Origin of the sequence: Amycolatopsis sp. NPDC006125 (genome assembly GCF_040614195.1) — a bacterium.
GTDB classification, from domain to species: Bacteria; Actinomycetota; Actinomycetes; order Mycobacteriales; family Pseudonocardiaceae; genus Amycolatopsis_E; species Amycolatopsis_E tucumanensis.
Genome location: NZ_JBEXTZ010000015.1, coordinates 1 through 107,941, shown reverse-complemented (window position 1 = coordinate 107,941; position 107,941 = coordinate 1). Strand labels below are relative to the sequence as shown.

General features: G+C 71.9%; 103 protein-coding genes and 3 pseudogenes. 33 read left to right on the top strand and 73 right to left on the bottom strand.

What is annotated here, in order from left to right:
* Nucleotides 1–30 precede the first annotated feature (30 nt).
* From ABZ193_RS10640 to ABZ193_RS10520, 25 genes are all read right to left on the bottom strand, one after another.
* On the bottom strand, nt 31–1,065 hold the full coding sequence (locus ABZ193_RS10640) for a FliA/WhiG family RNA polymerase sigma factor (RefSeq protein ID WP_354709658.1): 1,035 nt from the start codon (nt 1,063–1,065) through the stop codon (nt 31–33).
* A gap of 154 nt (nt 1,066–1,219) precedes the next feature.
* Nucleotides 1,220–2,212 carry a tyrosine recombinase XerC gene (locus ABZ193_RS10635; protein ID WP_354709657.1) on the bottom strand — a complete coding sequence of 331 codons (993 nt, stop codon included), beginning with the start codon at nt 2,210–2,212 and terminating at the stop codon, nt 1,220–1,222.
* 70 nt (nt 2,213–2,282) lie between these two features.
* Complete coding sequence (dprA, locus tag ABZ193_RS10630; protein ID WP_237336321.1) at nt 2,283–3,446, bottom strand: DNA-processing protein DprA; 1,164 nt, start codon at nt 3,444–3,446, stop codon at nt 2,283–2,285.
* Nucleotides 3,447–3,858: 412 nt separating this feature from the next.
* Nucleotides 3,859–5,370 carry a YifB family Mg chelatase-like AAA ATPase gene (locus ABZ193_RS10625; protein ID WP_020418159.1) on the bottom strand — a complete coding sequence of 504 codons (1,512 nt, stop codon included), beginning with the start codon at nt 5,368–5,370 and terminating at the stop codon, nt 3,859–3,861.
* Nucleotides 5,370–5,744 carry a YraN family protein gene (locus ABZ193_RS10620; RefSeq protein WP_237336322.1) on the bottom strand — a complete coding sequence of 125 codons (375 nt, stop codon included), beginning with the start codon at nt 5,742–5,744 and terminating at the stop codon, nt 5,370–5,372. Before ABZ193_RS10620 ends, ABZ193_RS10625 begins: the two co-directional genes overlap by 1 nt.
* Nucleotides 5,745–6,729: 985 nt before the next feature.
* Entirely contained in the window at nt 6,730–7,053 is a 324-nt protein-coding gene (locus ABZ193_RS10615; RefSeq protein ID WP_017987585.1) for a DUF2469 domain-containing protein, read from the bottom strand.
* Nucleotides 7,050–7,829: a ribonuclease HII gene (locus ABZ193_RS10610; RefSeq protein ID WP_027931788.1), complete on the bottom strand. Its 780-nt coding sequence runs from the start codon at nt 7,827–7,829 to the stop codon at nt 7,050–7,052. The genes ABZ193_RS10615 and ABZ193_RS10610 overlap by 4 nt, the downstream gene beginning before the upstream one ends.
* Before the next feature lie 53 nt (nt 7,830–7,882).
* Nucleotides 7,883–8,815, bottom strand: coding sequence for a signal peptidase I (gene lepB, locus ABZ193_RS10605; protein WP_020418156.1), 933 nt, complete (start codon nt 8,813–8,815; stop codon nt 7,883–7,885).
* Nucleotides 8,816–8,846: 31 nt separating this feature from the next.
* A complete protein-coding gene (rplS, locus tag ABZ193_RS10600) occupies nt 8,847–9,206 on the bottom strand; it encodes a 50S ribosomal protein L19 (RefSeq protein ID WP_017987582.1) in 360 nt (119 codons plus the stop codon).
* A 147-nt stretch (nt 9,207–9,353) separates the two neighbouring features.
* A complete protein-coding gene (trmD, locus tag ABZ193_RS10595; protein WP_354709655.1) occupies nt 9,354–10,109 on the bottom strand; it encodes a tRNA (guanosine(37)-N1)-methyltransferase TrmD in 756 nt (251 codons plus the stop codon).
* A gap of 21 nt (nt 10,110–10,130) precedes the next feature.
* Nucleotides 10,131–10,649 carry a ribosome maturation factor RimM gene (rimM, locus tag ABZ193_RS10590; RefSeq protein WP_017987580.1) on the bottom strand — a complete coding sequence of 173 codons (519 nt, stop codon included), beginning with the start codon at nt 10,647–10,649 and terminating at the stop codon, nt 10,131–10,133.
* Nucleotides 10,650–10,656: 7 nt separating this feature from the next.
* Nucleotides 10,657–10,896 (bottom strand): RNA-binding protein, encoded by a 240-nt coding sequence (locus ABZ193_RS10585; RefSeq protein WP_017987579.1) that lies wholly within the window; start codon nt 10,894–10,896, stop codon nt 10,657–10,659.
* On the bottom strand, nt 10,893–11,318 hold the full coding sequence (rpsP, locus tag ABZ193_RS10580) for a 30S ribosomal protein S16 (protein ID WP_020418154.1): 426 nt from the start codon (nt 11,316–11,318) through the stop codon (nt 10,893–10,895). Before rpsP ends, ABZ193_RS10585 begins: the two co-directional genes overlap by 4 nt.
* Before the next feature lie 175 nt (nt 11,319–11,493).
* Entirely contained in the window at nt 11,494–12,267 is a 774-nt protein-coding gene (locus ABZ193_RS10575) for a type II CAAX endopeptidase family protein (protein ID WP_020418153.1), read from the bottom strand.
* Nucleotides 12,268–12,329: 62 nt separating this feature from the next.
* On the bottom strand, nt 12,330–13,082 hold the full coding sequence (locus tag ABZ193_RS10570) for a type II CAAX endopeptidase family protein (protein WP_162146040.1): 753 nt from the start codon (nt 13,080–13,082) through the stop codon (nt 12,330–12,332).
* Between the two features lie 117 nt (nt 13,083–13,199).
* Nucleotides 13,200–13,865, bottom strand: coding sequence for a hypothetical protein (locus tag ABZ193_RS10565; RefSeq protein ID WP_354709653.1), 666 nt, complete (start codon nt 13,863–13,865; stop codon nt 13,200–13,202).
* A 667-nt stretch (nt 13,866–14,532) separates the two neighbouring features.
* A complete protein-coding gene (locus tag ABZ193_RS10560; protein ID WP_354709652.1) occupies nt 14,533–15,597 on the bottom strand; it encodes an amidohydrolase family protein in 1,065 nt (354 codons plus the stop codon).
* On the bottom strand, nt 15,598–17,124 hold the full coding sequence (ffh, locus tag ABZ193_RS10555) for a signal recognition particle protein (RefSeq protein WP_017987574.1): 1,527 nt from the start codon (nt 17,122–17,124) through the stop codon (nt 15,598–15,600). It lies immediately after the preceding gene.
* A gap of 78 nt (nt 17,125–17,202) precedes the next feature.
* On the bottom strand, nt 17,203–18,066 hold the full coding sequence (locus ABZ193_RS10550) for a hypothetical protein (protein WP_354709651.1): 864 nt from the start codon (nt 18,064–18,066) through the stop codon (nt 17,203–17,205).
* Nucleotides 18,063–18,362 (bottom strand): YciI family protein, encoded by a 300-nt coding sequence (locus ABZ193_RS10545; RefSeq protein ID WP_020418148.1) that lies wholly within the window; start codon nt 18,360–18,362, stop codon nt 18,063–18,065. Before ABZ193_RS10545 ends, ABZ193_RS10550 begins: the two co-directional genes overlap by 4 nt.
* 289 nt (nt 18,363–18,651) lie before the next feature.
* A complete protein-coding gene (locus ABZ193_RS10540) occupies nt 18,652–19,533 on the bottom strand; it encodes a Ku protein (RefSeq protein WP_354709650.1) in 882 nt (293 codons plus the stop codon).
* A 38-nt stretch (nt 19,534–19,571) separates the two neighbouring features.
* A complete protein-coding gene (locus ABZ193_RS10535) occupies nt 19,572–19,931 on the bottom strand; it encodes a hypothetical protein (RefSeq protein ID WP_020418146.1) in 360 nt (119 codons plus the stop codon).
* A 46-nt stretch (nt 19,932–19,977) separates the two neighbouring features.
* The gene (locus ABZ193_RS10530; RefSeq protein ID WP_020418145.1) at nt 19,978–22,290 is read right to left on the bottom strand and encodes a [protein-PII] uridylyltransferase; all 2,313 of its coding nucleotides are present in this window, start codon (nt 22,288–22,290) and stop codon (nt 19,978–19,980) included.
* A gap of 11 nt (nt 22,291–22,301) precedes the next feature.
* On the bottom strand, nt 22,302–22,640 hold the full coding sequence (locus ABZ193_RS10525) for a P-II family nitrogen regulator (RefSeq protein ID WP_017987570.1): 339 nt from the start codon (nt 22,638–22,640) through the stop codon (nt 22,302–22,304).
* Complete coding sequence (locus tag ABZ193_RS10520; protein ID WP_051123526.1) at nt 22,637–24,025, bottom strand: ammonium transporter; 1,389 nt, start codon at nt 24,023–24,025, stop codon at nt 22,637–22,639. Before ABZ193_RS10520 ends, ABZ193_RS10525 begins: the two co-directional genes overlap by 4 nt.
* Nucleotides 24,026–24,244: 219 nt before the next feature.
* On the opposite strand from ABZ193_RS10520, the gene ABZ193_RS10515 reads away from it, so the two are divergent.
* Both ABZ193_RS10515 and ABZ193_RS10510 read left to right on the top strand, forming a co-directional pair.
* Entirely contained in the window at nt 24,245–25,090 is an 846-nt protein-coding gene (locus ABZ193_RS10515) for a putative RNA methyltransferase (protein ID WP_237336329.1), read from the top strand.
* Entirely contained in the window at nt 25,087–25,722 is a 636-nt protein-coding gene (locus ABZ193_RS10510; RefSeq protein ID WP_237336330.1) for a (2Fe-2S)-binding protein, read from the top strand. Before ABZ193_RS10515 ends, ABZ193_RS10510 begins: the two co-directional genes overlap by 4 nt.
* A 356-nt stretch (nt 25,723–26,078) precedes the next feature.
* On the opposite strand, the gene ABZ193_RS10505 is transcribed toward ABZ193_RS10510, so the two are convergent.
* On the bottom strand, nt 26,079–26,891 hold the full coding sequence (locus tag ABZ193_RS10505; protein WP_354709649.1) for an alpha/beta hydrolase: 813 nt from the start codon (nt 26,889–26,891) through the stop codon (nt 26,079–26,081).
* Nucleotides 26,892–26,974: 83 nt separating this feature from the next.
* Here ABZ193_RS10505 and ABZ193_RS10500 point away from each other — a divergent pair, with 83 nt between their 5' ends.
* The 4 genes from ABZ193_RS10500 (at nt 26,975) to ABZ193_RS10485 (ending at nt 30,469) form a co-directional block, all read left to right on the top strand.
* The gene (locus ABZ193_RS10500) at nt 26,975–28,267 is read left to right on the top strand and encodes an O-acetylhomoserine aminocarboxypropyltransferase/cysteine synthase family protein (RefSeq protein WP_354709648.1); all 1,293 of its coding nucleotides are present in this window, start codon (nt 26,975–26,977) and stop codon (nt 28,265–28,267) included.
* Nucleotides 28,264–28,794: a CoA-binding protein gene (locus ABZ193_RS10495; protein WP_354709646.1), complete on the top strand. Its 531-nt coding sequence runs from the start codon at nt 28,264–28,266 to the stop codon at nt 28,792–28,794. The genes ABZ193_RS10500 and ABZ193_RS10495 overlap by 4 nt, the downstream gene beginning before the upstream one ends.
* A 123-nt stretch (nt 28,795–28,917) precedes the next feature.
* Nucleotides 28,918–29,682: an MBL fold metallo-hydrolase gene (locus ABZ193_RS10490; RefSeq protein WP_027935878.1), complete on the top strand. Its 765-nt coding sequence runs from the start codon at nt 28,918–28,920 to the stop codon at nt 29,680–29,682.
* Nucleotides 29,683–29,695: 13 nt separating this feature from the next.
* Entirely contained in the window at nt 29,696–30,469 is a 774-nt protein-coding gene (locus ABZ193_RS10485) for an SDR family oxidoreductase (protein ID WP_020418137.1), read from the top strand.
* 25 nt (nt 30,470–30,494) lie between these two features.
* On the opposite strand, the pseudogene ABZ193_RS10480 reads toward ABZ193_RS10485, so the two are convergent.
* The 5 genes and pseudogenes from ABZ193_RS10480 to allB all read right to left on the bottom strand — a co-directional run.
* Nucleotides 30,495–30,653 (bottom strand): annotated as a pseudogene (locus tag ABZ193_RS10480) (allantoicase); the annotation flags it as partial.
* Nucleotides 30,654–30,660: 7 nt separating this feature from the next.
* Nucleotides 30,661–30,816, bottom strand: a pseudogene (locus tag ABZ193_RS10475) (allantoicase); the annotation flags it as partial.
* A 7-nt stretch (nt 30,817–30,823) separates the two neighbouring features.
* A pseudogene (locus tag ABZ193_RS10470) lies at nt 30,824–30,979 on the bottom strand (allantoicase); the annotation flags it as partial.
* Nucleotides 30,980–30,986: 7 nt separating this feature from the next.
* Nucleotides 30,987–31,991, bottom strand: a complete 1,005-nt coding sequence (gene alc, locus ABZ193_RS10465; RefSeq protein WP_354709645.1) for an allantoicase — start codon at nt 31,989–31,991, stop codon at nt 30,987–30,989.
* The gene (allB, locus tag ABZ193_RS10460) at nt 31,985–33,310 is read right to left on the bottom strand and encodes an allantoinase AllB (protein WP_354709644.1); all 1,326 of its coding nucleotides are present in this window, start codon (nt 33,308–33,310) and stop codon (nt 31,985–31,987) included. The genes alc and allB overlap by 7 nt, the downstream gene beginning before the upstream one ends.
* A gap of 56 nt (nt 33,311–33,366) precedes the next feature.
* Here allB and ABZ193_RS10455 point away from each other — a divergent pair, with 56 nt between their 5' ends.
* The 5 genes from ABZ193_RS10455 to ABZ193_RS10435 all read left to right on the top strand — a co-directional run bounded on the left by ABZ193_RS10455 (nt 33,367) and on the right by ABZ193_RS10435 (nt 36,934).
* Nucleotides 33,367–33,837 carry a helix-turn-helix domain-containing protein gene (locus ABZ193_RS10455; protein ID WP_354709642.1) on the top strand — a complete coding sequence of 157 codons (471 nt, stop codon included), beginning with the start codon at nt 33,367–33,369 and terminating at the stop codon, nt 33,835–33,837.
* Nucleotides 33,838–33,920: 83 nt separating this feature from the next.
* Nucleotides 33,921–34,382, top strand: a complete 462-nt coding sequence (locus ABZ193_RS10450; protein WP_020418132.1) for a 2-oxo-4-hydroxy-4-carboxy-5-ureidoimidazoline decarboxylase — start codon at nt 33,921–33,923, stop codon at nt 34,380–34,382.
* Nucleotides 34,379–34,696: a hydroxyisourate hydrolase gene (gene uraH, locus ABZ193_RS10445; RefSeq protein ID WP_020418131.1), complete on the top strand. Its 318-nt coding sequence runs from the start codon at nt 34,379–34,381 to the stop codon at nt 34,694–34,696. The genes ABZ193_RS10450 and uraH overlap by 4 nt, the downstream gene beginning before the upstream one ends.
* A gap of 2 nt (nt 34,697–34,698) precedes the next feature.
* Nucleotides 34,699–35,574 (top strand): factor-independent urate hydroxylase, encoded by an 876-nt coding sequence (gene pucL, locus ABZ193_RS10440; RefSeq protein WP_354709641.1) that lies wholly within the window; start codon nt 34,699–34,701, stop codon nt 35,572–35,574.
* Nucleotides 35,575–35,599: 25 nt separating this feature from the next.
* The gene (locus ABZ193_RS10435) at nt 35,600–36,934 is read left to right on the top strand and encodes a nucleobase:cation symporter-2 family protein (RefSeq protein ID WP_354709640.1); all 1,335 of its coding nucleotides are present in this window, start codon (nt 35,600–35,602) and stop codon (nt 36,932–36,934) included.
* Here ABZ193_RS10435 and ABZ193_RS10430 read toward each other — a convergent pair.
* Nucleotides 36,888–37,730, bottom strand: coding sequence for an alpha/beta hydrolase (locus ABZ193_RS10430; protein WP_354709638.1), 843 nt, complete (start codon nt 37,728–37,730; stop codon nt 36,888–36,890). The genes ABZ193_RS10435 and ABZ193_RS10430 overlap by 47 nt on opposite strands.
* 58 nt (nt 37,731–37,788) lie before the next feature.
* On the opposite strand from ABZ193_RS10430, the gene ABZ193_RS10425 reads away from it, so the two are divergent.
* Both ABZ193_RS10425 and ABZ193_RS10420 read left to right on the top strand, forming a co-directional pair.
* Nucleotides 37,789–38,373, top strand: coding sequence for a TetR/AcrR family transcriptional regulator (locus ABZ193_RS10425; protein ID WP_354709637.1), 585 nt, complete (start codon nt 37,789–37,791; stop codon nt 38,371–38,373).
* Nucleotides 38,374–38,383: 10 nt separating this feature from the next.
* Nucleotides 38,384–38,803: a nitroreductase family deazaflavin-dependent oxidoreductase gene (locus ABZ193_RS10420; RefSeq protein ID WP_027931826.1), complete on the top strand. Its 420-nt coding sequence runs from the start codon at nt 38,384–38,386 to the stop codon at nt 38,801–38,803.
* A gap of 84 nt (nt 38,804–38,887) precedes the next feature.
* On the opposite strand, the gene pucD is transcribed toward ABZ193_RS10420, so the two are convergent.
* Genes pucD through ABZ193_RS10400 form a run of 4 tightly spaced genes read right to left on the bottom strand, consistent with a single transcriptional unit; the run spans nt 38,888 to nt 43,795 of the window.
* Entirely contained in the window at nt 38,888–41,152 is a 2,265-nt protein-coding gene (pucD, locus tag ABZ193_RS10415) for a xanthine dehydrogenase subunit D (protein ID WP_354709636.1), read from the bottom strand.
* Nucleotides 41,149–42,483 carry an 8-oxoguanine deaminase gene (locus tag ABZ193_RS10410; RefSeq protein WP_354709634.1) on the bottom strand — a complete coding sequence of 445 codons (1,335 nt, stop codon included), beginning with the start codon at nt 42,481–42,483 and terminating at the stop codon, nt 41,149–41,151. Before ABZ193_RS10410 ends, pucD begins: the two co-directional genes overlap by 4 nt.
* Complete coding sequence (locus ABZ193_RS10405) at nt 42,480–42,935, bottom strand: (2Fe-2S)-binding protein (RefSeq protein ID WP_017987550.1); 456 nt, start codon at nt 42,933–42,935, stop codon at nt 42,480–42,482. The genes ABZ193_RS10410 and ABZ193_RS10405 overlap by 4 nt, the downstream gene beginning before the upstream one ends.
* Nucleotides 42,926–43,795, bottom strand: a complete 870-nt coding sequence (locus ABZ193_RS10400; protein ID WP_354709633.1) for an FAD binding domain-containing protein — start codon at nt 43,793–43,795, stop codon at nt 42,926–42,928. Before ABZ193_RS10400 ends, ABZ193_RS10405 begins: the two co-directional genes overlap by 10 nt.
* Nucleotides 43,796–43,895: 100 nt before the next feature.
* Between ABZ193_RS10400 and ABZ193_RS10395 the strand changes: the two genes are divergently transcribed.
* Entirely contained in the window at nt 43,896–45,347 is a 1,452-nt protein-coding gene (locus ABZ193_RS10395; protein ID WP_354709632.1) for a PucR family transcriptional regulator ligand-binding domain-containing protein, read from the top strand.
* Nucleotides 45,348–45,373: 26 nt separating this feature from the next.
* Nucleotides 45,374–46,192: an alpha/beta hydrolase gene (locus ABZ193_RS10390; RefSeq protein ID WP_354709631.1), complete on the top strand. Its 819-nt coding sequence runs from the start codon at nt 45,374–45,376 to the stop codon at nt 46,190–46,192.
* Here ABZ193_RS10390 and ABZ193_RS10385 read toward each other — a convergent pair.
* Entirely contained in the window at nt 46,171–47,376 is a 1,206-nt protein-coding gene (locus ABZ193_RS10385) for an aldolase (RefSeq protein ID WP_354709630.1), read from the bottom strand. The two genes, ABZ193_RS10390 and ABZ193_RS10385, sit on opposite strands and share 22 nt — an antisense overlap.
* A 2-nt stretch (nt 47,377–47,378) precedes the next feature.
* Entirely contained in the window at nt 47,379–48,953 is a 1,575-nt protein-coding gene (gene aceB, locus ABZ193_RS10380) for a malate synthase A (RefSeq protein WP_354709629.1), read from the bottom strand.
* Nucleotides 48,954–49,043: 90 nt separating this feature from the next.
* On the opposite strand from aceB, the gene ABZ193_RS10375 reads away from it, so the two are divergent.
* Nucleotides 49,044–49,811, top strand: a complete 768-nt coding sequence (locus ABZ193_RS10375; protein ID WP_237336350.1) for an IclR family transcriptional regulator — start codon at nt 49,044–49,046, stop codon at nt 49,809–49,811.
* Between the two features lie 307 nt (nt 49,812–50,118).
* Here the strand turns inward: ABZ193_RS10375 and ftsY are convergent, their stop codons facing one another.
* Nucleotides 50,119–51,498 (bottom strand): signal recognition particle-docking protein FtsY, encoded by a 1,380-nt coding sequence (gene ftsY / locus ABZ193_RS10370; protein WP_354709627.1) that lies wholly within the window; start codon nt 51,496–51,498, stop codon nt 50,119–50,121.
* Nucleotides 51,499–51,604: 106 nt separating this feature from the next.
* Here ftsY and ABZ193_RS10365 point away from each other — a divergent pair, with 106 nt between their 5' ends.
* From ABZ193_RS10365 to ABZ193_RS10355, 3 genes are read left to right on the top strand one after another with little or no spacing between them, the layout of a single operon-like run.
* Entirely contained in the window at nt 51,605–52,783 is a 1,179-nt protein-coding gene (locus ABZ193_RS10365; protein ID WP_354709626.1) for an anhydro-N-acetylmuramic acid kinase, read from the top strand.
* On the top strand, nt 52,770–54,299 hold the full coding sequence (locus ABZ193_RS10360) for a sodium:solute symporter (RefSeq protein ID WP_020418114.1): 1,530 nt from the start codon (nt 52,770–52,772) through the stop codon (nt 54,297–54,299). Before ABZ193_RS10365 ends, ABZ193_RS10360 begins: the two co-directional genes overlap by 14 nt.
* Complete coding sequence (locus tag ABZ193_RS10355) at nt 54,300–54,899, top strand: maleylpyruvate isomerase N-terminal domain-containing protein (protein ID WP_354709625.1); 600 nt, start codon at nt 54,300–54,302, stop codon at nt 54,897–54,899. It abuts the gene before it with no gap.
* Here the strand turns inward: ABZ193_RS10355 and ABZ193_RS10350 are convergent.
* The 4 genes from ABZ193_RS10350 to ABZ193_RS10335 all read right to left on the bottom strand — a co-directional run bounded on the left by ABZ193_RS10350 (nt 54,892) and on the right by ABZ193_RS10335 (nt 62,566).
* Nucleotides 54,892–55,476 (bottom strand): hypothetical protein, encoded by a 585-nt coding sequence (locus tag ABZ193_RS10350; protein WP_354709624.1) that lies wholly within the window; start codon nt 55,474–55,476, stop codon nt 54,892–54,894. The two genes, ABZ193_RS10355 and ABZ193_RS10350, sit on opposite strands and share 8 nt — an antisense overlap.
* 80 nt (nt 55,477–55,556) lie before the next feature.
* Entirely contained in the window at nt 55,557–58,055 is a 2,499-nt protein-coding gene (locus tag ABZ193_RS10345) for a glycoside hydrolase family 172 protein (RefSeq protein WP_354709623.1), read from the bottom strand.
* 475 nt (nt 58,056–58,530) lie between these two features.
* Nucleotides 58,531–62,112, bottom strand: coding sequence for a chromosome segregation protein SMC (smc, locus tag ABZ193_RS10340; protein WP_354709622.1), 3,582 nt, complete (start codon nt 62,110–62,112; stop codon nt 58,531–58,533).
* Nucleotides 62,113–62,233: 121 nt separating this feature from the next.
* Nucleotides 62,234–62,566 carry an acylphosphatase gene (locus ABZ193_RS10335; RefSeq protein ID WP_123683513.1) on the bottom strand — a complete coding sequence of 111 codons (333 nt, stop codon included), beginning with the start codon at nt 62,564–62,566 and terminating at the stop codon, nt 62,234–62,236.
* Nucleotides 62,567–62,689: 123 nt separating this feature from the next.
* Between ABZ193_RS10335 and ABZ193_RS10330 the strand changes: the two genes are divergently transcribed.
* Nucleotides 62,690–63,322: a hypothetical protein gene (locus tag ABZ193_RS10330; RefSeq protein WP_157358542.1), complete on the top strand. Its 633-nt coding sequence runs from the start codon at nt 62,690–62,692 to the stop codon at nt 63,320–63,322.
* On the opposite strand, the gene ABZ193_RS10325 is transcribed toward ABZ193_RS10330, so the two are convergent.
* The 7 genes from ABZ193_RS10325 to kdpF form a co-directional block, all read right to left on the bottom strand.
* A complete protein-coding gene (locus tag ABZ193_RS10325) occupies nt 63,281–63,940 on the bottom strand; it encodes a hypothetical protein (protein WP_020418107.1) in 660 nt (219 codons plus the stop codon). The genes ABZ193_RS10330 and ABZ193_RS10325 overlap by 42 nt on opposite strands.
* 152 nt (nt 63,941–64,092) lie before the next feature.
* Nucleotides 64,093–64,785, bottom strand: coding sequence for a response regulator (locus ABZ193_RS10320; protein ID WP_020418106.1), 693 nt, complete (start codon nt 64,783–64,785; stop codon nt 64,093–64,095).
* Nucleotides 64,782–67,328, bottom strand: coding sequence for a DUF4118 domain-containing protein (locus ABZ193_RS10315; protein ID WP_020418105.1), 2,547 nt, complete (start codon nt 67,326–67,328; stop codon nt 64,782–64,784). The genes ABZ193_RS10320 and ABZ193_RS10315 overlap by 4 nt, the downstream gene beginning before the upstream one ends.
* 4 nt (nt 67,329–67,332) lie before the next feature.
* On the bottom strand, nt 67,333–67,920 hold the full coding sequence (locus tag ABZ193_RS10310; RefSeq protein WP_237336361.1) for a potassium-transporting ATPase subunit C: 588 nt from the start codon (nt 67,918–67,920) through the stop codon (nt 67,333–67,335).
* A gap of 2 nt (nt 67,921–67,922) precedes the next feature.
* Nucleotides 67,923–69,965: a potassium-transporting ATPase subunit KdpB gene (gene kdpB, locus ABZ193_RS10305; protein ID WP_354709620.1), complete on the bottom strand. Its 2,043-nt coding sequence runs from the start codon at nt 69,963–69,965 to the stop codon at nt 67,923–67,925.
* A complete protein-coding gene (gene kdpA / locus ABZ193_RS10300) occupies nt 69,962–71,623 on the bottom strand; it encodes a potassium-transporting ATPase subunit KdpA (protein ID WP_354709619.1) in 1,662 nt (553 codons plus the stop codon). Before kdpA ends, kdpB begins: the two co-directional genes overlap by 4 nt.
* Nucleotides 71,623–71,724 (bottom strand): K(+)-transporting ATPase subunit F, encoded by a 102-nt coding sequence (gene kdpF / locus ABZ193_RS10295; protein WP_017987524.1) that lies wholly within the window; start codon nt 71,722–71,724, stop codon nt 71,623–71,625. Before kdpF ends, kdpA begins: the two co-directional genes overlap by 1 nt.
* Before the next feature lie 346 nt (nt 71,725–72,070).
* On the opposite strand from kdpF, the gene asnB reads away from it, so the two are divergent.
* Together asnB and ABZ193_RS10285 are read left to right on the top strand one after the other, a co-directional pair.
* Complete coding sequence (asnB, locus tag ABZ193_RS10290) at nt 72,071–73,906, top strand: asparagine synthase (glutamine-hydrolyzing) (RefSeq protein WP_354709618.1); 1,836 nt, start codon at nt 72,071–72,073, stop codon at nt 73,904–73,906.
* Between the two features lie 77 nt (nt 73,907–73,983).
* A complete protein-coding gene (locus ABZ193_RS10285; protein WP_020418100.1) occupies nt 73,984–74,505 on the top strand; it encodes a general stress protein in 522 nt (173 codons plus the stop codon).
* A 45-nt stretch (nt 74,506–74,550) separates the two neighbouring features.
* Here ABZ193_RS10285 and ABZ193_RS10280 read toward each other — a convergent pair whose 3' ends face one another.
* From ABZ193_RS10280 to rsmD, 11 genes are all read right to left on the bottom strand, one after another.
* On the bottom strand, nt 74,551–74,994 hold the full coding sequence (locus ABZ193_RS10280; protein ID WP_157358541.1) for a hypothetical protein: 444 nt from the start codon (nt 74,992–74,994) through the stop codon (nt 74,551–74,553).
* A 477-nt stretch (nt 74,995–75,471) separates the two neighbouring features.
* Nucleotides 75,472–76,458, bottom strand: a complete 987-nt coding sequence (locus tag ABZ193_RS10275; protein WP_354709617.1) for an alpha/beta hydrolase — start codon at nt 76,456–76,458, stop codon at nt 75,472–75,474.
* 23 nt (nt 76,459–76,481) lie between these two features.
* A complete protein-coding gene (gene idi, locus ABZ193_RS10270; RefSeq protein WP_020418096.1) occupies nt 76,482–77,027 on the bottom strand; it encodes an isopentenyl-diphosphate Delta-isomerase in 546 nt (181 codons plus the stop codon).
* Nucleotides 77,028–77,045: 18 nt separating this feature from the next.
* Entirely contained in the window at nt 77,046–77,909 is an 864-nt protein-coding gene (mutM, locus tag ABZ193_RS10265) for a bifunctional DNA-formamidopyrimidine glycosylase/DNA-(apurinic or apyrimidinic site) lyase (RefSeq protein ID WP_027935873.1), read from the bottom strand.
* A gap of 172 nt (nt 77,910–78,081) precedes the next feature.
* A complete protein-coding gene (rnc, locus tag ABZ193_RS10260; RefSeq protein WP_084506093.1) occupies nt 78,082–78,822 on the bottom strand; it encodes a ribonuclease III in 741 nt (246 codons plus the stop codon).
* A 14-nt stretch (nt 78,823–78,836) separates the two neighbouring features.
* Nucleotides 78,837–79,019: a 50S ribosomal protein L32 gene (rpmF, locus tag ABZ193_RS10255; protein WP_017987516.1), complete on the bottom strand. Its 183-nt coding sequence runs from the start codon at nt 79,017–79,019 to the stop codon at nt 78,837–78,839.
* 76 nt (nt 79,020–79,095) lie between these two features.
* Nucleotides 79,096–79,683 carry a YceD family protein gene (locus ABZ193_RS10250; RefSeq protein WP_354709616.1) on the bottom strand — a complete coding sequence of 196 codons (588 nt, stop codon included), beginning with the start codon at nt 79,681–79,683 and terminating at the stop codon, nt 79,096–79,098.
* A gap of 50 nt (nt 79,684–79,733) precedes the next feature.
* Nucleotides 79,734–80,456 (bottom strand): DivIVA domain-containing protein, encoded by a 723-nt coding sequence (locus tag ABZ193_RS10245; RefSeq protein WP_020418092.1) that lies wholly within the window; start codon nt 80,454–80,456, stop codon nt 79,734–79,736.
* A 106-nt stretch (nt 80,457–80,562) separates the two neighbouring features.
* A complete protein-coding gene (locus ABZ193_RS10240; protein ID WP_354709615.1) occupies nt 80,563–80,985 on the bottom strand; it encodes a ribonuclease in 423 nt (140 codons plus the stop codon).
* Between the two features lie 83 nt (nt 80,986–81,068).
* Nucleotides 81,069–81,551 carry a pantetheine-phosphate adenylyltransferase gene (gene coaD, locus ABZ193_RS10235; RefSeq protein WP_020418090.1) on the bottom strand — a complete coding sequence of 161 codons (483 nt, stop codon included), beginning with the start codon at nt 81,549–81,551 and terminating at the stop codon, nt 81,069–81,071.
* 20 nt (nt 81,552–81,571) lie between these two features.
* Nucleotides 81,572–82,144, bottom strand: a complete 573-nt coding sequence (rsmD, locus tag ABZ193_RS10230) for a 16S rRNA (guanine(966)-N(2))-methyltransferase RsmD (protein ID WP_237336372.1) — start codon at nt 82,142–82,144, stop codon at nt 81,572–81,574.
* A 118-nt stretch (nt 82,145–82,262) separates the two neighbouring features.
* Between rsmD and ABZ193_RS10225 the strand changes: the two genes are divergently transcribed.
* Nucleotides 82,263–84,392: an ATP-binding domain-containing protein gene (locus ABZ193_RS10225; RefSeq protein ID WP_354709614.1), complete on the top strand. Its 2,130-nt coding sequence runs from the start codon at nt 82,263–82,265 to the stop codon at nt 84,390–84,392.
* Between the two features lie 113 nt (nt 84,393–84,505).
* A complete protein-coding gene (locus ABZ193_RS10220) occupies nt 84,506–85,441 on the top strand; it encodes a glutamate ABC transporter substrate-binding protein (protein ID WP_027935872.1) in 936 nt (311 codons plus the stop codon).
* Nucleotides 85,442–85,444: 3 nt separating this feature from the next.
* Here ABZ193_RS10220 and ABZ193_RS10215 read toward each other — a convergent pair whose 3' ends face one another.
* Nucleotides 85,445–85,669 (bottom strand): hypothetical protein, encoded by a 225-nt coding sequence (locus ABZ193_RS10215; RefSeq protein WP_354709613.1) that lies wholly within the window; start codon nt 85,667–85,669, stop codon nt 85,445–85,447.
* Between the two features lie 323 nt (nt 85,670–85,992).
* Between ABZ193_RS10215 and ABZ193_RS10210 the strand changes: the two genes are divergently transcribed.
* Nucleotides 85,993–86,982: an LLM class flavin-dependent oxidoreductase gene (locus ABZ193_RS10210; RefSeq protein WP_237336375.1), complete on the top strand. Its 990-nt coding sequence runs from the start codon at nt 85,993–85,995 to the stop codon at nt 86,980–86,982.
* Here ABZ193_RS10210 and ABZ193_RS10205 read toward each other — a convergent pair.
* Genes ABZ193_RS10205 through ABZ193_RS10195 form a run of 3 tightly spaced genes read right to left on the bottom strand, consistent with a single transcriptional unit; the run spans nt 86,979 to nt 92,523 of the window.
* Nucleotides 86,979–88,271, bottom strand: a complete 1,293-nt coding sequence (locus ABZ193_RS10205) for a cyclopropane-fatty-acyl-phospholipid synthase family protein (protein ID WP_354709612.1) — start codon at nt 88,269–88,271, stop codon at nt 86,979–86,981. The genes ABZ193_RS10210 and ABZ193_RS10205 overlap by 4 nt on opposite strands.
* Nucleotides 88,272–88,301: 30 nt before the next feature.
* Nucleotides 88,302–89,105 (bottom strand): arginase family protein, encoded by an 804-nt coding sequence (locus ABZ193_RS10200; RefSeq protein ID WP_354709611.1) that lies wholly within the window; start codon nt 89,103–89,105, stop codon nt 88,302–88,304.
* 43 nt (nt 89,106–89,148) lie between these two features.
* Nucleotides 89,149–92,523 (bottom strand): pyruvate carboxylase, encoded by a 3,375-nt coding sequence (locus tag ABZ193_RS10195; protein WP_020418082.1) that lies wholly within the window; start codon nt 92,521–92,523, stop codon nt 89,149–89,151.
* Between the two features lie 204 nt (nt 92,524–92,727).
* Between ABZ193_RS10195 and ABZ193_RS10190 the strand changes: the two genes are divergently transcribed.
* Nucleotides 92,728–93,816 carry an XRE family transcriptional regulator gene (locus ABZ193_RS10190; RefSeq protein ID WP_354709610.1) on the top strand — a complete coding sequence of 363 codons (1,089 nt, stop codon included), beginning with the start codon at nt 92,728–92,730 and terminating at the stop codon, nt 93,814–93,816.
* Between the two features lie 3 nt (nt 93,817–93,819).
* The gene (locus tag ABZ193_RS10185) at nt 93,820–94,284 is read left to right on the top strand and encodes a hypothetical protein (protein ID WP_237336380.1); all 465 of its coding nucleotides are present in this window, start codon (nt 93,820–93,822) and stop codon (nt 94,282–94,284) included.
* Between the two features lie 60 nt (nt 94,285–94,344).
* Here ABZ193_RS10185 and ABZ193_RS10180 read toward each other — a convergent pair whose 3' ends face one another.
* Genes ABZ193_RS10180 through ABZ193_RS10170 form a run of 3 tightly spaced genes read right to left on the bottom strand, consistent with a single transcriptional unit; the run spans nt 94,345 to nt 99,083 of the window.
* Nucleotides 94,345–95,280, bottom strand: coding sequence for a S8 family peptidase (locus ABZ193_RS10180; protein ID WP_354709608.1), 936 nt, complete (start codon nt 95,278–95,280; stop codon nt 94,345–94,347).
* 58 nt (nt 95,281–95,338) lie between these two features.
* Nucleotides 95,339–97,492: an ATP-dependent DNA helicase RecG gene (gene recG / locus ABZ193_RS10175; RefSeq protein ID WP_020418080.1), complete on the bottom strand. Its 2,154-nt coding sequence runs from the start codon at nt 97,490–97,492 to the stop codon at nt 95,339–95,341.
* Between the two features lie 4 nt (nt 97,493–97,496).
* Entirely contained in the window at nt 97,497–99,083 is a 1,587-nt protein-coding gene (locus ABZ193_RS10170; RefSeq protein ID WP_354709607.1) for a DAK2 domain-containing protein, read from the bottom strand.
* 135 nt (nt 99,084–99,218) lie between these two features.
* Between ABZ193_RS10170 and rpmB the strand changes: the two genes are divergently transcribed.
* Both rpmB and ABZ193_RS10160 read left to right on the top strand, forming a co-directional pair.
* Complete coding sequence (rpmB, locus tag ABZ193_RS10165) at nt 99,219–99,410, top strand: 50S ribosomal protein L28 (RefSeq protein WP_017987500.1); 192 nt, start codon at nt 99,219–99,221, stop codon at nt 99,408–99,410.
* 141 nt (nt 99,411–99,551) lie between these two features.
* A complete protein-coding gene (locus tag ABZ193_RS10160; protein WP_027931876.1) occupies nt 99,552–100,229 on the top strand; it encodes a uracil-DNA glycosylase in 678 nt (225 codons plus the stop codon).
* 239 nt (nt 100,230–100,468) lie between these two features.
* On the opposite strand, the gene ABZ193_RS10155 is transcribed toward ABZ193_RS10160, so the two are convergent.
* From ABZ193_RS10155 to ABZ193_RS10145, 3 genes are read right to left on the bottom strand one after another with little or no spacing between them, the layout of a single operon-like run.
* Nucleotides 100,469–100,990, bottom strand: a complete 522-nt coding sequence (locus tag ABZ193_RS10155) for a gamma carbonic anhydrase family protein (RefSeq protein WP_354709606.1) — start codon at nt 100,988–100,990, stop codon at nt 100,469–100,471.
* On the bottom strand, nt 100,968–101,447 hold the full coding sequence (locus ABZ193_RS10150) for a GNAT family N-acetyltransferase (protein WP_237336384.1): 480 nt from the start codon (nt 101,445–101,447) through the stop codon (nt 100,968–100,970). Before ABZ193_RS10150 ends, ABZ193_RS10155 begins: the two co-directional genes overlap by 23 nt.
* Before the next feature lie 20 nt (nt 101,448–101,467).
* Nucleotides 101,468–102,436, bottom strand: coding sequence for a thiamine-phosphate kinase (locus ABZ193_RS10145; protein WP_027935868.1), 969 nt, complete (start codon nt 102,434–102,436; stop codon nt 101,468–101,470).
* Nucleotides 102,437–102,545: 109 nt separating this feature from the next.
* Here ABZ193_RS10145 and ABZ193_RS10140 point away from each other — a divergent pair, with 109 nt between their 5' ends.
* Together ABZ193_RS10140 and ABZ193_RS10135 are read left to right on the top strand one after the other, a co-directional pair.
* Nucleotides 102,546–102,779, top strand: a complete 234-nt coding sequence (locus tag ABZ193_RS10140) for an Lrp/AsnC ligand binding domain-containing protein (protein WP_017987495.1) — start codon at nt 102,546–102,548, stop codon at nt 102,777–102,779.
* 3 nt (nt 102,780–102,782) lie between these two features.
* A complete protein-coding gene (locus ABZ193_RS10135) occupies nt 102,783–103,316 on the top strand; it encodes a DUF3515 domain-containing protein (RefSeq protein WP_354709605.1) in 534 nt (177 codons plus the stop codon).
* Nucleotides 103,317–103,505: 189 nt separating this feature from the next.
* Here the strand turns inward: ABZ193_RS10135 and ABZ193_RS10130 are convergent, their stop codons facing one another.
* Nucleotides 103,506–104,591, bottom strand: coding sequence for a D-alanine--D-alanine ligase family protein (locus ABZ193_RS10130; RefSeq protein ID WP_354709604.1), 1,086 nt, complete (start codon nt 104,589–104,591; stop codon nt 103,506–103,508).
* Between the two features lie 36 nt (nt 104,592–104,627).
* Nucleotides 104,628–105,998, bottom strand: coding sequence for a PLP-dependent aminotransferase family protein (locus tag ABZ193_RS10125; protein WP_354709602.1), 1,371 nt, complete (start codon nt 105,996–105,998; stop codon nt 104,628–104,630).
* A gap of 71 nt (nt 105,999–106,069) precedes the next feature.
* Between ABZ193_RS10125 and ABZ193_RS10120 the strand changes: the two genes are divergently transcribed.
* Together ABZ193_RS10120 and ABZ193_RS10115 are read left to right on the top strand one after the other, a co-directional pair.
* Nucleotides 106,070–106,717, top strand: coding sequence for a pyridoxamine 5'-phosphate oxidase family protein (locus ABZ193_RS10120; protein WP_020418072.1), 648 nt, complete (start codon nt 106,070–106,072; stop codon nt 106,715–106,717).
* Between the two features lie 9 nt (nt 106,718–106,726).
* A complete protein-coding gene (locus ABZ193_RS10115) occupies nt 106,727–107,899 on the top strand; it encodes an AAA family ATPase (protein WP_354709601.1) in 1,173 nt (390 codons plus the stop codon).
* Nucleotides 107,900–107,941 lie beyond the last annotated feature (42 nt).

The window sequence follows — 107,941 nt, the reverse complement described above, 5'->3', positions numbered from 1 at the left end:
CTCGGCGATCCGTCTGAAGCCGTGGACCGGCTAGACCCCGGCCTGCTCCGTGAGCCGAGCCCGCAGCCGGAGGACCGCGCGGGTGTGCAGCTGGCTGACCCGCGACTCGGTGACGCCGAGGACGCGACCGATCTCGGCGAGCGTCAGCCGTTCGAAGTAGTAGAGGCTGACCACGATCCGGTCGCGTTCGGTGAGCTGCGCGATGGCCTCGGCGAGCTGGCGGCGGTTGTCCCGGTCGACGAGGACGGCGACGGGGTCGATGGCGTCGTCGTCGGGGAGCGTGTCGACCAGCGAACCGCTCTCCCGGCCTGCCGCCATGAGGTCCTCGAGCGCGACGACGCTGGTCAGCTGGAGCTGGCTGTAGAGGTCACGCAGCTCGTCGAGGGTGATGCCCAGCTCGGCCGCGACCTCGGTGTCGGTCGGGGTGCGGCGCAGCCGGCCGCCGAGACGTTCGAGCGCGCGCTCCACTTCGCGGGCGCGGCTGCGCACGACGCGAGGCACCCAGTCCTGCGAGCGCAGGTCGTCGAGGATCGCGCCGCGAATCCGCTGCATCGCGTAGGTCTCGAACCGCAGGCCGCGCTCGGGTTCGAACTTCTCGATGGCGTCGATCAAGCCGAAGATGCCGGACTGGATGAGGTCGCTGACGTCGACGTGCGTGGGCAGCCCGGTGCCGACCCGCCCGGCGACGTACTTGACCAGCGGCGCGTAGTGCAGGACCAGGCGCTCGCGCAGCCGCTGCTCCGGGCGTTCACGGAACTCGCGCCACACCGCCTGGATCGCGGAGTCACCGTCTCCCGCGCTCCGGGCGGCCGACCCACCGACTGGAGCGGTGCTGGTGCCCGCCGTGCCACCGGCCTGCGCCTCACTGTCCGCGACCGCGCCAGTGGTCGCAGACGCTTCCGCGCCGCCGGGTGTCCCTGCACCGGCTTGGGAATCGCCGCTCGGGTTGGCCCCGGCCTGCGCCTCAGCATCAGTCGCGAGCGCGTCACTCCGAGGACCGAGGTCCGGAATGGGCGCGCCGGCGGGGTCGCTCCGAAGCCCACTGTCCGGTTCGGACTCGGGCAGCGTCGGGTGTCCGGCCTGCTCGGGAGCAGGGCGGGCAGGGGTAGCTCGCAAATCGGCCGTCACACGGAAACCGTTCTCGGTAGCGGGCTCAGGTCGTTCTCCGGGCTCGTACGGGACGGGCGGTGTCAACGATCCTGCCTGCCGTCCTCCGAGGTCATCGGGATCGGGGGTGGGCTTGGTCATGGATCGCCTTCAACCGCTCGACGGTCACGTGGGTGTAGAGCTGTGTCGTGGCAAGCGTAGCGTGACCGAGTAGCTCCTGAACGCTGCGAAGGTCGGCACCGCCCTCCAGCAGGTGCGTTGCCGCGGTGTGCCGCAGTCCGTGCGGACCCATGTCGGCCGCCGAGGGCACCGCGTCGAGGGCCTCGTGCACCACCCGCCGGACCGTTCTCGGGTCCAGCCGGCCGCCCCGGACGCCGAGGAACAGCGCGGACACGTGCGGCTTCGCCACCGCACCCGCCACCGCCGGACGGCCGTGGTCGAGCCAGCCGCGCAACGCGCGGTCGGCCGGCGCGCCGAACGGGACCATGCGCTCCTTGCCGCCCTTGCCGAGGACACGGACGAGCCTGCGGCCGAAGTCCACGTCGTCGACGTCGAGCCCGCACAGCTCGGACACCCGCACACCCGTCGCGTAGAGCAGCTCGAGGACAGCGAGATCACGCAAGGTGACCGGTTCCTGCTGCGCCGCGCCGCTGCCCGCGGCCGTCAGGACGTCCTCGGCCTCGTCCGGCCGCAGCACCGGCGGCAGGGTCCGGTGCACGCGTGGCGCGACCAGCTTCGCACCCGGGTCGTGGTCGAGCGCGCCCTGGCGACGGGCCCAGGCGGTGAAGGTCCGTGCCGAGGCCGCTCTCCGCGCGAGGGTGGTCCGGCCGGCTCCCCCGTTGCGCTGGTCGGCGAGCCAGGCCCGCAGCGTCCCGATGTCCAGGCCCTTGAGCGCGGCGACGTCCGGCTGCGGCTCCTCACCGTGCAGGAACCCCAGCAGGGACACCACATCCCCGACATACGCGCGCACCGTGTGCGGGGACAGCCCTCGTTCGAGCCCGAGGTGGCGTTCGTAGGCGTCGACCAGCTCGGCGGCGGCGCGCGGCAGGGCGTCCCGGAGGGCGTGCAGGTCCGTTTTGCGGCCCCGAGATTCCCGTGCGGACATGGTTGTTCACGCTGCGCGAAGGGACGCGTGCGGTCAAGCATCGCCACACCGGCGGCAGATGACGATCGCATCACCTCCTCGACCTGCGACGCCAGCCGCTCTCGCAGCGCACGGCGAACTCGTCGAGTTCGAGGGCGGGCAGCAGCGCCCGGACCCGGGCGACCGGCACCCCGGATTCGGTGGCGACCTGCTCGGCGGATTTGCCCTCGCGCCGGTCGAGCGCCTCGTGGACGCGCAGGGCGTCCGGCCCGAGACCGTCCGTCGGCCGTTTCGAGCGGACCTTCTCGGGCCGGGGAGTGCCCAGCCGCCCGACGGTTTCGATCACGTCGTCGACCGAGGCCACGAGGGTGGCGCCGGACTCGCGGATCAGTTCGTGACAGCCGATCGACAACGCGGAGGTGATCGGCCCGGGCACGGCCATCACGACCTTGCCGAGCGCGCCGGCCGTGGTCGCGGTGTTGCGGGCGCCACTGCGGCGGCCCGCCTCCACGACGATGGTGCCCTCGCTGAGCGCGGCGATGAGGCGGTTGCGGACGAGGAAGCGGTGGCGGGCCGGCGGTGTGCCCGGCGGGTACTCGCTGACGACGAGACCGCCGTGCTCGGCGATCTTGTCGAGCAGGACGACGTGCCCAGCGGGGTACCCGGCGTCGAGACCGCAGCCGAGCAACGCGACCGTGGTGCCGCCGACAAAGAGGGCGCCGCGGTGTGCCGCGCCGTCGACCCCGTACGCGGCGCCGGAGAAGACTGACACGCCCTGGCCGGCTAACGCGGAGGCGAAGTCGCCCGCAACGTGCTCGCCGTAGCCGGTGGCTGCTCGCGCGCCGACGATCGCCACGGCCTGCTCGGTGGCCTCGTCGAAGCGGACTTGGCCGCGCACCCACAACGCGAGCGGCGGGGCGACGCCCTGCACACCACGGCTGGCGGCGAGTTGGAGGGACAGGAGCGGCCAGCCCGGCCACTCGTCGTCCTCCGGGATCAGCAGCCGCATGCCGAGGCGAGCGCCTTCGTCGAGGTCGCGCTGGGCGTGGTCGTGCGTGCGGCGGGCCTCGGTTTCGTCGCGGACGCGGTTGGGACAGTCGCCGGCGCGGATCGCCTCAGCCGCCGCGACGGGTCCGTGCTGAGCGACGAAGTCGACGACGGCGGGTGCCGGCGGCTCGGCGACACGGACCAGGTAGGAGCGGGCAAGGCGCTCTGCGTCGAGCTTGGCGCTGACGGGCTCGGGGGTGGTCGTCATGCGGCCCTCCCCGCGTGGCGTCTCGGTGCGGGAGCAGGGACGAGGCGCGCCACGGCCGGTGCCGGAGCGGTGTAGAGGAATGTCAGAGGTTCTTGCAGCCCTCCGTGGAGGCCGGATGGCGACATGCTCCTGACCAGTGCCGAGGTGGCGCGGCGCGAACGTTGAAGGCTCATGCGGCCCGTCACGGATGCCGGTGTCAGAACCGGGGTTGTGAGATGAGCCGTGGCAAGCGGTGAGGTCCGAGGGCTAATGCGGCCCTCCCCGAATGCCCGGTACCGAAGCACGGGCGACGACGCGCGCCATGGCCGGTGCCTGAGCGGTGCGGAGGAGTGGCGGAGGCTCGTGCAGCCCTCCGTGTGTGAACTGCCTGCGCCTTGGCCAGGGCCGAGGTTGCGCAGCGAACGTCGAGGGCTCATGCCGCCCTCCGGTCTCGGAACTCCAGCGCGGCGGCGACGTGGTCGGCTTGGGGTTCGTCGGCGTCGGCGAGGTCGGCCAGCGTCCAGGCGATCCGGAGGCACCTGTCGACGCCCCGGGCGGTCACCGTGCCGCGTTCCAGGCTTCGGTTCAGCAGGGCTGTCGTCGTGGGTGGGAGGGCGAACTCGCGGTGCAGGGCGGGGCCGGGGACCTCGGCGTTGGTCTTCCAGCCGTGCTCGCTCCAGCGGGCGGCGGCGCGGTCGCGGGCGGCCAGGACACGTTTGCGGACCACCTCCGTCGGCTCGGGCTCGCTGCTCTCGTGGCGGCCCATCGCCGTCATCGGGCGGAGCCGGACGCGCAGATCGACGCGGTCGAGCAGCGGGCCGGACAACCTGCTGAGGTAGCGGCGGCGCTCGGTCGGTGAGCACGTGCAGTCGGTTTCGCGGGGTGGCGCGCACGGGCACGGGTTAGTGGCCATCACGAGCTGGAAGCGCGCCGGGTAGCGGACCGAACCGCGGGCGCGGGCGATGCTGACCTCGCCCTCCTCCAGGACCGTGCGCAGGGAGTCCAGCCGCTGCGATCCGAATTCCGCCGCTTCGTCCAGGAAGAGGACCCCGCGGTGGGCGCGGCTGATCAGGCCCGGTGTGGCGATGCCCGCGCCGCCACCGATGAGCGCGGCCTCGGACACCGAGTAGTGCGGCGCGACGAACGGCGGGACTTTGATCAGCGGGGACTCGGGTGTCAGTTTGCCGTTGATCGAATGCACGGCAGTGACTTCGAGCGACTCCTCCGGCGAGAGCATGGGCAGGAGACCGGGCAGTCGCTTGGCGAGCATGGTCTTCCCCACGCCCGGCGGACCGGTGAGGAGGAGGTGGTGCGCGCCTGCGGCCGCCACTTCGAGCGCCCAGCGCGCCTCGGGTTGGCCGACGACGTCCGCCAGATCCAGCCCCTTGGGCGGCTCGCTCTCGGTGGGTGGCTCTGGCCGGGCCAGGGCGTTTTCGCCCTCGAGCCAGGCAAGGACGTCCCGCAGCCTCGCCGCGCCGTAGACCTCGAGGCCGTCGACCAGTGCAGCTTCGAACAGCGTCCCGGACGGGACGATCGCGCGCTTGATCCCTTCCTTGCGCGCCGCGAGCAGGCCGGGCAGGACTCCGCGGACTTCGCGCACCCGGCCGTCGAGCGCCAGCTCGCCCAGCAGGACCGTGCCGAGCAGCCGAGTGGCCGGGACCTTGCCCGCGGACGCGAGGATGGCCACCGCGATCGCGAGGTCGTAGCCAGAACCGAGCTTGGGCAGGTTCGCCGGGAACAGGCCGAGGGTGAGCTTGTCCTCCGGCCAGTGCTGGCCCGAGTTGCGGATGGCCGAGCGGACCCTGTCTTTCGCTTCGCGCAGGCCGGCGTCGGGCAGGCCGATCATCTTGATCCCGGGCAGGCCACCGCCCAGGTCGGCCTCGACCTCGACCAGGCGGCCGTCGAGGCCGACGAGTGCCACCGACCAGGCGCGTCCGAGCGGCATCAGAACGCTCCCGGGATGTGGCGGACGCGGGGCTCGCCGTCGCCATCCGCGTAGACCGCGACGACGTCGAAGCGGACCCGGCACCAGCCGACGCGGTGGATGCTCAACCACTGCCCGGCGAGGCGCCGGATGCGGGCGACCTTGTCCTCGGTGACCGCCTCCGCGGGATCGCCGAAGCTCTCCCGGGTGCGGGTCTTGACCTCGCAGATGACCAGGGTGCGGCCGTTGGTGGCGATGAGGTCGAGCTCGCCCTGGCGGCAGCGCCAGTTCCTGGCCAGCACGACGAAGCCGAGCTTCTGCAGGTGGCGCGCGGCGATGTCCTCGCCCCGGCGGCCGAGTGTCAGGTGGCGGGCGGGTCTGGCCGCGGTGGTCATGGCTGGTCCCCCAAGGTCGGTGGTCGTTCACTGCCTTCGACGGTGCCATGACCTGCGGTTTCGCCGACAGAGCGAGTTGCCGGGCCTGTGGACAAGTGAGGTGTTGTGGACAAACCGCGGTGGGGTGCGGCTCGGTGGGGCGGAAATGTCGGTCCCGGGTGGTAGGGGCGGCGGGCGGGAGATGAGAGCTGGGGTTGGAGGCGCGCGGGCGGCCGGGAGCCCAGGTGAAGGCGGGAAAGGCCCGGGCAGCGGTCGGGATCCGGGTCGAGATGGGAAACGGGCCGCGCCGCGCCCGGAGTGAGGGCAGGAGCAGAGTCGAGACGTGGGTGGCGCCGGGGGAACGGCTGGTGGGGGGCGCCGGGAGGCCGACGGCCGGTGAGGTCACGCCGGGAGGCGGACCCGTAGGTCGCGCCGGGAGGCAGACCCCGGTGGGTGGCGCCGGGGGACGGCTGCTGGGGCGCGCCAGGTGGCGGACGGCCGTGTGGCGCGCCAGGTGGCGGACGGCCGTGTGGCGCGCCGGGAGGCCGACGGCCGGTGAGGTCACGCCGGGAGGCAGACCCCCGGTGGGTGGCGCCAGGGGCAGACGGCCGCTGGGGGGGCGCCCGGGGCGGACGGCTGTTCGGTCGCCCCAGGGGGCAGACGGCCGCTGGGCGACGCCGGGAGGCAGACGGCCGGTGGCTCGCGCCAGGAGGCAGACGCCAGGTAGACGACGACAGGGGCAGACAGCCGCTGGGTGATGCCGGGAGGCGGGCGGCCGGTGGGTGGCGCCGGGAACGGACGGCTGGGGGTCGCACCAGGAGGCAGACGGCCGGTGGGTGGCGCCGGGGACGGACGGCTGGGGGTCGCGCCAGGAGGCGGACGGCCGCTGGGGGGCGCCAGGGGGCAGGCCCGGGTAGGTGGCGCAAGGGGCAGACGGCCGGTGCGGTGCGGCGGTCAAAGAAGAGGGACGTCCCGCTGGGGGACGTCCCTCGTCGAGCTTGGGGTGTCAGCTGGAGAACGGGCCCTCTTCGGGGAGCCTCAGCTCTGGCTTTTCCAGCTCCTCCACGTTCACGTCCTTGAAGGTGATCACGCGGACGTTCTTGACGAACCGGGCAGGGCGGTACATGTCCCACACCCACGCGTCGGACATGCGGACCTCGAAGTAGACGTCTCCCCCGCTGTCCCTGACCTGCACGTCCACCGCGTTGGCCAGGTAGAACCGCCGCTCGGTCTCCACCACGTACGAGAACTGGCTGACGATGTCGCGGTACTCGCGGTACAGCGACAGCTCCATCTCGGTCTCGTACTTCTCGAGATCCTCTGCGCTCATGAAATCCGCGCCCCTCCTCGCGAGTTCGACCGGTCTCCGGCGGCGGAACTCCCATTCTGAACCACGGTGCCCTCCAGAGCACGTACCGGAGCATCGGACTGCCCCAATGCAGCAGCGGTGAGCATGACCTTCCGCGGTGGTCGCAGACCGTGGGCGGCGGCCGCCGCTGCCACATTGGTGTACGACCACCGGTGTACCTCACACGGCCCGTGTTCGACGAGCGCCGCGCCGTGGTCCGCGGTCGTGTACCCCTTGTGCACATCGAATCCGTACATCGGGTACTCCAGGTGCGTCTCGGCCATGATCCGGTCCCGCGTCACCTTGGCCAGCACCGACGCGGCCGCCACGCACGCGACCGCTCGGTCCCCCTTGATCACCGGCACGCTCGGCGCCGGCAGACCCGGCACCTTGAAACCGTCCGTCAGCACGTACCCGGGGCACTCCCGCAACCCCGCCACCGCCCGGCGCATGCCCTCGATGTTCGTGACATGAATGCCGAGCTGATCCACCTCTTCGGGCGAAATGACGACGATCGAGTAGTCCAGGGCGCGCACCAGGAGCCGCTCGTAGACCCGCTCCCTGGCCAGCGCGGTGAGCAGCTTCGAGTCGTTCAGCTCCGCCAGCCGGGCCGCGTCCCCCGGCCGTAGCACGCACGACGCGACCACCAGCGGACCCGCGCAGGCCCCGCGGCCCGCCTCGTCGACCCCGGCCACCGGGCCGAGACCACGCCGGTCGAGCGCCGACTGCAGACCCCACGCCGTCTCACCCCGGACGATCGCCCTGGGCGGGCGAAAGGAGGCCAGAACCGCCGAAGACCTACCCAACCTGGTTACCGCTTTCGCTCGACCGCCTCGCGCACCTTCGAGCCCAGTCGCCGTCCGCCCCACACCGCGGGCCACGCGGCGACGACCCCGAACCCGAGCGGAACGCCTTCCTGCCACGCCGGAGCGCTCATGCCGAGCGCGGCCGGCTGCGCGGCGGCCTGCGGGTTGTGGTCGCTGACCCCGCCCCACCGGCTGGGTGGCAACACGATGATGCGTGCCTTGCCGATGATGTTGTCCACCGGGACGGCACCGCGGACCCCGCCGCCGCCCTGGCAGCGCGAGTCGCACGAGTCGTTGCGGTTGTCGCCCATCACCCAGACGTAGCCGTCCGGCACCGTCACCGGATCGAACGGCTCCTGCCGCTGGTTGTCCGGATTCTGCCAGTGGATGTAGGGCTCGTCGAGGGCCTTGCCGTCGACGACGACCCGGTTCTGGGCGTCACAGCACTCGACGGTCTGGCCACCGGTCGCGATGATCCGCTTGACGAAGTCGCGCTCGTCCGGCGGCGCCAGCCCGAACACCGAGCCGATGTTCTGGAAGAACCGCACGACCGCGTTACCCGACCGCTCGGTCGCGACCTCGTTCTCCACCCACGGCTCCGGGCCCTTGAACACCACGACATCACCCGGTTCGGGGTCGGTGAAGTCGTAGGTGATCTTGTCGACGAGGACCTTGTCGCCGTAGCACCCGGTGCACCCGTGGAGCGTGGTCTCCATCGACCCCGAAGGAATCGTGTAGACCCGCGCCAGGAATTGCTGGAACACGAATGCCAGCGCCAGCGCGACGACGATCAGAATCGGGAGTTCGACCCAGAACGAGCGCTGTTTCTTGGGTTTACGGCGGCGCCGTTTCCCATTTGCGCCGGCATCGGCACTCTCGTCCGGTTCCGGGCGTTCGGGCTCGTCCTCAGCGGCGCTGGAGGGCACAGGTTCGACCACTTCGCCAGGCTATCGGAGAACGTCCGATCCCTCAGGACGCGGTCGGAGCCTCGCGGCGCTCCTTGATCTTGGCGGCCTTGCCGCGCAGCTCGCGCAGGTAGTACAGCTTGGCGCGACGCACGTCACCGCGCTTGTGCACCTCGATCTTCGCGATGTTCGGGCTGTGCACCGGGAAAGTGCGCTCCACACCGACACCGAACGAAACCTTGCGCACGGTGAAGGTCTCGCGAATACCGCCACCCTGGCGGCGGATCACGACGCCCTGGAAAACCTGAACACGCTCACGGTTTCCCTCGATGACGCGAACGTGCACCTTCAGCGTGTCACCCGGGCGGAAGTTCGGGATGTCGGAACGCAGCGACTGAGCGTCCAGGGCGTCCAGGGTGTTCATCGGGAGTCCGTCCTCGTCCTTCGTCTGTCTGGCAGTCATCCGAGCACGCGCACGCTCACTTACGGCAGGCGACCCGGGGGCTTGTGGCAGGCACGCACCACTGGCACGGCCAACCTGTCAAGTATTGCAGACGCGTCCCCGGCCGGATCACCCGGCCTGCCGCTGCTCGGACCGGACACGGTCGAGCACGGCGAGATCGCGCTGGTCCAGCGTACCTTCCGGCAACCGGTCGAGGAGATCGGGGCGGCGCAGGAGGGTCCGTTCGAGGGCCTGGTCGCGCCGCCAGCGGTCGATCAGCGCGTGGTTGCCCGACCGCAGCACCTCGGGCACGGACAGGTCGCGCCACACCTCGGGGCGCGTGTAGCTGGGGCCTTCGAGCAGGCCGTCGGAGAAGGAGTCCTGCTCGGCCGACACGGGGTTGCCCAGCACGCCGGGCAGCAGCCGCACCGTGGCCTCGACCATGACGAGCACCGCGGCTTCGCCACCGACCAGCACGTAGTCGCCGATGGACACCTCGTCGACCGGCATCCGGCGTTCGGCGTCGTCGATCACGCGCTGGTCGATGCCCTCGTAGCGGCCGCAGGCGAACACGAGGTGCTTCTCGCGGGCGTACGAGTGCGCCATCTCCTGGGTGAAGGGGCGGCCCGCCGGGGTCGGCACGACCAGCCGGGTCTCCGGACCGCACACCGCGTCCAGCGCGTCGCCCCAGACCTGGGGCTTCATGACCATGCCCGGACCACCGCCGTAGGGCGCGTCGTCGACCGCGCGGTGCACGTCGTGGGTCCAGTCCCGCAGATCGTGCACCCCGACCTCGATCAGCCCGCGCTCGATGGCGCGGCCCAGCAGCGCGGCCCGCAGCGGGTCCAGGTATTCGGGGAAGATGGTGACGACGTCGATCCGCACGGCGCGAGCGTAACCAGCCCGTCAGCCGGCGTCGTCGAGCAGGCCCTCGGGCGGATCGACCACGACGCGGCCGCCCTTGACGTCCACCACGGGGACGATGGCCTGCACGAACGGCACGAGGACGGTGCGCCCGTCGCGGTCGAGCGCGAGCAGCTCGCCGTGCGGGGCGTGCACGACCTCGGTGACGGTGCCGATCACCTCGCCGTCGCTCAGCTCGGCGCGCAGACCCTCGAGTTCGTGGTCGTAGAACTCGTCCGGGTCGTCCGATGGCGGGAGGTCGGCGGTGTCGGCGAGCAGCAGGGCGCCGCGCAGGGCCTCGGCGGCCTCGCGCGTCACCACCTGCTCGAACGTGACCAGCAGCCGCCCGCTGTGTGGGCGGGCGGCTGCGACGGTCAGCGGGCGCGTGGTGCCGTCGCGGAAACGCGCGGTCACCGTCGCGCCGTCGCGGAAGCGTTCCTCGGGCGAGTCGGTCCGGATGTCCACGGCGAGTTCACCGCGCACACCGTGGGCCTTGGCGACCCGCCCGACGACGACGTCCACGGATGGGTCAGCGGTCGGTGTCGACGACGTCCACGCGGACGCCGCGGCCACCGATGCCGCCCATGACGGTGCGCAGCGCGGTCGCTGTCCGGCCGCCACGGCCGATGACCTTGCCGAGGTCGTCCGGGTGGACGTGGACCTCGAGCGTGCGACCGCGGCGGGTGGTGATCAGGTCGACCCGGACGTCGTCCGGGTTGTCCACGATCCCCCGCACCAGGTGTTCGAGGGAGTCGGCGAGGAAGCTCACGCCTCGTCCTTCGCCGCCTCGTCGTCGGCCTTCTTGGCCGACTTCTTCTTCGGGGTGGTGGCCTCGTTGGCGGGCTCGTCACCGGCAGCCGCGAGGGCCGCGTTGAACAGCTCCTCCTTGGTCGGCTTCGGCGCGGCGGTCTTCAGCGTGCCCTCGGCGCCCGGCAGGCCCTTGAACTTCTGCCAGTCACCGGTGATCTCCAGGATGCGCTGCACCGGCTCGGTCGGCTGCGCGCCGACACCCAGCCAGTACTGGGCGCGCTCGGAGTCGACCTCGATGAAGCTCGGCTCGGACTTCGGGTGGTACTTGCCGATCGACTCGATCGCCTTGCCGTCCCGGCGGGTGCGGGCGTCGGCGACGATGATGCGGTAGTACGGCGCACGGATCTTGCCGAGGCGCTGGAGCTTGATCTTGACGGCCACGGTGTGTGGGTACTCCTTGGTTCTCTGCGTGCTCGCGGGTGTCGGGTCACGATCCGTGTGGGGACACCGGACGAGTACCCGAAGCTTTCGGTCGCCACGGCACGGTGAGAGGGCCCGGCCGCAGCAGGCAAGCGACTATTCTGCCAGACCCGTTCGCGTGGCTCGCAGGCGGCGTCTAGATCGCCATGACGCCCAGCGCCGTGAGCAGCATCGCCACGGCGGGCAGGAAGTTGTTCATCTGGTGCGCCACGATGCTGCCGAGCAGGCGGCCGGTGAACAACCGGGCCAGGCCGATCGGGATGGCGATCACCAGCAGCAGCGTGGTGCGCAGCGGCTCCAGGTGGCTGGCCGCGAACACCGCGGTGGACAGCAGGAACGCCGCCAGCCGCGCCCACTTCTCCTGGCCCCAGTGCAGCCGCTCGACCGCGCCCCACAGCAGGCCGCGGTAGATGACCTCCTCGCAGATCGGCCCGAGCAGCCACAGGTAGGCGAACATCACGATCGCCGCGCTCACCGACATCGGCTGTTCCTCGACCAGGGCGCTGATCGCCGAGCCGGCGTTCGCCTCGCCCACCGCCTGGGTCCAGATGAACGCGCTCACGGTGGTCAGGACCAGCCCGAACGAGCCGAGTTTGAGGCCGAGCTTCACGTCGTCCCAGCGCCAGGACAACCGCAGGTCGGCCAGCGGCCCGTTGCCGCGCACCTTGGTGATCAGGATGGCGACCAGCGCGGCGAGGACGGTCGGGGCCATCGTGCCGATCAGCACGTCCCGCGCGGGCAGCGGCTGACCGGGCGGCGCCGGGCCGAGCAGGACGCTGACGAACGCGGCGGAGGCCAGCAGGACGGCCTCGACGACCAGGAAGGCGCCGAACCCCCAGCGGTGCGACGGCGCCGGCTCCGCGGTGGCCGGCAGATCAGGCGGATCGAGCTCGCCCGGATGTGCCGTCACGGCTCGCCTCCCTCTGATCCTCGCCCAGCACCTACCGAGCCTAGTCGCCATGGTCGTTCCGCTCAGGACCCGGTGAACAGCAGCAACGCCGGGGCCAGGTTGTTCGCCGCGTGCGCGACGAAACTCGCCCCCACCCGTCCGGTCCGCCAGCGGGCCGCGCCGATCACCAGCCCCTGCGCGAGCAGCGCCAGCGTGCGGGTCGGCTCGCCGTGCAGGTAGGCGAAGACGACCGCGGTGAGCACGAGGATCACCCACTGCGGGACGCGGTGGTGCTCGAGCGCTCCCCACAGCGAGCCGCGCATCAGCAGCTCCTCGGCCATGGGCGTGGCGACCACGACGACGAGCGCGGCCAGCGCGAGCCAGACGAACTCGTCCCGGCCGCCGTCCTCGGCGAGGTCGGTGAGCGGGCTGTCGGAGACGCGGTCGGTGCCGTAGATGCCCAGCAGCACCAGGTTCACCAGGTAGCCGGCGAGCAGGGCGAGCGCACCGCAGGCCAGGCCCACCTTGACGTCGCGCAGCGTCGGGAGCCAGCCGAAGTCGCGCCGCGGCCCGCTCCCCCAACGGCGCGACGCGACCAGCGGGGCGAGGCCGAGCAGGACGCTGGGCACGAACGCGAGCAACAGCACCGGACCGACGTCGAGCAGTTCCAGCGGGTCGACGCTGGCTTGCCCGGAACGCAACGCAGTCATCACGACGGTGACGAGGTGGTAGCCGCCGAGGCCGGCGAAGAACGCGACGAAACCCCAGTGGGCGCCGAAGACCAACCGGTTCCGCACGTCCTCGCCGATGCCCTGGCCCACCCTCGACGCGCTCATGGAGTTCAGGCTATGTGGCTGGGCGCGATCAATCGACCCCGGGGCGTGAGCGGTGTCACCGGATCCGCAGGCCGACGGCGACCGGGTACCGGTGTGGCGAGCGCGGTCGGTGCGGCGCTAGCGGGGGTTGCCGGAGGCGTCGGCGACGAGCTCTCCGCGACGTTCGGCGCCCGACCGCCCGACGTGCACCCTGATTTCGACCGGTTCCCCGCGGCGCGGGCGGGTCACCTCGACGCGCAGCACGTCCGTGGCGTCGGGGTAGCGCTGGCGCGCCTGGTCGATCAGGCCCGGGACCGCGCCGAAGTCGACCTCGTCCAGGGCGAACGCGTAGTCGGGATCCGGCCCTGCCGCGTCGCCCGGGGCCGGTGAGAGGTCGCCGTCGCGGTAGATCACCGCGCGGTCGCCGCGCTGGCCGCGGATGACGTCGTGCTCGATGTGGATCGCGTCGTAGGTGGTGGCGACGCTGCGCAGCTCCTCGACGCCGGTCTCCAGGCCCTCGGCGGTCAGCAGGTCCGGGCCACCGAACAGTTCCGCGCGCAGCGGGAGCAGGCCGGCGACGACCAGCACGACCGTCGCGACGGTGACCCGCTTCCAGTCGGCGGCTGCGCGGCCGTTCATCCGGGCGACGACCAGCGCGAAGACGGCGGCGAGCGTGGCCGCCGCACCCACCCCGAAGGCCGCCAGGTAGACGCCCTCCCCCAGGACGAGCCCGCCGACGACGCCGACGACGAGCAGGGCCAGCGGGACCGCGTAGAGCAGTCCCAGCGACTTGATGATCTTCACTCGGACATCTTGTTCAAGGATCGATCGGGACGGTAGCGGCATTTCGGCCGTCAGTGGCGGAGAGGGAAGGGGGGCGGGGGCTCGCGTTGGGTGCTGGGGAGCGGATCGGCGGGGCGCGACGGCGCCTGCTGGCCGGTGCTTGGGGCCCAGTGGGGCAGCTGATGAGCTGATCGGCAGGGCGGCGGGTGCTGGGGCGGCGCGGGCGGCAGGTGCAGCAGGACGGCAGGCGGTATGGCAGCGGGGCGGCTGGGCAGGCGAGGGCGGCGGGGGGCCAGGGGCGAACCGTGCAGAGGGCGGGCAGCCCTGCGGGCCAGGCAGCAACCCGGGGCAGAGCGGGCAGCCCTGCGGGCCAGCCGGGTAGAGCGGGCAGCCCAGCGGGCCAGGCAGCAACCCGCACAGCCCAGCGAGCCAGACGGGCAGAGCGGGCAGCCCTGCAGGCCAGGCAGCAACCCGCACAGCCCAGCGGGCCAGACGGGCAGGGCTACCAGCGCCGTAGGGCGGGCAGCAGGGCGCCCAGCGGCTGGGCGACCGGAGCGGCTCGGGCAGCGCGGAGCGGGCGGCAGCACAACAGGACGCCAGCGCAGCGGCGCGCCTCGGCGGCGCAGGGCGGCAGAGGGAAAGCGGCGCCGCCAAACCACGCCCCCGCGGAGGCGGTGTCGGTGAACCCTCAGCGGATGATCGCGCCGCGGAGGACTATGTGCCTGGGTGTGCGCAGGGCGGAGAGGTCCTCGCGCGGGTCGGTGTCGTAGACCAGGAAGTCGGCTGGGGCGCCCTCGGTGATGATGGGGTGTCCGAGCCACTTCCGGGCCGCCCAGGAGCCTGCGGCGAGCGCCTGCTCCGCGGTCATCCCCGCGCGGTGGAGGGCTTCCAGTTCGTCCACGAGCCGTCCGTGGGCGATCATGCCTCCCGCGTCGCTGCCCGCGTAGACCGCCACACCGGCGTCGAGTGCGTTTCCGACCAGCTCGCCGACCCTCGCGTGCAGCGCCCTCATGTGGGCGGCGTACACCGGGTACTTGCCGGCCGCGTCCGCGATGCCCGGGAAGTTCTCGATGTTGATCAGCGTCGGCACCAGCGCCGTGCCCCGGCGGGCCATTTCGGCCAGCAACGACGGGTCCAGGCCGGTGCCGTGCTCCAGGCAGTCGATGCCCGCGTTGATCAACCCCGGCAACGCGTCCTCGCCGAAGACGTGCGCCGTCACGCGAGCTCCGGCCTCGTGGGCGACCTTGATCGCCTCGGCCAGCACGTCGTCCGGCCACAGCGGCGCGAGATCGCCCACCGAACGGTCGATCCAGTCCCCCACCAGCTTGACCCAGCCGTCACCGTCCGCGGCCTGCTCGGCGACCGCCGCGGGCAGCTCGTCCGGGTGCGACAGGTCGATGCCCAGCCCGGGGATGTAGCGCTTGGGCAGCGCGAGGTGCCGCCCGGACCGGATGATCCGCGGCAGGTCGGCGCGCTCCTGCAGGGGGCGGGTGTCGATCGGCTGGCCGCAGTCGCGGATCAGCAGCGTCCCCGCGTCCCGGTCGGCCAGCGCGTTGACCACCGCGCCGTCCAGATCCGTCGGCCCGCCCGGCCCGATCGCCGGGTGGCAGTGGGCGTCCACCAGCCCCGGCACCAGGAAACCGTCCGCCACCAGGGTCCGCGCGCCCTCGACCGGGGAGAACGTGACCCTGCCGTCGCTGATCCAGACGTCGCGCTGCTCACCGTCGGGCAGCACCACCCCGCGCAGGTGCATCTACTTGTTCTTCGGCAGCTTGAACTTGGACGGGTCGAAACCGGGCACGTCGTTCATGCCGCCGCCCAGCTGGGACAGGTCGGGCATGCCGCCGCCGGCGCCGCCGGGCGGGAGCATCGGCATGCCGCCGGGGAACCCGCCGCGCACCTTGGGCTGCGTGGGGCCCTTGCCCTTCTTCCCCTTCTTGCCCTTCTTGCGCTTGGTCGCGCTGCCACCGCCGAAGCCGAAGCGGCCGGCCATCTGCTGCATCATCTTGCGGGCCTCGAAGAACCGGTTCACCAGGTCGTTGACCTCGCGAACAGTCACACCCGAACCCTGCGCGATGCGCTGACGGCGAGAACCGTTGATCATCTTCGGATCGGCCCGCTCGGCCGGGGTCATGCCGCGGATGATCGCCTGCAGGCGGTCCAGGTGCTTGTCGTCGACCTGCGCGAGCTGGTCCTTCATCTGCCCCGCGCCGGGCAGCATGCCGAGCAGGTTGCCGATCGGGCCCATCTTGCGGACCGCGAGCATCTGCTCCAGGAAGTCCTCCAGCGTGAGCTGGCCGGTGCCCAGCTTCGCCGCGGCCTTCTCGGCCTGCTCCTGGTCGAAGGCCTGCTCGGCCTGCTCGATCAGGGTGAGCAGGTCGCCCATGCCGAGGATCCGGCTGGCCATCCGGTCCGGGTGGAAGGTGTCGAAGTCCTCGAGCTTCTCACCGTTGGAGGCGAACAGGATCGGCTGGCCGGTGACCTGCCGGACGGACAGCGCCGCACCACCGCGGGCGTCACCGTCGAGCTTGGTCAGCACCACACCGGTGAAGCCGACGCCGTCGCGGAACGCCTCGGCCGTGGTGACCGCGTCCTGACCGATCATCGCGTCGACGACGAACAGGATCTCGTCCGGCTGGACCGCGTCGCGGATGTCCGCGGCCTGCTTCATCAGCTCCTCGTCGACACCGAGCCGTCCGGCGGTGTCGACGATCACGATGTCGTGCTGCGCGTGCTTGGCCTCGTCGATGCCGCGGCGGGCGACGTCCACCGGGTCGCCGACGCCGTTGCCCGGCTCGGGCGCGAACGTCTGCACCCCGGCGCGCTCGCCGACGACCTGCAGCTGCGTGACCGCGTTGGGGCGCTGGAGGTCACAGGCGACCAACAGCGGCGCGTGGCCCTGCTTCTTCAGGAACAACGCGAGCTTGCCCGCCAGCGTCGTCTTACCGGAACCCTGCAGACCGGCGAGCATGATCACCGTCGGCGGGTTCTTGGCCAGGCTCAGCCTGCGGGTCTCGCCGCCGAGGATGCCGATGAGCTCCTCGTTGACGATCTTGATGACCTGCTGCGCCGGGTTGAGGGCCTCGGAGACCTCGGCGCCCTTCGCGCGTTCCTTGACGTGCGCGATGAACTCCCGGACGACGGGCAGCGCGACGTCGGCCTCCAGCAGCGCGATGCGGATCTCGCGCGCGGTGGCGTCGATGTCGGCGTCGGTCAGCTTCCCCTTGCCCCGCAGGTTCTGCAGGACCGAAGTGAGCCGGTCGGAGAGGGTGTCGAACACGGGTGTGCACGCTCCAGCTGGTCGTGGTTGTCCGCCTGCGGCGTCCCACCAGGGTAGCCGCTCGTGGCGGGTGACCTGTCAGGCCTGCCGTTCGACGAGCAGCCGCATCCCGCCGGGTTCCAGCAGCACCACGCACGGGACCAGCTCGGTCGTGTCGTACTCGGAGCCCAGCACCTGCTCGTGGATCACCTCCGCCCAGCCCGAGTCCGCGCCGGCCACGAACAGCTCGTCCGGGCAGGGCAGGCCGACCACCAGCCGCTCCGTGCCGAGGTTGCGGGACATCTGCGCGGCGAAGTCGTCCAGCGCCAGCGCGGAGCCGGCCAGCCAGTTCTCGCGGGTGAGGTGCAGCAGGTCGCCGCGCTCGCCGCGGTGGCCGGTGACGCGCAGGCCGCGCTTGAGGTTCGCGCCCGCCTCGGCCATCAGCTCGGCGAACGGCGGCGAGCCCAGCTCCTGGTAGCCGTGGGTGGTGACGTGGTGCATGCCGACGGTGCCGCGCGGGGTGGGGCCGACGTGGGCGAGTGCGACGGACAACCGGCCGGGCACCAGCGGGTGGTGCGGGACCGCACCGAGCACCTCGGCCCGCGGCGACGACGCGCTCCACAGCACCGGCAGCAGCTCCGGCTCGGGGGCGGCCTGCTCCGCCAGCACTCGCTCGGCCTCGGCGAACGCGGCCGCCCAGCCGTCCGGGCCCGGGCGGTCGAAGCTGTAGGTCTGCCGGATGCCGGGGAACATCAGCGCCACGAACCCGAGGTCCTCGGCGGAGGGCTCCCACTCGCTGTACACGGCGGCGACGTCCCCCGGCTGGACCTGGCGCTCGGCGCGCACCTGGGCCCACGCCTGCCGCAGGGCGTCGTCCGCCACGGTGGGGGCACTCGCGACGACCGGTTCGTCCAGGCCGTGGAGCTGGAAGGCGAAGAGGTTCTGCGTCACGTCCGTGTTCACGCCGCGCTCACCAGCCCCGCCAGCGCCGGGTGGGCGCGGCCGACGTCGATCGTGGTGACGGAGTACTCGGCGACACCGGCCCGCACGAACGGGTCCTCGGTGGTGATGGCCAGTGCCGCGGCCCGGTCGACGCCACGCGCGAGGATCGCGCCGCCCTCGCTCGCGGGCACCGTCTGCCCCGACGCGATGAACGTGCCCGCGGCGTGGTGCCGCTCGAGGTACTCGACGTGGCCGGCGATGTGCGGCTCCACGTCCGCCTCGCTCCCCAGGTAGCGCAGGATCAGCAGATGCAGCATGCGCGACATCCAACCGCGCATGGGAAAGTGCGGGTGGCCCGCCCCCTCGCCGGGCCACCCGCACACGCACGCCGCGACCGCCGGTCCCCCGGTGCTCGCCGTACCCCCAGTCCCAGCGAGTCCCTCCGGACATCCGTGGCGTGATGTCCCAAGACTGCCGGTTCCGCGAGGCACGGGGCAGCGTGAAGACCCCCAAGTAGTGGTAGGTAGATCTACTCAGGAACCGCGTGCGCGCAGGGGTGTGACCCGCATCGCGCGGGTGCGTGACGCGGGTTCGGGCAAAAAGATTTCAGCGCTGCGACTTGGGCGCCGACTTCGCCTTCGACGTGGCCTTGCGCGCCCGGCCCTTCGCCTCCGCGGCCTTCTTCGCGGCCGCCTTGGCCTTCGCGACGCCCTGGTCGGCGTCGGTGCGGTCCTGCGCGCTGCTCTGCAACGCCTGCAGCAGTTCGGTGACGGCCTCGTCCTGGATCGCGGCGGTCGGGCGGACCACCTCGCGGCCCTCGACCTTCGCGTCGACCAGGTCCTGCAGCGCGGCCGCGTAGCCGTCGGCGAAGGCGGACGGCTCGAAGTCGCCGGAGAGGTTCTCGATGAGGTTCGCCGCGGCCCGCAGCTCGGGCATGCGCACGTCGATGTCCTCGTGCAGGAACGGGAAGTCGGGACGGCGGACCTCGTTCGGCCAGTGCATCGTGTCGAGCACGATCAGCTGGTCGCGCACCCGCAGCGCGCCCAGGGTCTCCCGCTGCCGGATCGCGACCTTCACCAGCGCGACGCGGCCCGCGGTGAGCAGCGCCTCGGCCAGCAGCACGTACGGCTTCGTGGCCGGGACCTCGGGCTCCAGGTAGTAGCTCTTGATGAAGTAGACCGGGTCGATCTGCGACGGCGGGACGAACCCGCACACCTGGATCGAGTGAGCGCTTTCCGGCGCCAGTGACGCCAGTTCCGCCTCGGACAGGACGACGACGTCGCCGCCGGGCAGGGCGTAGCCGCGGCCGACCTCCTCCGCCGGGATCTCCGCGCCGTCGACCTCGCAGACCCGTTTGAACCGCAGCCGCCCGCCGTCGGTCAGGTGCAGCTGGTGCAGACCGCTGCCGGGCTCCTCGGTGGCGCTGTACGCCTTCACCAGGATGGCGAAGCTGCCGACCCCGATCGTGCCCTTCCAGACTGTCCGCATCCCACCGACGTTAGCGACGCGGGAACGACGTTCAACAGCTACAAACGGGTGCTCTCACCAGCGTTCGCGGCGATGAACGCGGCCAGCGGCTCGCTCTCGCCGAGCGCGTCGGCCGAATAGCCGAACGCGGCGCCTGCTGCCTGGAGTATCTCCACGAGCGCGGCCATTTCGGCCGACGGCATCGCGGCCAGCGCGCCGAACCGCGCTTCGCCGAGCCGCTCGGCGAGCCCGGTGAGCGCGCCGGACAGGTGGCGCTGCCCGGCGACGAGGTGTTTGAGGACGGCGACGATCTCCCCGAGATCGGTTTCCGGCGCCCGGTCCAGCTCCGCGGCGCAGGCCTCCAGGTGCGCGGCGGCGACCGTGAGCGGCAGGATCGTCGACTCTGGCACGAGCGACATCCTGCCACCCCCGATCAAGAAAACCGTGGCGACACCCCGGAGCGGATCACGACGCCGCGGCGAGCACCGCCTGCTCGACCCGCTGCCGCCACGCCGGGTCCAGCTTCCCGTCGCGCGGGGAGACGGCGAAGGAGTCCACGACGGCCGCGCCGAGCGTGGCGACCTTGGCCCACTTCACCTCCGCGCCGCAGGACTGCAGCGCGCCGGCGACCCGGTGCAGCAGGCCGATCCGGTCGGTGGCCCGCAGTTCCAGCACGACCGTGTTCGGGCCGCTGGTCTCGTCGTCGAACCACAGCACCTTCGGCCTGGCCGACACCCGGGTCGGCTGGTAGTCCCGTTCCTTCGCCGCGAGCTTCGCCTCCAGCGCGAGCCCGCCGGCGACCGCCCGTGCGAACTGCTCGCGCAGCAGCGCCGGATCGGGCAGCGAGCCGAACTTCGGGGACGCGGTGAAGATCCCGGCCCGTCCGCCGTCGTGGCCGCGCAGGACCGCGGTGTGCACCTCCAGCGAGTGCAGCGCGAGCACCCCGGCCGCGGGGGCCAGCAGGTCGGTGCGCGCGGGCGCGGCGACCACCACCGTGGCCATCTTGCCGTCGTGCGTGATCAGCACTTCGCTGCGGCCGGACGCCACCGCCGCGGCGACCAGCTCGCGCCGCCGCGCGTCGAGCGGCTCCGGCGGGCTGAACCCCTTGCCCTGCACGACCTGGCGGCACCGGTTGACCAGGTTGGCGACCAGCCCGGCCTTCCAGTCGGTCCACATGCCGGGCCCGGTGGCCAGCGAATCGGCCTGGGTCAGCGCGTGCAGCAGTTCCAGCAGGACCACGTCGTTGTCGACGGTCTTGGCCACCCGCGCGACGGTGCTCGGCTCCTCGATGTCGCGGCGGGTCGCGGTGTGCACCAGCAGCAGGTGGTGCCGCACCGCGGCGGAGACGAGCGCGGCGTCGGAGTCGGGCAGCCCGATGCGGCGGGCGACCTGCATCGAGATCGCGGCGCCCAGCTCGGAGTGGTCGGCCTCGCGGCCCTTGCCGATGTCGTGCAGGAGCGCGGCCAGCAGCAGCAGGTCCGGCCGGGACACCGTGGTGGTGAGCTTCGCGGCCTCGACCGCGGTCTGCACGAGGTGCCGGTCGACGGTCCACTCGTGCACCGGCTCGCGCGGCGGCAGGTCGCGCACCGCGCCCCACTCCGGGAACAAGCGTGCCCACAGGCCGGTGCGGTCCAGCGCCTCGACCGCGTCGATCAGGCCCTCGCCCGCGCCGAGGAGTTCGGTGAGCGAGTCCCGCGCGTCGGGCGGCCACGGCGTGCGCAGTTCCGGCGCCGAATCGGCGAGCGTGCGCAGGGTGCCGTGGGAAATCGGGGTGCGGGTGCGGGCGGAGGCGGCCGCGACGCGCAGCAGCAGCGCGGGGTCCTTGGCCGGGACGGCATCCCTGGCCAGCGCCACCTCGTTGCCGTGCAGCACCACGCCGTCGTCCAGCGGCGTGCGGCTGGGCCGGCGCGAGAACCGCCCGCGCGGCACCTCGGCCGTGGCGCGCAACGCGACGTCGACCGCGTACCCGACCGCGCGCCCGGCGCCGGAGAGCTTGCGCGCCAGCGTGAACCGGTCGCCGAACCCGAGTTCGGCGGCTACCAGCTCGGCGTCCACACCGGACAGCACGTCCCGGTCGCGCCGCAGTTCGCGCCGCATCTCGGTGCGCACGTCCAGCAGCAGTTCCCTGGCCTGGCGCAGTTCCTCGCCCGGCCGGTCGGTGAGCTGGGCGACGGCGAGCGCCTCCAGCACCCCGAGGTCACGCAGGCCGCCCCGGCCGTACTTGAGGTCGGGCTCGGCGGACTGGGCGATCTCCCCGCTGCGCTGCCAGCGCTTGCGGGTCGACTCGGCCAGCTCCGGCAGGCGTTTGCGCGCGGTGCGGCGCCACTGGTCGCGCGCCGCCGTGGCGAGCCTGCCGGTCAGCTCGGCGTCCCCGGCGATGTGCCGGGCGTCGAGCAGTCCCATCGCGGTCCGCAGGTCCTCGGAGGCGACCTGGAGGGCCTCCCCCGGCGTGCGGACCGAGTGGTCGAGGCCGATGCGCGCGTCCCACAGCGGGTACCACAGCGCGTCGGCGATTTCGGCGATCCCCGGGTGCTGGTTGTGGACGAGGACGAGGTCCAGGTCCGAGAACGGCACGAGTTCGCGGCGGCCGAGGCCGCCGACGGCGACCAGCGCGACACCGGGTTCGGCGGTGTCCACGCCGGCCGCCGCGGCGGCCTTGCTGAGCCAGAACTCGTACAGGTCCACCAGCGCGGCGCGCAGTGCCGAGGCACCGAGCCTGCCGTGCCGGCCTTCCAGCAACCGGTTCGCCGCCTTGGCGAGTTCCCCCCCGACGACCATCCGGTGCTTCCCTAGAGCGCGTCCGTGCCGCGCTCGCCGGTACGGACGCGGACGACGGTCTCGACCGGGGTGACCCAGACCTTGCCGTCGCCGATCTTGCCGGTGTGGGCGGCGTTGACGATGGCCTCGATGACCTTCTCGACGTTCGCGTCGTCGGTGAGCACCTCGACCCGCAGCTTGGCCACGAAGTCGACGGCGTACTCGGCGCCGCGGTAGACCTCGGTGTGGCCCTTCTGCCTGCCGTAGCCCTGCACCTCGCTGACGGTCATGCCGAGCGTGCCCAGCTGCTCCAGCGCGGCGCGGATGTCGTCCAGCGTGAACGGCTTGACGATGGCGGTGATCAGCTTCATGCCTTGCTTCCTTCCAGGGCCGCCCCGTCCTTCGACGGCAGCGGAGCGGGGGACGATCCACTGTGGCCGCCGATGCTGCCGCCCACGAAGTCGTACGCGCTCTCCGCGTGCTGCGCCTCGTCGATGCCGCTGACCTCGTCCTCCTTGCTGACCCGGAAACCACCGGCGACCTTGATGATCCCGCCGATGATGAAGGTCAGGACGAACGAGTACACCAGCACGACCCCGGCCGCGGCGGCCTGCTTGCCCAGCTGCGTGAACCCGCCGCCGTAGAAGAGGCCGTCGGCGCCCAGCGAGTTGACGCTGGTGGTGCCGAAGAAGCCGATCAGCAGCGTGCCGACGAGACCACCGACGAGGTGCACGCCGACCACGTCGAGCGAGTCGTCAAAGCCCAGCTTGTACTTGAGACTGACGGCCAGCGCGCAGACGGCGCCCGCGATGACACCGATCGCGATCGAACCGAGCGGCGTGACGAAACCGGCGGCCGGGGTGATGGCGACCAGACCGGCGATCGCGCCGGACGCGGCGCCGAGCGTGGTCGGCTTGCCGAACCGCAGCTGCTCCACGATCAGCCAGCCGAGGACGGCGGCCGCGGTGGCGACGGTCGTGTTGGTGAAGGCGACGCCGGCGAGGTCACCGGCGCTCAGCGCGGAACCCGCGTTGAAGCCGTACCAGCCGAACCACAGCAGGCCGGCGCCGAGCAGGACGAACGGCACGTTGTGCGGGCGGCCGGTGTCGCGCGGCCAGCCGCGGCGCTTGCCGAGCACCAGCGCCAGCGCCAGGCCCGCCGCACCGGCGTTGATGTGGACCGCGGTGCCACCGGCGAAGTCCAGTGCCTTGAGCTCGTTGGCGATCCAGCCGCCGACCGCGTCCGCGCTCATGAAGCCGTCGAACGCGAACACCCAGTGCGCCACCGGGAAGTAGACGATCGTCACCCACACCACGACGAACAGCGCCCAGCCCCAGAACTTGGCGCGGTCGGCGATGGCACCGGAGATCAGCGCCGGGGTGATGATGGCGAACATCAGCTGGAACATGGCGAACACGAGCATCGGGATGCCGTCGCCGCCCGGCCACGGGATCTCCGGCGTCGTGTCGGTCGCCGCGGTGGCGAAGCCGACCAGCTGACCCCAGGTGTCCGCCATGCCCGCGTGGCTGAAGTTGCCCAGCAGCCCGCTGAACGCGTCGTCGCCGAACGCCATCGTGAACCCGTAGAGGGTCCACAGCACGGCGACGATCGCCAGGCAGATGAAGTTCATCATGAGCATGTTCAGGACGCTCTTCACGCGGACCATGCCGCCGTAGAAGAACGCCAACCCTGGTGTCATGAGCATGACCAGCGCGGCGCTGGCCAACACCCATGCGGTGTCTCCTGCGTTCAGCACATCGTCCTCCCGTACACGAGATATTGACGGGGAGTTTTCGATTCCCGTGTTTCACGACGGCACTTCGCACGTTTCCCGCGGGTGAACTGTGCCGCCGCTCTTGTTACGAGCACGTTTCGCGCCACCAGGGCTGATATGTCCGGTCACGAAACGTCGGCGTCGAATACCGCCCGTCACCGGTGACGTTGGGTGAGCCCGCCGGTGTGATGAGATGTGGGCATGACCAGGCCCGCCACGCTGCCCGGCGCCGTCGTCGCGGCGTTGCGGTGCCCGTTGTGCGCGTCCGCGTTCGACCTCGACGGGCGGTCGCTGCGGTGCCCGTCGCGGCACTCGTTCGACCTGGCGAAACAGGGGTACGTGAACCTGCTGCACGCCGGCATCCCGGCGGGCACGGCCGACACCGCGGAGATGGTCGCCGCGCGGGTGGCGTTCCTCGGCGCTGGGCACTACGACGGGTTGCGGGACCTGTTGGCGCAGGTGGCGTCGGGTGCCGTCGGTGACGGCCTGGTGGTCGACGCGGGCGCCGGCACGGGCTACTACCTCGCCGGCGTGCTCGACCGGCTGCCGGACGCGGCGGGGCTCGCGCTGGACGTCTCGGCGGTCGCCCTCCGCCGCGCCGCGAAGGCGCACGCGCGGCTGGGGGCGGCGGTGTGGAACCTGTGGGAGCCGTGGCCGGTCGCGGCGGAGACGGCCGCGGTGGTGCTGAACGTGTTCGCGCCACGCAACGCCGCCGAGTTCCGGCGGGTGCTGCGGCCGGGCGGGACTTTGCTCGTCGTGTCGCCCGAACGGGGGCACCTGGCCGAACTCGCCGCGGTGGCGCCGGTTCTCGAGGTGGATTCGCGGAAGGAAGAACGTCTCGACGCCGCGTTGTCGGAGCATTTCGAACTGGTGTCCCGGCGGTCGCTGCGGGACCGGGTGACGCTGGAACCGGACGACGTCCGCAACGCCGTGCGGATGGGGCCGACCGGGCACCACCCGGACCGCCTGGCCGCGCTCGACGGCGTGGCCGGACCGGCGGCGGTGACGCTCGCGTTTTCGTTGTCGGAGTACCGGAGGACCGCATGACAGCCGTGCCGGCGACCGCGATCACCGACCGCGACTGGCTGTCCGCGCAGCTGCGGCTGGCCGCCGGGCTGTACGGCGACGCCGGGCCGGTCGTGCTGGGGACGATCTGGTGGTACTCGGTGTCGGCGGTGCTGGTGACGCCCGCGCTGGACCCGCTGGTGGCGACCGGGCGCGCGATGGACCCCGCGCTGGAGGCGGTGACGCTGGACGTGGTGCCCGACGGCCGGGTGCTGGACGCCCGCTCGTCGCGGCCGCTGGGGTCCGATGTGGACGAAATCGGCAAGGCGCTGGCCGGGTCGCTGGACGCCGGGATCGCCGCCGTGGCCGAGGTGAGCGGCGCCGGAACCCGGGCGTTGTGCGCGATCGCGACCGACTCGATCGCGAACGTCCTGTTGTGGGCCGGGAAGGCGGCCGGGGACGTCGCGCGCGGGGTGTCGCTGGCCGGCGCGGTGGTCGCCGCCGTGGGCGACCACCTGCCCCGGCCGAGGTTCGTGGAGGTCGGCGGAACCCCGGTGGTGCGGCGGGCGTCGTGCTGCCTGATCTACCGGACCGGCGGGGCGCCCAAGTGCGTCAGCTGCCCGCGCCAGACGCCTTCGGAGCGGGAGCAGCGGTTGCGGATGACGTTCGGCTGAGGGATCAGCGCACCGCACGGGGCTCGCGGGCGCCGGCCGGGAGCAGCAGGCCCACAGACAGCGCGACGACGAACAGACCGAGCCCGACGAGCAGTCCGGTCTGGGTCACCGAAGCGAACCCGTGTCCGGCCCAGCCGCCCGAAGAACGCTGTGCCGATCGTCCCGGGCCCGGCCGACAGCCCCAACTGGACGGCGGTGTTGACGACCCCGGACGCGGCGCCCCCGTCCGCCTCGCCCGCGCCGGACAGCGTGGCGACCATGAGCTGTCCGCGGTGGCGTCCCACTTCGCGGAGCAACTCGCACGGCTCTTCGGGACGAAGGGCTGACTCCAGCTGGACGGGAGCAGCGGTTGCGGCTCACGTTCGGCTGAGGAACTCGTCCAGCAGCTTGTTGACGGTGTCCGGCACCTCGGCGGCGACGAGGTGGGCCGCGTCCTCGATGACGACCAGTTCGGCGCCCGGGATGGCGGCGGCCATCTCCTCGACCTCGCCGGGCGGGAAGGTCGCGTCCTCGCGGCCGCCGATGACCAGCACGGGCGTGCTGATCGAGGCGAGCAGCCCGCGCTGGTCCGGCCGCCGGGACACGACGCTGGTCACCGCGTGCCTCACGGACCGCGGATCGTTGCGGCGGGCCAGGTCGAGGACGCGGGCGACGACCTCCGGCCGGGTGCGCAGCGAGGTCGGCCCGAGGAACGCCTTGACCACCGACCGGGTCAGCGGCGGGCGGATGCCGCCCAGGAGCCGCACCGCCGCCACGAGCACCGCGTACTCGGCCTTCTGACGGGCCGGCGCGGCGGAGGCGGTGCCGTTCATCAACGTGCTGGTGAGCACCCGGTCCGGGTGGCGCGCGGCGAAGGTGGCGCCGACCATGGCGCCCCACGAGTTGCCGACGAAGTGCGCCCGCTCGAACCCGAGCGCGTCCAGGACCTCGCAGACGACCCCCGCGCACTCGTCCAGGGTGAAGGTCCTGGTGAGCGGGCTGCTGGCGCCGTGCCCGGGTGGATCGAGGGCGACGGTGGTGTACCGCTGCGCGAAGTGGCGGGCCTGCGCCTGCCAGAGCGTGTGGTCCATCAGGAGGCTGGGCCACATCACGATCGGTTCACCGGAGCCGCGGACGGCGACCCGGAGTGTGCCGAGAGCGGTGGGGACGTCCCGATCCTCGTTGATCATGAACTCACCGTACGTGGCGCGCTCGTGGTCCACCGCGCGGGAACGGTCGCCCGACCGCCGCACCGGGAGGTAGCGTCGGCCGGGTGAGTGAGCGCAGCTGGGGCTTCCGCACCCGCGCCCTGCACGCCGGCGGGTCTCCCGATCCGGTGACCGGGGCGCGGGCGGTGCCGATCTACCAGACCACGAGTTTCGTCTTCGAGGACGCGGCCGACGCGGCGAACCTGTTCGCGTTGCAGAAGTACGGCAACATCTACAGCCGGATCGGCAACCCGACCGTGGCGGCCTTCGAGGAGCGCCTGGCCAGCCTGGAGGGCGGCATCGGCGGCGTCGCGACCAGCAGCGGGCAGGCCGCGGAGTTCCTCACGTTCGCGGCGCTGACCGAGGCGGGCGACCACGTCGTGTCGGCGAGCGGGCTCTACGGCGGCACCGTCACGCAGCTGGACGGGACGCTGCGCCGCTTCGGCGTGGACACGACGTTCGTGGCCGGTGACAGCCTCGACGACTACGCCGCCGCGATCACCGACTGCACCCGGCTGATCTTCACCGAGGTCATCGGCAACCCGAGTGGCGGCATCGCGGATCTCGCCGGGCTCGCCGACCTCGCGCACAGTCACGACATCCCGCTGGTGGTCGACGCGACGCTGGCGACGCCGTACCTGTGCCGCCCGATCGAGCACGGCGCGGACATCGTGCTGCACTCGGCGACGAAGTTCCTCGGCGGGCACGGCACCACGCTCGGCGGGATCGTCGTCGAATCGGGCACGTTCGACTGGGGCAACGGGAAGTTCCCGCGCATGACCGAGGTCGTGCCCAGCTACGGCGGCCTCAAGTACTGGGAGAACTTCGGCGAGTACGCGTTCTGCACCCGGCTGCGCGCCGAGCAGCTGCGGGACATCGGCGCGGTGCTGTCGCCGCACTCGGCGTTCCTGCTGCTCCAGGGCGTCGAGACGCTGCCGCAGCGGATGGACGCGCACCTGGCCAACGCCAAGGCGGTCGCGGAGTTCCTGGACGCCGACGACCGCGTGGCGTGGGTGAGCTACGCCGGGCTGCCCGGGCACAAGCACCACGAGCTGGCGAAGAAGTACCTGCCGCTCGGGCCGGGCGCGGTGTTCTCGTTCGGCGTCAAGGGCGGGCGCGCGGCGGGCGAGAAGTTCGTCGAGTCCGTCGAGCTGCTGTCGCACCTGGCGAACGTCGGCGACGCCCGCACGCTGGTCATCCACCCCGCCTCCACGACGCACCAGCAGCTCTCCGACGAGCAGCTGGAGGCGGGCGGCGTCGGCCCGGACCTGATCCGGCTGTCGGTCGGGCTGGAGGACGCCGAGGACATCCTGTGGGACATCGACCAGGCCCTCACCGCGGCGGTGAAGGCTGCATGAGCCTGGAGACGACCGTGCCCGCCGGAGCCGTCCGGTCGGAATCGCCCCTGTCCTGGTCCTCGCCGACGGCGCGGGAGCGGCTCGCGCTGCTGTCGCGGACGAAGTCGGTGACGATCGTGGGCGCGTCGGACAACCCGGCGCGGCCGAGCTACTTCGTCGCGACCTACCTGCTGTCCTCCAGCGAGTACGAGGTGCACTTCGTCAACCCGCGGCTGTCGACGCTGCTGGGCCGTCCGGTGTACCCGTCGCTGGCGGACGTGCCGGGTGAGCCGGACCTGGTCAGCGTGTTCCGCAAGCACTCCGACCTGCCCGAAGTGGCCGAGGAAGTGATCAAGGCGGGCGCGCGGACGCTGTGGCTGCAGCTCGGCCTGTGGCACGAGCCGGTGGCGCAGCGGGCGAGCGAGGCGGGCCTTGACGTGGTGATGAACCGGTGCGTGAAGATCGAGCACGCGCGCTTCGCGGGCGGGTTGCACCTGGCCGGTTTCAACACCGGGGTGATCTCCTCGCGGCGGCGGTTGAAGCCCTGATCCCCCGCCCACGGAAGCGATCCGGCGCAACTCACCCTCCACTGAGGCTCCTCCGGGAACGGCCGTTCGTGTCAGACTCATTGGTGTGGCGGGAAGTTCCCCGTGTGGAGGTGGGTGCTGGTGATGGCGAACGGTGTGCAGGTGACCTACGTCGGCGGCCCGACGCTGCTGCTGGAGGTGGGTGGCAAGCGGTTCCTGACCGACCCGACGTTCAGCCCGGCCGGCGTGCACGAGACGACGCCGGGGCGGCCGCTGACGAAGACCGAGGGCCCCGGCCTGTCCGCGGCGGAGGTCGGCCCGGTCGACGCGGTGCTGCTGTCGCACGACCAGCACGCGGACAACCTCGACCCGGACGGCCGCCGGTACGTCGAACAGGCCCTGCTGACGCTCACCACGCCGAGCGGCGCGCGCCGGCTGGGCGGCACCGCGCAGGGGCTCGCGCCGTGGCACCAGCTGCACATCGGGCCGGTCGCGGTGACCGCCGTGCCTGCCCAGCACGGGCCGAAGGGCAGCGAGGAGCTGACCGGTGAGGTCATCGGTTTCGTGCTGACCGGCCAGGACCTGCCGACGGTGTACGTCAGCGGGGACAACGCGTCGCTCGACGTGGTGCGGGACATCTCCCGCCGCCTGCGGCGCCTGGACCTGGCGGTGCTGTTCGCAGGCGCCGCGCGCACGTCCCTGTTCGACGGCGCCCCGCTGACCCTCACCAGCGAGGACGCCGCCGAGGCCGCCCACGCGCTGCGGGCGCGCAACATCGTGCCCGTGCACACCCGCGGGTGGGCACACTTCAGCGAGGGCCCCGACGAGGTGCGGAAGGCGTTCGCCGGGGCGGGGTTGAGCGACCGGCTGCACGTGCTGGAACCGGGCGAAAGCGCACATATCAGCTGATAAGTTCGGTTCCATGATCGAAACCGGCTTGCGTGACCGGACGGTTCTGGTCACCGGTGGCGCGGGCGGCATCGGCGCGGCGATCAGCCGCGCGTTCGCCGCCGAGGGGGCGCGGGTCGCGGTGCACTACCTGGCGGAGGACCCGGCGCCGCCGGAGGGCGGCGAGTGGGCGCACGTCACGCCCGCGGTGGAGGCAGCGGTTTCGCTGGCGCGGGACCTGGGTGGGGTTGCGGTCGCGGCGGACCTGGCGGATCCGGAGGGCCCGCGCCGCCTGGTGGCCGAGGTGGCGGAGCGGCTCGGCCCGGTGGACGTGCTGGTCAACAACGCGGCGCACTGCGAGACGCCGGACACGATCGACGCGCTGTCGGCGGCGTCGCTGGAGCGGCATTACCGGGTCAACGCGGTGGCGCCCGCGTTGCTGATCGCCGAGGTGGCGCGACGGCGGGGCGCGGAGCCGCCGTGCGTGGTGAACGTCTCGACCGACAGCGCCAGGGCTTTCCCGGGGCAGATCGGATACGGGACCTCGAAAGCAGCGCTGGAGGCGCTGACGCGCGCGAGCGCGCTGGACCTGGGCGGGCAGGGGATCCGGGTGAACGCGGTCGCGCCGGGACCGGTGCAGACAGGCTGGATGAGCGCCGCGCTCGAGGAGGAAGTGCGCGGCCTGGTGCCGCTCGGCCGGGTCGGCGAGCCGGAGGACATCGCCGACGCCGTGGTGTTCCTCGCTTCGCGGCAGGCGCGCTGGATCACCGGCCAGGTGCTCCAGGTGGCAGGCGGACACGCGCTCTGACACGTCCCGGACGAGCCGCGCGCCGTCAGCCCGCGCTGTCGGTGAACCGCCGTTCGAAGTCCGCCCGGCCCCGCTCCGCCGTCAGCGCGCCCCACAGGCGAAGTCGCGCCATGCCGCCGTCCGGGTAGATGTCCAGCCGCACCTCGCTCAACTCACGCGGCTCCGGGACCAGGAACCGGTGCCGCGCGCCATCAGCCGCTGCTCTCGGCGAACCGCCGCTCGAACTCCGCCCAGCCCCGCTCCGTCAGCGCGCCCCACAGGCGCAACCTGACCATGCCGCCGTCCGGGTAGATGTCCAGCCGCACCTCGCTCAGCTCGCGCGGCTCCGGGACCAGGAACCGGTGCCGCGCGCCGTCAGCCGCTGCTCTCGGTGAACCGCCCTTCGAACTCCGCCCAGCCCCGCTCCGTCAGCGCGCCCCACAGGCGCAGTCGCGCCATGCCGCCGTCCGGGTAGATGTCCAGCCGCACCTCGCTCAGCTCGCGCGGCTCCGGGACCAGGAACCGGTGCCGCGCGCCGTCAGCCGCTGCTCTCGGTGAACCGCCCTTCGAACTCCGCCCGGCCACGCTCCGTCAGCGCGCCCCACAGGCGCAGTCGCGCCATGCCGCCGTCCGGGTAGATGTCCAGCCGCACCTCGTTCAGCTCGCGTGGCTCCGGGACCAGGAACCGGTGCCGGGTGTCCGGCTGGAGCCGGGTCCTGGGCAGCACCTCGAACCACGAACCGTCCAAGCGTCCGCTCAACGACGCCCAGCCCGGCGCGTTGCCCTTGAAGTGCGTCGTGTCCAGCTCGGCCAGCCGCGGCACGCCCGCGCCGGCCAGCGCCACCGAGACCCAGTCGTTGCCGTCGTCGCGGCGGCGGGCCGTCTCCCAGCCCTCCCCCATCACCGCGGCGAAACCGGGCGAGATCAGGTTCGACGGCGACGAGTAGAACATGTTCGAGCAGCCCGCCACCCGCGCGCCGTTCTCCAGCGCCGCCAGGTCGAGGGCCGCCGGGTCGACCAGCCGCGGGTCCGCCACCGGCGCGCCGTGCACCCGGAACCGCGCCACCCCGCCGTCCGGGTGGATCGACAGCCGCACGTGCGTCCAGCGCCGCGACGACGACACCGCGAAAAAGTTCTCCGAGTCCCCCGCGAGCGGCGACTTCGGCACCAGCGGCGTCCACTCCAGTTCGGCCAGCTCCGCCGGGCTCGGGTACCCGTCGACGGCGACCGCCTCCACCGACGCGAACGGCGGGTAGTTGCCGGTGAAGAATGCGGTGTCCACGACCACCCCGGTCACCACGCCGGGCAGCCCGAGCCGCACGATCGCCTGGTCCACGCCCGGCTCCCGGCGCCGCCGCGTCTCCCACCCGTCGTAGATCTGCCCCTTGTGCCCGAAGTTCCACGGCCGGAACTCCGCCGGCCCGGGCTTGATCAGGTTCTCCCGCTCGGCGAAGGCCTCGTCGTTGGCCCACACCACGCTGCCGCCGACCCGGCGCGACGCCAGGTCCGGCTCATGAGTCCACTCCGGACGCTCGGTCAACACTGCCCTCGATTCAGCAACTCGCCCCGCGGACTGTCCCCGGTGACTTCCTGGCCCCGCAACCACGTCTGCCGCACGACCCCGCGCAGCCGGCTGCCGTCGTAGGCGCTCACCGGGTTCCGGTGGCGCAGCTTCGCGACGTCCACGACGAACTCCTCGTCCGGCGCGAACACGCAGAAGTCGGCGTCGTAGCCGACGGCGATCCGGCCCTTGCGCGTCATCCCCGCCAGTTCCGCCGGCCGCGTCGCCATCCAGCGCACCACGTCCGCCAGCGTGTGCCCGCGCCGCGCCGCCCCGCTCCACACCGCGGGCAGCCCGACCTGCAGCCCGGCGATCCCGCCCCAGGCCTCGCCGAAGTCGCCGCTGTCGAACCGCTTCAGCTCCGGCGTGCACGGCGAGTGGTCGCTCACCACGCAGTCGATCACGCCGTCGGCCAGCCCCTGCCACAGCCGCTCGCGGTTGCCTGCCTCGCGGATCGGCGGGCAGCACTTGAACTGCGTCGCGCCGTCGCGGATCTCCTCCGCGGTGAAGCTCAGGTAGTGCGGGCACGTCTCGACCGTCAGCGCGACCCCTTCGGCGCGGGCCGCCGCGATCATCGGCAGGGCGTCCGAAGAGGACAGGTGCAGGATGTGCGCCCGCGCCCCGGTGCGCCGCGCGAGCTCGATGACCCGCGCGATCGCCCGGTTCTCCGCCTCGGGTGGCCGCGACGCCAGGAACCCCTGGTAGTGCGGGCCGTGCGGTCGCGGCGACGCGTCGATGGTCGGGGCGTCCTCGGCGTGCACGATCATCAGCGCGCCGAGCCCGGCGAGGATCCGCAGGTCGGCCTCCAGTTCGGCGTCGTCGAGCGGCGGGAACTCGTCGACACCCGAGTGCAGCAGGAAGCACTTGAACCCGAACACCCCGGCCTCGTGCAAGGCGGGCAAGTGCGCGCCGTTGCCGGGGATCGCGCCGCCCCAGAACCCGACGTCGACGTGGACCCGCCCGGACGCGGTCTTCCGCTTGACCGCCAGCGCGTCCGGGTCGACCGTCGGCGGCAGGCTGTTCAGTGGCATGTCCACGATCGTGGTGACCCCGCCCGCCGCGGCCGCGCGGGTGGCCGTCTCGAAGCCCTCCCACTCGGTGCGGCCGGGGTCGTTGACGTGCACGTGGGTGTCGACGAGACCGGGCATCAGGACGACGTCCTCCCCCAGCTCGACGACCCGGTCACCGGACAGCGCGCGGCCGGGTTCGACGGCGGTGATCCGTCCTCTGTCGACACCGACCGAGTACGGCCCGTCGCCCGCGGCCGTGATCGCGCGCCGCGCCCGGAAGACCAGTTCCACCCGGCACTCCTTTCGTCCGCTTCCAGTTCCCCCGCCCGTACGGTTACCGTGCGGACGTGGAACTGCAAGCCGAGTTCACCACCGAACCGTTCCGCGGCGAGGGCGAACCGCCCGAGCACGCCGTCCGCGCGCGCACCGCCGCCGAGGAGGCCGGGTTGTCCGTGGACTTCGGCCCGCTCGGCACCACCGCCCGCGGCGACGCGGACGCCCTGCTCGGCGCGCTCCCGGCCATCGCCAGGGCCGCGCTGGACGGCGGCGCGAACCGCCTGACCCTGCAGCTGTCCACGCCGACCGCCGCCAGCGAACCGGCCGGCGCGCCGCCCACCACGCTGGAGCGGCTGATCGCCGACGTCGAGCGGGAGCTCGGCACCCGGCTGACCGACCTGGACCGGCCCGGCAAGCAACGCGCCGTGCGCCTGCTGGAGGAGCGCGGCGCGTTCGCCATGCGCAGGGCCGCGCCCACCGTCGCCGAAGCACTCGGCGTCACCCGGTTCACGGTCTACAACTATCTCAACCGCGAGCCATGATTTCAACAAATTGTTGACGCTCGTCGAACACGACCGTAACGTCCATTTCCCAGAATCGGCAGCACCGTGATCCGGAGGAACACTTGACTGTCACGCTCGCCGAGTTCAACACCGCCGACGTCCGGGACCTGCTCACGGCGTGTCTGGACGTGCCCCGCTGGGTGGACGCGGTGCAGGCCGGACGGCCCTACCCCGACCTCGCCGCACTGACCGGCGCCGCCCGCCTCACCCTCACCAGGGACGAGACCCGGCGAGCCATCGCGGCGCACCCGCGGATCGGCGAAAAGCCCTCCGGCGGATGGTCCCGTGACGAGCAGTCCGGTGTGGACGATGCCGCAGCCGCGGAGTTCCGCGCCGCCAACGCCGAGTACGAGGAGCGGTTCGGGCACGTGTTCCTGGTCTGCGCGAGCGGCCGCAGCGGGCCGGAATTGCTGGCGAACCTGCGGGAGCGCATGCACAACGACCCGGACACCGAACTGGCGGTCGCCGGACGGGAACTGGTCGAGATCGCCGTGCTGCGACTGGGAAAGGCGGTGACGGCATGAGCCTGGTGACCACCCACGTCCTCGACACTTCCGCCGGACGCCCGGCCGCGGGCGTGGCCGTGCGACTGGAAACGAGCGACGGCACGGTGATCGCGCGCGGCCGCACCGACGACGACGGCCGCGTCCGCGACCTCGGCCCCGCGGAACTCGACCCCGGCGTCTACCGGCTGGTGTTCGACACCGGCGCCCACCTCGGCCCGGACGCGTTCTTCCCCGAGGTCACCGTGGCCTTCCGGATCACCGACGGCACACAGCACCACCACGTGCCGCTGCTGCTGAGCCCGTTCTCCTACTCCACCTACCGAGGGAGCTGACGATGGCGATCAAGCTGGGGCCGAACCAGTACGGCAAGGCCGAGGTCCGCCTCGTCACGGTGACCCGGGCCGGGGACGTGCACCACCTCAAGGACCTCACGGTCTCCACCGCGCTGCGCGGCGACCTCGCGAAGACCCACCTCACCGGCGACAACTCCGACGTGGTCGCCACCGACACGCAGAAGAACACCGTCTACGCGTTCGCCAAGGAAAGCCCGGTCGGTGAGATCGAGGACTTCGGGCTGCGGCTGGCCAGGCACTTCGTCGGCCGGTTCGGGCAGATCACCGGCGCGCGCGTCACGATCGACGAGCACGCCTGGGATCGCATCGCCGTCGGCGGCCGGCCGCACGACCACGCCTTCTCCCGGTCGAGCGAGGAAAAGCGGACCACCGTGGTGACGGTCGAGAACGACCGCGCCTGGGTGGTGTCCGGCCTGCGCGACCTGGTCGTGCTGAAGTCCACCGGCTCGGAGTTCCACGGTTTCCCGCGCGACGAGTACACGACGCTGGCCGAGACCGACGACCGCATCCTGGCCACCGCCGTCACCGCGCAGTGGCGGTACCGGGGCAGCGGCATCGACTGGCGCAAGAGCTTCGCGGAGATCCGGCGGATCCTGCTGGAGACGTTCGCGACGAAACACAGCCTTTCGCTGCAGCAGACCCTGTACGCGATGGGCGAGGCGGTTCTCGAAGCACGCGGCGAGGTGGCCGAGATCCGGCTGTCGATGCCGAACAAGCACCACTTCGTGGTGGACCTCAGCCCGTTCGGGCTCACCAACGACAACGAGGTCTTCCACGCCGCGGACCGTCCGTACGGCCTCATCGAAGGAACCGTCCTGCGCGACGACGCGGAGGACCCGGGCCCCGCCTGGCGGTAGCGCCGGGCGAGTTGGGAGAACCCGCGTGACCACGACCGCCACACCGGTGACGGACATCCACCCGGTCGACCGCAAACCCCCGGCGCTGCAACTGGTCGTCGGCGGCGTGCAGCACGTCGCCGCGATGTACGCCGGGGTCGTCGCCCCGCCGTTGATCATCGGCAGCGCCGTCGGCCTGTCCGGCGGGCAGCTGAGCCTGCTGATCAGCGCGAGCCTGTTCACCGCGGGGCTGGCGACCCTGCTGCAGACCCTCGGCGTGTGGCGGTTCGGCGCCCGGTTGCCGCTGGTCAACGGCGTCACGTTCGCGAACGTGGCCCCGGTGATGGCGATCGTGCAGCAGCACGGGCCGCGGAACGCGCTCGGCGTCGTCTACGGCGCCACGCTCGTCGGCGCCGCGCTGATGGTGCTCGCCGCGCCGTTCTTCTCCCGGCTGACGCGGTTCTTCCCGCCGCTGGTGACCGGCACGGTCATCACGCTCATCGGGGTCTCGCTGCTGCCGGTGGCGGTCAACTGGATCTCCGGACAGCAGGACTCCGCCGAACCACACGGCATCCTGCTCGCCGCGATCACGCTGCTCGCGGTGCTGGCGTTCAACCGGTTCCTGCCCGGCTTCTGGAGCCGGATCGCGTTGCTGCTGGGTCTGGTGGTGGGCACGTTGATCGCGTGGCCGCTGGGCGAGGTCGACACGTCGACCTTCCGCGAGGCGCCGGCGTTCGGCGTGGCGAGCCCGTTCCACTTCGGCAGCCCCGCGTTCGACATCGCGGCCATCATCTCCATGGCGATCGTGATGATCGTGATCATGGCCGAGAGCACCGCGGACATGCTCGCGCTCGGCGAGGTCGTCGGCCGCCCGACCAGACAACGGACGCTCGCCGACGGCCTGCGCGCGGACGGCGTCGCGACGGCGGTGTCCACGGTGTTCGGCGGGTTCGCCTGCACCGCCTTCGCGCAGAACGTCGGGCTGGTCGCGCTGACCCGCGTGTTCAGCCGGTACGTGGTGGCCGCGTGCGGCGCGATCCTCGTGCTGCTGGGGCTGTTCCCGGTCGCCGGCGGCGTGGTCGCGCTGGTGCCGCAACCGGTGCTCGGCGGCGCCGGGCTGGTGCTGTTCGGCAGCGTCGCGGTCTCCGGCATCCGCACCCTGGCCACGGCCGCGTTCGACCGCCCGGCGAACGTGACGATCGTGGCGGCCGCGCTGGGCGTCGGGATCATCCCGATCGCCGCGCCGGAGTTCTACGCGCACTTCCCGTCGGCCGTGCGGACCGTGCTGGACTCCGGGATCAGCGCAGGCTGCGTGGTCGCCGTGGTGCTCAACCTCATTTTCGGGACCCGACGGGAACGAACTCCCGCAACAGGTTCGTGAGCAGTTCCGGCTGGTCCTGCGGCACGAGCGTGTAGCTGTCCGGCACCTCGACCAGCCGCGCGTCCGGGAACAGCGCCGCCAGCCGCGGCCCGTGCTCGCGGGGCATGAGCTTGTCCTCCTTCGCCCACACCACGAGCACGGGCCCGGTGAACTCGCCCAGCCTGCGGGACCACTCCAGCAGCGTCTCCTTCGGCGGCGTGTGCAGGCCGTACTTCAGCATGTCCCGCATGATCGCCGGGTTCTCGCGGGCCGGGCCGAACCAGCTGTTCATGACCTCCGCGGGCACCGGCGTCTTGCTCATCCACCCCCACGAACCCGGCGCGCGCTGGACGAACCGGAACTTCAGCAGGTGCAGCATGGCTTTCAGGCCGCCGGGGATCCGCGCGACGCGGACGAGCATGCGCCCGGACAGGCCGGGCGGGAAGTTGTCGAACGCCTCGCACGCCACGAGTGCCAGCCTGCCGACCCGGTCGGCCAGCCCCTCGCTGATCAGGAACTGCGCGCCGCCCCAGTCGTTGAGGACCAGCGTCACGTCCCTCAGGTCGAGCGCCTCCAGGAACTCGGCCAGCAGCCGCACGTGACCGCGCAGCGACAGGTCGGCGTCCGGTTTCATCGGCTTCCGGTGTGAGCCCAGCGGCCAGTTCGGCAGCACGCACCGGTACTCCCCCAGGCCCGGCACGACCTTGCGCCACACGGTGTTGTCGATGGTCAGGCCGTGCAGGAAGACGATCACCGGCCCCCCACCGCCGGTGTCGTCGTACTCGATCGTCCCCGCGGACAGTTCGACCTCGGGCATCTCCGCCCCCTCGGATTTGATAGATCGCTCTAGCGGGAGAGTAGCTAGGATCGGTGACGTGGGCAACACCAAAGAACGGATCCTGGCCGCGAGCGCGGAGCTGTTCCGGCGCAACGGCTACACCGGGACGGGCCTGAAGCAGATCGTCGCCGAGGCGAGCGCGCCGTTCGGCTCGATCTACCACTTCTTCCCCGGCGGCAAGGAACAGCTGGCCGAGGAGGTGATCCGCAGCTCCGGCATGGCGTACGGGAAGCTGTTCGACCTGCTGATCGCGCCGGCGCCGGACCTGATCACCGGGCTGGAGCAGGCCTTCGCCGCCGCCGCGGTGACGCTGCGGGAGACCGACTACGCCGACGCCTGCCCGATCGCCACCGTGGCGCTGGAGGTGGCGAGCACGAACGAGACCTTGCGCCGGGCGACGGCGGAGGTGTTCGAGTCGTGGATCGCCACCGGGACGGGTGTTTTCACGCGTTTCGGCCTGAGCGAGGACGAGGCCCGGCGACTGACGATCGCGGTGATCAGCGCGCTGGAAGGGGCCTTCGTGCTCAGCCGCTCCTTGCGGGACGTGGAGCCGCTGGCCATCGCCGGGGAGGCCGCCGTGGCGACCGCTCGTGAAATGCTCACCGGGCGGGCCCGCGGGTAGTGTCGGCTTCATGAGTTCTGCCATCGATCTGCACGGCCAGCCGCACGTCGACCGCTACCTGGAGACCGACGGCGAGGACGGCTACCACTGGCGCAACGGGACGACGATCCTGATCCTGTTCACGAAGGGCCGCAAGTCCGGGCAGGAGCGCCGGCACGCCCTGATCTTCCGCGAGCACGAGGGCGCGTACCTGGTGGTGGCGTCCAAGGGCGGCACCGACGCGCCGCCGGCGTGGTTCGTCAACCTGCAGGCCGACCCGAACGTCGAGGTCCAGATCAAGGGCGAGCGCTTCAAGGCGGTCGCGAGGGTCGCCACGCCCGACGAGAAGCCCGCGATGTGGGCGAAGATGGCCGAGGTGTGGCCGGACTACGACGAGTACCAGAAGAAGACCTCGCGGGAGATCCCCGTGGTGGTGCTGGAACGCGCTTGATTCCTGGCCGGGTTCCGGCGCCGCTGATGGTGTGCGCCGGAACCCGCGGGCAGCCACGTGATGTGCCCGGCGCCCACGAACGCCTCAGCTGACGATGTGCTCCGGGCGCACCGGGACCCGCGGCAGGTCCTTGCCCGTCGCGGCTCGGATGGCGGCCACGATCGCCGGGGTGGAGGAGATCGTCGGGGGTTCGCCGACTCCGCGCAGGCCGTAGGGGGCGTTCGGGTCGGCCCGTTCCAGCACGTCGATGTCCATCGGCGGCATGTCGAGCACCGTCGGGATCAGGTAGTCCGTGAACGACGGGTTGCGGATCTTCCCGTCCCGCGTCTGGATCTCCTCCATCACCGCCAAACCGAGCCCCTGCGCCGAACCGCCCTGGATCTGACCCAGCACGGCCTGCGGGTTGAGCGCCCGCCCGACGTCCTGCGCGCAGTCCAGCGCGACCACCTTCACCAGCCCCAGCTCGGTGTCCACGTCCACCACCGCCCGGTGCGCGGCGAACCCGTACTGCACGTGCGCGTTGCCCGCCCCGGTCTCCGGGTCGAGCACCTCGGTCGGCCGGTGCCGCCACTCCACCGTCTCGTCGTAGACGTCGTCGCCGAGCGCGTCGGCCAGGTCCGCGACCACGCCGTCCCGGCCGGACACCAGCTTGCCGCCCACCAGCTCCAGGTCGGGCGAACCGATCCGCTTGGCCAGCGCCGTCCGCACCGCCACGCACGCGGCCCGCACCGCTCCCCCGGTCACGTACGTCTGCCGGGACGCCGACGTCGACCCGGCGTTGCCGATCGAGGTGTCCATCGGCAGGATCGTCACCTGCTCCACGCCCAGCTCGGTCCGCACGATCTGCTGCAGCACCGTGACCAGGCCCTGCCCGACCTCGCACGCCGCGGTCTGCACCGTCGCGGCCGCCTCGCCGCCGACCACCCGCAGCTGCACACGCGCGGTCGAGTAGTCGTCGAAGCCCTCGGAGAAGCAGATGTTCTTGATCCCGACGGCGTACCCGACGCCACGCACGACACCCTCGCCGTGGGTGGTGTTCGAGACGCCGCCGGGCAACGTCCGCAGGTCCCGCTCGCCGGACGGCGCGGGCGGCAGCGGTTTCGCGGCCACCCGCCGCAGCAGCTCGGCGACCGGAGCGGCCGAGTCCACGATCTGCCCGGTCGGCATGCGGGAGCCCTCGCTCATCGCGTTGCGGACCCGCACCTCGACCGGGTCCAGCCCGCACGCCTGCGCGAGTTTGTCCATTTGGGACTCATAGGCGAACGCCGCCTGCACCGCGCCGAAGCCGCGCATGGCCCCGCAGGGCGGGTTGTTCGTGTACGCGCCCCAGCAGTCGACTTGCACGTTGTCCACGTTGTACGGCCCCACGCCGAGGGTCGCGGCGTTGGCGACGACCGCGCCGGTGGACGACGCGTACGCGCCGCCGTCGAGGAACAGCCGCGCCTTGACGTAGACGAGCTTCCCGTCCCGGTCGGCGCCGTGCTCGTAGTACATCTTCGCCGGGTGCCGGTGCACGTGGCCGTAGAACGATTCCTCGCGGTTGTAGACCATCTTCACCGGCTTGCCTGTGTGCAGGGCGAGCAGGCACGCGTGGATCTGGATGGACAGGTCCTCGCGCCCGCCGAACGCGCCGCCGACCCCGCCGAGCGTGAGCCGCACCTTGTCCTCGGGCAACCCGAGCGCGGCGACGATCTGGCGCTGGTCGACGTGCAGCCACTGCGTCGCGACGTACAGGTCGACGCCGCCGTCCTCGGCCGGGACCGCGAGACCGGACTCCGGGCCGAGGAACGCCTGGTCCTGCATGCCCACCTCGTACACGCCGGACACCACCACGTCGGCGGCCGCGGACGGGTCGCCGCGGCGGATCGGCACGTGCCGCACGACGTTGCCGTTCGGGTGCACCTTCGGCCCGTCGCCGCGCACCGCGCGCTCGGCGTCGGTGACCGGTTCCAGCACCTCGTAGTCGACGCGGATTCGTTTCATCGCCCGCCGCGCCGTCTCCGGGTGGTCGGCCGCGACGAGCGCGACCGGTTCGCCCTGGTAGCGCACCACGTCGACGGCCAGCACCGGCTGGTCCGGGTGCTCCAGGCCGTACCGGTTCACACCCGGGACGTCCTCGTGGGTGAGCACTGCCTCGACACCGGGCACCTTCAGCGCCTCGGTGATGTCGATGCCGGTGATGCGCGCGGACGGGTGCGGGCTGCGCAGGGTCACGCCCCACACCATGTCCTCGTGCCACAGGTCCGAGGAGTACGCGAACTCGCCGCGCACCTTCACGATCCCGTCCGGACGGCGCGGGCTGGCGCCGATCCCGCCTGCCGTGCCGGTGCGCTCGACTGACGTGGTCATCGCAACCTCCTGCTCGCGGCCGCCAGCTCGCCCGCGATCGCGGTCTCGTCGTCCGTGCGCAGTTCGCCGTCGGCGACCACCGTCCGGCCGCCGACGAGCAGCAGCTTCAGCGGCGGGGTCGCGCCGAGCACGAGCGCCGCCAGCGGGTCCTCGATCCCGGCGTAGCGCAGGCCGTTCAGGTTCCACACCGCGAGGTCGGCAAGCTTGCCGGGCTCGATCGAGCCGAGCTCGCCGTCACGGCCGAGGCAGCGCGCGCCGCCCATGGTGCCCATCCACAGCGCCTCGCGGACGGTCAGCGCGGTCGGGCCGCCGCGTTGCCGCGCTTGCAGCAGCGCCTGGTGCAACTCCTCGCCGAGCCCGCCGGACTCGTTGGACGCGGCGCCGTCGACCCCGAGGCCGACCGGGGCGCCGGCGTCGAGCAGGTCCCGCACGGGCGCGATGCCGGTGCCGAGACGGCCGTTCGACGTCGGGCAGTGCGCCGAACCGGTGCGGGTGGCGCCCATGCGGCGGATCGCCGGGCCCTCGAGGTGCACGGTGTGCGCGAGCCACACGTCGTCGCCGAGCCAGCCCAGCTTGTCGGCGTACTCGGCGGGCGTGCAGCCGTTCTCGGCGACGCACTGCTCTTCCTCGTCCAGCGTCTCGGCGAGGTGGGTGTGCAGCCGGACTCCCTTGCGCCGAGCCAGATCCGCGGCCTGGCGCATCAGCTCCTCGCTGACCGAGAACGGCGAGCACGGCCCGGCCGCGATGCGGATGCGTGCGTTCCGCGCCGGGTCGTGGTGGGCGTCGATCGCGGCTTCGGTGCCCAGCAACGCGGCTTCGGTGGTCTCCACCAGGTTGTCCGGCGGCAGGCCGCCGTCGGACTCGCCGCGGTCCATCGACCCGCGCACGAGGTGCATCCGCACGCCGATCCGGTTCGCCGCCGCGACGAGTGCCTCGATCTGGTCGCCGCTGTCGTGCGGGAAGACGTAGTGGTGGTCGGCGACCGTGGTGCAGCCGGTCATCGCCAGGTGCGCCAACCCGGCGGTCGCGGCGGCGTGCGTGATGCCGGCGTCCAGCCGCTTCCAGACCGGGTACAGGTGGATCAGCCACTCGAACAGCGTCGCGTCGGCCGCCAGCCCGCGGGTGGCCCACTGGTACAGGTGGTGGTGGGTGTTGACCAGGCCGGGCGTGACCAGGCAGCCGGCAGCGTCGATCCGCTCCCCCGGCACGGTCGCCGGGCCGGGGCCGACGGCGGTGATGGTGTCGCCGTCGATGACGACGTGCCCGCTGCGGTGCTCGGCGCCGTCGGCGTCGACCGTCGCGATGGCCGCGTTCTCCAGGATCAGGGTCATTTCGCCGCCGCCCGCACCGCGTCGAGGATCTTCTCGTAGCCCGTGCAGCGGCAGAGGTTCCCGGCGAGCGCCTCGCGGATCTCCTCGTCGCTCGGGTTCGGCACGCGGTTCAGCAGGTCGTGCGCGGCGACCACCAGACCGGGCGTGCAGAAGCCGCACTGCACGGCGCCCGCGTCCACAAAGGACTGCTGCACCGGATCGAGCCGGTCGCCGTCGGCCAGCCCTTCGACGGTGCGCACCTCACGTCCCTCGGCCTGCCCGGCGGCGACCAGGCACGCGCACACCGGCGTGCCGTCCAGGTAGACCGTGCAGGACCCGCATTCGCCCTGCTCACAGGCGTTCTTGGAGCCGGGCAGGCCGAGCCGCTCGCGCAGCAGGTAGAGCAGGCTCTCGCCCTCCCACACGTCGTCGGCCTGCCGGGCTTCGCCGTTGACCGTCACGTTCACGCGCATGTCCGCTCACTTCCCAGGTAGTCCTGCCAGGCCCAGCCGAGTGTCCGGCGGGCGAGCACCGCGAGCGCGTGCTTGCGGTACTCCGCGGTGCCACGCACGTCGTCGATCGGCGCGGCGGCCGACGCGACCAGCTCGCCGAAGCGCCGCTTGACCGAGTCGCGCAGCGGCGCGGGCGCGTCCCACGGCAACTCGGCGGCGAGGAACTCCTCGGCCGCGGCAGCACGGCGGGGAGTCGGCGCCGCGGAGCCGATCGCCGCACCCGCGCGCCGGTGCTCCGGGTCGAGCGCGACGGCGAACGAGCACACCGCGATGACCATGGCGTTGCGCGTGCCGACCTTCGCGAACTGCTGGGGGGCGGTCGCGACCGGCAGGTGCACCGCCACGATCAGCTCGTCGGGGGCGAGGCTGTGCTTCTTGACGCCGACGTAGAAGTCGTCCGCGTCGATCATCCGAGTGCCGCGGACGGACGCGACCTCGACCCGCGCGCCGGTCGCCAGCAGCACCGGGTGCGTGTCCCCCGCGGGCGAGGCGGCGCCGAGGTTGCCGCCGACTGTGCCGCGGTTGCGGATCTGCGGCGAGCCGACCGTGCGCGAAGCCATCGCCAGCGCGGGCAGCTTTTCACCCAGGTCAGTGATGAGCCGCGTGTAGGAAACGCCCGCGCCGAGCCGGACCACGCCGTCCTCGACGGTCCACTCGGCCAGTTCCACGACGCGGGTCAGGTCGAGCAGCGCGTCCGGACGGCGGTGGTCGAAGTTGAGCTCGACCATGACATCCGTGCCGCCCGCCAGTGGCACGGAGTCCGGGCGCTCGGCCTTCGCGGCGAGCGCCTCGGCCAGGTTCGCCGGTCGCAGGAAATCCATGGCAAGAAGTAGACGCCCGTGGCAGGGGGACCGGCAACGGCGGCTCAGTACGAACCGACAGCAGCGTGCGGGCCCGCGTTTGTGCTTTCCTACAACCCTGATGACGACCGTGAAAACTCTGCTGGAGATCCCGGAACTGCGCCTGCGGTTGCGCACCGGCGCCGGGCAGCTCGGCCGCGCGGTCAGCCGGATCTACGTCACCGAGCTGCCCGACCCGAGCCGGTACGTCTCGGCGGGCGAGGTCGTCCTCAGCGGGCTGCTGTGGTGGCGCGAGCCGGGCGACGCCGCGCCGTTCGTCGAAGCGCTGGCCCGGGCCGGGGTCGCCGCGCTGGCCGCGTCCGGCGCGGACACCGGCGGAATCCCGCCGGACGTCGTGCAGGCTTGCGCGCGGCACCGCATCCCGCTGCTGGAGGTGCCCGCGGACCTGTCGTTCGCGGTGATCACCGAGCGCGTGGTGCTGGAGCTGGCCGCGGCGCGGGGACGGGAGCCGAGCGGCGCCCGCAAACGCTTGCTGGCCGCGGCGACCGAGGACATCTCGCTGCCCGCGTTGCTGCGGCAGGGCGCGATCGAGCTGGGCGCGCCGTGCTGGGTGCTGTCCGGAACCGGGCGGGTCGTCGCTGGCACGGCCGAGCCGCCCGAGGACCTCGTGGAGCATTTCGTGCCCGGCCGGGAGGTGACCGTCCACGACGGGTACGCGCTGATGCCGGTCGGCGGGAGCTTCGCGGTGCCGTGGCTGCTGGCGGTCGCGCAGCCGGAGCCGGGCGACCTGGCCGCGGAGCTGGCCGAGCTCGTGCGGCTGGCACGGGCGCGGGCCGACCAGGTGCGGCGGATGTCGGGCCAGGCGGCCGAGCCGTTGCTCCAGGCCCTGGCCGACGGCGGGCCGGTCGGGGACGCCTTCGCCGCGTCCGGACTGCCGGCGGAGGCGGAGATCCGCGTGCTGCTCGCGCGGGCGCCGGACGACAGCCCGGCCCTGGCGGCGGAGGTGCTGGCCGAGCTGCTCGCCGACGCGCGGCCGCTGGTCGGAGTCGTCGGCGAGGACGCCTACACGCTGGTCGCCGGTCCGGGGAACTGGATGCGCGCGGCGGCCGAGGCGCTGACGCGGCTGGACCGGCTGATGTCGTTGTCGCGGTTCCACCTGGGTTCGGGCGGCCCGGCGTCGGTGGACGGCTTGCACGGCGCGACGCAGGAGGCGCGGCACGCGGTCGAACTCGCGGCCCGCCGCGGCGGCCGGATCGAGCTGGTCGCGGGCGAGGACATCGCCGTGCACCAGCTGCTGGCCGCCGGCGCGCCGGACGAGCTGCGCCGGTCGGTGCGGGCGCGGGTGCTCGGGCCGTTGCTCGCCTACGACGCGGCGCAGGGCACGGATCTGGTGCACACCGTGCGGGTGTACCTGGAGTGCTCCAGCTCCCCGACCGCGGCGGCGCGGGCGCTGCACGTCCACGTCAACACGCTGCGGTACCGCATCGCGCGGGCGTCCGAGCTGCTCGGCGTGGACCTCAACGACTTCGTCACCCAGGTGGACGTCTACCTCGCCCTTCTGGTTACCGTCTAAGCCGCTTAACTGGTAACGTCCGGCGCATGGAGAAATTCGAGACACCGGGCGGGACCGTGCGCTGGGCTTCGTCGGGTTCGGGCCCGCCGGTCGTGTTGCTGCACGGCACGCCGTTTTCGTCGTACGTGTGGCGGGACATCGCGCCGGCGCTGAGCGAGCGGCACGAGGTGTTCGTCTGGGACATGCTGGGTTACGGGCGGTCCGAGAAGCGGGACGGCCAGGACGTGTCGCTGGGGACGCAGGCGGAGATCTTCGCGTCGCTGCTGGAGCACTGGGGGCTGGAGTCGCCGTCGGTCGTGGCGCACGACTTCGGCGGCGTCGTCTCGCTGCGGGCGCACCTGCTGCACGGCGCGCGGTTCGACCGGCTCGCCCTGGTGGACGTCGTGGCGATCGCGCCGTGGGGGACGTCGTTCTTCCACCTGGTGCGGGACAACCCGCGGGTCTTCGAGCAGCTGCCGTCGCACCTGCACGAAGCGATCGTGCGCACGCAGACCGCGACCGCGTCCGCGGCAGGCTTGCGGGGCGGCGTGCTGGACGAGCTGGTCGCGCCGTGGCTCGGCGCCGAGGGGCAGGCCGCGTACTACCGGCAGATCGCGCAGGCGGACCAGCGGTTCACCGACCAGATCGAGCCGCTGCTGGGCTCGCTGGACCTGCCGGTGCTGGTCGGCTGGGGCGAGGCCGACGAGTGGATCCCGGTCGAGCAGGGCAAGGAACTGGCGTCCCGCATCCCGGGCGCGGGGCTGCGCCTGTTCCCCGGCGCCGGGCACCTGGTGCAGGAGGACGCGCCGGCCGCGCTCACCGCCACGCTGCTGGAGTTCCTCGGTCAGCCGCGGAAGGTCGCGTAGCTCTCCAACCGCGCGCGGGTGAGGCCGGTCAGGTTCTCGGCCTCCGCGGCATCGATGGCGCCGCAATCCAAGCCCCGCAACAGGAAACCCGACAACGCACGTGCCGTGGCCGGTTCGTCGAGCACGCCGCTGTCCACCTGCGTGGCGTAGTCCCGCAACCGCGTCGCCGCCGCGGGCAGGCCCTCGCGGAAGAAAGCGTACGTCGCGGCGAAGCGGGTGGGCAATTGGTGCGGGTGCAGGTCCCAGCCCTGGTAGAAACCGCGCTCCAGCGAGCGTCGCACGAGCCGCAGGTGCTCGCGCCAGGCCGGCAGCAGCGCGTCGCCCACCGGGAGCTTGTTCGTCGATCCGTCGGACAGGCGCACCCCGGTTCCCGCGGCGCTGACCTGCATGAACGCCTTCGCGAAGTCCGCCGCCGGGTGGTCCATGCTCTGGTGCTCCGCGGCGATGCCGAGCCCGGCGCTGTAGTCGTAGGTGCCGTAGTTCAGGCCACTGCACCGGCCCTCGGCGGCCTGGACGATCCGGGCCACCGCGACGCGGCCTTCACCGTCCACGATGGACTGCGCGGTTTCGACCTGCACCTCGAACCGCAGCGCGCCGTCCGGCAGACCGTAGGCCGCCTCCAGGTGGCCGAGCACCTCGGCGGCGGCGCCGACCTGCTCGACCGCCGTCACCTTCGGCAGCGTCACCACGAACCCGGCGGGCAGCTCGCCGTTCTCCAGCAGTCCGGACAGGAACGCATCGAGCGTCCGGATGCCGCGACGACGGGTCGCCCGTTCGAAGCTCTTGAACCGGATGCCGCAGAACGGCGTGGCCGGGTTCGCCGCCAGCAAGCGGCCCGCCGTGACCGCGGCCTCGTCCTCGGCGTCGTCGCCGGGGCGGCCGTAGCCGTCCTCGAAGTCGATGCGCAGGTCCTCGATCGGCTCGGTGACCAGCTTGCGCCGCACCCGCTCGGCCACGGCCGGGTCGAGCCCGAGCGCGTCGCCGCACGCGTCGAACACCGCGCGGGCCTGCTCGCCCCAGCTCGCGACCAGGTCGGCGGAGTACCGGTGCGCGGGCACGTAGACCGTGTGCACCGGTTGCCGCCCGGACGGCTCACCGGGGTACCGAGCCTCGACCCGCGCGTCCACTTCGGACAGCCGGGCGTCGATGCCCGCGTACACGTCCCCGGTGAGCCGTCCGGTCACGGTTACTTGATCCGCTCGTAGGCGGGCAGGGTCAGGAAGTCGACGAACTCGTCGGCGAGCGCGACCTCCTCGAAGATCTCGACCGCCGGGGCGAGCAGGTCCGCCGGGACCTGGCCGTCGAGCTCCTTGCGCACGTCGTCCAGCACCGACTTGACCAGGTCGCGGGTGACCTTCTGGCCGTTGTCGAGCTGGGTGCCGTTCTGCACCCACTGCCAGATCTGCGAGCGCGAGATCTCCGCGGTCGCGGCGTCCTCCATCAGGTTGTGGATGCCCGCCGCGCCGTTGCCGCCCAGCCAGGACGCGATGTAGCGGACGCCGACGTCGACCGCGCCCCGCAGGCCGGCCTCGGTGGCGCCGCCCTCGGTGCTCGCGACGTCGAGCAGCTGGTCGGCGGTCACCGACACGTCCTCACGCAGCCGGTCGAGCTGGTTCGGCTTGTCGCCGAGGACCTTGTCGAACTCCTCCTTGCACAGCGCGACCATGCCGGGGTGCGCGACCCACGAGCCGTCGAAGCCGTCGCCCGCCTCGCGCGCCTTGTCGGCGTGGACCTTCTTCGAGGCGTTCTCGTTGACCTCGGGGTCCTTGCTCGGGATGAACGCCGCCATGCCGCCGATCGCGAACGCGCCGCGCTTGTGGCAGGTGCGCACCAGCAGCTCGGTGTAGGCGCGCATGAACGGCGCGGTCATGGTGACGCTGTTGCGGTCCGGCAGCACGAACTTCTCGCCCGCGTCGCGGAAGTACTTGATGACGCTGAACAGGTAGTCCCAGCGGCCGGCGTTGAGACCGGAGGCGTGCTCGCGCAGCTCGTAGAGGATCTCCTCCATCTCGAACGCGGCCGGGATGGTCTCGATCAGGACGGTGGCGCGGACGGTGCCGTGCTCGATGCCCAGCGTCTTCTCGGCGTGGGTGAACACGTCGTTCCACAGCCGGGCCTCGAGGTGGCTCTCCATCTTCGGCAGGTAGAAGTACGGGCCCTTGCCGCGCTCGAGCAGCTCCTTCGCGTTGTGGAAGAAGTACAGCCCGAAGTCGACCAGCGCGCCGACGCCCTTGCGGCCGCCGAAGGTCAGGTTGTGCTCGTCGAGGTGCCAGCCGCGCGGGCGGACCACGATCGTCGCCAGCTCGATGTCCTTGCGCAGTTCGTAGTGCTTGCCGTTGGAGTCGAGCTCGATGGTGCCGCGGATCGCGTCGTACAGGTTGACCTGGCCGCCGACGACGTTGTGCCAGTGCGGGGTGTTGGCGTCCTCGAAGTCGGCCAGCCACACCTTCGCGCCCGAGTTCAGGGCGTTGATCGTCATCTTGCGGTCGGTCGGGCCGGTGATCTCCACGCGGCGGTCGCGCAGGGCGGGCGGCGCCTCGGCCACGCGCCAGTCGCCCTCGCGGATCTCCTTGGTCTCGGGGAGGAAGTCCAGGCGCCCGGTGCGCTTGGCCTCCTCGCGCCGCTTCGAGCGGGCGGCGAGCAGCTCGTCACGGCGAGCCGCGAAGTTCTCGTGCAGCCCGGCCAGGAAGTCCAGCGCTTCCCGGGTCAGGATCTCGTCGCCTCGCTCGACGGAGCCACCGAGCACCTGGACGTCAGCCATGCGGAACACTCCCAAGAAGACTTGCGGTTCGGTTTTTTACATCCCGGACTATAGTTTCTACATAGCGGAAGCTCAATGTGAGGAGTCGCGGTGGCCGAGGAGAAGGCAGGACGAGACGGCGGGGTCCAGTCGCTGCGTCGCGCGTTCGAGCTGCTCGAGCGGCTGGCGGACACCGGCGGCGAGGCCAGCCTGTCCGAGCTGGCGGCCACGTCCGGCCTGCCGATGCCGACGATCCACCGCCTGATCCGCACGCTCGTGCAGCTCGGCTACGTGAGGCAGAACACGAACCGGAAGTACGCGCTGGGCGCGCGGCTGATCCGGCTCGGCGAGAACGCGAGCATGCAGTTCGGCACATGGGCACGTCCGCTGCTGGCGGAGCTGGTGGAGGCGACCGGGGAGACGGCGAACCTGGCGGTGCTGGAGCGCGACGAGGTGGTGTACGTGTCGCAGGTGCCGTCGAAGCACTCGATGCGGATGTTCACCGAGGTCGGCCGTCGGGTGCTGCCGCACGGGACGGGCGTCGGGAAGGCGATCCTGTCGCAGCTGCCCGCCGAGGACGTCCGGGCGCTGCTGGGCCGCACGGGCATGCCCGCGTACACCGACCACACGTTCACGGACCCCGACGAGCTGCTGGCGCACCTGGCCCAGGTGGCGGCGCAGGGTTACGCCGTCGACGAGAGCGAGCAGGAGCTGGGGGTGCGGTGCATCGCGGTCCCGCTCACCGGAACACCGGCCCCCGCGGCGGTCTCGGTGTCCGGCCCGTCCGGACGCCTGACCCGCGAGGCGGTCTCGCGGATCGCGCCACTGGTCCAAGCGACGGCGGCGACGTTGTCGACGCACCTCGCGGAGAGCGCCTGATCAGCCGAACCGATCGCGCGTGAGCGCGGGCCATTCAACGGGGACGGCGAGGAGCGCTGCCGGTTTCGCAACGCAGCTGCAAGCCGGACAGCCGCTGAGGCTGTCAGCGCGGCCGCGCGCCACGCCGCGAGCCCCACTGCGGCAGACCGGGTCTCGACGGCGACGCGCGCACCGTGCAACACCTTGGAAACCCCCGGGAAGTGAAAGAGCGCGCCGCCTCCCCAGCGGCGCGCCCTCACATCCTGGACTGCTCTGACCTCGCTTGTACAGCGTTCCCGATCTTCTCACCCGACCGGATGAAGCAAGATCATCCGAGCAGGGCGTCCACGAAGGCGGCCGGCTCGAAGGGCGCCAGGTCGTCCGGCCCTTCGCCCAGTCCGACGAGCTTCACGGGCACCCCGAGCTCCCGCTGGACCTGGAACACGATGCCGCCCTTGGCGGTGCCGTCGAGCTTGGTCAGCACGATCCCGGTGACGTTCACGACCTCCCGGAACACCCGGGCCTGCATCAGCCCGTTCTGGCCGGTCGTGGCGTCCAGGACCAGCAGCACCTCGTCGACCTTGGCCTGCTTCTCGACGACCCGCTTGACCTTGCCCAGCTCGTCCATCAGGCCGGTCTTGGTGTGCAGGCGGCCCGCCGTGTCGATCAGCACCGCGTCGACGCCGGCGTCCACGCCCCGCTTGACCGCGTCGAACGCCACGGACGCCGGGTCGGCGCCCTCCTTGCCGCGCACGACCTCGGCCCCGACGCGCTCCGACCAGGTCTGCAGCTGCTCGGCCGCCGCCGCGCGGAAGGTGTCCGCGGCGCCCAGCAGGACCTCGCTGCCCTGCGCGACCAGCACCCGCGCGAGCTTGCCCGTCGTCGTGGTCTTGCCGGTGCCGTTGACGCCCGCGACCATCACGACGGCCGGCTGCTTCGCCCCGTCCACGGTGTGCGCGAGCGCCCGCACCGAGCGGTCCCAGTCCGGGTGCAGCGCATTGGTCAGCACGGTCTTGAGCACCGTGCGCGCCTCCGCCGACGTCCGCACCGCCCGCGCCGTCAGCTCGGTCCGCAGCGTCTCCACGATCTCCGTCGTGGTGGCCGCGCCGAGGTCCGCCATCAGCAGGGTGTCCTCGACGTCCTGCCACGAGTCCTCGTCCAGGTCACCGGCGCCGAGCAGGCCGAGCAGGCTCTGCCCGAACATCGACCGGGACTTCGACAGCCGCCCGCGCAGCCGCTCGATCCGCCCGGAGACCGGCTCCGGCTCCTCGACCGCGACCGCCGCCTTCTCCGGCTCACGCGCCGCAGGCACCTCGGGGGTCGCCGGGACCTCGGGCGTCGCCGGGACCTGCGTCGGCGGCGCGGGCGCCTCGGCCTCCGGGAGGCCCACGTCGACGATGCCCCGCCGCGGCGAGTCGCGGGGCACGGAGGCGTCGTCGCCGACGCCCGGCTGCCCGTCCACCTCGGTGCGCTCACCGGCGGGGTGCTCGGGCGGTTCGGCCGTCTCCGTCTTCTGACCACCAGGCGCCAGGGCGATGCCGCCGCCGGCCTGGTAGTTCCCGCCTCTCGGGGGCTTGGTCTCCCGCTCCGGCTCCGCCTCGGTCAGGCTGATCCGCCGCCTGCGGGCGAAGACCAGACCGGTGATGAGGAGGATCGCCAGCAGGACGACGACCACCAGGATGATCCAGAACCAGAGGTTTTCCGCCACGTGGCCATCCTCGCATCTGCCGGTTGACCGGGCAGGACACCCCTCGCGGACAAAAACTCACCGGATGCCTTGCGCTCCGGTCAAAAAAGGACTAGACCACTCGGTCATGCGCGTCGTCGGGCTCATCTCCGGCACGTCGGTCGACGGGATCGACGTGGCACTGGCCGAGTTGACCGCGTCCGGCGACGAGGTCGTGCTCGTCCCGCTCGGGCACTCCTCGGTCCCCTACCCCGGCGACCTGCGGCGGGAGCTGCTCGCGGCGCTCCCGCCGTCCGGTACCACCGTCGAGCAGGTCACGCGCCTGGACACCAGGGTCGGGCAGGCCTTCGCCGAAGCCGCGAGCACCCTGTCCGGCACAGCGGACCTGGTCGCCTCCCTCGGCCAGACCGTCTTCCACTGGGTCGACGGCGGCCGCGCCCGCGGCTCCCTGCAGCTGGGGCAGCCGGCCTGGATCGCGGAACGGACCGGGCTGCCGGTGGTCGCCGACCTGCGCGTCCGGGACATCGCCGCCGGCGGGCACGGCGCTCCGCTGGCCAGCACCCTCGACGCGTTGTGGCTGCGGGACCTGGCCCCGGCCGTCGCGCTGAACATCGGTGGCATCGCGAACGTCACGGTCGTGCGGACGGAGGGCGTGCAGGCCTTCGACACCGGCCCGGGCAACGCCCTGCTCGATCTCGCCGCGCACCAGGTGACCGGCGGCGCCCAGAGCAGCGACCTGGACGGCGCCATCGCCGCCCGCGGGCGGGTTCACGAGGAACTGCTCGGCCGCCTCCTCGCCGAGCCCTTCTACGCGGCCCCGCCACCGAAGTCGACCGGCAAGGAGCTGTTCCACGCCGGCTACCTGCGGGCCGCGACCGACGGGCTCGAGGTCCGCGACGAGGACCTGCTCGCCACCCTCACCGAGCTGACCGCCGTCACGATCGCCCGCGCCTGCGCGGACGCGACCACCGTGATCGTCTCCGGTGGCGGCGCCGACAACCCGTCGCTGATGCGGGCGCTCGCGCGGCACCTGCCCCGCGCCCGGCTGGCGACGAGCGACGAGTTCGGCCTGCCCCGCGAGGCGAAGGAGGCGTACCTGACCGCGTTGCTCGGCTGGCTCACCTGGCACGGCGTCCCGGCGAACCTGCCGGACGCGACGGGCGCGCGCGGACCCCGGCTGCTCGGCAGCATCACCCCGGGCGCGCACCCGCTGTCGATGCCCGCTCCACATCCGGTGACCGTCACCCGTCTGCGGGTAGCGGCTCACCCGGACCAACCGATAGGAGTGCCTGATGCACCCAGTTGACCTGGCGATCATCGTGGTCTACCTGGCCGCGATGCCCGCGATCGGCGTGCTCGTGGGGCGGCGCCAGCGCTCGGCGGCGGACTACTTCATCGGCGAACGCAGCCTGCCGTGGTGGGCGGTGTGCTTCTCGATCGTCGCCACCGAGACCTCCACGCTCACCGTGATCAGCACGCCGGGCCTGATCTGGGCGGCGTCCGGCAACTACAACGGCCTGACCTACCTGCAGCTGCCGTTCGGTTACATCATCGGGCGCACGCTGGTGTCGTTCGTGCTGCTGCCGCGCTACTTCAAGGGACAGCAGACCACCGCGTACGCGTTCCTCGGCGAGCGGTTCGGCTCGGCCATGCAGGGTGTGTCGTCGGTGGCGTTCATCGTGACGCGGCTGCTGGCCGAGGGCGTGCGGTTGTTCGCGGGCGCGATCCCGATCCAGGTCATCCTCAAGCACTTCGGGCTGCACACGTCGTACTGGCAGATCGTGGTGGTGCTGACCGCGCTCACCGTGATCTACGCGCTGGTCGGCGGCATCAAGGCCGTCGTGTGGGTGGACGTGATCCAGCTGTCGGTCTACATCGGCGGCGCGATCATCGCGATGATCGTGCTGGCCGGGAAGCTGCCCGACGGGTGGACCTCGCGCGCCGCGGACGCCGGGATCTTCCGGCTGTTCGACTTCAACTTCGACTTCCTGCACCTGCTGACCAGCCAGTACGCGTTCGTCACGGCCGTGGTCGGCGGCGCGATCTTCACCATGGCCTCGCACGGCACCGACCAGCTGATCGTGCAGCGGTTCCTGGCCTGCCGCAGCGTCGCCGACGGCCGCAAGGCGCTGATCGGCAGCGGTGTCGCGGTGACGATCCAGTTCGCGTTGTTCCTGTTCGTCGGCGCGATGCTGTGGGCGCACAACGGGTTCCGCACGCTGCCCGAGCTGGGCGTGAAGGGCGACGACGTGTTCACGAACTTCATCACCAGCGAGCTGCCGGTCGGCGTCGCCGGACTGCTGATCGCCGCGATCCTCGCGTCCACGATGGGCGCGCTGGCCTCGGCGCTCAACGCGTTGTCCAACTCCACGGTCGCCGACCTCTACCAGCGGTTCACCAAGCGCCAGCCGGAGGATTCGAAGCTGCTGCGGCACGGCCGGATCTGGACGCTGGTGTGGGCGGTGGTGTTCGCGGTGTTCGGTTCGCTGTTCAGCAACCGGAACAACCCGGTGATCGAGCAGGGCCTGTCGATCACCGGCTACACCTACGGCGCGATGCTGGGCGCGTTCTTCCTCGGCATGTGGGTCAAGCGAGCGCGGCAGCTGGACGCGATCATCGCGTTCGTGGTGACGGTCGCGGTGATGGCGGTCGTGGTGCTCGCGGTGAAGATCCCGCCCGCGCCCGGAGCGAAGCCGGTCGTGCTGGCGTTCCCGTGGTATACGCTGCTCGGCGTACTGATCACGCTCGTCGTGGGCGGCGCGCTGTCCCTGCGGCACCGCACTCCGGACACCACGGCCGCGAAGGAACCGGAGCCGGTCTAGATGGATGCGAACGCCCTGCTGTCCACCACGCAGGAGTGCGCGGAGTTCCTGTCGGGGCAACTGCACCGCGACTGGTCGGCGGCGGTCCCGGAGATGGACATGACGGTCGCGCAGGTCGTCGCCCACATCGCCGACTGCGTGCACTGGTACTCCTACGACCTCGCCGCGGGGCCGGTCGAGTTGTCGACCATGGAGTCGAAGGTGCGGCCGGAGTCCGAGCCGGCCGAGCTGGTGGTCACGCTGGGCACGACGGCGAAGGTGCTGGCCGCGGTGGTCGCGACCAGTTCGCCCGACGCCCGCGGCTGGCACCCGTGGGGCATCGCCGACGCGTCCGGTTTCGCGGCCATGGCGTGCGACGAGCTGCTGGTGCACACCGCCGACGCGGCGCGGGGACTGGGCGTGGAGTTCTCGCCGACGCCCCGCCTGGCGGCCGCCGCGCTGTACCGGCTGTTCCCGTGGACGCCGATGGACACCGACCCGTGGCCCACCTTGTTGTGGGCCAACGGGCGGGCGTCCCTGCCGGGCCACCCGAGGCTGACGAAGTGGCGGTGGCACTGCGCACCACTGTCCGAATGGGACGGTTCAGCGCCGATCAGCTAGCGCCGATCCAGCGGTCGGTGCGGCTGATCCAGCTGTTGACGCGGTACCCGCGCACGATCGCGTGCACCCAGACCAGCGCGGCGAGCACCACGCCGGCGAGGAGGAAGACCCTGCCGGCGCCCGCGGACGCCGGGTAGCGCTGCACCACGAAGACGACGCACAGCAGCGGCGGCGGCAGGAGGAAGGCGAGCAAGGCGGCGAAGAAGCCGATCCGCGAGTCGGTCGAGGGCAAGCGCGGCAGGTGGTCCCGCTTGCCCGCGCGCTCCGCCCGCAGGAAGGCCTCCCAGCCGAGAACCCCGTCGCCGAGCCGCGCGACCAGCCGCGCCCGCAACTCCCGGTCCACGTACGCGGCGATGCGGAACACCGCCATGAGGTGGTCGCAATAGCGCGACCACAGCACGCACGAGAACACGGCCAGGACGGCGAGCGCCCCGTCGATGCGGGTGGAGGCGGTGATCCCGATCCCCATCCCGACGAGGTTGAGCCCGAAGATCGCGCTGGCGTTGGTCTGGTGGAAGAGGCTCTCGGCACGCAGGCTGTCGTACTCGGCCTTGTCGATGTCGGTGGCGTCGCTCATCCGCCCACCCCCTCGCCAGGGAGCCTACGGCGGTTGAACGGCGATCAGGTCACGCGTGATCACCCAGCACGGTCACGGGTTCAGTCCTGCGCGGGCTGGGTCGGCGCGCCCTGTGAGAAGACCGTGTAGCGCGACGCCGACCAGGCCGGCGCGCCGGCGACCGGCTCCAGCCGCACCTGCACCGACGTCTGGCCCGCCGTGGCCGAGGCCGGGATGTCGAAACTGTCCTCCAGCCACCGCGAATGCGTGTTGCCCAGCGGCTGATACCACTCGCCGACGAGCCGGTCGTTCACGAACACCCGCGCGTGCTGGAACGCCTGGGCCTGGTCGGAAACCCGGTGCAACCGCAAGCCGCCATTGGCCTGGTCCACCCGGGCGGTGAACGTCACCGGCTGGGTGGTGGCCGTCGTCGTCCCGGTGACCGGCGTGCGGTCCCGCTTGCCCTCGAACGTCGACGTCAGCGACTCGCGCGTCTCGCCCGGTGCGGAATACCCGTGCTGCGACCGGCTCGCGTCGTCGCCGACCTCGACCACGTCGCTCTGGCTCATCGACGGCGTGCTCTGCCCGTACCAGTACGCGGTCGAGCTGTAGTCGGCAGGCATCGACGACCGGTCGCCGTGCTCGATGTCGAACTCGATGCCGTTGCCGAAGGGCACCCCGTCGCCGATCATCAGCCGGTAGGCGTTGAGGCACACGTACCGGCAGCCGTCGCTCGCGTCCTCCCGGCTGACCAGCCCCGCCTGCGGCATCGCGTACGGCACGCCTTCCACCCCGCCGTCGCGGCCGTCCTGGAAGTACCAGCCGGACTCGTAGAAGTCCTCGGACCCGGTGCCGTGGATCGCCGGGCTGGCCGAGCCGTTCGGGTACATCCGCTCGTCGCCTTCGAGGTAGTTCAGCTGGTTCTGCCCCGGCGGGATGCCGCCGCGCATGCTGGAGGTGACCCCGTAGAACACGCCCCGCCCCTGCGCGGTGAGGAAGTTCCAGTCCTTACCGGACACCGTTTCGGCCCGGTGGTGCGTCGCGTGGAAGTAGCCGAGGGTGCCGTCCCGCAGGCCCGCCGTCACGCCCGAGTCCGGCGCGGAGGTCACCTCCAGGCTGCCCCCGGTGACCGGCACGCCCGAGCTGTTGACCAGCTCCGCCACCGCGCTGCGGGCGTAGGGCATCGGCCACCACGCCGTGAACGCGCCGTTTTCCGTGGTGTCGATGGCGTGCAGCAGCGTCCGCGACGCGTACTTGCCGAGCCCGGAGCCGAAGAACTCGCCGACCGGGGCGTCGACCGTGGTCTGCCCGTCGAAGGTCAGCCGCAGCCGCAGGCCCTCCAGCACCGCCTCGGACGCCGTCGCCTGCCCGGGGTCGGCCGGGTAGCGGAAGCGCCGCAGGCCGGCCCACCGCTCACCGTCCACCCGGTACCCGTGCACGGCTTCCTCGTTGGGGTGGTTGTGGCCGAGGTCGAGCACGTCGGTGCGCACCCACTGCCCGCCGACCTTGCTGTGCACCTCGTAGCGGAACTCGTTGACGTCCTCGGCGGAGGAGACGAACCTGGTCGCGACCTGCACCTGCGACCGGCCGCGGGTCAGGTCCGCCGGCACCTCGACGACCTGGTCCAGCCAGCCGCCGCCGGCGCGGGCCGGACCACTGTAGAACTGGCCTGCCGGACGCCCGCCGACCAGCAGGTCCGCGCGTTGTTCGCCGATGCCGGCGTCGACGCGGCGGGTGATCCGCACGCCGTCGTTGTCCGGCGCCACGGTCGCGGTGAACGAGCTGCCGCCCTGGCCGTACGCGCGGCCGTCGTCGGACATCCCGGGGGCCGCGATGACCTGCGGCAACCGGAGGTTGAGCTGCGTGATGCGCCGCGCGCCGGACGGGAGCGGGATCGAGAGGGCGGACCCGGCCGGGACGTCGACCGCGGCCGACTGCACCCGCGCACCGGGCGCCGCCGGTTTCGGGTCGCGCACGCCGAACCCGCGCAGCCGCTGGATGACGTCCGTGGCCTTGTCCGCCGGGTTGAACGTGCGCACCCCCGCCGCGTCGGCGAACTGGCGGTAGGTGACGTGGTAGAAGTGCGGGTTGTTCTCGGTGGTGATCCGCATCGAGGTCGTGTACGGCATGGGCACCTTGATCGCCGCACCGCCCATGGTGTCGGCCGAGTTCCCCACCAGCGGCCACACGAACGGCGCGCCCTTCGCGCCGTTCACGATGTCCTGCAACGAACCCTGCAGCACGACCTTGCCGTCCAGCTCGATCTTGATCCGCCCGATCGCGGCGACCGACGTCGACTCGTAGGTGAACCAGATCGACGACACCTCGCCGGGCCCGCGCGCGTCGGCGAGCAGGCAGTCCCCGTTGGCCTCCTCACGCAGGCACGAGTAGGTGCCCACGAAGCCGTCGTCGTTGTTGCCCGCGCGGTCGAAACTGGAGAACTGCTTGACCTGCTCGCCGGGCCGCATCCGGGCGAGCCCGTCGATCGATCGGTAGACGTCCCAGCCGACGGGTCCCTTGTCGCTCGCTCCGGGAGCCGGCGCCGCACCGGCGGGAACACCGACCACGAGCGCGAGAACCAGCCCGAGCACGACGATCACGGAGCGGTTTTTGGGCGCGACAAAGGAACTTTCGGGCACAGTGGGGACCCCCAGCCTGGACGGACCGCCGCGCCGCAGCGCGAGTAAACGATTTCTGAACTTAGCGCCTGGTGGCGTCAGTGTGTCTAGCGCCACATGGGTGGTTACGGATCAGACACTGAGGGTTATTACCGGGCAGGAGTGATCGAAACGGACACTTTCGAGGGATCCGGTAGCCAGAGCCGATCGTTGAGCAATTCTCTTGTGGATTCGCTCACAGATCTGCACGGGCACCGCTTCCGCCGCCGTCGACCCGCCGGCCAACGGCTGGGAGCCGGCGGGAACGGCACCTGCGTGGCGCACCGGGCGTCCGAGGGCGGCAAGTACAACCTTCCCGAAGGAACGAAGATCACGGTCTTCTTCCTGGGTGGCCCGCAGGAGATCTTCACGTCCCGCAACCCGCCGGGCGGGAGACACTTCACGCAGCCGGGAGGTCTTACGCCTCCTGGCGCAGGCGCTGGCTGATCACCTTCGTGATGCCGTCGCCCTGCATGCTGACGCCGTAGAGGGCGTCGGCGATCTCCATGGTCGGCTTCTGGTGCGTGATGATGATCAGCTGCGAGGACTCCCGCAGCTGCTCGAGCAGGCCGATCAGCCGCCGCATGTTCGTGTCGTCCAGCGCGGCCTCGACCTCGTCCATCACGTAGAACGGCGAGGGGCGCGCGCGGAAGATCGCGACCAGCATCGCGACCGCGACCAGCGACTTCTCGCCACCGGACAGCAGCGACAGGCGCTTGACCTTCTTACCCGGCGGCCGGGCCTCGACGTCCACACCGGTGGCGAGCATGTCGTCCGGCTCGGTCAGCACCATCCGGCCGTCGCCGCCGGGGAAGAGCACCGAGAACACCGTCTCGAACTCGCGGGCGACGTCGTGATAGGCGGACGTGAAGACCTCGAGGATCTTGTCGTCCACCTCCTTGATGACCGTGAGCAGGTCCTTGCGCGTCGCCTTCAGGTCTTCCAGCTGGGTGGACAGGAACTTGTACCGCTCCTCCAGCGCGGCGAACTCCTCCAGCGCCAGCGGGTTGACCTTGCCCAGCGTCGCGAGGTCCCGTTCGGCCCGCTTCGCACGCCGCTCCTGGGTGCTGCGGTCGTACGGGATCGACGGCGGGGCGCTCACCTGCTCGCCGTTCGCCTTGGCCTCCTCGTACTCGGCCATCTCCTGCGCGCTCGGCGGCACCGGCACGTCCGGGCCGTACTCGGCGACAAGGTCCTCCAGGCCGATGCCGAAGTCCTCGGCGATCTTCGTTTCCAGCTGCTCCAGGCGCAGCCGCTGCTCGGCGCGCAGCACCTCGTCCCGGTGCACCGCGTCGGTCAGCTTCTCCAGCTCGTGGGTCAGCTCGCGAACCTTGTTGCGCACCTGGGTGAGCGCGGCCTCGCGCTGCTGGCGCACGGCCTGCGCCTCGTCGCGCTCGGCGGCAGCCCGCTGCACCGACAGCTCGATCCGCTCCAGTGCCAGCTCACCCGCGTCGACCACGGCCGCGGCGATCTCCGCGCCACGCGCCCGCGCCGCCCGCGCCTTCTCGGCCCGTTCCCGCGCCGCGCGCTCCGCGTGCGCGGCCCGGCGCAGCGAGTCCGCCCGGCCGGCGATGCTGCGGGCCCGCTCCTCGGAGGTCCGCAGCGCAAGCCGCGACTCGACCTCCTCCTGGCGCACCGCCGCCAGCCGCTCCGCGGCCTCGTCGCGGGCGCTGGTGTCCGGGTCCTCGTCCACCGGCTGCTCGGCGACCGCGGCCAGCCGCTCCTCCAGCTCGGCCAGGCTGGCCAGCGCCTGCTCGCGGCTGGCCTCGACTTTCGCCCGCTGGTCCCGCAGCCGCGTCACCTCGGCTTCGGCGGACCGCGCGGCCTGCTGCAACCGGTTCAGCCGCTCGGACGACCGGGCCTTGCGGACCTTCGCCTCGGACAGCGCTTCCTTCGCCTGGGCCACCTCTTCGCGCCGGGCCTGCTGCTCGGCGCGAGCGCCCTCCAGCTCGGCGGCCGTCTGCTCCAGGCGGCGTTCCGCGGCCATCAGCCGGTCGCGCGCCTCGTCGACCGCCGCCTGCACCTCGATGACGCTCTCGCTGCGGCCGGAGCCGCCGACGGCCCAGTGCGAACCGAACACGTCGCCCTCGGCGGTCACGGCGCTGACTTCCGGGTGCGCCGCGACCAGCTGCCGCGCCGCCTCCAGCGTGTCCACCACGGCGATCCGGTCCAGCGCGCGCTCCACCGCGGGACGCAGCGGCTCCGGCGCGGTGACCACCTCACGGGCCCACCGCGCGCCGGCCGGCAGCGACGGCCAAGCCGAGGTGTCCACTGTGTACGGAGCACCGCCGAGCAGAACCCCGGCGCGGCCGGATTCGTTGTCCTTCAAGAACTTCAGCGCCGCGATCGCCTCGTCGCCACCCTGCACCGCGACCGCGTCCGCGACCGGGCCGAGCGCCGCGGCGAGCGCGACCTCGTAACCGGTCTCGACCGACAGCAGCGCGGCGACCGACCCGAGCAGCCCGGGCAGCTGGTCGCTCGCGCCGAGCAGCTCACCCGCGCCGTCCTTGCGCCGCAGCCCCATCGACAGCGCGTCCACCCGCGCCTTCTCCGACGCGATCTCGCGCTCGGCCTGCCGCTCGGCCTTGACCAGCTCCTCGACGCGAGCCTTCGCGGCCTGGTTGGCCTGGACCGCGCGGTCGTGCCGGTCCTGCAGGTCGGCGTCGTCGGACTCCTCGACCCCGCCCTCGGCGCGGGCCTCCTCCAGCTCCTCGACCGCCAGCTCGGCACGCGCCGCGGCCTCGTCGATCGCCGCGGTGAGGCGGTCGATCTCGTCGGAGGTCGCGCTGTTCTTGCTGCGCAGCGCCTCGACCTGGCCGGTGAGCTTGGCCAGGCCCTCGCGGCGGTCGGCGATCGCGCGCACCGCGGCCATGTGGGCCTTCTCCGCGGCCTGGACCTCGTGCTCCAGCTCCTCGCGGCGCAGCACGGCCTCGGCGAGCGTCTCGCGCGCGATCATGACGGCTTCGTTCAGCTCGGCCTCGCGCTCGGCGACCTGCTCGGCCTCGGCCAGCAGCTCCTCCGGGTCGCGGCCGCCCGTCGAGGTCTCGACGTCGGCGGACAGGTGCCGCTGCCGCTCCACTGCCAGCCGCACGGTGCCGCGCAGCCGCTCGCCGAGGGCGGACAGCTTGAACCAGGTGTCCTGCGCGGCGTTGAGGCGCGGCGCGTCCTCCGCGACCATCGCCTCCAGCTGGGCCTCTTCGGCTCCGGCGAGTTCGAGCGCCTGCTCCACCTCGGCGCGGCGGGCGCGGGCGGCGTTCTCATCCGCCTCCTCGCGCGCGATCGCCTCGCGCTGCGTGACCAGGTCGTCGGCCAGCAGGCGCAGCCGCGAGTCCCGCAGCTCGGCCTGCACGGCCTGTGCCTTGCGGGCGATCTCGGCCTGCTTGCCCAGCGGCTTGAGCTGGCGGCGCAGCTCGGCGGTCAGGTCGTTGAGGCGGTCCAGGTTCGCCTGCATCGCGGTGAGCTTGCGCAGCGCCTTTTCCTTGCGCTTGCGGTGCTTGAGCACACCCGCGGCCTCCTCGATGAAGGCGCGGCGCTCCTCCGGCTTCGACTCCAGGATCTGCGCCAGCTGCCCCTGGCCGACGATGACGTGCATCTCGCGGCCGATGCCGGAGTCCGACAGCAGCTCCTGGATGTCCAGCAGGCGGCACGAGCTGCCGTTGATCTCGTACTCGCTGGCGCCGTCGCGGAACATCCGGCGCGTGATCGAGACCTCGCTGTACTCGATCGGCAGTGCGCCGTCGGCGTTGTCGATGGTCAGCGTGACCTCGGCGCGGCCGAGCGGGGCGCGTCCCGAGGTGCCGGCGAAGATGACGTCCTCCATCTTGCCGCCGCGCAGGTCCTTCGCGCCCTGCGTGCCCATCACCCAGCGCAGCGCGTCGAGCACGTTCGACTTCCCCGACCCGTTCGGGCCGACGACGCAGGTGATGCCCGGTTCGAACCGCAAGGTGGTAGCCGAGGCGAAGGACTTGAAGCCCTTCAGCGTCAAGCTCTTGAGATGCACGTGGCGGGACCCTTCAACGCCTGGGTGATCCACGGAGTCTATCGGGGGCCGGTGAACGTCCCGGTCATGCCCGTGGGCGTGTTGTCCCCGCGAGCCCCACTGTGCTCACGCACCCCAGGCGTCACTCCTCGACGAAACCGTCCAGCCCGCCCTGCGCCGGCGACCAGTGCTCGACGACTTGATCCACACGACCGGGTGATGATGTTGAGCGAAGGGTGTCAAGTAGCTGCTGACAGTTGTCCCGACTACCCTCCGCCAATACCCGAACACGCCCGTCGTCGAGGTTGCGCGCACTGCCGACCAGGCCGAGCTCCAGCGCCCTGCACCTGGTCCACCAGCGGAAACCCACTCCCTGAACCCGTCCGCCGACCCACGCCGTGAGCCGGACGGCGTCCTTTTCACCCGTCACGTCCCCTATCCTGCCGGAAGCTTTCCGACTGCGGAGGGTGATCATGCCGGTGCTCCTGGACAGATCGGTACTCACTCCCAGTGCTAATCTCCCCGGCAGGCGCCACCATTCGGGCTCACCCGTCCGGATGTGCTCAAGCCGGTTTCCCCGCCAGTCAAGGAGCGTCACATGGCCCACGTGGGTCGTCGGACCGAGGTGTCCCCGCCACGCGACTCCGCCTCGCGCAGCCAGCGCAGCGGCTACGTGCTGCTCGCGGTCAGCGGCGTCGTGCTCGCCACCGCGTTCGGCGGACTGGCCACGATCATCGCCCCGGGCGACTCGCCGAAGGTCGCGGTGCCCGGCGGCACCAACTCGACCTCGGGGGCGCAGCTCATCCCCGGCGACGCGGCGCCCGGCCAGACGCCGGTGACCGTCGACGGCGTGGCGATCCCCGCGGGCACCCGCACGGCCGTGGTGACGACCAACCCGGACGGGACGCAGGTCGTGACGCTGGTGCCGGCCGAGGGCTCCGGCGAGGCGCCGATCGTGCTGCCGCCCGGCACGCCGCTGCCGCCCGGCACGGTCATCCCGCCCGGCACGACGCTCCCGCCGGGCACCACGACCACTCCCCCGCGCAGCGACACCACCGCGACGCGCACCACGCCGAAGCCGCCGTCAAGCACCCCGTCGACCAGCAGCAGCACCCCGACCACCGAGCCGACCACCTCGACCGGCGAGAGCACCACGCCGCCGAGCAGCACGACCGACGAGAGCTCGACGTCAAGCGGCAGTGGTAGCCCGAGCCCGAGCGGGCAGGACTGATCGCCGCCGGCTGACCAGCCGCGTCACCAGCGCGATCACCGACAGCAGCGGCATCGGAAAGCCCAGCACCAGGCCGATCGCGGCGTCGGCGAGCGGCGCGCACACCGCGGCGACGAACACCCACACCGGCCCGGTCTGCGGTTTCGCGGCGCCGGCCCAGGGCGTGCGCTTCCAGGGTTTCGCCACGGACAGCCAGGCCTGGAAGGCGATCGCGCTCACCATGAGCACCGTGCCCGCGATGAGCCCCCACGGCGCGGGCGACGGATCCCCCGCCAGTGCCGCCTGTTCGGCGTCGGCCAGTGCCGGGGACAGCACGATGATGGCGACGTTGAACTGGACCACGGTGATCGTGAACTTGCCGAACACCCACCAGTGCCGGAAGAAGCCCCACGGCGTCGCCGCCGCGAGCAGGAATCCGGTGAACGCGGACGCGTTGGCCAGCGGGGCGAGCAGGTGCAGGTCGATGGCGTGGGCCATGGACATCGCGCTCGCCCGGCGGCCGGGATCCCCGCCCGAGCCGATCAGCATGAGTGTGAACAACGTGAGGGCCTCGGCCATCCAGGCGACGGACGTGATGATGTGCAACCAGACGGCCGCGTGCCGCCAACTCTTGAGCATGCCTCCGAGGCTGCCGCCCGGAGCGCGCGGGCACATCGGGCGCCGCCCGGATCTCTGCCCTGGTACGGAAGTCGCCGGATGTTGACAGGGCGGATCACCCGGAGGCGACCGCTCCCCGCGGCGGGGTAGCCGCTCCCGCCGGGGCCGGGGGCTCAGGCTTCGAAGCGGTACCCCATCCCGGGCTCGGTGATCAGGTGCCTCGGCCGGGACGGCTCCCGCTCCAGCTTTCGCCGCAGTTGCGCCAGGTAGACCCGCAGGTAGTGCGACTCGTTCTCGTAGCCGGGGCCCCACACCTCCCGCAGCAGCTGCTTCTGCGCCACCAACCGGCCCCGGTTGCGCACCAGCAGCTCCAGCACCCCCCACTCGGTCTTGGTCAGGTGCACCTCGACCCCGTCGCGGTGCACCTTCTTCGCCAGCAGGTCCAGCGTGAACGACTCGGTCTCGATCAGCGCCTCGCCCTCGGCCGACGGCACCGCCGAGCGCCGCATGGCCGCGCGCAGCCGGGCGAGCAGTTCGTCCATCCCGAACGGCTTCGTCACGTAATCATCCGCGCCCAGGTCCAGCGCCTTGACCTTGTCGGGCGACTCACCCCGCGCGGACAACACGATGATCGGCACCGTGGTCCACCCGCGCAGCCCGGTGATCACGTCCGTCCCGTCGATGTCCGGCAACCCCAGGTCCAGCACCACGACGTCCGGCTTCGTCTCGGCCACCGCCCGCAGCGCCGCCGCCCCGTCGTGCGCGGTCACCACCTTGTACCCGCGCGCGGTCAGGTTGATCCGCAGCGCGCGCACGATCTGCGGCTCGTCGTCGACCACCAGTACCGTGCCGGTCTGCTCGGTCACGGAGCCACCTCCTTCAGCACCACCGGCACCACGTCGGGAGCCTGGCACGCCTTGAGCGCCACCACCACCGTGAGCCCGCCACCGGGCGTGTCCTCCGCCCGGATCACGCCACCCATGGCCTCGGTGAATCCTTTCGCGACGGACAACCCGAGCCCGACCCCGGGCGTCGCGTCCCGGTCCCCGAGCCTTTGGAACGGGGCGAACGCCGCCTCCGCCGTCCCCTTCTTCAACCCTCGCCCGTGGTCCACGATCCGCAGCTCGACCCACTCCGCGTATGCCGAACCCCGCACCGCCACCGGACCGCCGCCGTGCCGCAACGCGTTGTCCAGCACGTTCGCGATCACCCGCTCCAGCAGCCCCGGATCGGCCATCACCGCGGGCAGCCGCTCGTCCACCTCGACCGCGACCGACTCCGAACCGTCCACATTCGACAACGCGTGCGCCACCACCTCGTCGTAGCCCACCGGCCGCAGGTGCGTCCGCACCGCCCCGGCCGCCAGCCGCGACGAGTCGAGCAGGTTGTTCACCAGCCGGGCGAGCCGGTCGGTCGACTCCTCCGCCGCCTCCAGCAGCTCCTCGGTGTCCTCCGGCGACAGGTCGATGTCCTGCGCCCGCAGGCTGCCGATCGCGGCCTTGATCGAGGTCAACGGCGTGCGCAGGTCGTGGCCCAGCGCGGACAGCAACGCCGTGCGCAGCTGGGTCGCCTCGGCCTGGCGCTCGGCTTCCGCCTGCGCCGCCGCCATCCGCTGCTGCCGCAACGCGAGCAGCGCCTGCCCGGCCGCCGCCTCCAGCGCCCGCCGGTCCGCCGCGGGCAACGCCCGGCCCCGCAACGTCAGGTGCACGTCCGCGGTGACCGGGATGTCCACATCGGCCTCGTCCGGCTTGCCACACGGGTTGACGCCGGCGTGCTCGACCGCCTGCCACTTCCCGCCGCGCTTTTCCAGCAGCACCACGCATTCCATGCCGAAGTTCTCGCGCACCTTCTCCAGCAGCCGCGGCAACGGCTCGGCGTTCGTCAGCACCGTGCGCGCGTAGGACGCCAGCAAGGCCGCCTCCGTGCGCGCCTGCGCGGCCTGGGTCGCCCGCCGCGCCGCCCGGTCCACGACCAGCGCGACCAGCACCCCGACCAGCACCATCGCGACCAGGGTGATCACGTTGCTCTGCGCGTGCACGGTCAGCGTGTAGAGCGGTTCGGTGAAGAAGAAGTTCAGCAGCCCGGCCGACAGCAGCGCCGCCACCAGCGCCGGCCCCAGCCCGCCGACGAGCGCGACCACCACCGTGGCGAGGAAGTAGTCGACCACGTCGGTGGAGAAGTCCAGCTCCCGGCGCAGCAGCACCCCGGTCAGCGTGGCCAGTGCGGGCGCGAGGAACGCCAGCACCCAGCCGGCCAGCAGCCGCGACGGCGCCAGCGGGCTGCGCCTGCCCAGCCACGACCGCAGCCGCCCGCCCGCCTCGTCGTGGGTGACCATGTGCACGTCGATCTGCCCGGACCGCTGCACGACGGTGGCGCCGATGCCCTCATCGAACAGCCGCGCGATGCGCGACCGCCGGGAGGTGCCCAGCACGAGCTGCGTCGCGTTGACGCCGCGCGCGAAGTCCAGCAGCGCGGTCGGCACGTCGTCGCCGACGACGGTGTGGAACGTCCCGCCCAGCTGGTCGGTGAGCTTGCGGTAGCGGCCGGTCTCGACGTGCCCGAGCGCGGACAGCCCGTCGCCGCGCAGGACGTGCAGCACCAGCAGCTCCGCCCCGGCCCTGGTGGCGATGCGGCTGCCGCGCCGGATCAGCGTCTCGCTCTCCCGTCCGCCGGTGATCGCGACGACCACCCGCTCCCGCGTCTCCCACGTGTCGGTGATCCGCTGCTCGGCGCGGTAGCGCTGCAACGCCACGTCCACCTGGTCGGCCACCCACAGCAGCGCCAGCTCGCGCAGTGCGGTGAGGTTGCCGGTGCGGAAGTAGTTGCCCAGCGCGGCGTCGATCCGCTCCGCCGGGTAGACGTTGCCGTGCGCGAGCCGCCGCCGCAGCGCCTCTGGCGTGATGTCGACCAGCTCCACCTGCTCGGCCCGGCGCACGACGTCGTCGGGCACGGTCTCCTGCTGCGCGACGCCGGTGATGCGCTCGACGACGTCGCTCAGGCTCTCCAGGTGCTGCACGTTCACCGTCGACAGCACGTCGATCCCGGCGGCGAGCAGCTCCTCGATGTCCTGCCAGCGCTTCTCGTTGCGCGAGCCGGGCACGTTGGTGTGCGCCAGCTCGTCCACAATGGCCACCTCGGGGGCGCGGGCGAGCACCGCGTCCACGTCCAGCTCGGTGAAGTCGCGGCCGCGGTAGGTCATCCGCCGCCGCGGCACCGTCTCGATGCCTTCCAGCAGCGCCGCGGTCTTCGCCCGGCCGTGGGTCTCCACCAGCCCGGCGACCACGTCCGTGCCGCGGTCGAGGCGGCGCCGCGCCTCGCCCAGCATGGCGTAGGTCTTACCGACGCCGGGCGCCGCGCCGAGGTAGATGCGCAGCTCTCCCCGGCGCGGCGGTTCCTTCTCCACGTCCACGCCTTCAGTGTGCTCCTGCCAGCTGGACGGCGAGGTTGAGTTCGAGCACGTTCACCCCCGGGATGCCGATGCCGTGACCGGTCGTGTTCGCCTCGACCAGCTGCCGGACCCGGTCCTCGGTCAGCCCCGTGTTGCGCGCCACCCGCGGCACCTGCAGGTCGGCGTAAGCGACGCTGATGGCCGGGTCGAGGCCCGACGCCGAGGCCGTGACCGCGTCGGCGGGCACCGCGTCCGGCGAGACGCCCTCGCGCTGCGCGATGGCCGCCTTGCGCTCCTCGACGGCCGCGACCAGGTCGGAGTTGAACCCGCCCTTGTTCGAGCCGCCGGACACCGCCGGGTCGCCGGTCGCCGAGGGCCGGGTGTGGAAGTACGGGTCGTGCGCGGGGTCGGCCGGGACCGGGTCGATCCCGATCAGCGACGAGCCCACGACCTGCCCGTTCGCCGTCACCAGCGACCCCTCGGCGTTGTCGTGCAGCCCCGGGATCCGGGACACCGCCCACACGCCGAGCGGGTAGACCACCCCGAGCAGCACCGTGAACACCAGCAGCACCCGCAGGCCGGCGCCGGTCTGCTTCACCAGATTCTTGATCATGACTACCCGATTCCAGGGATGAAGCGGACGACGAGGTCGATGAGCCAGATGCCGAGGAACGGCGTCGCGATGCCGCCGGCCCCGTAGACCAGCAGGTTGCGCCGCAGCAGCGCGGACGCGCTGGACGGCTTGTACCGCACGCCCCGCAGCGCGAGCGGGATCAGCACCACGATGATCAGCGCGTTGAAGATCACCGCGGACAGGATCGCCGACCGCGGGGTCGCCAGGTGCAGGATGTTCAGCGCCGCCAGCTGCGGGAAGATCGCCACGAACATGGCGGGCAGGATGGCGAAGTACTTGGCGAGGTCGTTGGCGATGCTGAACGTCGTCAGCGCGCCGCGGGTGATCAGCAGCTGCTTGCCGATCTCCACGATCTCGATCAGCTTCGTCGGGTCGGAGTCGAGGTCGACCATGTTGCCGGCCTCCTTCGCGGCCGACGTGCCGGTGTTCATCGCGACCCCGACATCGGACGCGGCCAGCGCGGGCGCGTCGTTGGTGCCGTCGCCGGTCATCGCGACCAGCCGGCCGCCCTCCTGTTCGCGCTGGATGAGCGCCATCTTGTCCTCGGGCTTGGCCTCGGCGAGGTAGTCGTCGACGCCGGCGTCCTCGGCGATGGCCTTCGCGGTGCGCGGGTTGTCCCCGGTGATCATCACCGTCCGGATGCCCATCCGGCGCAGCTCGGTGAACCGTTCCCGCATGCCCGGCTTGACCACGTCGGACAGCCGGATCACGCCACGCACGAACGCGTGCCCGCCGGTCAGCTCGGCGACCACCAGCGGGGTGCCGCCCTGCTCGCTGATCTCGTCGACGATCCGCTCGGTCTCGTCCGGGAAGTCGCCGCCGTGCTCCCGCACCCACTCGCGGACCGCGCTCGCCGCGCCCTTGCGGACCTGGCGGCCGGGCAGGTCGACGCCGCTCATCCGGGTCTGCGCGGTGAACGGGACGAACTCGCCGCCGCCGGGAACCGTGGTGCCCTCGGTCAGCTCGACGACGCTGCGGCCCTCCGGGGTGCCGTCGGCGAGGCTGGACAGCCGGGCGGCCTCGGCCAGCTGGTGCGGGTCCGTCGAGCCGACCGGGATCAGCTCGGTCGCCCTCCGGTTGCCGAAGGTGATCGTGCCGGTCTTGTCCAGCAGCAGCGTCGACACGTCACCGGCGGCCTCCACCGCGCGGCCGGACGTGGCGAGCACGTTGCGCTGCACCAGCCGGTCCATCCCGGCGATGCCGATCGCGGACAGCAGCGCCCCGATCGTCGTCGGGATCAGGCACACCAGCAGCGCGGTCAGCACGATCACCGACTGCTCGCTGCCGGAGTAGGCGGCCATCGGCTGCAGCGCCACGACAGCGAGCAGGAAGATGATCGTCAGCGTGGACAGCAGGATCGTCAGCGCGACCTCGTTCGGCGTCTTCTGCCGCGACGCGCCCTCCACCAGCGCGATCATCCGGTCCACGAAGGACTCGCCGGGCTTGGTGGTGATCCGGACGACGATCCGGTCGCTCAGCACCGTCGTGCCGCCCGTGACGGCGCTGCGGTCACCGCCGGACTCGCGGATCACCGGCGCGGACTCACCGGTGATGGCCGATTCGTCGACCGTCGCGATCCCCTCGACCACGTCACCGTCGCCGGGGATGATCTCCCCCGCCTCGACGACAACCAGGTCGCCCACCCGCAGTTCGACACCCGGCACGCGTTCCTCGCCGTCCGGGGTGATCCGCCGCGCGACGGTCTCCTTCTTGGTGCGGCGCAACGACTCCGCCTGCGCCTTGCCCCGCCCCTCGGCGACGGCCTCGGCCAGGTTCGCGAACACGACCGTGAACCACAGCCACACCGCGATCAGGATCGTGAACACGCTCGGGTCGGTGACCGCGAAGACCGTGGTGAGCACCGAGCCTGCCCACACCACGAACATGACCGGGTTGCGGACCTGGTGCCGCGGGTGGAGCTTGCGCAGCGCGTCGGGCAGCGAGGTCAGCAGCTGCCGTCCGTTGAACACGCCCGCGCCTACGCGAGCCGGTGTTTCGACGGGCCGGTCTTGGGTGATGGTCATGCCATGGCCTCCGCGATGGGACCGAGCGCGAGCGCCGGGACGAACGTCAGCGCCGCGACGAGCAGGATGGTTCCGGCGAGCACGGAGCCGAACAGCGGCCCGGTCGTCGGCAGGGTGCCCGCGGTCTCCGGCACCTTCTTCTGCGCGGCCAGCGAACCGGCCAGACACAGGACCGCGATGATCGGCACGAACCGGCCGATCAGCATCGCCACCGACAGCGAGGACTGGAACCAGCCGTCCGTCACCGTGATGCCGGCGAAGGCGCTGCCGTTGTTGTTGCCGGTGGAGGCGTACGCGTAGAGCACTTCGGACAGTCCGTGCGCCCCGCTGTTGCCCAGCGCGCCCGCGGTGCCCGGCATGAGCAGGGCCGCGCCGGCGCCGAGCAGGACGACCGCGGGCATCGCCAGCATCGCGATCGCGGCGGCCGTGACCTCGCGCTTGCCGAGCTTCTTGCCCAGGTACTCCGGCGTGCGGCCGACCATCAGGCCGGCCAGGAACATCGCGATGATCGCCATCACCAGGATGCCGTACAGGCCGGTGCCGACACCGCCCGGCGAGACCTCGCCGAACAGCATGTGCAGCAGGGTCATGCCGCCGCCGAGGCCGCTGTAGCTGTCGTGCAGCGAGTTCACCGCGCCCGTCGAGGTGCCGGTGGTGCTGGTGGCGAACAGCGACGACGCGCCGATGCCGAACCGCTGCTCCTTGCCCTCCAGGTTCGCGCCTGCCAGCAGGGCGGCGGGGCCGTTCGGGTGCGACTCGGCCCACCAGGTCACCGCGAGCACGAACGTCCACAGCAGACCCATCACGGACAGCAGGACGTACCCCTGCTTCGGGTTGCCGACGAGCCTGCCGAACGTCCGGGTCAGCGACACCGGGATCACCAGGATCAGGAAGATCTCGATCAGGTCGGTCCAGACGTTCGGGTTCTCGAACGGGTGCGCGGAGTTGGCGTTGAAGATGCCGCCGCCGTTGGTGCCGAGCTCCTTGATGACCTCCTGGCTCGCCGTCGGCGCCATCGAGATGGTGCTCTGCGTGCCGTCCAGGCCGGTGACCGTGACGCCGGCGCGGAGGCTCTGCGTGACGCCGAGCGCGATCAGCACGATCGCGAACACGACCGACAGCGGCAGCAGGATCCGCACGGTGCCGCGGGTCAGGTCGACCCAGAAGTTGCCGAGCCGGTCGGTCCTGGACCGGGTGAACCCGCGGACCAGCGCCATCGCGACGGACAGGCCGACCGCGGCGGACAGGAAGTTCTGCACCGTCAGCCCGGCCATCTGGACGAGGTGGCCCATGGTCGTCTCGGGCACGTAGGACTGCCAGTTCGTGTTGGTCACGAAACTGACCGCCGTGTTGAACGCGACGCCGGGGTCGACCGAACCGCGGCCGAGGCTCAGCGGCAGGACGGACTGCAGGCGCTGCAGCACGTACAGGAAGACGATGGACACCAGCGAGAACCCGAGCACGCCCAGCGCGTAGGTGGGCCAGCGCTGCTCGGAGGACGGGTCCACCCGGAACGCGCGGTACAGGCCGCGCTCCAGCTTGAGGTGCCGCTCGCTGGTGAACACGCGCGCCATGTAGTCGCCCAGCGGCTTGTGGACCAGGGCGAGCGCGGCGACGAGGATGCCGACCGTGACCAGGCCGGACGCGAGGTCCGACATCAGAACCTCTCCGGCTTGGTGAGTGCGATGAACAGGTAGACGATCAGGCCCAGCGCCAGCACCCCGCCGACGACGTTGGCCACCACCCCGGCGCCGCTCACAGCTTCTCCAGCCCGCGCAACGTCAGCGCCAGCACCGCGAACACCGCGATCAGCAGCACGGCGTACAGCAGATCCGCCACTTCACACCTTCCAGCACGGGTCACCCGATCGGTGACCGCTCCGGTGACAGCGTGCGCTCGGATGTCCCGTGTCCTCGTCCGGATGACGGCGCCTTGACGCCGCCCCGGCGCGGATTTACGCGTTCTTGAGGCGCGTGTGCGACCGGCCACACTCCGTGAAATCCATCCCGTCAGAGCGGACGAATCGAGCAGACAGTTACCGGTGAGTTGTGTTACCACGGTGTTACGCATAGTTGTACTTGCTAAGCATCGGGAGGGTAGTACGCATGTGCGGCATCACCGGCTGGGTCTCCTTCGAGACCGACCTCACCCAACAGCGCGAAGTGCTCGACGCCATGACCGGGACCATGGCCTGCCGTGGTCCGGACGACTCCGGGACGTGGATCGCCCCGCACGCCGCACTCGGCCACCGTCGCCTCGCGATCATCGACCTGCCCGGCGGGCGGCAGCCGATGTCGGTGACCACGCCGGCCGGCGAGGTGGCCATGGTCTACAGCGGTGAGGCCTACAACTTCACCGAGCTGCGCCGCGAACTGGAGGGCAAGGGCCACACCTTCCGCACCGACAGCGACACCGAAGTCGTGCTGCACGGGTACCTGGAGTGGGGCGAGTCCGTCGCCGACCACCTCAACGGCATGTACGCCTTCGCCATCTGGGACGCCCGCGACGAGAAGCTCGTCATGATCCGCGACCGGATGGGCATCAAGCCGTTCTACTACTACCCGACGCGCGACGGCGTGTTGTTCGGGTCCGAGCCGAAGGCGATCCTGGCCAATCCCGCGGCGAAGCGGATCGTGGACGCGGACGGGTTGCGGGAGCTGTTCTCCTTCACCAAGCAGCCCGGCTGGTCGCTGTGGCACGGGATGTCCGAAGTGGAGCCCGGCACGATCGTCCGGGTGGACCGGGACGGCGTGCACACCCGCACGTACTGGAAGCTGGAGGCGCGCGAGCACACCGACGACCAGGAGACCACGGTCGCGCGGGTGCGCGAGCTGATGACCGACATCGTGCACCGGCAGCTGGTCGCCGACGTGCCGCGCTGCGTGCTGCTGTCCGGTGGCCTGGACTCCAGCGCGATCACCGGCCTGGCGGCCGCGCGGCTGCGTGAGGAGGGCGAGCAGCTGCGCACCTTCTCGGTCGACTTCGTGGGGCAGGAGGAGAACTTCAAGCCCGACGAGATGCGCGACACCCCGGACTCGCCGTTCATCCGGGACGTGGCGAAGCTGGTCGACTCGGCGCACCAGGACGTCGTGCTGGACCCGGCCGCGCTGACCGACCCGGCGGTGCGGCGGGCGGTGCTGACCGCGCGGGACATCCCGGCCGGCATGGGCGACATGGACACCTCGCTGTACCTGCTGTTCAAGGCCATCCGGGCGGAATCGACGGTGGCGCTGTCCGGCGAGTCGGCCGACGAGGTGTTCGGCGGGTACCGGTGGTTCCACGACGAGACCGCCCGCAACGCTGACACGTTCCCGTGGCTGGCGTTCAACACGGGCGCTCTCGAACGCGGCGGGCTGCTGCGGGCGGAGGTGCGGTCCACGCTGGATCTCGAGGGCTACATCGCGGACCAGTACCGCACGGCGCTGGCGCGGGTCGAGCACCTGGACGGGGTTTCCGCGGAGGAGCGCCGGATGCGTGAGGTGTGCCACCTGCACCTGACGCGGATGGTGCGGGCGCTGCTGGACCGCAAGGACCGCGCGTCGATGGCGGTGGGCCTGGAGGTGCGGGTGCCGTTCTGCGACCACCGGCTCGTCGAGTACGTCTACAACACGCCGTGGTCGCTGAAGACGTTCGACGGCAGGGAGAAGAGCCTGCTGCGGCACGCGACCAAGCACGTGCTGCCGCGGTCCGTTGTGGACCGGGTGAAGAGCCCGTACCCGTCCACGCAGGACCCGGTGTACGCGGAGGCGTTGCAGCAGCAGGCGAAGGAGGTGCTGGCGACGCCCGGCGACCCGGTGTTCGAACTGGCCTCCCGCGAGTGGGTGACGGACGCGGTGGGCCAGGACCCGGCCACGATGACGTCCCTCACGCGCCACGGCCTGGACCGGCTGCTCGACCTGCACCACTGGTTCGACATCTACCGGCCGGAGCTGCGAGTCTGAGGATTCCCTGTGAGGTTCGGACATGGGGCACAAGTGGGTATGCGGGAGCGTTGAACAGGTCAGGAGAGGTGAGGAAGATGACCCAAGCATTCACGCAGACCGCTTTCACCAACGCCCGGACGAGCCCGCAGCTCCCGACCCTGCCCACCGGCTGGCCGATCGGGTCCTACGACTCCTACGAAGAGGCCCAGCGGGCGGTCGACCACCTCGCCGACAACGACTTCCCCGTGGCGGACGTCACGATCGTCGGGGTCGAGCCGATGCTGGTCGAGCGGGTCGCCGGCAAGCTCAGCTGGGGCCGCGTGCTCGGCGGAGCCGCGATGTCGGGCGCCTGGTTCGGTGTGTTCGTCGGCCTGTTGCTGACGCTGTTCACGCCGGGCGCCGGGCTGCTGCCGATCCTGTTCGGTCTGGTCGCCGGTGTCGCGTTCAGCATGGTGTTCGCGGCCATCAGCTACGGCGCCACCCGCGGCAAGCGTGACTTCGTGTCGCAGACGCAGCTGGTCGCGCGCCGCTACGACGTGCTGAGCCAGCCGCGCAACGCCGAGAAGGGCCGCGAGCTGCTGGCGAACCTCGCCGCGCGGACGCACGTGTTCAACTGAGGTAGCCGAGGAGAGCCCCGGGCCGGTCGCCGGCCCGGGGCTCTTTCAGTTGCGGGGGCGCGACAGGACGTCGCCGCACACGCTTTCCCGGCGCAGCTGCGTCCAGTCCGGGCCGGACCAGACCGTGGCCGGCTGCGCCGCGGCGGGACAGGCGAACAGGTCGAGCAGGCACCAGCCGTCGTCCCTGCCGAGTTCACCGATGACGAAGCTGGCGGTCCCGTCGGCCACGAACACGGCGACGGCGACGTCGTCCGCGCTCTGGCGCACGTCGAAGACGGAGATGTCTCCGATGGTGAACGCCGAGACGGTGCCCTGGCCGGGCAGGCTGACCTCGTCCACCGGTGGCAGGTCCGCGCAGTGCAGGTCCCGGTAGGCCGCGTGGTCCTCGCCGGTGAGCGCCGTGGCGATGTCGTCCGCGGTGTCCGCGGGGTCGTCGTCGAACACATGCACCACGAGCAGCACGACCGCCGCGACCAACACGGCGGCCACGCCGCCCAGCTTCCACCACCGCGCCCGTTTCACCGCACCTCCCGAGATCATCCTGGAGGTAACCGCACGGAGGCGGTGGTCGTCGAGGCGGGTGTCCTGATGCGGTCAGCTCCCGCTGGAGATGCCGAGCGGCGTGGAGCCGCCGGAACGCGCGTTGCGACCCGAGCGCAGCAGCTCCCGCCACCGGCGCACATCATGCTGCGCGGGCCTCGTCGTGGCGAGGAAATCCTCAACTCCCACTCGAGATGCCCAACGGCGTGGAGCCGCCGGAACGCGGACTGCGGCCCGTGCGCAGCAGCTCCCGCCACCGGCGCACATCATGCTGGGCCGGCCTCGTCGTGGCGAGGAAATCCTCAACTCCCGCTCGAGATGCCCAGCGGCGTGGAGCCGCCGGAACGCGGACTGTGACCCGTGCGCAGCAGCTCCCGCCACCGGCGCACATCATGCTGCGCGGGCCTCGTCGTGGCGAGGAAATCCTCAACTCCCACTCGAGATGCCCAACGGCGTGGAGCCGCCGGAACGCGGACTGCGGCCCGTGCGCAGCAGCTCCCGCCACCGGCGCACGTCATGCTGGGCCGGCGTCGTGGTGGTGAGGAAATCCCGCAGGACAGTCAGAAACCGCTGCGGCGCGGTGTGGTGCGGGAAGTGCCCGGCGCCCTCGAAGATCTCCAGCCTGCTGCCCGGCATCGCGGCGTGGGCGACCAGCGCGTGCTCGCTCGGCACGACGTGGTCCCGCGTCCCCCACACCAGCATCGTCGGGATGCCCTCCGTCAGGTAGCTGCGGTCGAGCATGTTCACCACCTGCCCGCGCCAGTCAACCACCGCGCGCAGCGTGCGCAGGAACGCCTGCCTGCTGGTCGACTCCGCGAGCCGCACGTACTTGCCGATCACGTAGTCGAGATCCGCCCCCAACCCGAACCCGCCGCCCGCCCGCAGCAGGCTCCGGAAGCGCCGCAAGCCTTCCCGCACCGGCGGGGTGCCGAGCAGCGGCAGCACCAGATCAGCGCCCGGCGCGGCCGCGAGCCGCAGCAGCGGGTGCACGCCAGCGCCGATGCCGCCGGAGCTGACCAGCACCAGCCGCTCGCAGCGTTCCGGGAACTGGTAGGCGAACTGCATCGCCACGCCACCGCCGAGCGAGTGCCCGATCACGGTCACCCGGTCGATGTCGAGCGTCGCCAGCAGGTCCCGCATCCCGCACGCATAGGCGGCCACCGAATAGTCGGCGCGCGGCTTGTCCGAACCGCCGTGGCCGAGCAGGTCCGGCGCGATCACCGTGTAGTCCCTGGTCAGCGACGCGAGCACGTCCAGCCAGGTGGACGAGTCGTCGCCGATGCCGTGGACGAACAGCAACGCGGGACCGCTGCCCGCCATGCGGTAGGCGCGCCGGTAGCCGTGGATCGTGCGGTGGCGCAGGTCGAACGTGTCCGGGCCGATCCCGGTGAGCGCGGTGTCCGGGGAACGCACCCGGCAAGCCCACCAGCCGGCTGTTACCGCTGTGTTGCCCCCGCCGAAAGAGTTTCCGCGAGCCGCGGGACCTGCAACTGCGACCACGGGCTGAACACGAACGGCGTGCGGCTCATGCTCTCCACCAGGTCGGTCCAGGCCGACCAGCGCCACTCGCACACCTCGTCCGGCTCGGGCAGCGGGTCCGCGTCGGCCTCGGCCACCCACACGGGGCAGAACTCGTTCTCCACCACGCCGCCCGCGTCCGTCGCCGTGTAGCGGAAGTCCGGCAGCACCTTCCGCAGCCCGGTGACCTCCAGGCCCAGCTCCTGCTTCGCGCGCCGCGCGATGGCCTCGGCCATGTCCTCGCCCGGGCCGGGGTGGCCGCAGAACGAGTTGGTCCACACGCCCGGCCACGTCTTCTTGCCGATCGCGCGCCGGGTCAGCAGGACGCGGCCGGCGCGGTCGAAGACGTAGCAGGAGAACGCCAGGTGCAGCGGGGTGTGCGCGTCGTGCACCGTGCGCTTCGGCGCTGTGCCGACGGGGTCGAAGCGCTCGTCGAGCAGCACCACGAGTTCTTCCTGGGCCACGTGACCTGCCTTCCGGTGTCAGGAGGAGCGGCGCGGCCGGGGCTGGCAGCGCGGGCAGAAGTAGGACGACCGGTTCATGAACGGCTCGCGGCGGATGGGCGTGCCGCAGCGGCGGCAGGGGCGGTCGCCCTGGCCGTAGACGTTCAGCGAGCGGTCGAAGTAGCCGGACTGGCCGTTGACGTTGACGTACAGCGCGTCGAACGACGTGCCGCCGGCGTGGAGCGCCTCGTTCATCACCTCGGTGGCCGCTTCGAGGACGGCCGCGCCCTGGGCGCGGGTGAGCTTCTCGGTGGGGCGGGCCCAGTGCAGCCGGGCGCGCCAGAGGGACTCGTCGGCGTAGATGTTGCCGACCCCGGACACGAGCGTCTGGTCGAGCAGGGCGCGCTTGATCTCGGTGCGGCGGGAGCGCAGGGCCTTGACCGCCTGGGCCGGGTCGAACGCCGGGTCCATCGGGTCGCGGGCGATGTGCGCGATCGGCGCGGGCAGGAGCGTGCCGTCGGAGGTGACGAGATCGGCCAGCGCGAGCCCGCCGAAGGTCCGCTGGTCGACGAACCGCAGCTCGGGGCCGCCGTCGTCGAACCGGATGCGGACGCGCAGGTGCTTCTCGTCGGGGGCGCCCTCGGGCTGCACGAGCATCTGACCGCTCATGCCCAGGTGCGCGAGGATCGCTTCCTTGTCCGACAGCTCCAGCCACAGGTACTTGCCACGCCGCCGCGCGGCCTCGACGCGCGCCCCGGCGAGCCTTCCGGTGAAGTCCTCGGGGCCCAGCTCGTGACGGCGGATCGCGCGGGGGTGCAGCACCTCGACACGAGCGATCCCGCGGCCCGCCACGTGGGCCTGCAGCCCGCGGCGCACCACTTCTACTTCGGGAAGCTCCGGCACCACACCACCCTATCCACGACCCCCGACAATTCCCGACGTCCGACCGGGTCGCATGACGACGACACAGCGTGACAGCGTGCTTCCAGTGGAACGCCGAACCCGCACGAGATATGCCGGGAACGACGAAGCCGGGCCGCTGCACCGACGGCAGCGACCCGGCTTCGCACGAGATCTACTCCGAGCCCTCCGGCTTCAGCTCCTCGGAAAGAGCCCGCCAAGCGGTCTCGGCGGCCTTCTGCTCGGCTTCCTTCTTCGTGGTGCCGTTGCCGTTGCCGAAGTCGCGGCCGGCGACCAGCACCGTGGCGCTGAACTCCTTGCGGTGGTCCGGCCCGGTGTCCTCCACCTTGTACTCCGGCACACCCAGCCCGGCCGACGCGGTCAGCTCCTGCAGGCTCGTCTTCCAGTCCAGCCCGGCACCGCGCAGCGGCGCCTCCGCCAGCAGCGCGTCGAACAGCCGGTGCACCAGCTCGCGAGCCGCGTCGATGCCGTGCGCGAGGTACGCCGCACCGATCACGGCCTCCAGACCGTCGGCGAGGATGCTCGCCTTGTCACGGCCACCGGTGAGCTCCTCGCCCTTGCCGAGGAGGAGGTGCGCGCCGAGCCCACCGGGACCCAGCCCCCGCGCGACCCCGGCCAGGGCGTGCATGTTGACCACACTGGCCCGCAGCTTCGCGAGCTGCCCCTCCGGCAGCTCGGGGTGCGTGCGGTACAGGTGGTCGGTGACGACCAGACCGAGCACGGCGTCACCGAGGAACTCGAGCCGCTCGTTCGGCGGCAACCCACCGTTCTCGTACGCGTACGAGCGGTGGGTGAGCGCCAGCGTGAGCAGCTCGGCGTCGAGTTCGACGCCGAGCGCTTCGAGCAACGGTTTCGGGTCGGCGGCCGGCCCTCCCGATCTCGACCTGCCCCCCATACTGGTCAGCGACCTCAGGCGGGCTCGACGACCTGACGACCGTCGTACTGGCCGCAGGTCGGGCAGGCCACGTGCTGCGGCTTCGGCTGCCGGCAGGCCCGGTTCTGGCAGGGCACCAGCTGCACGGGCGTCGCCTTCCACTGCGCACGACGGTGGCGCGTGTTGGAGCGCGACATCTTCCGCTTCGGGACGGCCACGACTGAATCTCCTCATCCACGGTTCGCTCACGCGGGCGCGAGCGTGCTTACTCAGGTGCTTACGAGCTGATGCCCGTCAGGCTTGCCGGCCGGGCCCGCCGGAGGACGAGTCGTCGAAACGCTCGACCAGCGCGGCCCACCGAGGGTCTATCGTCTCATGCCCGTGTCCGGGCTCGAGATCGGCCCACTTCCCGCCGCAATCGGGGCACAGCCCCGGGCAGTCCTCGCGGCACAGCGGGACCTGCGGCAGCGCCAGCACGACGGCGTCACGGACCAGCGGTTCGAGGTCGATCCGGTCGTCGACGAGGCGCATGACCTCGTCCTCGTCGGTCGTCTCGTCCGTGGTCGAGTCGGGGTAGGCGAACAGCTCGGTGAGCTCGACCTCGACCTCGTCGTCGATCGGGTCGAGGCAGCGGGAGCAGGCGCCGGTGGTCCGCACCACGGCGGAGCCGGTGACCAGCACGCCCTCGACCACCGACTCGAGCAGCAGGTCCAGCTCGACCTCGGCGCCCTTCGGCACCACGATCACATCGGGCACGCCCCACTCGACGGCGGTGGGCGCCGTGCGCTGGATGGTCCGGCTCAGGCCGGCGCGCCGGCCCAGCTCACGGGTGTCGACGACCCACGGGTTGCGGGCGTCGGAAGAGTCATTGTGCTGAGACATGGGTCCGTTGAGTAGAGGGCGGAAGGCAACCCCACCACTCTACGCCGCGATCAGGGCTGGAAGTCGTACAGGGGCGTGGGGCGCTGGCCGAGGCTCGACGGGCCGCGCAGGTGGTTGCGGCCGGAGTCGACCGTCCGCAGCGTGGTGGACAGCAGCTCGGAGAACTCGGCGAGCTTGCCGTCGACGTAGGCGTCGCAGTCGGCGCGCTGCCGGTCGGCCTCGGCGTGGGCCTCGTCCACGATCCGTGCGGACTCGGCGTGCGCGGCCTGCACGACCTCGGTCTGGGACACCAGCCGGGACTGCTCGTGGCGGCCGTCCTCGACGGCGCGCTCGTAGGCGTCGCGACCGGCCTGCATCATGCGCTCGGCCTCGGCGCGGGCCCGCTCGGTCAGGTTGTGGTACTCGGCCTGGCCCGCGGCGATCATCCGCTCGGCCTCCGCGCGCGCGTCGGCCATGACCTGCTCGGCGCGCGCCTGCGCGTCGGCGATCATGCGCTCGGCCTCGGCGGCGGCCTCGGAGGTGACCCGCTCGGCCTCGGCGTTGGCGTCGCCCACCGTCGTCTCGGCCTGGTGGCGCGCCTTGTTGATCAGCTCGTCGCGCTGGTCGAGCACGTCCTGCGCGTCGTCGACCTCGCGGGGCAGCGCGTCGCGCACGTCGTCGAGCAGTTCGAGGACGTCCCCGCGGGGAACCACGCAGCTGGACGTCATCGGCACCCCGCGTGCCTCTTCCACGATCGTGACGAGCTCGTCCAGCGCCTCGAACACCCGGTACACAGCGACTCCCTAGGTGGCCTTTCCCCATCCGGCTTGACCACAAGTCTGCCCGTTTCTCCGGGGAAAGGGGGGAACGCTGCGTCACCGGGCGTGTCAAGGGGAACCGTCAGGAATTCACGTCCACCAGGTCGAAGCTCGCGTAGTGGTCGCCGGTGTAGAAGTACTCCCCCGCCGAGCCGGTGACGATGCGGCGCGCGCCGCGGTCGTCGCTGCCGGGCGTCTCCACGGTGTACTCGTGGTAGTAGCCGCTCGCGCAGGCCGGCAGCAGCCCTTCGCGGTTCTGGAAGACCGTCCCGTCCTGCTCGTACGGGTACGGGCCGCCCTGCTGGATCAGCTCGTAGGTGTCGGTGGCCTCGGCGGGCAGCGAGGACAGCGCGACCACCGTGAAGCCGGAGGTGTCGCCACACTCGGCCTGAGCGGTGGACAGCGGCGCGGCCGAGGCGGGAGCGGCCGGCCCGAACCCGGTGAACAACGTGAGGACGACCGCGAGCAGCGCACCGGCCACCCGGGACTTCGTGATGTTGGTCATTTTCGGACCGTAGCCCGAACGCGTTACCCGTAGGAGGCCGTCAGGTGAACGAGCCCGAAGTCCCGACGAAAGTCGTCGCCCGATCAGGCGCGTTCGGCGAGTTTCGCGGTGAGCCGCTCGAAGACCACGTCCGGCACCAGGTTCTTCACGTCGCCGCCGTAGGTGGCGACCTCCTTGACCAGCGAGCTGGACACGAAGCCGTAGGCCGGGTTGTTCGACATCAGCAGGGTCTCGACGCCGGAGAGCTCCCGGTTCATCTGCGCCATCTGCAGCTCGTAGTCGAAGTCGCTGACCGAGCGCAGGCCCTTGGCGATCGCCGCGATGTCGTGCTGCCTGCAGTAGTCCACGAGCAGCCCGTGCCACGAATCGACGCGGACGTTGGGCAGGTGCGCGGTGATCTCGCGCAGCATGTCCAGCCGCTCCTCGATGGTGAACATGCCCTTCTTGGACTTGTTGATCATGACCGCGACCACGACCTCGTCGAACAGCTTCGCCGCCCGCTCGATGATGTCGAGGTGGCCGTTGGTCACCGGGTCGTAGGAGCCTGGACACACCGCACGCCGCATGTGGCGGACGCTATCAAGCTCTACCCGCCGTGGCGCGGTGAAGTGACGTACTCCGCCCAGTACAAGGCCGTGTCGCCGTAGCGCGAGGTGCGCAGCGGCGCGAACCCGGCGGGCCAGTCCGGTTCGCCGTCGCGCAGCGCCCGCTCGACGATCACCAGCCCGTCCTCGACGATCCAGCCGCCCGCGCCCAACGCGGCCAGCACCGCGCCGATCTTCTCCGCGCCCACCGAGTAGGGCGGATCGGCCAGCACGAGGTGGAACGGCTCGTCGGCGGGCTGCGCCAGCACCGTCTCGACCGGGCCGGAGCGCACCGAACCGCCCAGCCCGAGCGCGCTCACGTTGGCTTTGAGGACCTGCACCGCGCGCCGGTCGGACTCGACGAACACCGCGTCCGCCGCGCCCCGCGAGAGCGCCTCCAGCCCCAGCGCGCCGGAACCGGCGTAGAGGTCGAGCACCCGCGCGTCGGTCAACTCGCCCGCCGCCTCCAGCGCGTTGAACAACGCCTCCCGCACGCGCTCGGACGTCGGCCGCGTGCCCTGCGCCGGCACCTTGAGCCGCCGCCCGCTCGCCGCCCCGGCCACGATCCTCGTCACAGCCCCATCATCGCGCTGTGTTCTGCGCGGTGTTTTGCCCAGGACCCGGTGAACGGCCCGCGGGGCACGCGTAGAGTCAATCTTCCTGTTGCCGGCGAGTGAGCTGTAGGAGCGCTGCGTGTCGGAACCTCGGGTCAGACGGGCCGAGATCGCCATCGAACAACACCACGTGGACCGCGTCTACACCCGGCTCGCCGAACTCCGGGCGCAGGCGGAGGCGATGCGTGCCAAGGGCTACGAGATCGGCCACGGCGCCCAGCGCGAAGCCGTTTTCGAGCAGGCCTCGATGCTGTTCGAGCGCGACATGATGGTCCACCACGCGACCCAGACGCTGCAGACCCTGGACGCCGAGTACGAAGGCCTGGTCTTCGGACGGCTCGACCACACCACCGGCGAGAAGATCTACGTCGGCCGCCTCGGCATCCGCGACGCCGAGTTCGACAACCTCGTGACCGACTGGCGCGCCCCGGCCGCCGCCGCGTTCTACCAGGCCACCGCCGAGGAGCCGATGGACGTGGTGCGCCGCCGCGTCATCCGCTGCTCCGGGCAGACCGTGCTCGACGTGGACGACGACGTGCTGATCCCGGACGCGGTCGGCGACGACATGCAGGTGGTCGGCGAGGGCGCGCTGATGGCGGCGCTGGGCCGGTCGCGCGGCGACAAGATGCGCGACATCGTCGCGACCATCCAGAAGGAACAGGACGAGGTCATCCGGGCGCCGTGGCGCGGTGTCACGGAAATCACCGGCGGCCCAGGCACCGGCAAGACCGCCGTGGCGCTGCACCGCGCGGCCTACCTGCTGTACCGGTACCGCCGCCAGCTCGGCGGGGCCGGGGTGCTGGTGGTCGGCCCGTCCGGGGTCTTCACGAACTACATCTCGCGCGTGCTGCCGTCGATGGGCGAGACGAACGTCGAGCTGCGCGCGCTGGGCGCGGTGCTCGACGGCATCAGCACCGACCGGCAGGACCCGGCGCCGCTCGCCGCGATCAAGGGCTCGCTGCGGATGCGCAAGGTGCTGGCGAAGGCACTGCGGGACACGCCGCCGGACGTGCCCGACGAGATGCGGATCGTCTACAAGGGCGACGTCCTCAAGCTCAACCGCAAGGAGCTGGAGAAGGTCCGCCGCAAGGTGCACGGCCACGGCGGGCCGCCGAACCGCTCGCGGGTGCGGGCGGCCGAGGCGCTGCTGGAGGCGCTGGCCGACCGGGCCGAGGAGAACGCGCGCGCCGACGGCCGCTCGATCGAGCGCGCCGAGGTGATCCACGACCTCGGCGAGCGGATCGACTTCCACCGCTTCCTGGTCGTGTGGTGGCCGGTGCTGTACCCGGGCGAGATCCTGCGGTGGCTGGGCGATCCGCGGCGCCTGACCAAGGCGGCACGCGGCGTGCTGACCCCGGCCGAGGTCGACCTGCTGGCCGCCTCGTTCGCCGACCGCGAGCGCGAGTGGACGGTCGCCGACGTGGCGTTGCTGGACGAGCTGCGCGTACTGGTCGGCCCGCCGCCCAAGCGCCGCCGCCGGGCGCAGCAGATCGAGCTGGACGCGGCGCCGCCGGAGCGCGGGTCGCAGGGCAAGCCGCACCGGCCGGAGCACTACGACGAGTACTCGCACATCGTGGTCGACGAGTCGCAGGACCTCTCGCCGATGCAGTGGCGGATGGTCGGCAGGCGCGGCAAGTACGCCAGCTGGACGGTGGTCGGCGACCCGGTGCAGAGCTCGTGGCCGGATCCGGAGGAGGCGGCGCAGGCCCGGACGCAGGTGTTCGGCGCGCGCACCCCGGTCCGCCGCTACACGCTGCGCACCAACTACCGGAACTCGGCGGAGATCTTCGACCTGGCCGCCCGCGTGGTCGCCGGGCACGCCGCCGAGGGCGAGCTGCCGCGCGCGGTCCGGACCACCGGGATCGAGCCGGACGTGCGGCTGGTCGAGCGCGGCAGCGTGGAGAGCGCGGTGCAGGCGGCGGCGAAGGAGCTGCTGGACGCGGTCGAGGGCACGGTCGGCGTGGTGTGCGCCATGGACCGCGTCGCCGAGGTCGGCGCGTGGGTGCGGGGGCAGGCGGACGAGCGGCTCAAGGTCGTCGGCAGCCTGGACGCCAAGGGCCTGGAGTACGACGCCGTCGTGCTGGTCGAGCCGACCGAGCTGATCACCGAGTCGCTCACCGGGCGGCGCGTGCTCTACGTCGCACTGACCCGCGCGACGCAGCAGCTGACGGTCGTGGCCTCCGACGACGAGTGGCTGCCTGCGGAATAAATCACGAAAAACGCAACGCCTTCGTTAGCCCCCGCCATTTCCCGGGCAATTACCATGCACGGCGAGACCGATCGTCTCTTCGTGGTGTCACGGGACTGTGGATGGAGCACCTCATGGCAGGTTGGGTGCGTGCTGCGCGCCGTACGGCGGCCTCGATCGGCCTCGCCGTGGCGTTGCTCACGACGGGCGTCGCCTGTACGGGCGACGACAACGCGAGCACCGGCGGCGAGGTTTCGGCTGGTCAGGGCGTCATCGGCGAAGCGCCGGTAGCGAGCGACGCGGACCTGGCGGCCAGCCCGACGGCGCAGGCCATCAAGGCCCGCGGCACGCTCGTCATCGGCGGCGACGAGAACCTGCCCCTGCTGTCGCAGCGGAATCCGATCACCGGAAGCACCGACGGATTCGACGCGACACTTGGAAAAATGCTCGCGAAATACATCATCGGCAGGCCGAACGTCAACATCGTGACGACCACACCGGAAACCCGGGAAGCGATGCTGAAAACGGGCACGGTGGACGCGGTGATCCGGATCTACACGATCACCGCGGAGCGGGCGCAACGGGTCGCGTTCGCCGGGCCGTACCTGCTGTCCGGGCAGGCGATCGCCACCCTCAAGGGCACCACCGGCATCGACGACCCCGGCGACCTCAACGGCAAGACCGTCCTCGCGGTCGCCGGGACGACCAGCGTCGCGGCGATCCAGCAGCGCGCGCCCGGCGCGAAGATCACCACGTTCGGCACCGCCGAGGAGTGCGTGCAGGCGCTGGAGCAGGGCAAGGGCGACGCGTACGTGCACGACCTGACCGTGCTGGCCGGCGAGGCGCAACTGGACTCGAAGCTGCAGATCAGCGGGCAGCCGTTCACCAGCGAGCCGTACGGCATCGGCCTCAAGCTCGACGACGACTCGTTCAAGCGGTTCGTCAACGAGTGGCTGCGCAAGATCGAGGCCGCCGGGCTGTGGCAGCGGGCCTGGCAGGAGACGCTGGGCACGGTCGTGACCGGCGGCGTACCGTCCCCGCCCGCGATCGGCTCGGTCCCCGGCTCGTGACCGCTACCCCCGCATCGGGACGACCCCGCAGGTGACCGCCGCGCCGCCGTCCGGCGGGGCGGTGAACACCGTCGGGCGCAGCCCCTCCTGGTGCTCGATCGGCACCGTCCGCCCCGCGAGCGGCCGCAGCGCGTCGAGCAGGTAGCGCGCCTGGTGGATGGCGCTCAGCAGGCCGCCGGAGACGCTCGCCTTGCCCACCTGCTCCGATCCCCCCGCTGTGCGGGTCACTTGTCGGCTCCACATGCGCGCACCAGTGAAGATCGGCAACGCGTCCTCCCGCGACGCCGCGCTCGCCACCGCCCTGCGCAGAGTGAGGCCCGCCATTGAACCCGCGGCAGGCGTGGGGAAGCGACCCCGGGGTGCCCAGGACAGCGCGTGCGAGCCGGAGCGTGCGATCCGATGTCACCGCGGGGATGCGAAGCCCGGCCGTTGTAAGCGCGCGGCCCTGGGATCTTCTGTTCCCTGCCACGCCCGGCGGTGTCTGCTGACCATCGCCGAGGGGTAGGACAAAACCGGGAAGAGCCGCGGCCAGGGCCGCGTTGGACGTTGCCGTGAAGCCTCTGTCCGATGTCGCGTTGTCCGTGCTGGACCTGTCCCCCATCCCGAGCGGCGCGGACGCGCGCACCGCGCTCCGCGGGTCCGTCGAGCTGGCCCGGCACGCCGAGCGGCTCGGCTACCGCCGGTTCTGGGTGGCCGAGCACCACAACATGCCCGGCGTGGCGAGCTCGGCGACGACCGTCCTGATGAGCCACGTCGCGGCGGCCACCGAGACCATCCGCGTCGGTTCCGGCGGCATCATGCTGCCCAACCACGCGCCGCTCGTGGTGGCCGAGCAGTTCGGGATGCTGGAGGCCTTCCACCCGGGCCGCATCGACCTCGGCATCGGCCGCGCCCCCGGCACCGACCAGCGCACGGCGCTCGCGCTGCGCCGGTCCCCGCAGGCGCTCGGCGCGGACGACTTCCCGGAGCAGCTGACCGAGCTGATGGGCTACTTCGACGGCGCGGGCGCGGTGCGCGCGGTGCCGAGGTACAAGCCGCCGGTGTGGCTGCTCGGGTCGAGCGGGTTCAGCGCGCGGCTGGCCGGCTCGCTCGGGTTGCCGTTCGCCTTCGCCCACCACTTCAGCGCGCGCAACACGATCCCGGCGGTCGAGCTGTACCGCGAGTCGTTCCGGCCGTCGGAGGCGCTGTCCGAGCCCTACGTGATGCTCGGCGCGGCGGTGATCTGCGCGGACACCGACGAGCAGGCGCGGTGGCTGGCCGGGCCGAGCGGCCTGCAGTTCCTGCAGCTGCGCCGCGGCAACCCGATCCCGCTGCCGTCACCCGAGGAGGCCGCCGAGTACCCGTACTCGGACATCGACCGGCACTTCGTGGACGAGCGCCTCGGCACGACGATCCACGGCTCGCCGTCGAACGTCCGGAAGGGCCTGGAGACGCTGGTCGCGGACACCGGCGCCGACGAGATCATGATCACCACGATGGTCCACGGCGAGGCCGACCGCCTGCGCTCCTACGAGCTGGTGGCCGGCCTCGCCCGCGACTAGGACAGCCAGGCGGTGCGCACCGGCGGCATCCCGCTGCCGCCGCGCGCCGTCGGCTTCACGGCGAGGATCTGGTTCACCCCGATCGCGCCGCTTTCGAAGCTCAGCGCGCACGCGGCCATGTACAGCCGCCACACGCGGGCCCGTCCGGCGCCGCTCAGGCGAACGGCTTCGTCCCAGTTCGCCTCCAGGTTGGCGACCCACGCGCGCAACGTGCGCCCGTAGTGCTCGCGCAGCGCCTCGACGTCACGCACCTCGAAGCCGGCCTCTTCGAGCGCGCCCGCCATCACGCTGACCGGCTCCAGCTCGCCGTCCGGGAAGACGTACCGGTCGATGAACGACGTCTTCTGGTCGCGCGGCGGCACCGACGGGTGCCGCGAGATGGCGTGGTTGAGCAGCCGTCCCTCCGGGCGCAGCAGCTCGAACAGCGATTTCGCGTACACCGGCAGCATCGACGCGCCCACGTGCTCGGCCATCCCGATGCTGGAGATCGCGTCGTACGGCCCGTCGGACACCTCGCGGTAGTCCTGCACCCGGATCTCCACCAGGTCCGACAGCCCCTCCTCGGCGACCCGCTTGCGGGCGAAGTCGGCCTGCGCCTGCGACAGCGTGACGCCGACCGCGTGCGCGCCGTACTCCTTGGCCGCGTGGATGACGAAGGTGCCCCAGCCGCAGCCGACGTCGAGCACCCGCATGTCTTCGCGCAGGCCGAGCTTGCGCGCGACCAGGTCGACCTTCGCGGTCTGCGCCTGCTCCAGCGTGGTCTCCGGCTTCGCCCACACCGCACACGAGTACGTCATGGACGGCCCGAGCACCAGCGCGTAGAAGTCGTTGCCGACGTCGTAGTGGTGCGAGATGGCGGCCGCGTCGCGCCGCCGGGAGTGCATGCGCCCGGCGAGCTTGATCTCCTCGGGCGGCGGCTTCGGCGGGAACCCGACGATGCCCAGCTTCAGCGCCGCCTTCGCGAGATCGCGCCGCAGCGACCACGTCAGGTCCACGTCGAAGTCGACGTCGTAGACCAGGTCGTGCAGCCGTTCCAGGGCTTCCACGAACGGCCCCTCGACGTCGAGCTCGCCCGCGACATGCGCCCGCGAGACGCCGAGTTCGTTCGGCGCCCACAGCAGCCGGCGCAGCGCCCGGCGGTGCCTGATGTGCAGGACCGGCGCGTCCGGCGGGCCGGTTTCACTGCCGTCCCAGCAACGAATCCGGATCGGGACAACCTGGCCGAGCGCCGTGTGCAGGAGTTCACCAACGGCGCCGGCGACTCCGCCTGCGCTACCCACGAACCTCATTCAAGCACGCGCCCCGCGAAATCGCTTGTATTAGCGAAGTAATTCACCAATGGTGTGCAGCACGGGTGCCAGAATCGCCAGTTCCTCCCGTTTGCCGGAAACGCATTCGGTGACGCCCGCGCCCACGACCTCGAACTCCGCGAGCGCGCGCAGCCCGTCGACGAGCTGCGTCACGCTCATCCCATCGGGTTCCGGGTAGTCCATTCCGGCGAACGCGGACGGGTCCAGAACGTCGAGATCAACATGGACGTACAGCCGTTCGATACCGGCATCGCGGACTTCCGCGACAATCCGCGACGGTTCTCCCGTAACCAGCCGGACCCGGCCCGCCTCGATTTCGTCCCGTTCCGCCGGGTCCAACGCCCGGGCGCCGACGAGCACCGCGCGGCCCGGCTCCAGCGCGGGCGCGGCCGCGAACGCGGGATCGCCGTCGCCCAGCAGCGACCGCAGGACCATTCCGTGGAAGGCGCCCGACGGTGAACTGGCCGGGGTGTTGAGGTCGGCGTGCGCGTCGAACCACACCACGCCGAACCGCTCACCGTGCCGGGCGCGGGCGGCGGCGACCGGCACCAGGTCGGCCGCGCAGTCCCCGCCGACGGTGAGCACCGGGCCGTCGGCGAGCGCTTCGGCGTGCCGCTTCTTGTTGTCCAGCAACGCTTCCCGGTTCGCGACGCCCTCCACGACGGGTGTTTCGCCCGCCTCCAAACGCACCTCGCGCACCGGCACGTCGAGCACCTCCGCCGCGAACGCGGAAAGGGCCCGGCACCCCGCGGGCAGATCGCCCGCCCGGGGTGTCCGGGCCCCTTGCCACTGCGGCACCGCTTGGATCAGCACGGCGCCGACCCTAACGACGGCACGGGTGCCGCCGCACGCGGTTTTACTCCAGCACGATCAGGAGGTCGCCGCCCTCGACCTGCTGGACCGAGTTGATCGCCAGGCGGGCGACCTTCCCGGACTCGGACGCCGTGATCGCCGCCTCCATCTTCATCGCCTCGATGGTCGCCACCGTGGCGCCCGCGGCGACCTCGTCGCCTTCGGCCACCGACAGCGTGACCACACCCGCGAACGGCGCGGCGACCTGCTTCGGGTCGGACTTGTCGGCCTTCTCCGCGGCGGGCAGGTCCGCGGCCACCGACCGGTCGCGCACCTGGATCGGGCGCAGCTGGCCGTTCAGCGTGGCCATCACGGTCCGCATGCCGCGCTCGTCGGCCTCGCCGACCGCTTCCAGCTCGAACAGCAGCCGCACGCCGGGCTCCAGGTCGACGGCGTACTCCTCGCCCGGGCGCAGACCGTAGAAGAAGTCCTTGCTCGGCAGCACGCTGGTGTCGCCGTAGGCGCGGCGGTGCTCCTCGAACTCCTTGGTGGGCCCGGGGAACAGCAGGCGGTTCAGCGTCGCGCGGCGGTCCTTGGCCAGCCCCTCGCGGTCCTCGGCGGACAGCTCGGCGACCGGCTTGGGCTCGGCGCGGCCCTCCAGCGCCTTGGTGCGGAACGGCTCCGGCCAGCCGCCGGGCGGGTCGCCCAGCTCGCCGCGCAGGAACCCGATCACCGAGTCCGGGATGTCGTAGCGGTTCGGCTCGGCCTCGAACTTCTCCGGCTCGACACCGGCGCCGACCAGGTGCAGCGCGAGGTCGCCGACCACCTTGGACGACGGCGTGACCTTGACCAGGTGGCCCAGGATCTTGTCGGCCGCCGCGTACATCGCCTCGATCTCCTCGAAGCGGTCGCCAAGGCCCAGCGCCTTCGCCTGCGTGCGCAGGTTGGACAGCTGGCCGCCGGGGATCTCGTGGTCGTACACGCGGCCGGTCGGCGAGGCCAGGCCCGCCTCGAACGGCGCGTAGATCTTGCGCACGATCTCCCAGTACGGCTCCAGGTCGCCGACCGCGCGCAGGCTCAGCCCGGACGGCCGCGCCGAGTGGTCGGTGGCCGCGACGATCGCCGACAGCGACGGCTGCGAGGTGGTCCCGGCCATCGACGCGACCGCGCCGTCGACCGCGTCCGCACCCGCGTTGATCGCCGCGAGGTAGGTGCCCAGCTGACCACCCGCGGTGTCGTGGGTGTGGATGTGCACCGGGAGGTCGAACTCCTTGCGCAGCGCGGAAACCAGCTTCTCCGCGGCGGGCGCGCGCAGCAGGCCGGCCATGTCCTTGATCGCCAGGACGTGCGCACCCGCGCCGACGATCTGCTCGGCCAGCTTGAGGTAGTAGTCCAGCGTGTACAGCTTCTCGCCGGGGTCGGACAGGTCCGAGGTGTAGCAGAGCGCCACCTCGGCGACGGCCTTCCCGGTCTCCCGCACGGCCTCGATGGCCGGGCGCATCTGCTCGACGTCGTTGAGGGCGTCGAAGATGCGGAAGATGTCGATGCCGGTGTTGGTGGCCTCCTCGACGAAGGCGTTGGTCACCTCGGTCGGGTACGGCGTGTAGCCGACGGTGTTGCGGCCGCGCAGCAGCATCTGCAGGCAGATGTTCGGCACGGCTTCACGCAGCTGCGCCAGCCGCTCCCACGGGTCCTCGGCGAGGAACCGCAGGGCGACGTCGTAGGTCGCGCCACCCCAGCACTCCAGCGACAGCAGCTGCGGCAGGGTGTGCGCCACGACCGGCGCGACGGCCAGCAGGTCCTTCGTGCGCACGCGGGTCGCGAGCAGCGACTGGTGCGCGTCGCGGAACGTCGTGTCCGTGACACCCAGCGTCGGCGACTCCCGCAGCCAGCGGGCGAACCCCTCCGGGCCCAGCTCGGTCAGCTTCTGCTTCGACCCGGCCTGCGGCTCGCCCGAGGGCAGCGACGGCAGCTTCGTGGTCGGGTCGATCAGCCGCGGGCGTTCGCCGTGCGGCTTGTTGACCGTGACGTCGGCGAGGTAGGTCAGCAGGCGCGTGCCGCGGTCGGCCGAGTGCCGCGCGGTCAGCAGGTGCGGGCGCTCCTCGATGAACGAGGTGGTGACGCGCCCGGCCGCGAAGTCCGGGTCGTCCAGCACGGCCTGCAGGAACGGGATGTTCGTGGAAACGCCGCGGATGCGGAACTCCGCGAGGGCACGGCGGGCGCGGCCCACCGCGGTCTTGAAGTCGCGGCCGCGGCAGGTGAGCTTCACCAGCATCGAGTCGAAGTGCGCGCTGATCTCGGTGCCCGCGAACGCGGTGCCGCCGTCGAGGCGGATGCCGGAGCCGCCGGGCGAGCGGTAGGCGCTGATCATGCCGGTGTCCGGGCGGAACCCGTTGGCCGGGTCCTCGGTGGTGATGCGGCACTGCATGGCCGCGCCGCGCAGGTAGACCTTCTCCTGGGACAGGCCGAGGTCCGCCAGGGTCTCGCCGGCGGCGATGCGCAGCTGCGACTGCACCAGGTCGACGTCGGTGACCTCCTCGGTCACCGTGTGCTCCACCTGGATGCGCGGGTTCATCTCGATGAAGACGTGGTTGCCGTCCTTGTCGAGCAGGAACTCGACGGTGCCCGCGTTGCGGTAACCGATCTTGCGGGCGAACGCGACGGCGTCGTTGCAGATGCGGTCGCGCAGCTCGGGGTCGAGGTTCGGCGCCGGAGCCAGCTCGATGACCTTCTGGTGGCGCCGCTGCACCGAGCAGTCGCGCTCGAAGAGGTGGATGACGTTGCCCGCGCCGTCGGCGAGGATCTGGACCTCGATGTGCCGCGGGTCGACGACAGCCTTTTCGAGGAACACGGTGGGGTCGCCGAAGGCCGATTCGGCCTCGCGCATCGCGGCCTCGACCGACTCGCGCAGGTGCGCGGGGTCGTTGACGCGGCGCATCCCGCGGCCGCCACCACCGGCGACGGCCTTGACGAACACGGGGAACCCGATCTCCTCGGCGGCCGCGGTCAGCTCGTCGACGTCGGTCGACGGCTGGGACGAGCCGAGCACCGGCACGCCGGCGTCGCGGGCGGCCGCCACGGCGCGCGCCTTGTTACCCGTCAGTTCCAGGATTTCCGCGCTCGGGCCGACGAAGGTGATGCCGGCTTCCTCGCACGCGCGCGCGAGATCGGGGTTCTCGGACAGGAATCCGTAACCGGGGTAGACCGCGTCCGCGCCGGCTTTCCGCGCGGCGCCGACGATCTCCTCGACGTCGAGATAGGCGCGGACCGGGTGTCCCGGCTCGCCGATCTCGTAGGCTTCGTCGGCCTTCAGACGGTGCAGCGAGTTGCGGTCCTCGTGGGGGAACACCGCCACTGTGCCCGCGCCCAGCTCGTAGCCCGCGCGGAACGCCCGGATGGCGATCTCCCCGCGGTTGGCGACCAGCACCTTGCGAAACATGCCCGGTCCTTCCCTGTTCACGGATCGGTAGTGCTGTGACGTTACCCTGCCGATCCCGCTCGTCGGGAGTTCTGTCCCGGGTGATGGACATCATCCGGGACGTGCGCATGCCGCACAGAAGTACGGGGTATTTCGGCTTTCAGCTCTCCCAGGCAGATACCACCCCCGCTTGACATGTGCGAAAATCGCACTAAGGATGAGCGTGTGGAGTGGACCGAAATCGGCGAGCGCGTTCGCGAGGCGCGCGTGAGCGCTGGGCTGTCCCAGGGCGAGCTGGCCGCCGAGATCGGCCTCGACCGTACGATGATCGTGAAGGTCGAGCGCGGAGCACGGCGCTTGGACGCCCTGGAAGTCGCGCGTCTCGCCGAAGCCCTCGCCGTGCCGCTCGGGTACTTCCTGGATCCACGTCCTGCGGTGGTTTCCCGGCGCAGCAGTCCGCTCCTGGACGACACAGGGACAAATTCCGGCCGGGCTGAATCGCGTCTGGAAGCGGCGCTGTTCGAGTGGCTGGGGGAAGTTCGTCAACTGATTGACCTCGGATTGCTGTCGGCTCTCGAACCGCTGACCTTCCCAGGCAAGGTGGACGGACCAACCGCTGCGCGGGAAGCCGCACGCTGGTTGCGCAAGCACCTGGGCCTGGGCGTCGGACCGATCGACACGATGATGTCAGTGTGCGAGCGCGCCGGGCAATTCCTGCTCGTCACCGAGCTGACCGGTGATGGTGCATCGCTGACGGACGACGGGCTGGCGGTGGCGGTCGTGAACAGCGCGGCGGATCCCGGTCGCCGCCGGGCCACTGCCGCTCACGAACTCGGCCACCTCGTTCTCGGTGACGAGTACTCGACGGACCTTGGTGTTGCGGCCTCCCGGGAGGACCGGGAACGCGCGATCGACGCGTTCGCCGCCGAACTGCTGCTGCCAGTCTCGGTGGTCAGGGAAGGCTGGCCGCGGGAGGAGGTACCGGCTCGCGAGTTCCTGATCGAGCTCGCCGCCCGCTACCAGACCTCGTGGTCGACAGCGATCAGGCAGGCGCAGCACGCCGAGGTCGTGGAAGGGAGCACGGCTCGTCGGTGGCGCGCGAGCACGCCGACACGCGCCGAAATGCTCGAAGCTCTCGGATGGGCCCCGCAGCCAGATCTCACCTCCGTGACAGTCCCGCCCTCGTTCGCGCACGCGGTCATGGAAGCCTGGAGGTCCGATCAGATCACCTCGGATCGTGCTGTCGAACTGCTGCACGGCCAAATCACCATCGACGATCTCCCTCCGCGTGATGACGCCGAGTTGGCGCCCTGAACGATGCTCGTCTTCGACGCAACCTGTCTGAGCCACTTCGCACTCGCGGAACGGCTCGACGTCCTGCACGACCTCGTTCTCGACGACGAGTGCCGGACGACAGACGTCGTCCGGGACGAGCTGCGTCAAGGTCTGAGCACCCATCCGGCCTTGCGGGATGCCATCGAGGCGGACTGGCTCGTGCCTGCACGACTGGACACGATCGAGGAGTTGCAGTGTTTCGCAAAGTGGTGTCGGCGCATCGGCGGTGAGCCCCGCAACCGCGGGGAGTCCAGTGTGTTCGCTGCGGTGGAACGACACGGCGGCGTGGCGATCACCGAGACGATCGCGACGCGGTGCGCGTCGGCCGTGCCTACGGTCTGTCCGTGCACGGGTCGCTCTGGCTCCTCGCCCGAGCTTGCGGCGCCGGGAAGGTCACCGAAGTCGGTGCGGGCAACCTCATCGAACGCCTCCGCGAAACCGGGATGAGGTTGCCCTGCACCGGGCGCGATTTCGGCGCCTTCAGCCGACGCCACGGACTCCTGTGACTCAGCTTTCCGGAGCGGGATCCTCGAACCGCGTGTACAGCAGCCGGTTCGGGGTGCCCTGCGGCAGGCCCGTCAGCACGTCCGGCGTGGAGTTGTTGATCAGCGCGTTCACGACCTGCTCGGGTGTGTCGTCGGGGTGTTTTTCGCGGTAGAGCGCGGCCGCGCCGGCGACGAACGCCGCGGCCATCGAGGTGCCCGAGAAGGGCGTCGCCGCAGTGCTGCCGGGCGCCGTCGACGGGACGTCCACCCCGGGCGCGAGCAGGTCGACCCCCAGCCCGAAGTTGGACTTCGGCGCGAAGGCGTCCGTCCGGTCGACCGCGCCGACGGTCAGCAGCTCCGGGATCCGTGCCGGGGACGAGAACGACGAGTCCACTCCCGACCAGCCCGCCGCCGCGACCACCGGCATCACGCCGATCAACCGCCGCACCGCGTTGTCCAGCCCGTCGGACGCCGGGCCGCCGAAACCGATCACCGCGACCGCAGGCTGCTTCGCGTTCTGGGTGACCCAGTCGATGCCCGAGATGATGTTGTTCAGCCGCCCGTTGCCCTTGTCGTCGAGCACCTTGACCGGCACGATCCGCGCGGCCTTCGCGACGCCGAACTCCTTGCCCGCCACGATCCCGGCCATCCGCGTGCCGTCGCCGTTGCCGTCGGCCGGGTTGTCGGTGCCGCCCACGAAGTCCTTGCCCGGGTCGACCCGCCCGGCCAGGTCGGGCAGCGCCGCGTCGACACCGGTGTCGATCACGTACACCTTGACGCCCTCGCCGGTGCTGTCGTAGTGGTACGTCTGGTCAACGGCCTTGTCGCGCTGGTCGATCCGGTCCAGGGCCCAGCTCGGCGGGTTCTGCTGCGCGCCGGGCGCGGCCGAAGCCGGCGCCACGGCGGCGAGGACGAGCAGTGCCGAACCGATGACCGCGCGTAATCCAGTCTTGAGCACGCCTCAGCGTTGCTCCGCTGTGGATCAGGCACAACTCGGGCCGTCGCCCGATCGTGCGTCAGGTCTTCTCCAGGTACTCCGCGCGCTCGGAGTCCACCAGGTCGGACACCATGTGCGCCAGCCCGGGATGCCGCTCCAGCGCCGGGTCGCCGCCTACGATCTCCTGCGCCCGCTCCCTCGCGGCCGCGATCACGTCCTCGTCCCGCAGCAGCGACAGCAGCTTCAGCCCGGACCGCTTGCCGGACTGGGCCGCGCCCAGGATGTCGCCCTCGCGCCGCAGCTCCAGGTCCAACCGGGACAGTTCGAAGCCGTCCGTTGTGGACTCCACCGCGGCCAGCCGCTCCCGCGTCGCCGTGCCGTCCAGCGTCTCGGTGACCAGCAGGCACAACCCGGGCACGCTGCCCCGACCCACCCGGCCGCGCAGCTGGTGCAGCTGGCTGACCCCGAACCGGTCGGCGTCCATGATCACCATCATCGTCGCGTTCGGGACGTTCACGCCGACCTCGATCACCGTGGTGGCGACCAGCACGTCCAGCTTGCCCGCGGCGAACGCGCGCATCACGGCGTCCTTCTCGTCGGGCGGCATCCGCCCGTGCAGGATCCCGAGCCGCAGCTCCGACAACGGACCGTTCTCCAGCTCGGCGGCGACGTCGAGCACCGCCAGCGGCGGGCGGCGGTCGCTGTTGTTCGACGCGGGCTCGTCGCCGATCCGCGGGCACACCACGTAGGCCTGGTGTCCCTTGCGGACCTCCTCGACCAGCCGCTGCCATGCGCGGTCCAGCCACGCCGGCTTCTCCGCCACCGGCACGACGCTCGTCTTGATCGGCGACCGGCCGACCGGCATGTGCCGCAGCGCGGAGGTCTCCAGGTCGCCGTACACCGTCATCGCGACCGTGCGCGGGATCGGCGTGGCGGTCATGACCAGCACGTGCGGGCTGCCGCCGTTGGCCGCGCGGGAGCGCAGCGCGTCCCGCTGCTCGACGCCGAACCGGTGCTGCTCGTCGACCACCACGAGCCCGAGGTCGGCGAACGACACCGTGTCCTGGATCAGCGCGTGCGTGCCGACGACGATCCCGGCCGCGCCGCTCGCGGTGTCCAGCAGCGCCTGCTTGCGTTCCTTCGTCGACATCGACCCGGTCAGCAGCGTCACCTTCGTCGCGTTCTCCGCGGCGCCGAGCTCCCCCGCCTGGCCGAGGTCGCCGAGCATCTCGCGCAGCGACCGGGCGTGCTGCGCGGCGAGCACCTCGGTGGGCGCCAGCATCGCGGCCTGCCGGCCGGAGTCGACCACCTGCAGCATCGCCCGCAGCGCCACGACCGTCTTGCCGCTGCCGACCTCGCCCTGCAGCAACCGGTTCATCGGGTGCTCGCCGGACAGGTCGGCGGCGATGTCCTCGCCCACCGCGCGCTGGCCTTCGGTCAGCTCGAACGGCAGCCGCTGGTCGAACGCGTCGAGCAGGCCGTCCGTCGTGCGCGCGCAGGCGGGCGCCGGCCGCGACACCGCGGAGAACCGGCGCTGCGCGAAGATCAGCTGCACCGCCATGGCCTCGTCCCACTTCAGCCGCTCCCGCGCGGCCTCCAGCGCGTCGTGGTCCTTGGGGCGGTGGATGTTGTGCAGCGCGTCGAACAGGTCCATCAGCCCGCGGCTGTCGAGCAGCTCGCGCGGCATCGGGTCCTCTTCGCGTTCCAGCGTGTCGAGCACCTGGCGGACGCACCGCGCGATCGACCACGACGGCATCCCGGCCGCCGCCGGGTAGACCGGGATGATCGCGCCGACGAAGTCGTCCATCGCGCTGTCGTCGTCGCCGTCGAGCATCTGGTACTCGGGGTTGGCCAGCTGCAGCGTGTTGCGGAACGCGGTGACCTTGCCCGCGAACAACCCGGTGCGGCCCAGCCGCAGCTGCCGCTCGTGCTGGTGCGGGCGGCCGAAGAACGCGCACGACAGCCGTCGCTGGCCGTCGGTGATGACCAGCTCCAGGATGTGCCCCGGCTTGTTGCGCATGCGGCGCAGGTTGACCTTCTCGACGCGCGCCATCACGGTCGCGTGCTCGCCGATCTCCAGACCGGCGATGTTCGTCAGCTCACCGCGTTCGGCGTAGCGGCGCGGGTAGTGCCGCAGCAGGTCGGCGACGGTGTGGATGTCCAGCGACTCGGCGAGCGCCTTCGCGGTCTTGGCGCCCAGCAGCGGGGGCAGCTTGTCACGCAGTCCGGTCACGCGTTCACTCCACACCGATCAGCAGCACGGCATCGGCCTGGCCGCCGGGGTAATCCACGAACTCCACCTCCGGTCGCTCGGCCCGCAACCGCTCCCGCAGCTCGCCGGTCAGGCCGGACGGCGCCGCGGTGCCGGTCAGCACGGTGACCAGCTCGCCGCCGACGGCCAGCATCCGGTTCAGCACGCCCATCGCGGCCTCGGCGGGCTCGGCGCCTGCCGGTTCGACGAGCACGACCTCGCCGTCGACGAAGCCGATCAGGTCACCGGCGTGGGCCCGTCCCACCCAGGTTATCGACTCCTCGGCGGCGACCACGAGCTCGCCACGCCGGGTCGCCGCGGCGGCCTCGGCCATGGCCACGACGTCGTCGTTCGCGCGGCGCCCGGCGTCGTGCACGGCCAGCGCGGACAGCACCTGGACCGGGGACGCGCACGGGATGACCACCACGTCCCGGTCGCCGATCATAGGGTGGCCGGCGGCGTCGTCGGCGGCCCTGGTCAGGCTCTCCCCGCCGGCGAGGACGGTGATGTGACCGGCCGCGCGCTCGGTGATCAGGCCGAGCATCTCCTCGACGCTCGGCGTGGCGTGGTCCGGCACCGCGAGCACCGCGAAGCCCTCCTCACGCAGCAGGTCCGCCAGCTCCTCGCCGTGCACGACCGCGACCACCGCGCGGTCCGGCCCGGACGGCGGCTCGATCGGGGTCGGGGTGATGAGCGGTTCGACGCGGATGCCGCTGGGGCGGCCGGCGCGGAGACCGGCCTCGATGGCGGCGCCGATGTCCGCGCAGTGCACGTGGACCGCGTGTGCCCCGCTGCCGTCCCCGGCCACGGTGACGCTGTCGCCGAGGCCGGACAGCGTGCGGCGCAGGACCGGGACGTCCGCGTCGGCGACGCCTTCCAGCAGGTACATGACCTCCCACGCGTACGGGGCCTGCTCGGCGTCCGGTTCGGTGTGGGTGTGGGCCTCGCAGGAGTGCGAGATCTGGGTCTCGGTGCCGGTGACCACGCCGGCCAGCGCGTCGAAGACCGCGACGAGCCCGCGTGCGCCCGCGTCGACGACCCCGGCCGCGGCCAGGACCGGCAGCTGGTGCGGGGTCTGTTCGAGGGCTTCGGAGGCGGCCTTCGCGGCGATCGCCACGACGTCGGTGAGGTCGCCGGGGTCCGTGACCGCCTGGGCCACGGCCTGTAGGACGCTGAGCATCGTGCCCTGCACCGGGCGCGCGACGGCGTCGGTGGCCGCGCGGTGCGCGTTCGCGAAGGCCTTCGCCAGTGACGGCCCGTCCAGCTCGGGGACGGTGCCCGCGGTTTCGGCGAGCCCGCGGAGGACCTGGGAGAGGATGACGCCGGAGTTGCCGCGCGCGGCGAGGACGGCGCCACGGGCGAGCACGGAGAGTGCCTTGGCCGCACTGTCCGTGTCCGGTTCGGCCGTCAGGCGGGCGTGTGCGCCGGACAGCGTGTGCAGCAGGTTGGAGCCGGTGTCGGAGTCGGCGACCGGGTAGACGTTGATGCCGTTGATGGCCGGGCACAGCACTTCCAGGCTGTGCACGCAGGCCGCCGCCCACGCTGTGATGGCATGCTCGTCCAGAGCCCGCACCGCCGACCTCCTCCCTGGTCAGGCCAGGGTAGCGACCCGGTCGCGGGACGGCGAACAGCCGTCGTTTACTATGGTCCGAGTGTCCGGCCCGCGCCGGGCGTGTTTTGTCTTCCCTGATCGTCAAAGGAGTTCGACGTGGCTGCCGTGTGCGACGTCTGTGGCAAGGGACCGGGCTTCGGCAAGTCCGTCTCGCACTCCCACCGGCGTACCAACCGCCGCTGGAACCCGAACATCCAGACTGTGCACGCCAAGATCGGCGTGTCCCAGCGCAAGCGGCTGAACGTCTGCACGTCGTGCCTGAAGGCCGGCAAGGTCGTTCGCGGCTGAGGCGCGAAGCCCGGACGGCGAGTGCTCGCGGAGAGCGCTCGCCGTTTTTTCGCGCCTCGGTGTCTTTCGGGGGTCGAACCCCCGCACCCCCGCCGGGGGCAAGCCCCCTGGACCCCCGGGGTGCCGCTAAAGTACGCCGCCGTGGCAGCGAAACCCTTGCACGAGATCGTCGAAGCGGGATGGGCCAAGGCGCTGGACCCGGTGGCGGACCGCATCGCCGCGATGGGCGAGTTCCTGCGTGCGGAGATCGCCGCCGGCCGCCGGTACCTGCCCGCCGGCGAGCACGTGCTGCGGGCCTTCCAGCAGCCCTTCGACGACGTCAAGGTGCTGATCGTCGGCCAGGACCCGTACCCGACGCCCGGCCACCCGATCGGCCTGTGCTTCGCGGTGGCCCCGGACGTGCGGCCGCTGCCGAAAAGCCTGATCAACATCTACCAGGAATACTGCGACGACCTGGGCTACCCCACGCCGTCCAACGGTGACCTGACGCCGTGGACCGAGCAGGGCGTGCTGCTGCTCAACAGGTCGCTGACCGTGCGGCCCGGTTCGCCCAACTCGCACAAGGGCAAGGGCTGGGAAGAGGTCACCGAGCAGGCGATCAAGGCGCTGGCCGCCCGCGGCAAGCCGATGGTGGCGATCCTGTGGGGCAGCAACGCGCGCAGCCTGAAGCCGCTGCTCGGCGGCGTGCCGTGCATCGAGTCGGTGCACCCGAGCCCGCTGTCCGCGCGCAACGGCTTCTTCGGCTCGAAGCCGTTCAGCCGTGCGAACGAACTGCTCCAGCGGCAGGGCGCCGAGCCGGTCGACTGGAAGCTGCCCTAGCCGCAGACGCGGGGCTGCCCTTGCGTGGCAGCCGCGGGCCGAGGCAGCCACAGCCCCGCTCGCAGCCGCGGCTCCCGTGCCGCGCCGCCCAGAACCGACGACCGCACGGACGGCGACCCCGACGGCGCCGGCCCTCGGCGAACCGCTCGAAGCTCCCCGCCCAGCGGTCGCAGGGTGAGCCGCCGCCCTGTTCGCACCTGCGGCTCCCGTGCTGCCGGGTCGCGCCGTCGTGCGCCGCCCTAGTCGATTCTCCGCAGCGCGCCGCGGAACCACTGCGCCCGCTCGACGTAGCCGTCCACCACGCGCCGAATCTTCTCCGGCCCGAAGGACTTGTTCTCCCGCACCTTGGCGGGCACGCCGAGCGCGATGTGCCCGGACGGCACGTGCGACGAGTACGACAGCACCGCCCCGGCGCCGACCATCGCGCCGTCCTCGATGACGCTTCCGTTGAGCACCACCGAACCCGACGCGATCAGGCACCCGCTGCCGATCCGCGCGCCCTCGACGTGCACCGCGTGCCCGATCGCCGACGACGGGCCGAGGACCGTCGGGTCCTGGGCGGTGCAGTGCAGCACGCACCCGTCCTGCACGTTGGACCGCTCGCCGATCTCGATGTAGCCGTTGTCGCCGCGCAGCACGGTCTGCGGCCACACCGACGCGTTCGGCCCGATCCGCACGTCGCCGATCACCGTGGCGTCCGGGTGCACGAACGCCGTGTGGTGGATCGACGGGGTCAGCTCACCGAGCGCGTAGATCGCCACGCGAACCCTCCAAGTCCTTGCCCAGGTACACCGAGAGCGGATCGTCCCGGTAGTGGCCGAACGCCGGCACGTCCGTGTAGCCCGACGACCGGTACAACGCGATCGCCTCCGGCTGCTTCAGCCCGGTCTCCAGCACCAGCCGCCTGCGCCCCGCGGCGAGCGCCGTCCGTTCCAGCTCCGCCAGCACGGCACGCGCGAAACCCTTGCCCCGCGCGGCGTCCGCGACGTACATCCGCTTCAGCTCGGCCTCGTCGTCACCGCGGACGCGCCAGCCACCGCAGGCGACCGGCTCCCCGTCCAGGTAAGCGACGACGAACAACCCCAGCGGCGGCGCGAACTCGGCCGGATCGACCGGGGTGGCGTCCGTCTCGCCGTAGCGCACGACGTACTCCTGCTGCACGGCGGCGATCAGCTTGACCGCGTCCGGATCGTCGTAGGCAACCACGCGAAGGTCCACAACGGGTCACCGTAACGGGCTCAGCGCCAGTGCTCCCAGCCACTTTCGCCGTGGTACTCCTCACCGTCGACCGTCACGCCCGAGTCCGCCATCGTGACCGCGCCGATCCGCCGCCAGCCTTCGGGCAGGTCGGCGAACGACGGGAACGTCGCGACCAGCGCGTGGTCCTCGCCGCCGGTCAGCACCCAGGTCAGCGGGTCCGCACCCAGCGCGGTGCCGACGTCGACAAGTTTCCGGTCGACCTCGAGGTGCTCGGTCCGGACGTCGATGCCGACGCCCGACGCCTCGGCGATGTGCCCGAGGTCGGCGAGGAGGCCGTCCGAGACGTCGATCATCGCCGTGGCGCCGGCGATCGCGGCCGCGGGCCCGGCGGCGTAGTCGGGTTCCGGCGCGCGCTGGGCGTTGACGACCGCGACCGGTGAGCGGAACCCGCGGCCGAGGGTGGCCAGGCCGGCCGCGGCCCAGCCGAGCCGCCCGGACACGGCCACGATGTCACCCGGCCGCGCGCCGGAGCGCGTCACCGGTTCACGTCCCTGCAGGTCGCCGAGCGCCGTGATGCTCACCACCAGCTGGTCCGCGCGCACCATGTCGCCGCCGACGACCCCCGCCCCGGCGCGTTGTGCTTCCGCCCACAGGCCGTCGCTGAGTTCCCGGACCACCTTCGCGGGGGTGTCCGGCGGGCAGGCGAGCCCGACGAGGACGGCTGTGGGCACCGCGCCCATCGCGGCCACGTCGGCGAAGTTCTCCGCCACCGCCTTGCGCCCGACCTGGTCCGGAGTGGACCAGTCCAGCCGGAAGTGCACGCCCTGCACCAGGACGTCGGTGGTGGCGACGACCCGTCCGTCCGGCGCGGCGACGACGGCAGCGTCGTCGCCGGGGCCGAGGAGGGTGGGTGCGGGTTGTCTTCGGTTCTCGGTGACGGCGCGGATGAGGCCGAACTCACCCATTCCGGCGACCGTGCCGGAGTCGGATGCCTGGTGGGTTGACATGCGTCACCTCGGTCGCTCGATAGTCGGATGACCTAGATTCGTGGTCCGTGCGGTAGGTTCTGACCACGTTCCTACCTTGAGTTAGACGCCGGAGACGAAGGGGCGCGCCGTGGTCCACGCATACATCCTCATCCAGACCGAAGTCGGCAAGGCCGCCGCGGTCGCCGCGGAGATCGCCGGGATCCCCGGCGTCACCAGTTCCGAGGATGTGACCGGTCCCTACGACGTCATCGTCCGCGCCGAGGCGGACAACGTCGACCAGCTCGGGCAGCTCGTGGTCGCGAAGGTGCAGGGCGTCGAGGGCATCACCCGCACGCTGACCTGCCCCGTGGTGCACCTGTAAGCGATGGCGGACACCGAGACCGGGGCTCCGCCGCGGGCGCGGCTCGTGGTCGCGGCCGTGCTGGTGGTCGTGCTGGCCGCCGGGGTCGCGGTCATCGGGCTGATGATGCGCGATTCCGGTGACGGCGAGGGCCCGCTGGCGCTCGTGCCGGTGGACGCGCCGCAGGCCGGTTCAACCGAGTGCGCGCAGCTGATCCCGGCGATGCCCGCGCAGCTGGACTCGAAGGGCACCGCACTGCCGCGCCGGACGATCGCGGAGCCCGCCCCGGAGGCGACGGTCGCGTGGGGGTCGCCGGAGTCGATCGTGTTGCGCTGCGGGCTGGGCAAACCGCCGGAGCTGACGCCGACCAGCCAGTTGCGCGTGGTCAGCGGCGTGCAGTGGCTGCCGGTCGAGGGGCCGGGTTCGTCGACGTGGTACGTGGTGGACCGGGCGGTGTACGTCGCGCTGACGGTGCCGGACTCCGCGGGGACCGGGCCGTTGCAGCAGATCTCGGACACCGTGGCGGCCACGCTGCCCGCCGTGCCGCTGCGCTTCTGACCGCGCGACCCTGGAGGGCGGCGGTGCAGCCCGCCGTGGCAGCCACGCTGCCCGCAGTGTCGCTGCGCTTCTGAGCCTCCGCCTGCGCCGGGTTACGTAGCCTGGGCTTCCGGCGCAGCCGCCCAAGTGCGGCGCCGGCCCGCCACGACCAGCGGCCGCGCCCAGTAGGCCGGTCCACCCGCTGCGGGGTCAGCGCAGCCCGGTGCCCCGCGCCAGCGCCGTGTCGATCAGCGTCGTCAGCAGCGTGCGGTAGTCGACGCCGGTGACCTGCCACATCTTCGGGTACGCCGAGGTCGACGTGAAGCCGGGCATGGTGTTGACCTCGTTCACCGTCAGCTCGCCGTTCGGGCCCACGAAGAAGTCCACCCGCGCCAGGCCCTGGCAGTCCAGCGCCTCGAACGCCTTCACCGCCTGCGCGCGCAGCTTCTCGGTGACCGAATCGTCCAGCTTGGCGGGAATGTCCAGCTCCGCGTCCTCGCCGATGTACTTCGTCTCGAAGTCGTACCAGGCGGACTCGTCGTCGGAGAGCACGCGCACCTCGGCAGGCAGCGACGCCTCCACCCGGCCGTCCGGGAACTCCAGCACGCCGCACTCGACCTCGCGCCCGGGCACGGCCGCCTCGACCAGCACCTTCGGGTCCGTCTCGCGCGCCAGGGCGATCGCCGCGTCCAGGTCGGCCCAGTCGGTCACCTTGCTGATGCCGATCGACGACCCGGCCCGCGACGGCTTCACGAACACCGGCAACCCCAGCCGCTCCCGGTCAGCTTCGTCCAGAGTGGACTGACCACGGCGCAGCTCCACGTAGCGGCCGACCGGCAGCCCCTCCGCGGCGAGCAGCTTCTTCGCGTAGCCCTTGTCCATCGCGGCGGCGCTGGCGAGCACGCCCGGCCCCACGTACGGGATCCCGGCCATCTCCAGCAGCCCCTGCAGCGTGCCGTCCTCGCCGAAGGCGCCGTGCAGCACGGGGAAGACGACGTCGACCCCGCCGAGCGCCTCGGCGCCGGGCTCGGTGACGACCAGCTCGCGCCGCGTCGGGTCGCCGGCCAGCACCAGCGACTGGCCGCCGTCGACCGAGGGCAGCTGCCGGTTCTGGATGGTGAGGCTCTTCGGGTCGGCGGTGCCCAGCACCCAGCCGCCCTCGCGGGTGATCCCGATGGGCACGACCTCGAAGCGGTCGCGGTCCAGGTGCGCCAGCACGCTGCCCGCCGACAGGCACGAGATGGTGTGCTCGGTGCTCCGGCCGCCGAACACCACGGCCACCCGCGTCTTCCTCATGGGCCGTCACCCTACCGGGCTCTTGCCCCGATCCGATCAGCGCAGTAAACCCACCAGCGTGTCCAGCGCGCCGCTGAGCGCCTCCCGCGAACAGCCCGCGTAACCGATCGCCACGCCGAAAGCCGTCGGCGTGCCGGCGAAGTGCCGCGCCAGCCCGTCCAGGCGGATTCCCCGCACCCGGCCTGCCGCCAGGCGTTCCCGCTCCACCTCCGGCGACGGGAACGGCACCACCAGGTGCGCGCCCGCGTCGTCGCCCAGCACCGGGATTCCGGCTTCCCGCAGCGCCGACACCAGCAGCACCCGCCGCTCGGACAACTCGCGTCGCAGTTTCCGCAGGTGACGGCCCAGGTCACCATGCCGCGCGAGTTCGACGAGCACCCGCTGGCCCGCGGGGGACGGGCGCGTTCCGGTGCGGTCGCGGTGTCCCAGCACGGACGACGTGACCGCGCCCGGCGCGACCATCCACCCCGCGCCGAGGGTGGGCGTGAGGATCTTGCTGGTGGTGCCGAGGTGCACCACGACGTCCGGCGCGAGCGCGGCGAGCAGCGGCAGCGGCGCGACGTCGAACCGCAGCTCGCCGTCGTAGTCATCCTCGATGATGAGCATGTTCTCGGCGCGTGCCCGCTCGACGAGTTCCACCCGGCGGGCCGCGTTCAGCCGCGACCCCATCGGGTACTGGTGCGCGGGCGAGCAGTAGACCCCGCGCACGCCGGCCGGGATCGCGTCGGTGCGCAAGCCCTCGCCGTCGACCGGCACGCCGATCACCTTGAGCCCCGCGCTCAGGAACGCCTCCACCGCTCGCTGGTAACCCGGCTCCTCGACGGCGACGGTGTCCCCGGCGCGGAAGACGGCCCCGGCCAGCTCGAACACCGCGGCCGTGGTGCCGCCGGTCGCCAGCACCGAATCGGTGCCGACCGCGAGCCCGCGGTGGCGCAGCAGGTGCTCGGCGATCGCCGCCCGGTATTCCGGCAGCCCGGCCCGGTGCGCGCTGGTCAGCGGTGGCGTGTCGGCGGCGGCGCGCCAGGCCCGGCGCCACGCGGCCCGGTCGATGCCCGCCGCCCACGGCGTGCCCGGGGTGAGGTCGAGCAGCTCCTCCGGTTCCGTCACATCTCCCGGGACGACGCGGTGGACGGGCCGGTCGCTGGGTGGCGAGGTGGTGACGTAGGTGCCGGAACCGTGCCGCCCGGTGATCCAGCCTTCGGCGTGCAGTTGCTCGTAGGCGGCGGAGGTGACGGTGCGGCTGACGCCCAGCCGCGCGGCGAGGGCCCGGGTGGACGGCAGGCGGTCGCCGCCGCGCAGATGACCGGTCGACGCCGCCTCGCGCAGGGCGTCGGCGAGCTGCACGGCCAGTGGCGTCGCGGCCTCGCGGTCGAGGGTGACGGGCAGCGCGGTCGCGGGCTGGGACACCGGAAGTGGCCTTTCGTTTTTCCTCGAATGTGGATCTACCAGGAGTCCACTATACGCTCGACACTGAAGTCATGACCACGCTCTCGCCGACCCCGCGCAGCACTCTGACCCGCAAGAAGGACCGCGCGGCCACCGATCGCGAGCGCCTGTACGAGGTGCTCGACGACGGCCTGATCTGCCACCTCGGTCTCGTGCTGAACGGCTCCCCCGTCGTGCTGCCCACCGGCTACGGCCGCGACGGCGACACCCTGTACTTCCACGGCTCGACGGGCGCCGGGAACCTGCGCGCGGCGGCCACCGGCATCGACGTCTGCGTCACGGTCACGCTGCTCGACGGTCTGGTCTACGCGCGCTCGCTCAACAACCACTCGATGAACTACCGCAGCGCGGTGGTGCACGGAACCGCGCGCCTGGTGACGGGCGAGGAGAAGATGCACGGGCTGCACGTCGTGACCGAGCACCTCACGCCGGGCTCGTGGGACCACGCGCGGGCGGTGAACGCGAAGGAGCTGGCGTCGGTTTCGGTGCTGGCGCTGGATCTCGCGGAGGCGTCGGTGAAGATCCGCGCCGGCGAACCGATCGACGACCCGGAGGACATGGACAGCCACGAGATCTGGGCCGGGGTCGTGCCGGTCCAGACCACCTTCGGCGAGCCCATCCCGGCCGCCTACATGCCCGCGGGTGCGCCGATCCCGCCGCACGTGCGTGCGCGTGGGTAGCGTCGGGGTGTGCTGACCACTCTCGCCGTCGAGAACTACCGCTCGTTGCGGGACCTGGTGCTGCCGTTGTCCCGGCTGACGGTCGTCACCGGCGTCAACGGCACCGGGAAGTCCAACCTGTACCGCGCGCTGCGCTTGCTCGCCGATGCTGGGCGGAACGGCGCGGTGGCCGCGCTGGCCCGGGAAGGCGGGTTGCCGTCGACCCTGTGGGCTGGGCCGGAGTCGGTCGGGCGCGCGGTCCGGGAGGGCAGCGCGCCGGTGCAGGGGACGGTGCGCACGAAGGCGGTGGGGCTGCGGCTCGGGTTCTCCGGCGACGAATTCGGCTACGCGCTCGACTTCGGGTTGCCGGTGCCGTCGAGGGATCCGCTGCGGCCCACCCTGTTCAACCTCGACCCGGAGTTCAAACGGGAGTGTCTGTGGCGCGGGCCGGTGCTGCGGCCGTCGGCGTTGCTCGCCGACCGGGCGGGTCCGGCGGTGCGCGTGCGGGACGACTCGGGCGCGTGGGCGGCGAGTTCGCGCATCGGACTGACCGACAGCATGCTGAGCGAACTCGCCGATCCGTGGGCCTGCCCGGAGCTGCTGGTGGTGCGGGAACGGCTGCGGTCGTGGCGGTTCTACGACCAGTTCCGCACCGACGCCGGCGCGCCCGCGCGGCAGGACCGGATCGGCACCCGCACGCCGGTGCTCGACCACGACGGCGGTGACCTGGCCGCGGCGCTGCGGACGATCCAGGAGTTCGGCGACGACGAAGCCCTGGCCGAGGCGGTGTCCGACGCGTTTCCGCGGTCGCGAGTGGAGGTCGAGGCGGTCGACGGGTTGCTGCGGCTGCGGTTCCACCAGCACGGGTTGCTGCGCCCGCTGGGGGCGGCGGAGTTGTCGGACGGGACGTTGCGCTACCTGTTGTGGGTGGCGGCGTTGCTGAGTCCCCGGCCGCCGGAACTGCTGGTGCTGAACGAACCCGAGACGAGCCTGCACCCGGACCTGTTGCCTGCGCTCGCCGCGCTGATCGCCAAGGCACGCACGCAGCTCATCGTGGTGTCGCACGCGCGGCCGCTGGTGCACGCGTTGTCGGCGATCGCGCCGGAGGCCGCGGTGCTGGAGCTGGAAAAGGAGTTCGGCGCGACGGTCCTCGCCGGGCAGGGCAGGCTGGACCGGCCCGCCTGGCACTGGCCGAAGCGGTGAGCCCCGCGGTGAGCCCCGCGGTGAGCCCCGCGCTCCGCCGGG

Bases quoted from the DNA above. Each gene is read 5' to 3' on its own strand.
- pucD (WP_354709636.1), bottom strand. From the start codon at position 41,152: ATGACCACGTCAGTCGAGCGCACCGGCACGGCAGGCGGGATCGGCGCC.
- kdpB (WP_354709620.1), bottom strand. From the start codon at position 69,965: ATGACCATCACCCAAGACCGGCCCGTCGAAACACCGGCTCGCGTAGGC.
- kdpA (WP_354709619.1), bottom strand. From the start codon at position 71,623: ATGTCGGACCTCGCGTCCGGCCTGGTCACGGTCGGCATCCTCGTCGCC.
- ABZ193_RS10130 (WP_354709604.1), bottom strand. From the start codon at position 104,591: ATGAGGAAGACGCGGGTGGCCGTGGTGTTCGGCGGCCGGAGCACCGAG.
- ABZ193_RS10240 (WP_354709615.1), bottom strand. From the start codon at position 80,985: ATGACCAACATCACGAAGTCCCGGGTGGCCGGTGCGCTGCTCGCGGTC.
- rnc (WP_084506093.1), bottom strand. From the start codon at position 78,822: ATGGGGGGCAGGTCGAGATCGGGAGGGCCGGCCGCCGACCCGAAACCG.
- ABZ193_RS10510 (WP_237336330.1), top strand. From the start codon at position 25,087: ATGACAGCCGTGCCGGCGACCGCGATCACCGACCGCGACTGGCTGTCC.
- ABZ193_RS10625 (WP_020418159.1), bottom strand. From the start codon at position 5,370: ATGCCGCTCGGACGCGCCTGGTCGGTGGCACTCGTCGGCCTCGACGGC.
- ABZ193_RS10185 (WP_237336380.1), top strand. From the start codon at position 93,820: ATGCTCGTCTTCGACGCAACCTGTCTGAGCCACTTCGCACTCGCGGAA.
- ABZ193_RS10285 (WP_020418100.1), top strand. From the start codon at position 73,984: ATGACCCAAGCATTCACGCAGACCGCTTTCACCAACGCCCGGACGAGC.
- dprA (WP_237336321.1), bottom strand. From the start codon at position 3,446: ATGACGACCACCCCCGAGCCCGTCAGCGCCAAGCTCGACGCAGAGCGC.
- pucL (WP_354709641.1), top strand. From the start codon at position 34,699: ATGGCGATCAAGCTGGGGCCGAACCAGTACGGCAAGGCCGAGGTCCGC.
- ABZ193_RS10560 (WP_354709652.1), bottom strand. From the start codon at position 15,597: ATGCACCTGCGCGGGGTGGTGCTGCCCGACGGTGAGCAGCGCGACGTC.
- ABZ193_RS10355 (WP_354709625.1), top strand. From the start codon at position 54,300: ATGGATGCGAACGCCCTGCTGTCCACCACGCAGGAGTGCGCGGAGTTC.
- ABZ193_RS10405 (WP_017987550.1), bottom strand. From the start codon at position 42,935: ATGCGCGTGAACGTGACGGTCAACGGCGAAGCCCGGCAGGCCGACGAC.
- ABZ193_RS10400 (WP_354709633.1), bottom strand. From the start codon at position 43,795: ATGGATTTCCTGCGACCGGCGAACCTGGCCGAGGCGCTCGCCGCGAAG.
- ABZ193_RS10220 (WP_027935872.1), top strand. From the start codon at position 84,506: ATGGCAGGTTGGGTGCGTGCTGCGCGCCGTACGGCGGCCTCGATCGGC.
- coaD (WP_020418090.1), bottom strand. From the start codon at position 81,551: ATGCGGCGTGCGGTGTGTCCAGGCTCCTACGACCCGGTGACCAACGGC.
- ABZ193_RS10495 (WP_354709646.1), top strand. From the start codon at position 28,264: ATGAGCCTGGAGACGACCGTGCCCGCCGGAGCCGTCCGGTCGGAATCG.
- ABZ193_RS10395 (WP_354709632.1), top strand. From the start codon at position 43,896: ATGACGACCGTGAAAACTCTGCTGGAGATCCCGGAACTGCGCCTGCGG.
- uraH (WP_020418131.1), top strand. From the start codon at position 34,379: ATGAGCCTGGTGACCACCCACGTCCTCGACACTTCCGCCGGACGCCCG.
- ABZ193_RS10390 (WP_354709631.1), top strand. From the start codon at position 45,374: ATGGAGAAATTCGAGACACCGGGCGGGACCGTGCGCTGGGCTTCGTCG.
- ABZ193_RS10325 (WP_020418107.1), bottom strand. From the start codon at position 63,940: ATGCTCAAGAGTTGGCGGCACGCGGCCGTCTGGTTGCACATCATCACG.
- ABZ193_RS10145 (WP_027935868.1), bottom strand. From the start codon at position 102,436: ATGTCAACCCACCAGGCATCCGACTCCGGCACGGTCGCCGGAATGGGT.
- ABZ193_RS10545 (WP_020418148.1), bottom strand. From the start codon at position 18,362: ATGCTGCATCTGCTGATCCTGCGCTACCTGGGGAGCGAGGCGGACGTG.
- ABZ193_RS10430 (WP_354709638.1), bottom strand. From the start codon at position 37,730: ATGCCCGAGGTCGAACTGTCCGCGGGGACGATCGAGTACGACGACACC.
- ABZ193_RS10205 (WP_354709612.1), bottom strand. From the start codon at position 88,271: ATGAGGTTCGTGGGTAGCGCAGGCGGAGTCGCCGGCGCCGTTGGTGAA.
- ABZ193_RS10515 (WP_237336329.1), top strand. From the start codon at position 24,245: ATGACCAGGCCCGCCACGCTGCCCGGCGCCGTCGTCGCGGCGTTGCGG.
- ABZ193_RS10535 (WP_020418146.1), bottom strand. From the start codon at position 19,931: ATGTCGCTCGTGCCAGAGTCGACGATCCTGCCGCTCACGGTCGCCGCC.
- ABZ193_RS10635 (WP_354709657.1), bottom strand. From the start codon at position 2,212: ATGTCCGCACGGGAATCTCGGGGCCGCAAAACGGACCTGCACGCCCTC.
- ABZ193_RS10615 (WP_017987585.1), bottom strand. From the start codon at position 7,053: ATGAGCGCAGAGGATCTCGAGAAGTACGAGACCGAGATGGAGCTGTCG.
- ABZ193_RS10365 (WP_354709626.1), top strand. From the start codon at position 51,605: ATGCGCGTCGTCGGGCTCATCTCCGGCACGTCGGTCGACGGGATCGAC.
- ABZ193_RS10120 (WP_020418072.1), top strand. From the start codon at position 106,070: ATGACCACGCTCTCGCCGACCCCGCGCAGCACTCTGACCCGCAAGAAG.
- ABZ193_RS10350 (WP_354709624.1), bottom strand. From the start codon at position 55,476: ATGAGCGACGCCACCGACATCGACAAGGCCGAGTACGACAGCCTGCGT.
- ABZ193_RS10485 (WP_020418137.1), top strand. From the start codon at position 29,696: ATGATCGAAACCGGCTTGCGTGACCGGACGGTTCTGGTCACCGGTGGC.
- ABZ193_RS10360 (WP_020418114.1), top strand. From the start codon at position 52,770: ATGCACCCAGTTGACCTGGCGATCATCGTGGTCTACCTGGCCGCGATG.
- ABZ193_RS10135 (WP_354709605.1), top strand. From the start codon at position 102,783: ATGGCGGACACCGAGACCGGGGCTCCGCCGCGGGCGCGGCTCGTGGTC.
- asnB (WP_354709618.1), top strand. From the start codon at position 72,071: ATGTGCGGCATCACCGGCTGGGTCTCCTTCGAGACCGACCTCACCCAA.
- ABZ193_RS10540 (WP_354709650.1), bottom strand. From the start codon at position 19,533: ATGCGGACAGTCTGGAAGGGCACGATCGGGGTCGGCAGCTTCGCCATC.
- ABZ193_RS10195 (WP_020418082.1), bottom strand. From the start codon at position 92,523: ATGTTTCGCAAGGTGCTGGTCGCCAACCGCGGGGAGATCGCCATCCGG.
- ABZ193_RS10310 (WP_237336361.1), bottom strand. From the start codon at position 67,920: ATGATCAAGAATCTGGTGAAGCAGACCGGCGCCGGCCTGCGGGTGCTG.
- ABZ193_RS10530 (WP_020418145.1), bottom strand. From the start codon at position 22,290: ATGGTCGTCGGGGGGGAACTCGCCAAGGCGGCGAACCGGTTGCTGGAA.
- ABZ193_RS10250 (WP_354709616.1), bottom strand. From the start codon at position 79,683: ATGTCTCAGCACAATGACTCTTCCGACGCCCGCAACCCGTGGGTCGTC.
- ABZ193_RS10490 (WP_027935878.1), top strand. From the start codon at position 28,918: ATGGCGAACGGTGTGCAGGTGACCTACGTCGGCGGCCCGACGCTGCTG.
- ABZ193_RS10525 (WP_017987570.1), bottom strand. From the start codon at position 22,640: ATGAAGCTGATCACCGCCATCGTCAAGCCGTTCACGCTGGACGACATC.
- aceB (WP_354709629.1), bottom strand. From the start codon at position 48,953: ATGGCTGACGTCCAGGTGCTCGGTGGCTCCGTCGAGCGAGGCGACGAG.
- ABZ193_RS10420 (WP_027931826.1), top strand. From the start codon at position 38,384: ATGAGTTCTGCCATCGATCTGCACGGCCAGCCGCACGTCGACCGCTAC.
- ABZ193_RS10505 (WP_354709649.1), bottom strand. From the start codon at position 26,891: ATGATCAACGAGGATCGGGACGTCCCCACCGCTCTCGGCACACTCCGG.
- ABZ193_RS10620 (WP_237336322.1), bottom strand. From the start codon at position 5,744: ATGACCACCGCGGCCAGACCCGCCCGCCACCTGACACTCGGCCGCCGG.
- ABZ193_RS10335 (WP_123683513.1), bottom strand. From the start codon at position 62,566: ATGATCACCCTCCGCAGTCGGAAAGCTTCCGGCAGGATAGGGGACGTG.
- rplS (WP_017987582.1), bottom strand. From the start codon at position 9,206: ATGAACACCCTGGACGCCCTGGACGCTCAGTCGCTGCGTTCCGACATC.
- ABZ193_RS10570 (WP_162146040.1), bottom strand. From the start codon at position 13,082: ATGAGCGCGTCGAGGGTGGGCCAGGGCATCGGCGAGGACGTGCGGAAC.
- ABZ193_RS10410 (WP_354709634.1), bottom strand. From the start codon at position 42,483: ATGACCCTGATCCTGGAGAACGCGGCCATCGCGACGGTCGACGCCGAC.
- ABZ193_RS10330 (WP_157358542.1), top strand. From the start codon at position 62,690: ATGGCCCACGTGGGTCGTCGGACCGAGGTGTCCCCGCCACGCGACTCC.